81 protein-coding genes are annotated in these 85,422 nt (G+C 66.4%); 41 read left to right on the top strand and 40 right to left on the bottom strand.

The genetic code is table 11. The features are described from left to right. Positions 1 to 108: 108 nt before the first annotated feature. From V9L21_RS22165 to V9L21_RS22145, 5 genes are all read right to left on the bottom strand, one after another. Complete coding sequence (locus V9L21_RS22165) at positions 109 to 2,718, bottom strand: FtsX-like permease family protein (RefSeq protein ID WP_337315033.1); 2,610 nt, start codon at positions 2,716 to 2,718, stop codon at positions 109 to 111. Positions 2,719 to 2,747: 29 nt separating this feature from the next. Continuing rightward, complete coding sequence (locus tag V9L21_RS22160; protein ID WP_337315032.1) at positions 2,748 to 3,980, bottom strand: RNA polymerase sigma factor; 1,233 nt, start codon at positions 3,978 to 3,980, stop codon at positions 2,748 to 2,750. Positions 3,981 to 4,195: 215 nt separating this feature from the next. Next, complete coding sequence (locus V9L21_RS22155) at positions 4,196 to 5,557, bottom strand: NAD(P)H-dependent oxidoreductase (RefSeq protein WP_337315031.1); 1,362 nt, start codon at positions 5,555 to 5,557, stop codon at positions 4,196 to 4,198. Positions 5,558 to 5,561: 4 nt separating this feature from the next. After that, positions 5,562 to 6,437, bottom strand: a complete 876-nt coding sequence (locus tag V9L21_RS22150; protein ID WP_337315030.1) for a phytanoyl-CoA dioxygenase family protein — start codon at positions 6,435 to 6,437, stop codon at positions 5,562 to 5,564. Beyond that, positions 6,434 to 7,147, bottom strand: coding sequence for a GntR family transcriptional regulator (locus V9L21_RS22145; RefSeq protein WP_337315029.1), 714 nt, complete (start codon positions 7,145 to 7,147; stop codon positions 6,434 to 6,436). The genes V9L21_RS22150 and V9L21_RS22145 overlap by 4 nt, the downstream gene beginning before the upstream one ends. Positions 7,148 to 7,262: 115 nt before the next feature. Here V9L21_RS22145 and V9L21_RS22140 point away from each other — a divergent pair, with 115 nt between their 5' ends. Further along, a complete protein-coding gene (locus V9L21_RS22140) occupies positions 7,263 to 8,219 on the top strand; it encodes a threo-3-hydroxy-L-aspartate ammonia-lyase (RefSeq protein ID WP_337315028.1) in 957 nt (318 codons plus the stop codon). Positions 8,220 to 8,228: 9 nt separating this feature from the next. Here V9L21_RS22140 and V9L21_RS22135 read toward each other — a convergent pair whose 3' ends face one another. From V9L21_RS22135 to mutL, 4 genes are all read right to left on the bottom strand, one after another. Beyond that, entirely contained in the window at positions 8,229 to 8,879 is a 651-nt protein-coding gene (locus V9L21_RS22135; RefSeq protein WP_337315027.1) for an ABC transporter ATP-binding protein, read from the bottom strand. After that, on the bottom strand, positions 8,876 to 9,859 hold the full coding sequence (gene miaA / locus V9L21_RS22130) for a tRNA (adenosine(37)-N6)-dimethylallyltransferase MiaA (RefSeq protein WP_337315026.1): 984 nt from the start codon (positions 9,857 to 9,859) through the stop codon (positions 8,876 to 8,878). The genes V9L21_RS22135 and miaA overlap by 4 nt, the downstream gene beginning before the upstream one ends. Before the next feature lie 43 nt (positions 9,860 to 9,902). Beyond that, the gene (locus V9L21_RS22125) at positions 9,903 to 10,901 is read right to left on the bottom strand and encodes an alpha/beta hydrolase (RefSeq protein ID WP_337315025.1); all 999 of its coding nucleotides are present in this window, start codon (positions 10,899 to 10,901) and stop codon (positions 9,903 to 9,905) included. 186 nt (positions 10,902 to 11,087) lie between these two features. Beyond that, positions 11,088 to 12,983: a DNA mismatch repair endonuclease MutL gene (gene mutL / locus V9L21_RS22120; protein WP_337315024.1), complete on the bottom strand. Its 1,896-nt coding sequence runs from the start codon at positions 12,981 to 12,983 to the stop codon at positions 11,088 to 11,090. Positions 12,984 to 13,087: 104 nt separating this feature from the next. Here mutL and V9L21_RS22115 point away from each other — a divergent pair, with 104 nt between their 5' ends. Further along, on the top strand, positions 13,088 to 13,756 hold the full coding sequence (locus V9L21_RS22115; protein WP_337315023.1) for a DedA family protein: 669 nt from the start codon (positions 13,088 to 13,090) through the stop codon (positions 13,754 to 13,756). Between the two features lie 62 nt (positions 13,757 to 13,818). Here V9L21_RS22115 and V9L21_RS22110 read toward each other — a convergent pair whose 3' ends face one another. From V9L21_RS22110 to tsaE, 3 genes are all read right to left on the bottom strand, one after another. Next, entirely contained in the window at positions 13,819 to 14,115 is a 297-nt protein-coding gene (locus V9L21_RS22110; RefSeq protein WP_337315022.1) for a glycine zipper domain-containing protein, read from the bottom strand. A 133-nt stretch (positions 14,116 to 14,248) separates the two neighbouring features. After that, a complete protein-coding gene (locus V9L21_RS22105; protein WP_337315021.1) occupies positions 14,249 to 15,844 on the bottom strand; it encodes an N-acetylmuramoyl-L-alanine amidase in 1,596 nt (531 codons plus the stop codon). Next, positions 15,841 to 16,350: a tRNA (adenosine(37)-N6)-threonylcarbamoyltransferase complex ATPase subunit type 1 TsaE gene (gene tsaE, locus V9L21_RS22100; RefSeq protein ID WP_337315020.1), complete on the bottom strand. Its 510-nt coding sequence runs from the start codon at positions 16,348 to 16,350 to the stop codon at positions 15,841 to 15,843. Before tsaE ends, V9L21_RS22105 begins: the two co-directional genes overlap by 4 nt. Between tsaE and queG the strand changes: the two genes are divergently transcribed. Next, positions 16,336 to 17,421 carry a tRNA epoxyqueuosine(34) reductase QueG gene (gene queG, locus V9L21_RS22095; protein ID WP_337315019.1) on the top strand — a complete coding sequence of 362 codons (1,086 nt, stop codon included), beginning with the start codon at positions 16,336 to 16,338 and terminating at the stop codon, positions 17,419 to 17,421. The two genes, tsaE and queG, sit on opposite strands and share 15 nt — an antisense overlap. Here queG and V9L21_RS22090 read toward each other — a convergent pair. Further along, a complete protein-coding gene (locus V9L21_RS22090; RefSeq protein WP_337315018.1) occupies positions 17,418 to 18,335 on the bottom strand; it encodes an AEC family transporter in 918 nt (305 codons plus the stop codon). The two genes, queG and V9L21_RS22090, sit on opposite strands and share 4 nt — an antisense overlap. Positions 18,336 to 18,437: 102 nt before the next feature. Between V9L21_RS22090 and V9L21_RS22085 the strand changes: the two genes are divergently transcribed. The 7 genes from V9L21_RS22085 (at position 18,438) to V9L21_RS22055 (ending at position 24,547) form a co-directional block, all read left to right on the top strand. After that, a complete protein-coding gene (locus tag V9L21_RS22085; RefSeq protein WP_337315017.1) occupies positions 18,438 to 19,412 on the top strand; it encodes a tripartite tricarboxylate transporter substrate binding protein BugE in 975 nt (324 codons plus the stop codon). Positions 19,413 to 19,491: 79 nt separating this feature from the next. Then, complete coding sequence (gene xerD, locus V9L21_RS22080) at positions 19,492 to 20,403, top strand: site-specific tyrosine recombinase XerD (RefSeq protein WP_337315016.1); 912 nt, start codon at positions 19,492 to 19,494, stop codon at positions 20,401 to 20,403. 23 nt (positions 20,404 to 20,426) lie between these two features. Further along, a complete protein-coding gene (locus tag V9L21_RS22075; RefSeq protein ID WP_337315015.1) occupies positions 20,427 to 21,188 on the top strand; it encodes a DUF72 domain-containing protein in 762 nt (253 codons plus the stop codon). A 17-nt stretch (positions 21,189 to 21,205) separates the two neighbouring features. Then, positions 21,206 to 22,183 (top strand): Bug family tripartite tricarboxylate transporter substrate binding protein, encoded by a 978-nt coding sequence (locus V9L21_RS22070; protein ID WP_337315014.1) that lies wholly within the window; start codon positions 21,206 to 21,208, stop codon positions 22,181 to 22,183. Between the two features lie 45 nt (positions 22,184 to 22,228). Then, positions 22,229 to 22,807 (top strand): TetR/AcrR family transcriptional regulator, encoded by a 579-nt coding sequence (locus V9L21_RS22065; protein WP_337315013.1) that lies wholly within the window; start codon positions 22,229 to 22,231, stop codon positions 22,805 to 22,807. 91 nt (positions 22,808 to 22,898) lie between these two features. After that, complete coding sequence (locus V9L21_RS22060; protein ID WP_337315012.1) at positions 22,899 to 24,032, top strand: thiolase family protein; 1,134 nt, start codon at positions 22,899 to 22,901, stop codon at positions 24,030 to 24,032. 38 nt (positions 24,033 to 24,070) lie between these two features. Next, positions 24,071 to 24,547, top strand: coding sequence for a MaoC family dehydratase (locus V9L21_RS22055; RefSeq protein WP_337315011.1), 477 nt, complete (start codon positions 24,071 to 24,073; stop codon positions 24,545 to 24,547). Between the two features lie 14 nt (positions 24,548 to 24,561). Here V9L21_RS22055 and V9L21_RS22050 read toward each other — a convergent pair whose 3' ends face one another. Continuing rightward, positions 24,562 to 25,377: a ferritin-like domain-containing protein gene (locus V9L21_RS22050; protein ID WP_337315010.1), complete on the bottom strand. Its 816-nt coding sequence runs from the start codon at positions 25,375 to 25,377 to the stop codon at positions 24,562 to 24,564. 41 nt (positions 25,378 to 25,418) lie between these two features. Between V9L21_RS22050 and V9L21_RS22045 the strand changes: the two genes are divergently transcribed. Together V9L21_RS22045 and hslO are read left to right on the top strand one after the other, a co-directional pair. Further along, positions 25,419 to 25,943: a gamma carbonic anhydrase family protein gene (locus V9L21_RS22045; protein ID WP_157614698.1), complete on the top strand. Its 525-nt coding sequence runs from the start codon at positions 25,419 to 25,421 to the stop codon at positions 25,941 to 25,943. Between the two features lie 33 nt (positions 25,944 to 25,976). After that, entirely contained in the window at positions 25,977 to 26,993 is a 1,017-nt protein-coding gene (hslO, locus tag V9L21_RS22040; RefSeq protein WP_337315009.1) for an Hsp33 family molecular chaperone HslO, read from the top strand. Positions 26,994 to 27,015: 22 nt separating this feature from the next. Here hslO and V9L21_RS22035 read toward each other — a convergent pair whose 3' ends face one another. Both V9L21_RS22035 and V9L21_RS22030 read right to left on the bottom strand, forming a co-directional pair. Next, entirely contained in the window at positions 27,016 to 27,882 is an 867-nt protein-coding gene (locus V9L21_RS22035; protein ID WP_337315008.1) for an NAD(P)-dependent oxidoreductase, read from the bottom strand. Positions 27,883 to 27,911: 29 nt separating this feature from the next. Continuing rightward, positions 27,912 to 28,691: an SDR family oxidoreductase gene (locus V9L21_RS22030; protein WP_337315007.1), complete on the bottom strand. Its 780-nt coding sequence runs from the start codon at positions 28,689 to 28,691 to the stop codon at positions 27,912 to 27,914. A gap of 144 nt (positions 28,692 to 28,835) precedes the next feature. On the opposite strand from V9L21_RS22030, the gene V9L21_RS22025 reads away from it, so the two are divergent. Then, entirely contained in the window at positions 28,836 to 29,633 is a 798-nt protein-coding gene (locus tag V9L21_RS22025; RefSeq protein WP_337315006.1) for an AraC family transcriptional regulator, read from the top strand. A 38-nt stretch (positions 29,634 to 29,671) separates the two neighbouring features. On the opposite strand, the gene V9L21_RS22020 is transcribed toward V9L21_RS22025, so the two are convergent. The 8 genes from V9L21_RS22020 to V9L21_RS21985 form a co-directional block, all read right to left on the bottom strand. Then, the gene (locus V9L21_RS22020) at positions 29,672 to 30,649 is read right to left on the bottom strand and encodes a hypothetical protein (RefSeq protein WP_337315005.1); all 978 of its coding nucleotides are present in this window, start codon (positions 30,647 to 30,649) and stop codon (positions 29,672 to 29,674) included. After that, positions 30,649 to 31,347 (bottom strand): ATP-binding protein, encoded by a 699-nt coding sequence (locus V9L21_RS22015; protein ID WP_337315004.1) that lies wholly within the window; start codon positions 31,345 to 31,347, stop codon positions 30,649 to 30,651. Before V9L21_RS22015 ends, V9L21_RS22020 begins: the two co-directional genes overlap by 1 nt. Continuing rightward, positions 31,344 to 31,967, bottom strand: coding sequence for a nicotinamide riboside transporter PnuC (gene pnuC, locus V9L21_RS22010; RefSeq protein WP_337315003.1), 624 nt, complete (start codon positions 31,965 to 31,967; stop codon positions 31,344 to 31,346). Before pnuC ends, V9L21_RS22015 begins: the two co-directional genes overlap by 4 nt. Positions 31,968 to 32,067: 100 nt before the next feature. Then, positions 32,068 to 32,346, bottom strand: coding sequence for a cell division protein FtsB (gene ftsB, locus V9L21_RS22005; protein ID WP_126748976.1), 279 nt, complete (start codon positions 32,344 to 32,346; stop codon positions 32,068 to 32,070). A gap of 16 nt (positions 32,347 to 32,362) precedes the next feature. After that, a complete protein-coding gene (eno, locus tag V9L21_RS22000; RefSeq protein ID WP_012748543.1) occupies positions 32,363 to 33,646 on the bottom strand; it encodes a phosphopyruvate hydratase in 1,284 nt (427 codons plus the stop codon). A 27-nt stretch (positions 33,647 to 33,673) separates the two neighbouring features. Continuing rightward, the gene (locus V9L21_RS21995) at positions 33,674 to 33,979 is read right to left on the bottom strand and encodes a DUF1330 domain-containing protein (protein WP_157614689.1); all 306 of its coding nucleotides are present in this window, start codon (positions 33,977 to 33,979) and stop codon (positions 33,674 to 33,676) included. A gap of 29 nt (positions 33,980 to 34,008) precedes the next feature. Continuing rightward, positions 34,009 to 34,863 (bottom strand): 3-deoxy-8-phosphooctulonate synthase, encoded by an 855-nt coding sequence (kdsA, locus tag V9L21_RS21990; protein ID WP_337315002.1) that lies wholly within the window; start codon positions 34,861 to 34,863, stop codon positions 34,009 to 34,011. Next, complete coding sequence (locus V9L21_RS21985; RefSeq protein WP_157614687.1) at positions 34,860 to 36,539, bottom strand: CTP synthase; 1,680 nt, start codon at positions 36,537 to 36,539, stop codon at positions 34,860 to 34,862. The genes kdsA and V9L21_RS21985 overlap by 4 nt, the downstream gene beginning before the upstream one ends. A 123-nt stretch (positions 36,540 to 36,662) precedes the next feature. Here V9L21_RS21985 and coaBC point away from each other — a divergent pair, with 123 nt between their 5' ends. The 4 genes from coaBC (at position 36,663) to V9L21_RS21965 (ending at position 39,465) form a co-directional block, all read left to right on the top strand. Continuing rightward, the gene (coaBC, locus tag V9L21_RS21980) at positions 36,663 to 37,886 is read left to right on the top strand and encodes a bifunctional phosphopantothenoylcysteine decarboxylase/phosphopantothenate--cysteine ligase CoaBC (protein ID WP_337315001.1); all 1,224 of its coding nucleotides are present in this window, start codon (positions 36,663 to 36,665) and stop codon (positions 37,884 to 37,886) included. After that, positions 37,886 to 38,326, top strand: coding sequence for a hypothetical protein (locus V9L21_RS21975; RefSeq protein ID WP_337315000.1), 441 nt, complete (start codon positions 37,886 to 37,888; stop codon positions 38,324 to 38,326). The genes coaBC and V9L21_RS21975 overlap by 1 nt, the downstream gene beginning before the upstream one ends. 2 nt (positions 38,327 to 38,328) lie before the next feature. Beyond that, complete coding sequence (gene dut, locus V9L21_RS21970; RefSeq protein WP_021008098.1) at positions 38,329 to 38,775, top strand: dUTP diphosphatase; 447 nt, start codon at positions 38,329 to 38,331, stop codon at positions 38,773 to 38,775. A gap of 189 nt (positions 38,776 to 38,964) precedes the next feature. Beyond that, positions 38,965 to 39,465, top strand: a complete 501-nt coding sequence (locus tag V9L21_RS21965; RefSeq protein WP_126748983.1) for a glycine zipper 2TM domain-containing protein — start codon at positions 38,965 to 38,967, stop codon at positions 39,463 to 39,465. Between the two features lie 89 nt (positions 39,466 to 39,554). Here the strand turns inward: V9L21_RS21965 and V9L21_RS21960 are convergent, their stop codons facing one another. Beyond that, on the bottom strand, positions 39,555 to 40,079 hold the full coding sequence (locus V9L21_RS21960; RefSeq protein WP_258507792.1) for an FKBP-type peptidyl-prolyl cis-trans isomerase: 525 nt from the start codon (positions 40,077 to 40,079) through the stop codon (positions 39,555 to 39,557). Between the two features lie 14 nt (positions 40,080 to 40,093). On the opposite strand from V9L21_RS21960, the gene V9L21_RS21955 reads away from it, so the two are divergent. From V9L21_RS21955 to V9L21_RS21945, 3 genes are all read left to right on the top strand, one after another. Beyond that, positions 40,094 to 41,236: a JmjC domain-containing protein gene (locus tag V9L21_RS21955; protein ID WP_337314999.1), complete on the top strand. Its 1,143-nt coding sequence runs from the start codon at positions 40,094 to 40,096 to the stop codon at positions 41,234 to 41,236. After that, on the top strand, positions 41,226 to 41,738 hold the full coding sequence (locus V9L21_RS21950; protein ID WP_337314998.1) for a hypothetical protein: 513 nt from the start codon (positions 41,226 to 41,228) through the stop codon (positions 41,736 to 41,738). Before V9L21_RS21955 ends, V9L21_RS21950 begins: the two co-directional genes overlap by 11 nt. A 92-nt stretch (positions 41,739 to 41,830) precedes the next feature. Then, positions 41,831 to 42,106: a hypothetical protein gene (locus tag V9L21_RS21945; RefSeq protein WP_157614681.1), complete on the top strand. Its 276-nt coding sequence runs from the start codon at positions 41,831 to 41,833 to the stop codon at positions 42,104 to 42,106. Positions 42,107 to 42,202: 96 nt separating this feature from the next. Here V9L21_RS21945 and V9L21_RS21940 read toward each other — a convergent pair whose 3' ends face one another. The 6 genes from V9L21_RS21940 to V9L21_RS21915 all read right to left on the bottom strand — a co-directional run bounded on the left by V9L21_RS21940 (position 42,203) and on the right by V9L21_RS21915 (position 47,152). Beyond that, a complete protein-coding gene (locus V9L21_RS21940) occupies positions 42,203 to 42,979 on the bottom strand; it encodes an MBL fold metallo-hydrolase (protein WP_337314997.1) in 777 nt (258 codons plus the stop codon). A 5-nt stretch (positions 42,980 to 42,984) separates the two neighbouring features. Continuing rightward, a complete protein-coding gene (gene bamC, locus V9L21_RS21935; protein WP_337314996.1) occupies positions 42,985 to 44,076 on the bottom strand; it encodes an outer membrane protein assembly factor BamC in 1,092 nt (363 codons plus the stop codon). A 144-nt stretch (positions 44,077 to 44,220) separates the two neighbouring features. Beyond that, positions 44,221 to 45,147 carry a 4-hydroxy-tetrahydrodipicolinate synthase gene (dapA, locus tag V9L21_RS21930; protein ID WP_443098559.1) on the bottom strand — a complete coding sequence of 309 codons (927 nt, stop codon included), beginning with the start codon at positions 45,145 to 45,147 and terminating at the stop codon, positions 44,221 to 44,223. 43 nt (positions 45,148 to 45,190) lie between these two features. Next, positions 45,191 to 45,760: a class I SAM-dependent methyltransferase gene (locus tag V9L21_RS21925; RefSeq protein ID WP_337314995.1), complete on the bottom strand. Its 570-nt coding sequence runs from the start codon at positions 45,758 to 45,760 to the stop codon at positions 45,191 to 45,193. 5 nt (positions 45,761 to 45,765) lie between these two features. Beyond that, on the bottom strand, positions 45,766 to 45,906 hold the full coding sequence (locus tag V9L21_RS21920) for a hypothetical protein (RefSeq protein ID WP_165442097.1): 141 nt from the start codon (positions 45,904 to 45,906) through the stop codon (positions 45,766 to 45,768). 22 nt (positions 45,907 to 45,928) lie between these two features. Next, positions 45,929 to 47,152, bottom strand: coding sequence for an MFS transporter (locus tag V9L21_RS21915; RefSeq protein ID WP_337314994.1), 1,224 nt, complete (start codon positions 47,150 to 47,152; stop codon positions 45,929 to 45,931). Positions 47,153 to 47,335: 183 nt separating this feature from the next. Here V9L21_RS21915 and V9L21_RS21910 point away from each other — a divergent pair, with 183 nt between their 5' ends. The 6 genes from V9L21_RS21910 to V9L21_RS21885 all read left to right on the top strand — a co-directional run bounded on the left by V9L21_RS21910 (position 47,336) and on the right by V9L21_RS21885 (position 54,602). Further along, positions 47,336 to 47,797 (top strand): DUF2846 domain-containing protein, encoded by a 462-nt coding sequence (locus tag V9L21_RS21910; RefSeq protein WP_337314993.1) that lies wholly within the window; start codon positions 47,336 to 47,338, stop codon positions 47,795 to 47,797. A 90-nt stretch (positions 47,798 to 47,887) separates the two neighbouring features. Continuing rightward, positions 47,888 to 49,885 (top strand): DNA topoisomerase IV subunit B, encoded by a 1,998-nt coding sequence (locus V9L21_RS21905; protein ID WP_337314992.1) that lies wholly within the window; start codon positions 47,888 to 47,890, stop codon positions 49,883 to 49,885. A gap of 26 nt (positions 49,886 to 49,911) precedes the next feature. After that, complete coding sequence (locus V9L21_RS21900; RefSeq protein ID WP_258507783.1) at positions 49,912 to 50,808, top strand: lytic transglycosylase domain-containing protein; 897 nt, start codon at positions 49,912 to 49,914, stop codon at positions 50,806 to 50,808. A gap of 41 nt (positions 50,809 to 50,849) precedes the next feature. Then, on the top strand, positions 50,850 to 51,971 hold the full coding sequence (locus V9L21_RS21895) for a Kelch repeat-containing protein (protein ID WP_337314991.1): 1,122 nt from the start codon (positions 50,850 to 50,852) through the stop codon (positions 51,969 to 51,971). Positions 51,972 to 52,017: 46 nt separating this feature from the next. Continuing rightward, on the top strand, positions 52,018 to 54,414 hold the full coding sequence (gene parC / locus V9L21_RS21890) for a DNA topoisomerase IV subunit A (RefSeq protein WP_337314990.1): 2,397 nt from the start codon (positions 52,018 to 52,020) through the stop codon (positions 54,412 to 54,414). After that, positions 54,414 to 54,602, top strand: coding sequence for a hypothetical protein (locus V9L21_RS21885; protein WP_157614670.1), 189 nt, complete (start codon positions 54,414 to 54,416; stop codon positions 54,600 to 54,602). The genes parC and V9L21_RS21885 overlap by 1 nt, the downstream gene beginning before the upstream one ends. Before the next feature lie 15 nt (positions 54,603 to 54,617). On the opposite strand, the gene V9L21_RS21880 is transcribed toward V9L21_RS21885, so the two are convergent. Further along, the gene (locus V9L21_RS21880) at positions 54,618 to 55,748 is read right to left on the bottom strand and encodes an MBL fold metallo-hydrolase (protein WP_337314989.1); all 1,131 of its coding nucleotides are present in this window, start codon (positions 55,746 to 55,748) and stop codon (positions 54,618 to 54,620) included. 200 nt (positions 55,749 to 55,948) lie between these two features. Between V9L21_RS21880 and V9L21_RS21875 the strand changes: the two genes are divergently transcribed. Further along, on the top strand, positions 55,949 to 57,541 hold the full coding sequence (locus V9L21_RS21875) for a hypothetical protein (RefSeq protein ID WP_337314988.1): 1,593 nt from the start codon (positions 55,949 to 55,951) through the stop codon (positions 57,539 to 57,541). A 70-nt stretch (positions 57,542 to 57,611) separates the two neighbouring features. Then, entirely contained in the window at positions 57,612 to 58,148 is a 537-nt protein-coding gene (locus V9L21_RS21870) for a cysteine hydrolase family protein (RefSeq protein ID WP_337314987.1), read from the top strand. Between the two features lie 9 nt (positions 58,149 to 58,157). Here V9L21_RS21870 and V9L21_RS21865 read toward each other — a convergent pair whose 3' ends face one another. Then, the gene (locus tag V9L21_RS21865) at positions 58,158 to 58,895 is read right to left on the bottom strand and encodes a metallophosphoesterase family protein (protein ID WP_337314986.1); all 738 of its coding nucleotides are present in this window, start codon (positions 58,893 to 58,895) and stop codon (positions 58,158 to 58,160) included. 333 nt (positions 58,896 to 59,228) lie between these two features. Continuing rightward, complete coding sequence (locus V9L21_RS21860; protein ID WP_337314985.1) at positions 59,229 to 60,902, bottom strand: hypothetical protein; 1,674 nt, start codon at positions 60,900 to 60,902, stop codon at positions 59,229 to 59,231. Between the two features lie 123 nt (positions 60,903 to 61,025). Between V9L21_RS21860 and V9L21_RS21855 the strand changes: the two genes are divergently transcribed. From V9L21_RS21855 to V9L21_RS21820, 8 genes are all read left to right on the top strand, one after another. Then, the gene (locus tag V9L21_RS21855) at positions 61,026 to 61,697 is read left to right on the top strand and encodes an amino acid ABC transporter permease (RefSeq protein ID WP_126749056.1); all 672 of its coding nucleotides are present in this window, start codon (positions 61,026 to 61,028) and stop codon (positions 61,695 to 61,697) included. A gap of 27 nt (positions 61,698 to 61,724) precedes the next feature. Then, complete coding sequence (locus V9L21_RS21850) at positions 61,725 to 62,378, top strand: amino acid ABC transporter permease (protein WP_337314984.1); 654 nt, start codon at positions 61,725 to 61,727, stop codon at positions 62,376 to 62,378. 55 nt (positions 62,379 to 62,433) lie between these two features. Further along, complete coding sequence (locus V9L21_RS21845) at positions 62,434 to 63,231, top strand: transporter substrate-binding domain-containing protein (RefSeq protein WP_337314983.1); 798 nt, start codon at positions 62,434 to 62,436, stop codon at positions 63,229 to 63,231. A gap of 35 nt (positions 63,232 to 63,266) precedes the next feature. Continuing rightward, positions 63,267 to 64,022 (top strand): amino acid ABC transporter ATP-binding protein, encoded by a 756-nt coding sequence (locus V9L21_RS21840; RefSeq protein WP_281146582.1) that lies wholly within the window; start codon positions 63,267 to 63,269, stop codon positions 64,020 to 64,022. After that, on the top strand, positions 64,022 to 64,765 hold the full coding sequence (locus V9L21_RS21835) for a sugar phosphate isomerase/epimerase family protein (protein WP_337314982.1): 744 nt from the start codon (positions 64,022 to 64,024) through the stop codon (positions 64,763 to 64,765). Before V9L21_RS21840 ends, V9L21_RS21835 begins: the two co-directional genes overlap by 1 nt. Positions 64,766 to 64,771: 6 nt before the next feature. Next, on the top strand, positions 64,772 to 65,725 hold the full coding sequence (locus tag V9L21_RS21830; protein WP_337314981.1) for a sugar kinase: 954 nt from the start codon (positions 64,772 to 64,774) through the stop codon (positions 65,723 to 65,725). Positions 65,726 to 65,727: 2 nt separating this feature from the next. Beyond that, entirely contained in the window at positions 65,728 to 66,711 is a 984-nt protein-coding gene (locus V9L21_RS21825; protein WP_337314980.1) for a 2-hydroxyacid dehydrogenase, read from the top strand. 139 nt (positions 66,712 to 66,850) lie between these two features. Then, positions 66,851 to 67,876, top strand: a complete 1,026-nt coding sequence (locus V9L21_RS21820) for a LacI family DNA-binding transcriptional regulator (RefSeq protein ID WP_337314979.1) — start codon at positions 66,851 to 66,853, stop codon at positions 67,874 to 67,876. A 325-nt stretch (positions 67,877 to 68,201) separates the two neighbouring features. Here the strand turns inward: V9L21_RS21820 and V9L21_RS21815 are convergent, their stop codons facing one another. From V9L21_RS21815 to V9L21_RS21795, 5 genes are all read right to left on the bottom strand, one after another. Continuing rightward, entirely contained in the window at positions 68,202 to 68,660 is a 459-nt protein-coding gene (locus tag V9L21_RS21815) for a RidA family protein (protein ID WP_055805376.1), read from the bottom strand. Beyond that, positions 68,657 to 69,649 carry a transglutaminase family protein gene (locus V9L21_RS21810; protein WP_337314978.1) on the bottom strand — a complete coding sequence of 331 codons (993 nt, stop codon included), beginning with the start codon at positions 69,647 to 69,649 and terminating at the stop codon, positions 68,657 to 68,659. Before V9L21_RS21810 ends, V9L21_RS21815 begins: the two co-directional genes overlap by 4 nt. Positions 69,650 to 69,675: 26 nt before the next feature. Next, the gene (locus V9L21_RS21805) at positions 69,676 to 70,485 is read right to left on the bottom strand and encodes a basic amino acid ABC transporter substrate-binding protein (protein ID WP_337314977.1); all 810 of its coding nucleotides are present in this window, start codon (positions 70,483 to 70,485) and stop codon (positions 69,676 to 69,678) included. Positions 70,486 to 70,514: 29 nt separating this feature from the next. After that, positions 70,515 to 73,268 (bottom strand): circularly permuted type 2 ATP-grasp protein, encoded by a 2,754-nt coding sequence (locus tag V9L21_RS21800; protein ID WP_337314976.1) that lies wholly within the window; start codon positions 73,266 to 73,268, stop codon positions 70,515 to 70,517. An 83-nt stretch (positions 73,269 to 73,351) separates the two neighbouring features. Next, complete coding sequence (locus V9L21_RS21795; RefSeq protein WP_337314975.1) at positions 73,352 to 76,879, bottom strand: transglutaminase family protein; 3,528 nt, start codon at positions 76,877 to 76,879, stop codon at positions 73,352 to 73,354. Positions 76,880 to 77,019: 140 nt separating this feature from the next. Here V9L21_RS21795 and V9L21_RS21790 point away from each other — a divergent pair, with 140 nt between their 5' ends. The 5 genes from V9L21_RS21790 to V9L21_RS21770 all read left to right on the top strand — a co-directional run bounded on the left by V9L21_RS21790 (position 77,020) and on the right by V9L21_RS21770 (position 83,761). Beyond that, complete coding sequence (locus V9L21_RS21790) at positions 77,020 to 79,461, top strand: DNA internalization-related competence protein ComEC/Rec2 (RefSeq protein WP_337314974.1); 2,442 nt, start codon at positions 77,020 to 77,022, stop codon at positions 79,459 to 79,461. 91 nt (positions 79,462 to 79,552) lie between these two features. Next, on the top strand, positions 79,553 to 81,052 hold the full coding sequence (locus V9L21_RS21785; protein WP_157614653.1) for a circularly permuted type 2 ATP-grasp protein: 1,500 nt from the start codon (positions 79,553 to 79,555) through the stop codon (positions 81,050 to 81,052). A 44-nt stretch (positions 81,053 to 81,096) separates the two neighbouring features. Next, positions 81,097 to 82,053 carry an alpha-E domain-containing protein gene (locus V9L21_RS21780; protein ID WP_157614652.1) on the top strand — a complete coding sequence of 319 codons (957 nt, stop codon included), beginning with the start codon at positions 81,097 to 81,099 and terminating at the stop codon, positions 82,051 to 82,053. A gap of 143 nt (positions 82,054 to 82,196) precedes the next feature. Continuing rightward, on the top strand, positions 82,197 to 83,111 hold the full coding sequence (locus V9L21_RS21775) for a hypothetical protein (RefSeq protein WP_337314973.1): 915 nt from the start codon (positions 82,197 to 82,199) through the stop codon (positions 83,109 to 83,111). Between the two features lie 14 nt (positions 83,112 to 83,125). Beyond that, a complete protein-coding gene (locus V9L21_RS21770; protein ID WP_337314972.1) occupies positions 83,126 to 83,761 on the top strand; it encodes a hypothetical protein in 636 nt (211 codons plus the stop codon). A 21-nt stretch (positions 83,762 to 83,782) separates the two neighbouring features. On the opposite strand, the gene glpK is transcribed toward V9L21_RS21770, so the two are convergent. Further along, positions 83,783 to 85,276, bottom strand: a complete 1,494-nt coding sequence (glpK, locus tag V9L21_RS21765) for a glycerol kinase GlpK (protein WP_337314971.1) — start codon at positions 85,274 to 85,276, stop codon at positions 83,783 to 83,785. Between the last annotated feature and the right edge of the window lie 146 nt (positions 85,277 to 85,422).

Raw genomic sequence — 85,422 nt, 5'->3', positions numbered from 1 at the left:
ACGCAGACAGTAGGGGTCGCCTTTCTTTGCTTACTTTCTTTGGCGAAGCAAAGAAAGTGAGTCGCCCGCCGGGGCGAGACCCGGCCTCGGGAAACAAACCAACGCCCTTTACCAGTCCTCTTTCACCGCGAGCACCACGTCCTTGCCCGCCGCGGCCCGCCCCGCCAGCCAGGCGGTGACAGTGCCGGCGACCACCACCGCGCCGCACAGCACCACCAGCCTCCCCCAAGGCACCAGCAAATCCATGGTCCAGTGAAAGCTCTGCGGATTCACCACCTTCACCAGCACCACCGAAACCGCCAGCCCCAGCAAGAGCCCCGCCACGGCACCAATCGCCGTCCAGGCCGCGCCTTCACCCGCCACCACCGCCAGCACCTGCCGTCGCGTGAACCCCAGGTGCGCGAGCAGCCCGAACTCCTTGCGCCTTGCCAGCACCTGCGCGCTGAAGCTCGCCGCAATGCCGAAGAGCCCGATGGCAATGGCTACCGCCTGCAGCCAGTAGGTCACCGCAAAGCTGCGGTCGAAGATGCGCAGCGAAGTTGCGCGGATCTGCCCGACCGACGAAATCTCGATGCTCGAACCGGACCCGTCAATTCCACTCGGCTGGCGCGCCGCCAATTCGCGAACAGCGGCTTGAACCGCGCCCTCCGATGCGCCAGGCGCAAGCCACAGCGACACATCGCTCACCTCGCGCTCGCCCGTCAGGCGCTCGAAATCGCGCGCATCCATGGTGATGGCGCCGAACTGCCGCGCGTAGTCGCGCCACACGCCTGCCACGAAGAACGCAGCCGGCGCAGACCCGCTGGTGGTGCCCAGCGCATTCGAGAGCGGCGCAAACAGCGCGCCCGGCTTGGCGCCGTACAGCTCCACCATCGGCTCGCTCACGTAGATGCCGATCTGCCCGGCAGGTACCGGCAGCGAAGGGCCCACCAGCGGCAGTGTCTGTGCGGCACCGCCCTCCAGGCTTCGCGCGATCAGCGTGACGGCGGGTTGAGCGGGGTCGAGTTGCAACGAGCGGGTGCGCAGCGTGCCGGTGCGTTCCACGCCCGGCAGTTGTGCCAGTGCCTGCACGAAGGCCGGAGAAAAGGTGGCGGTGTCGCTGCTGCTCTGGGTGCCGGAATTAGCGGAGCGGCCGCTCGACGTGGCGCGAAGATAAAGATCGGCCGGCAGCACCACGTCGAGCCAGCGCGTCACCGAATCGCGAAAGCTTGCGACCATGACCGTGAGCGCAACCGCAAGGCTCAGGCTGGCGACCACGCCGCTGACCGCCACGGCTGCGGTGCCGCGCATGCGCCTTGCACGCTCGATGGCGAGCATCGGCAACACGCGCTGCGCAAACGCGGGTGCAATGCGGTCGTACAGCAGCGCAATCAGCCAGGGCAATGCGGTGATGCCGCCCACCAGCAGGCAACCCACCGAAAGGTATGCCGCCACCGGAATGCCACCGACAGCCGGCATGTTGGCCAAGGCTGCGCTTGCCGCAATGAGGCCGAGCGCCAGCCAATGGCTTTTGCCTTGGACCGGTGCGGCGCCCAGGCCCTTCAGCGTTTGGGCCTCGGGCAGCGCCTGCGCCGCGCGCGCGGGCCACCAGCCGCCCACCAGCGCCGCAAGCACGCCGAGCCCGCCGTACAGCAAGGCCGAGCCGCTGCTCCAGTGCAGCGTGGGCGCCACGCCCTGGAAATAGCCGCCGCCCAGGTCGCCGCCGAGCACGCGCAGTGCAAAGGCCGCGAGCGCTGTGCCCAGCCCCAGGCCGGCGGCGCTTCCTATCAGGCCGAGCACGAACGACTCCGCCAGCACCAGCCGCAGCCGCTCGCGCGGCGTCAGGCCCAGCACGCCGAGGAGGGCGAATTGCTGCGCACGCTTGGCCACACTGAGCGCCAGCACCGAGAACACCAGGAACGCACCGGTAAAAAGCGCCACCAGCGCCAGCACCGTCAGGTTGACGCGGTAGGCGCGCGAGAGATTGCTCACGCGTTCGGCCGCGTCGCCGGGCTCTGAAAACTGCAAGCCAGCGGGCCAGCCTGGAGCGCGCTGCAGCGATGCGATGAAGGCCGCCCGGTCCGTGCCAGGAGTAAGCCTCAAGTCGACGCGGCTGAGCTGGCCCGCTTTGTCGAAGAGGTCTTGCGCTGCCCCGATATCCATGACGGCTAACGCCGTGCCGGTGGCGGCCACATGGCCCGCCACCTCGAGCCGCTGCCAAGCGCCGCCGCTACGCAGTTCCACGGTCTCGGCACGGTCTTCGGCCGCCTTCGCGGGCAGGCCCAGCACATTGCGCGCCGCGGCGTTCAGAAACACATGGCCCGGCACCAGCATCGCGAAGCGGTCCGCATTCTTGCGGGGCTGCGGCATCAGCGCCGGTGCAATGGCCGGCAACGCCAGCGCGTCGACGCCGATCACGCGCATCGGCACCTGCCGCTCACCAGCCAGCGCGAAGCCCTGGAACTCGAGCACCGGGCTTGCCAATGCCACCTGCGGATGCCGGGCAAGCTGGGCGAACACCGCTTCGTCGAAGCTGCCTTGCACAGCGCGCACTTCGAGGTCCGGCTGCCCGTTGACGGACCTCACGGCGCTGGAGAACTCGTCGAGTGCCGAGGCGTTGATGAGCTGCACAGAGAACGCAAGCGCCACGCCCAGCATCACGGCCAATACCGCTGCGGCATTGCGCCAAGGGTGATGGCGCAGTTCCTGCCATGAGAAGGTGGTGAGCAATGCGCGCATGCCGCCATTGTGGCCGGCGCGCAGAAAGATCAGGGCCGCTCGGACATCCCGTTGAGATACGCGCGCACCGCCGCGCTCGCGCTCAGGCCTATCGCGCGATCGAAGGCCTGGCGCGCGGCGGCGCGGGCGCCGCCTGCCGCGAGCAGATGGCCGCGCGCCGCCCAGAAGGGCTGGTAGTTCGCCACCTCATCGGCCGCAATGGCATCGAGTGCCTGCAGGCCGACATCGTGGCCGCGCGCTTTGGCAAGAGCGCAGGCGCGGCTCACCTGGGCGCCTAGGCTGGGGCGCAGCGCCAGCAGGTTGTCGTACAGCGCAACCATTGCTTCGGGCGCCACCGGTGCGCCGACACGGCGCTCGCAATGGGCCGACTGGATGGCGGCCTCCAGCTGGCAGGCGCCGGGAGTATTCATGTCCGTTGCCTGCCGCAGGTACTGCTCGGCCTCTGCAAGCAGGTCCGGGTCCCAGCGCGCCGTGTCCTGCTGGTCGAGCGGCACATAGGCGCCGGCATCGTTGAGCCGCGCCGCCGCCCGGCTCTGGCAAAACAGCATCAGCGCGAGCAGGCCGAGCGGCTCGGGCTCGTTCGGCATCAGTGCGCACAGAATGCGGCCGAGCTCGATGGCTTCGGTGGCAAGGCCGCGGGGCAGGGTGTCCGCGCCATCCACATCGTCCCAGCCGTTGCCATAAGCGGCATGGATGCCTTGGAGCACGTCCTGCAAGCGCAGCGGCAGTTCGCGTGCTTCGGGATACTCGAAAGAAACGCCCGCGCTGCGGATGCGCGCCTTGGCCCGCACCAGCCGCTGGCCGAGCGTGGAAGGCGAAGTGAGGAACGCCCCCGCCATGCGGGCTGCATCGAGCCCGAGCACCGCCTGAAGCATGAGCGGCGCGCGGGCGGCCACGTCGATGGCCGGATGCGCGCACACGAAGAGCAGCCGCAAGCGCTCGTCCGGCACGGCGGCGCCGTCGACCGTGCCCACATCGACCTCGCCGGCCAGCAGCAGCAGCGCTTGGGTGGCGGCATCCTGGATGCGGCTGTGGCGCCAGGCGTCGAGCTTGCGATGCCGCGCCACGCTCAGCAGCCAGGCGTCCGGCTGCTCGGGAATGCCGTCGGCGGGCCAGCGTTCGAGAGCCCTTGCAAAGGCTTGCGCGAGCGCGTTTTCCGATGCGGCAATGTCGTGCGTGCGCGCTGCAAGAATCGCGAGCAGCCGCCCATACGATTCACGCGCCGCCCGCTCGGCGGCTCGGGGAGCCGCCAGTTCGTTCACGGTGCGCCCGGAGTTCCAGTTGCACAGGAGCTGAATTGCATGGTGTTCTCCATCGAGGACAAGCTTGCCGAGCAAGATTGCTCACCACAATGACGGCTCGCAGCCAGTCATTTCGACATGCGTATGGCATGCCGAACAATTAATTCTTTCCCTAAAAATGCGCCGGCGCAATGGCAAAAGCCAAGGGCCGCGCGCCGATGAAGCCCGGGGATCCGCTAGGCAGCCTTGGCCTGCGCGGCAGGTGCAAACATGGCCTCCAGTTCGGCGCGCAATTGGTAGGCGTGGGTCGAGGTGTCCATGGCCACGTCGGCCCAGCAAAGGCTCTGGCCTTTCTTCACCGCACGCACCAGCTTGACGTTGTGCGCGAGCCCGAGTGGCAGGCCGCCCAGCCGCATGGAGCGTTCGGCCGGCAGCAGCTTGCCCCAGACGGTGTAGCCGCCTTCGCCGTCGAGCATTTCGCCGGGCGCCAAGTCGCGCTTGGCGGTGGCGACCACGTCGGCGTTCCAGCAGGTGGCAACGCCGGTGGGCTCGCCGCGCAACGCCACGCTGGCCACCGACATGCCGACTTCCAGGCCGATGAGGTGCCACCGCTTGTAGAGCGTGAAGTAGCGGCCGCTCGGGTCGGTGTGGGCGTTGTATTCCTCGAAGCAGTTCTTGATGTAGTCGGTCTCGGCCTCGACCGTGACCCACACGCCCATGCGGATGTCGTAGGGAATCTTTCGCCCATTGGCTTCGAGCGATGAAATCACTTCGACCATGCCCTTGCGCTCCAGCACGCCGCCCTCGCTTTGCGGGCGTGTGACGAAGGGAATGTCTTCCACGCTCGCGGGCGGGTAGAGCAGGCCGTCCGAAGGCACGGTGAGGCCGGTGGCGTTGGCGACGACCGAGCTTTCTATCGAAGGCTTGGAGCCGTCGAGAAAGCTGTTGAACATTTTCGGGTTGAGCCCGCCGCGCAGCGCCTGTTCGGGCGTGAGGCCGTAGTTGCCCCACACGGTTTCCGGCGTCGATTCGGTGAAGTGCGGCAGCCACTTGTGGCCGCGTCCGGCGGCCACCACCGGAAAGCCGCAGGTGCGCGCCCAGTCGACCAGGTCGCAGATGAGCGCGGGCTGGTCGCCGAAGGCCAGCGAATAGATCACACCCGCCTGCTGCGCCTTGCGCGCGAGCAGCGGGCCGCAAAAGGCGTCGGCCTCCACGGTCACGTTCACCACGTGCTTGCCGTGTGCAAAGGCATCCAGGCAATGATCGACCGCCGCGACCGGATTGCCGGTGCACTCGACCACGATGTCGATGGAAGGCTCGCGCGTCACGGCCTGCCAGTCGTCTGTGATCCAGGTGCTTCCGGTCTTCAGCGCTTGCTGCACCGAGTCCGCGGCGGTGCGCTCGGCCTGCCAGCCGACGCGTTCGAGGTTGACGCGTGCGGCGGCGGGCGAGAGGTCGGCAATGGCCACCAGCTGCACGCCGGGCGTGCGCGGAATCTGCGCGAGATACATCGAGCCGAACTTGCCGGCGCCGATCAGGCCGATGCGGATGGGGTTGCCTTCGGCGGCACGCTGTTGCAGGCGGGTGTAGAGGCTCATGAGATCAGGCCTCCACGATGTCGAGAGTTGCGAGCGAGGTTTGCAGCGCGCTTTCGGGCAGGCCGTTCTTCCACGGCACCTCGACCGGATAGGGCTTCAGCAGGCAATCGTCGGGCAGCATCTCGATGGGCGTGAAGTCCCGGTGCGCGATGTACTCGGGCCGCTTGTGGCGCCGGATATGGTTGCTGACGGCGCACAGGCTCAGGTACACCGCCACGCGATTGAAGGGCGAAAGGTTGCTGCCCGATGCGTGCACGAGGCAGCTGTGGAACAGGATCATCGAACCGGCGGGGCCCTTGGGCGAGACGATCCCGCCATGCTTGCCGCCGGCGCGGTCTACCAGTTGGCGGATCAGGTCGTTGTCGACCGTCCAGAGCGGGTAGCTCGTGGTCGTGAGGTCATGCTTCGCATCGACCACGCCCTTGCGGTGGCTGCCCGGAATGAACATCAGCGGACCGTTGTGCTCGTTCACATCGTCCAGAAAAATGGCGACGTTCATCGCGCGCTCGGTGGGCATCAGGTCGTCGTTGAGCCATGTGCCGTAGTCCTGGTGCCATTGCCACACGTCGCCTTCGAACGCCATCTTGCCGTTGATCTTGAACTGGTGCATGTAGACCTGCTCTTCGAACAGATCCATCACCGGCTCCACCATGCGCGGATGGCGCGCCAGCCGCGCGAAGGGCTCGCTGATCAGGTGCGCGGCAAAGTTGGTGCGCACGGCATCCGAGCCTTTCTCGCGCACGTTGAAGGCTTCGCGCCGGCTGTAGAGCTCGGGCACCGCATCGGTCAACACCTTCGTCTCTTCGGGTGAAAAATGGCCGGGGAAGAACAGGTAGCCGTCGCGCTCGAATTGCGCGCGCTGGTCGGGGTTCAACTTCATGCCTTGTCTCCTTTGCGGTGGGTGGTGTGGTGGGTCGTCGATGCGGTGCGCGCCAGTTGCTGCGCGAGCCGCCGGCTCAACGCTTCGCTGGCTTGCGCAACGTGTTCTTCGCTCAGCTGGGCGGCACGTTGCGCGTTGCCAGCGGCAATGGCGTCGGCAATGGCCTGGTGCTCATCCCACAGCGATTCGCGTTGCGGTTCGGCCTGCAGCACCGCGCCCATGGCGCGGCGCAGGTGGCGCCAGTGCTGGCCGGCGCTCTGGCCGATGAGCGGATTGCCGGACGCCTCGTAGATGGCCTCATGAAAAGCCATGTCGGCATCGATCATGGCTTCGACATTGCGCCCGCGCGCCGCGCGCCGGCCGCGCTCCATCAGCTTGGGGTCGATGCGAAAGCGCTGCTGTGCGGCGAGCCGCGCGGCCAGCACGTCGAGCGCGCCGCGCACCTGGTAGATCTTGCGCATCCACTCGGCATCGAGCGGCGCCACCAGCACGCCGCGGCCAGGCGAATCGAGCACGAAGCCATCTTTCTTGAGCAGGCGCAGCGCCTGCAGCACCGGCTGGCGCGACACCGAGAGGCGCTGCGCAATGTCTTCCTGGGTGATGCGTTCGCCCGGCGCGAGCGAGCCGCTGCTGATGGCGCCGAGAAGGGCGCGGTAGACCTGGTCGACGAGGTCGGGCGAGGCTTCGATGCTGACGAGGTGGGCTGGCATGGACCGTCTTTCTCTGAACTCTGTATACAGAGTACAAAGATGCGGGCGCGGACGTATTCCGGGTTTTTACCCATTGGCCCTGCAAAAAAACGTAAGCCGCCGCTAAGCTCGGCGCATGCAACTACCCACCTACGACGACGTCATTGCCGCGGCCGCGCGGCTCCAAGGCCACGCCCATCGCACGCCCGTGCTGCGCTCGACCACTGCCGACGAGCGCTGGGGTGCCCGGTTCTTCTTCAAGTGCGAGAACTTCCAGCGCATGGGCGCATTCAAGTTTCGCGGCGCCTTCAATGCGCTCTCGAAATTCGACGCTACGCAGCGCGAGGGCGGCGTCATCGCGTTTTCTTCGGGCAACCACGCGCAGGCCATTGCGCTGTCGGCGCGGCTGCTGTCGATGCCCGCGGTCATCGTCATGCCCAAGGACGCGCCTGCCGCCAAGGTGGCGGCCACCAAGGGCTACGGCGCCGAAGTGGTGATGTACGACCGTTTCACCGAAGACCGCGAGGCGCTGACCAGGCGGCTCGCGCAGGAGCGCGGCATGACGATGATTCCGCCCTACGACCACCCCGATGTGCTCACGGGGCAGGGCACGGCGGTGAAGGAGTTGATCGAAGAAACCGGTCCGCTCGACCACCTGTTCGTGTGCCTGGGCGGCGGCGGGCTGCTGTCGGGCTCGGCGTTGTCGGCACGCGCGCTGGCGCCCGAATGCAAGGTCTACGGCGTGGAGCCCGAAGCGGGCAACGATGGCCAGCAGTCGTTCCGCGCGGGAAAAATCGTGCACATCGAAACGCCCAAGACCATTGCCGACGGCGCGCAGACACAGCACCTGGGCGAATACACCTTCGGCATCATCAAGCGCGACGTGAACGACATCTTCACCGTGACGGACGACCAGCTCGTCGAAGCGATGCGCTTCTTTGCGGAGCGCATGAAGATAGTGGTGGAGCCGACGGGCTGCCTTGCGTTTGCGGGCGCCATTGCGGCACGCGAGGCCATGGCGGGGCAGCGCGTCGGCATCGTGATCAGCGGCGGCAACGTCGACCTGTCGCGCTACGCGGCCTTGCTCGCCTAGCTCGCTCGCTCAGGCGCGGATTCCTTCGGCGGTCAGGTGCAGCAGCCGGTCTGCGCGGGCCGCGGCGCTTTCGGAGTGCGTGACCAGCACCAGCGAGGCGCCGTGTTCACGCGTCTGGCCGATGAGCAGCTCCATCACCTTGGCTGCGGTGGTCGGATCGAGGTTACCCGTGGGCTCGTCGGCCAGCAGCAGGGTGGGGCGGTGCACCAGTGCGCGCGCAATGGCCACGCGCTGCAGCTGCCCGCCTGAAAGCGTTTGCGGCAGCCGCGCGCCCATGCCGGGCAGGCCCACCGCATCGAGCATGTGCGCGACACGGCTTTCATCGCGTTGCTGGCCGAGCAGCATCAGCGGCAGCGACACGTTCTGCGCCACGTCCAGGTGCGGCAGCACGTGGAAGGCCTGGAACACGAAGCCGACATGGCGGCGGCGCCAGAGCGCGCACGCCTCGCCGTCGAGCGCGCCGATGTCGGTGCCGCCCTGCGTGACGGTGCCCGCGTCCCAGCTGTCAAGCCCGGCCATGCAGTTGAGCAGCGTCGACTTGCCCACGCCCGATTCGCCCACGATGGCGACGAACTCGCCGGGCTCGACAGTGAGCGTCACGTTCTCGAAGACGGGCACGTCGCCGTAGTGCTTGGCAAGGTTGGAAATGCGCAGTGTCATGCGGCGGTTGCAATGCGTTGAACGGCGGTGCGCACCGAGTCGGGTGCGTCGCAGGCAATGATGGCGCGCTCAGGCATGCTGCGCAGCCAGGTAATTTGTCGCTTGGCCAGCTGGCGCGTGGCCGCAACGCCGCGCTCGCGCAGCTCGGCGATGGCCTTGGCGCCCGGCCTCTCGTTGCCGCAGGCATCGAGCATTTCCCACGCTTGCCGATAGCCCACGCAGCGCATCGATGGAAGCTCCGTCGACAAATCGCCGCGCGCGCGCAGTGCCTTGACCTCGTCGAGAAAACCGGCGGTGAGCATGGCGTCGAAGCGATCGGCAATGCGCGCATGCAGCCAGGCGCGGTCGGCGGGTTCGAGTGAGAAGAGCGCGCCGCCGGCCAAGCCTTTTGCGGCCTTGTTTTCACCCGCATGAAAGCTGGACAACGGCTGCCCGCTGCTTTCCCACACTTCGAGTGCGCGCTGGATGCGCTGGCTGTCTTGCGGCGCAAGGCGGGCGGCCGTCGCGGGGTCGACCTGGGCCAGCCGCGCGTGCATGGCGGGCCAGCCGAGCGCCGCGGCTTCGGCGTCGATGCGTGAGCGCACTGCCGCGTCTGCGGCGGGCATGGCGTCGATGCCGTCGAACAGCGCCTTGAAGTACAGCATGGTGCCGCCCACCAGGAGCGGCAGGGCGCCGCGCGCACGGATCTCTTCGACGAGCCGCGTCGCGTCGGCCACGAAAGCCGCCGCGCTGTAGCTTTCAGCCGGGTCGCGAATATCGATGAGGTGGTGCGGCACGCTGGCCTGTTCGGCCTTGCTCGGCTTGGCCGTGCCAATGTCCATGCCGCGATAGATCAGCGCGGAATCGACGCTGACGATTTCGACAGGCCGCAGTTGCGCCACCGCGAGCGCCACGGCGGTCTTGCCGGAGGCCGTCGGCCCCGCGAGCGCGATGTATTTCAGTTTTTCAGGAAGGCCGGAAGCGGCAACGGAGGGCGGCATAAGCGCCCGAGGGTAACAACAAAACCGAAGCCGGGACTTTCGCTCAGATGGCCTGCGCGCTTGCCGTCGCCTTGCCGCGCGCCTCTTGCGGCAGCACGGCCGAATCGGGCCGAGGCGCCGCCGGCAGCACCGGCACCGGCTGCGCGCCGCGCACGAGCGGCGCGCCCTCCGGCTGCCGGGAGGCCAGCGTCGTCTCGGGCTTCATGCGGAACAGCTGCGAGAGCGCCGAACGGTACTGCGCTTCGCCGACCGAGTTGGTGTTGTGGTGCGAACCGCCTTCGACCAGCACGAAGAGCTTGGGCACCGTGGCCGCGTCGTAGAGCTTGCGGCCCAGCGTGGGGTTGATCAGGCTGTCGGCGGTGCCATGCACCACCAGGAGCGGCGCGCCGATGTCCTTGACCCGGTTGATGGCCTCGAAACGCTGCGTGATGAGCGGACCGAACGGCAGCCAGCCCCATTTGAAGCCGCTCACCACGTCGGCAATGGAGGTGAAGGTGCTTTCGACGATGGTGCCGCTCTCGTCCTTGACGTTGGCCGCCAGGTCGATGCCGATGGCGCCGCCGAGCGAGTGGCCGAAGATGTAGCGGTGCTGGCGGGGGTGGCGCGCAGCGAGCCACATCCAGGCGGCGCGGGCGTCTTCACGCGCGGATTCTTCCGAAGGCAGGCCCTTGGAGCTCTTGCCGAAACCCCGGTAGTCGATGGCCAAGACCGAAAAACCTAGTTCGTGCATGCGCTGGATGCGAGGGGCCGAACCGGCCACGTTGTAGCGGGCGCCGTGCAGGTACAGCATCACGGGCCGGTCGGTGGTCTCGGGTTCGCCGCCAAGCCAGAGGCCGTGCAGGCGCGCGGATTCGCCGGTAATGGACGACTGGAAGTCGATCCAGACGTCCTGCATGCCCTCGGTCATGGTGGCGGTGTTGCCCCAGCTGCGGTCGCTGGGCTGAAAAATCCATTCGCGCTGCTGTTCGTCGAATGTGGAGCAGCCGGCGGCCAGAAGGGCGCACAGCGAAATAACGGAGGCAAGCAGAGACCAGCGTTTCATGGACTAGAGGGACAGCAAAGCCGGCAGAAAGTTCATACGCTTTCGTCTGAAACGCGCCGACACTGCGCTTCAGAGCCTCCCCCGGAGTGCCTAAGGTGGCACTTTGTTTTACACATGCAACGCCCGTGCCCGCTTCACGGATGACTGCCAAAAACTCCGTAAAAACCCTCAAAACGCCCGGATTTGTTACCTGCCGCGCATAAAAAGCGCGTCCAGTTCGCGAATCGAGAGCTGCCGCCATGTCGGGCGGCCGTGGTTGCACTGGTCCGAACGCTCGGTTGCCTCCATCTGGCGTAATAAAGCGTTCATTTCGTCGATGGTGAGCTTGCGGTTCGCCCGCACTGCGCCGTGACAGGCCATCGTAGAGAGCAGTTCGTTCTGTGCCCGCTGCACCACAGTGCTGGCGTCGTGCTGGGCCAGTTCGGCCAGAACGCTGCGGGCGAGCTCCACCGGGTCGCCGTCGGCCAGCGTACCCGGCACTGCGCGCACCGCAAGGGTGCGCGGCGAAAACGGCGTGATTTCGAGGCCCAGCGTGGGCAGCACCGCAGCGCAGGCCTCGGCCGTGGCCACTTCTTGCGGCGTCGCTGCAAATGTCGCCGGAATCAGCAGCGGCTGACTCGTGATCGCCGCGCCGTCCAGCTGCGTCTTGAGGCGCTCGTAAACGATGCGCTCGTGCGCGGCGTGCATGTCGACCACGATCAGGCCCTGGCTGTTCTCCGCCAGGATGTAGATGCCATGCAACTGGGCCACCGCGCGGCCGAGCGGCCACGCCTGTTCGTTGGTGGCCAGCGACTCGGACGACGCAGCAGGTTCCGCCGGAAGCCCGACAGGCGCTCGGAACGACATGGGCGGCGTGCCGATCACGGGCCAGCGGGAGGTCTCGGCGCCGGAATACTCCATGGCCGATTCATCGGCCCGCCGCGGCCACATGGCGTCGAAATCGCCCACGCCGCGTTCTGCTGCCGTGAAATTGATGGCCGGCTGCGCCCAGTTGGCTCCCGAGGCCGGCACATTCGGCTTGAAGAAGGGCTGCTGCGCTGCGGCGGGCACCACCGCATCGCCTGCACGAGGCGCTGCAAGCGCGTTCTCGATGGCGTGGCGCACCGCCTGGTGCACCTCGCGGCCGTCGCGAAAACGCACTTCGATCTTGGTCGGGTGCACGTTCACATCGACCCGCGACGGATCGATTTCGAGGTAGAGCGCGTACACAGGCTGGCGCTGGCCGTGCAGCACGTCTTCGTAGGCGCTGCGCACCGCGTGCGAAAGCACCTTGTCGCGCACGAAGCGGCCGTTGACGTAGAAGAACTGCTGGTCGCCGCGCGACCGCGCCGCATCGGGAATGCCCGCGCGGCCGACCACGCGCACCGCGCCGCCGATGTGATCGACCGCCACGCTCTGTGCCACGAAGTCGTCGCTCAATGCATCGGCCAGCCGCTGCTCGCGCTTGTCGGCGGCGCGCCACTGCTCCATCAGCTTGCCGTCGTGCCACACCGAAAAACCGACCTCGGGCCGCGCCAGCGCATGCCGGCGCACCGCCTCGATGCAATGGGCCAGTTCGGTGGCGTCGGTCTTCAGGAACTTGCGGCGCGCGGGCGTGGCGAAGAACAGCTCTCGCACTTCGACCGTAGTGCCGACGGAGCGTGCCACCGGGCGCAGTTCGCCGGTGCGTCCGTCGAGCGCAAAGGCGCTGTCGGCGCCGGTAAAGCGCGAAAGAATGCTGAGCTCGGCAACCGCGTTGATTGCCGCGAGCGCCTCGCCGCGAAAGCCCATGGTGCCGACCGTTTCAAGGTCGTTGAGGCTCGCGATCTTGCTGGTGGCATGGCGGCGCAGGGCCACCGTGAGTTCTTCGCGCGGAATGCCCAGCCCGTCGTCTTCGACGGAGATCAACCGCACGCCGCCCGACGCCAGCCGCACTGTGACCTGGCTTGCGCCGGCATCGAGTGCGTTGTCGAGCAGTTCGCGCACCACCGAAGCCGGCCGCTCGACCACTTCGCCGGCGGCGATCTGGCTGATCAGCTCGTCAGGGAGCTCGCGGATCGGCCGGCGTTCGAGGGTGGGAATGGAGGAGGGGAGGGCGCTCACGCGAGCATTCTAGAAGCCCTGCCGGGTTGTATCGAGCTGTCATGGAGCGTGTCCGAATCCGTCACGGGACAACGGTTGGCGTGCAGCACGGATAATCCGCCACCATGGAAATCATCAGCTTTCTCGTCGACTTCATCCTCCACGTCGACAAACACCTCGAGGCCTTCGTCGTTGCCTATGGCCCCTGGGTCTATGCGCTGCTCTTCCTGATCGTGTTCGTGGAGACCGGCGCGGTGGTGATGCCGTTCTTGCCCGGCGACTCGCTGCTCTTCATTGTGGGGGCGCTGTGCGGCGTGGGGCTCATGAGCTATCCGATCGCATGCGCGGTGCTCATCGTGGCGGCCATTCTGGGCGACCAGTGCAACTACAGCATCGGCCGCTACTTCGGGCCCAAGGTGTTCAAGTGGGAGAATTCGCGCTTCTTCAACCGCAAGGCCTTCGACCAGGCGCATGCGTTCTACGAGCGCTACGGCGGCATCACGATCGTGCTTGCGCGCTTCATGCCGTTCATTCGCACCTTCGCGCCCTTCGTGGCCGGCGTGGCTGAAATGAACCGGGCCAAGTTCACCATGTTCAACGTGGGCGGCGCGCTGATTTGGGTGCTCGGCATCGCAACGGCGGGTTACTTCTTCGGCAACCTGCCTTTCGTTCGCGAGCATCTCGACAAGATCATCTGGGCGTTGATCATCGTGCCCGGGTTGCTTGCAATCTTCGGCGCATGGCGCGCGTCGCGCGCGGAAAAGGCGCGTGAGCAATTGCCTTCGAAGGCCTGAACACCGCGCCCCAAAAAAAGCGCGCCAGTGATGGCGCGCTTCAATATTGGGTTGGTAGAGGGTCAGTAGGTCGGGCCGTTGCGCGGGTAGTAGGTGCCCGGCGGATAGGCGCGCTGGCTCTCGTAGTAGTTGCGCTGGTTGCGTTCGTCGACACTGCGGCCCACTTGGTTGCCGATCACGCCACCCACGGCTGCACCGCCCAGGGTACTGGCCGTGTTGCCGCCGATGGCGTGGCCGACCGCTGCGCCGCCGAGTGCGCCAACGCCCGTGCCCAGGTTCTGGTTGGGACCGGAAGCGCAACCTGCCAGCGCCATGACCGAAGTCGCTGCTGCAGCGGGAATCCAGATGCGTGCTTTCATGATGTCCACCTTTCTAAAGTGATGGGTTCATGATGGGCAAAAGCGGCCCGGCCCCTGTGTAGGAGCCTGCCGCGCATGACTGTGCGGTGCCACGGGCCGGCCCGCGTGGGACAGCAGGGCGGCGCGCAGGGGTTTAAAGCTGACGGCTGCGCGCGAGCGGCGGGTTCTGCGCAAAGTAGCGCTGGATGCCGCGCATCAGCGCATCGGCCAGGCTTTCCTGGTAGCTCGCACTGCGCAGGTTCGATTCTTCTTCGGGGTTGCTGATGAACGCCGTCTCGACCAGCACGCTTGGAATATCGGGTGCCTTGAGCACGGCAAAACCTGCCTGCTCGACTTGCGGCTTGTGCAGCCGCGCGCCAATGCCGCGAATTTCGCCGAGCATGGCGCCGCCGAGCTTGAGGCTGTCGTTGATCTGCGCTGTGGTGCTCATGTCGAGCAGCGCACGCTGCACCTGTGCCTCGTGGTTGCCGACGTTCACGCCGCCCACCTTGTCGGCTTCGTTTTCCTTGTTGGCGAGCCAGCGCGCGGCGCTGCTCGAGGCACCGCTCTGGCTCAACGCAAAAACGCTCGCGCCGCGCGCGGCCGGTGTGGTGAACGCATCGGCGTGGATGCTCACGAAAAGATCGGCCTGCACGCGCCGCGCTTTTTGCACGCGCACGCCAAGCGGCACGAAGAAGTCGGCATCGCGCGTGAGAAATGCGCGCATCGGATTGCCGCCGACGCTGCTGGCGTTGATGCGGTCGCGCAGGCGATGCGCAATCTGCAGCACGATGTCTTTCTCGCGCGTGCCGTTAGGGCCGATGGCGCCGGGGTCTTCGCCGCCATGGCCGGGGTCGAGCGCCACGATGATGATGCGGTCGGTGCGGCTTGCGGTGGCGCCGCCGCGCGAGGCCGGGGCGGGCGCGGGAGGCGGCGCCACCGCCGCGGAAGGTGCCACGGGCGGTGCTGCGGGAGGTGCGACGGGCGCCGGCGGCGCGGCGGGGCCGGGCCGTGTGGCCTGTTGCGCCATCAGCTCGCCCAGCGGATCGGGTGCCGGCGCGGATGGAGGCATGGCCACGGCCGGCGGCCGGGCGGGCGTTGCGGGAGGTGCGATGCTGCCGGGCGCAGGGCGCGGCGCGGGCACGTTGGGCGAGGGCCGCACGAGGATCGGCGGGCCGCCATCGGGCGCCAGGCGCGAAGACGGCGCGGCGGGCGGCGGCACCGAAGGGGCGCTGGCCACTGCGGTGTCGTTGCTGTTGCTCCCGTTGCTGCGAGGTGCCTCGCGCAGCCGCTCGGTAATCAGCGCTTCCATCGGGTCGATGGCTTTTTCGGGGTAGAGGTCGAGCACCAGCCGGTGCTTGTACGCGGCAATGGGCGCAAGCGAAAAGACCTGCGGCACCACGGCCTGCTTCAGGTCGAACACGATGCGCACCACCTTCGGTGCGTTCTGGCCCACGCGCAGGCCGTTGATGTACGGATCGCCCGGCTTGATCTTGCCGACCAGTTCGCGCAACTCGGGGTTGAGGTCGATGCCTTCGATGTCCACCGCCAGCCGCGGCGGACTGCCGACCACCAGCTGCTGCGAATGCAGCCGTGCATCGGACTCGATGGTGACGCGCGTGTAGTCGGCCGCGGGCCAGACGCGCACGGCGAGGATGGTGGCGCCGCGCGCAATCTGGTGCACGCCGAGCATCAGCGCAATGCTGCCGCCCTGCAGGAGCACGCGCCGCTTGAGGCCGCCCGCCTTCATGCGGCGATGTGCGTCAGCAGGTCGCTGCCGCGAGGAGTATTCGCAAGAAGGGTCACGCTGCGTGTGTCGTCTGTCATTGCTTCTATTTTAATAGCGAGGTCCGCAACTGGTGTGCGGCCCGCAGCGTTTTCTGGCCATTCGGCAAGCTTGAGCCCCGGTCCGGCAAAAATGTCACGGAAGCCGGCGTCGTCCCACTCGCGTGGATCGTTGAAGCGATAGAAGTCGAAATGGAAGATGGCAAGGCCGTCGGGCGCCTCGTGCGGCTCGACCACGGCATAGGTCGGGCTCTTGATGCGGCCCTGGATGCCGAGCGCGCGCAGCAGGTGGCGCACGAAGGTGGTCTTGCCGGCGCCGAGATCGCCGTGCAGCGCAATGAAGGCATCGCGCAATTCGGGTGCGGCCGCAAGCGCGCGCGCAAAGGCGTCGGTGTCCTCCTCGCTGCGCCAGCGCAGTGTGCGGCCGGCGTTCTTCGGCGTTTCTACAATCGGCAAGTGATCGTCAGCCATCCACTCGTTGCTCGTATTCAGGCATTGGCCCGGGAACTCGGATTCTCCCAAATCGGAATCGCGGGCGTCGATTTATCGAGCGCCGAGGAAGGTCTGATGCAATGGCTGGCCCATGGGTTCCATGGCGAGATGAAATACATGGCAACGCACGGCGCGCGCCGCGCGCGGCCCGCCGAGCTGGTGCCGGGCACGGTCAGCGTGATCACGGCGCGCATGGACTACCTGCCGCGGGATACGCACCTGGACGATTGGCAGGCCGTGGAATTCGATCGCCTCGAGCGGCCCGGCGAGGCCATCGTCTCCGTCTATGCGCGTGGGCGCGACTATCACAAGGTGCTGCGCGCGCGGCTCGCCAAGCTGGCCGAACGCATTGCGGAAGAGGTGGGCCCTTTCGGGCATCGCGCCTTCACCGATTCGGCCCCCGTACTCGAAGCCGAGCTCGCATCGCGCAGCGGCCAGGGCTGGCGCGGCAAGCACACGCTGGTGCTGGACCGCAGCGCGGGCTCGATGTTCTTTCTCGGCGAGATCTATGTCGACATGGCGCTGCCCGAGAGCGAGCCGGTCACCGCGCATTGCGGCAGCTGCAGCGCCTGCATCGACGTGTGCCCGACCAAGGCCATCATCGCGCCGCACCGGCTCGATGCGCGGCGCTGCATTTCGTACCTCACCATCGAGCACGGCGGGCCGATTCCGCTGGAGCTTCGGCCGCTGATGGCCAACCGCATCTACGGCTGCGACGATTGCCAGCTGATCTGCCCCTGGAACAAGTTTGCGAAGAAGAGCGCGCTGCCCGATTTCGACGCACGCGAAGGGCTGACCGGGCAGGCGCTGGCTTCGCTTTTCGCGTGGAGCGAGGACGATTTCTTGCGCTTCACCGAAGGCAGTCCCATCCGGCGCATCGGGCACGAGCGCTGGCTGCGCAACATCGCCGTGGCGCTGGGCAATGCACTGCGCGCGGGCGAGAGCGGCGCCGCGGAAGCCCTGGCCACGCGGGCATCGGATGCGAGCGAACTGGTGCGGGAGCACGTGGCCTGGGCGCTGGCGCAGCGCCCGAACGCCGAGCAGCGCTAGCGCGGCAAGGCCAGCGCGAACGGCAGGCTCGCCACGCCGAGCAGCGTCGACAGGGTCACGAGTCCGGCCACATACGGGCCGTTGTAGCCCATGCGCGCCGCCAGAACATAGGCGCTCGAGGCCGTGGGCACCGCGGAAAACGCCATCAGCACGGAAGCCTGGGTTGCATCGAGCCGCAGCGCGCGAGACAGGCCCCAGGCGACCAGCGGCAGCAACAAATGCCGGATTGCCAGCACCGAAACCGCCAGCACCTTGCCGCGCCCCAGCGTGGCGAACTGCATGCCCGCGCCCGCGGCCAGCAGGCCCAGCGCGAGCGAGGCGGCGCCGATGCGCGTGAGCGTCGGCGTGGCCCAGTTCGGAACGGTGAAGCCCAGCAGGTTGCATAGCAGGCCGGTCAGCGTGGCGACGATCAGCGGGTTGCGCACCAGCTGCCGCGCAAAGCCGCTCTGCGCATGCCGCGCCATGGGCCACACGGCCGCAATGTTGAACATCGGCACGCACACGCCGATCAGCACCGCAATCAGCAACAGGCCCTGCGGGCCGGCCAGTCGTTCGGCGAGCGCAAGGCAGATGAAGGAGTTGAAGCGAAACCCGATCTGCGCGCTGGCCGCATGGTCGCGGCGGTCGATGTGCGAGCGCAGGCCCGGCACGTAGGGCAAGGCATAGGCCAGCGCGATGCCGCTGAGCCCGACGCCGACGCCTGCCGTAAGCAGGCTCGAGGTGGCGCCAAAATCGAGCGGGCTGCGCACGATCGAATGGAACAGCAGCACCGGGAAAAGAAAGTAGTACACAAGGCTCTCGACCTGGTCCCACACGCGGCGGTCGAGCGCGGTGTAGCGGCAGAGCAGCCAACCGATGGCAATGAGCGAAAAATCCGGAAAGAGCAGCTGGGCGAAGTTCACCGCTTCGAGCATAAACCGTCGGCGGCCATGGGTAATCCACAGCACCGGCCAGGCGCGAAGCGGCTAGCATCCGGGGCTTTGCTTTTTCGACATCAGTCAATCAAGGAGTTATAGATGCAACGTCGTCAATGGGGCGCCATGGTGGGTGCCGCCGCGCTGGTCGCGGTCGCGGGCCAGAGCTTCGCGCAGGGCTATCCGAACAAGCCGGTCGAACTGAGCGTGCCCTTTGCACCGGGCGGCACGACCGACATCGTGGCGCGCGTGATTTCCGACCCCCTGGGCAAGGTGCTGGGCCAGCCGGTGGTGGTGATCAACCGCGCCGGTGGCGGCGGCATTGTGGGCGCGGCCGAAACGGCACGCGCCACGCCAGACGGCTACAAGCTCGGTGTTGCCACGGTATCGAGCACGGCGGCCAACCCGGCCATCAACCCCAAGGTGCCGTACGACCCGATCAACGATTTCACGCCGATCATCAACATCGCGGCCACGCCGAACATCATTGCGGTGAACCCGAGCTTCCCGGCCAAGAACTACGCCGAGTTCGTGGCCGAGCTCAAGAAAAACCCCGGCAAGTATTCGTACGCCTCGTCGGGCACGGGCGGCATCGGCCACCTGCTGATGGAGCTCTACAAGAGCCTGACCAACACCTTCGTCACGCACATTCCCTACCGCGGCGCGGGCCCGGCGCTGAACGACGTGGTGGCCGGCCAGGTGCCGATCATGTTCGACAACATTCCCTCGGCCATGCCCTTCATCCAGAGCGGCCGCCTGATTCCCATCGTGGTGTCGGCGCCGCAGCGCCTGGCCGCGCTGCCCAACGTGCCGACCTTCAAGGAAGTGGGGCTCGAGCCGGTCAATCGCATGGCCTACTACGGCATCCTCGGGCCCAAGGGCCTGCCGAAGGAAGTGGTCGACAAGATCAACGCCGGCGTGAAGAAGTCGGTGGAAGACCCGGCCGTGAAGAAGCGCATCGAAGACACGGGTTCGCTGATCGTGGCCAACACGCCCGAGCAGTTTGCCGCGCAGATCAAGGCCGAATACGACGTCTACAAGCAGGTGGTTGCCAAGCAGAAGCTGAAGCTCGACTGATCCTGCTTCTTGCGAACAGGCCGCCCGCGCCACGGGCGGCCTTTTTCTTTGGTGATCTTCTTTTTGATATCTTGCGAGCATGACCGAGGCGGCCGCCGTACAAACCCCTGAGATCGACGACTTCATCGATGCCCTCTGGCTGGAGGACGGGCTGTCGAAGAACACGCTCGCCGCCTACCGCCGCGACTTGGCATTGTTTGCGCAGTGGCTTCGCAAGGAGCGCAGCGGCGCGGTGCTCGACACCGCGAAGGAAAACGACCTGCAGGCCTACATGGGCGTGCGCCTTTCCAGCGAGGGCAAGGCCACCTCGGCCAACCGGCGGCTCACCGTGTTCAAGCGCTACTACCGCTGGGCACTGCGCGAGCGGCGCATCGTGGCCGACCCCAGCCTGCGGCTCGCGCCGGCACGGCAGATGCCGCGCGCCATCAAGACCCTGTCGGAAAAGCAGGTGGACGACCTGCTGGCCGCGCCCGATGTGGAAACGCCGCTCGGGTTGCGCGACCGCGCCATGCTCGAGCTGATGTATGCGAGCGGGCTGCGCGTGAGCGAACTCGTCGCGCTAAAGGCCATCGACATGAGCCTGAACGACGGCGTGCTGCGCGTGCTGGGCAAGGGCAACAAGGAACGCCTGGTGCCGTTCGGCGGCGAGGCGCGGCGCTGGATAGAACGCTACCTGGAAGAGTCGCGGCCCGTCATCCTCGACGGGCAGCAGACGCCCGACCTGTTCGTGACCTCGCGCGGCGCGGGCATGACGCGCGTGATGTTCTGGGTCATCGTGAAGAAGCAGGCCGCCGCCGCCGGCATCCACGTGCCGCTGTCGCCGCACTCCCTGCGCCACGCGTTTGCCACCCACCTGCTGAACCATGGCGCCGACCTGCGTGCGGTGCAACTGCTGCTGGGCCATGCCGATATTTCGACGACCACCATCTACACCCATGTGGCGCGCGAGCGGCTCAAGCAGCTGCATTCGCAGCATCATCCGCGGGGCTGAGGGCTGGGCGAATGGACCGCGCAATGCCGCTGCCGCCACTGCACATTGGTTGCGCCGGCTGGAGCCTGCCGCGTGCGTTGTGGCCGGAGTTTCCAGCCGCCGGCTCGCACCTCGAGCGCTATGCGCAACGCTTCGACGCGGTGGAAATCGACACCTCGTTCTACCGGCCGCACCGGCGCGAAACCTACGAGCGCTGGGCCGCGAGCACGCCCGAGGGTTTTCGCTTTGCGGTCAAGCTGCCGCAATCCATCACGCACGAGAAACGGCTGCTCGATGCCATGCCGGAGTTCGATGCTTTTGTCGAACAGGCCGGCGGATTGGGCGCCAAGCTCGGCTGCCTCGTCGTGCAGCTTCCGCCGAGCCTGACTTTCGATGCCGGCACGGTGAAGCGTTTTCTTTCGGCGCTGCGGCGGCGGCACCAGGGCGCGGTTGCGCTCGAGCCGCGGCATCGCAGCTGGTTCACGCCGCAGGTGGACGCGTTGCTGTCGCAGCTCCAAGTGGGCCGCGTGCTGGCCGATCCTGTCCTGTTCGACGAGGCGGCGGCTCCGGGCGGGTGGCCCGCGCTGGCGTACCTGCGGCTGCACGGCTCGCCGCGGCGGTATTGGTCGGCTTACGACAACGCGCTCCTTGTGCGGCTTGCAAAGCGGCTGCGGCAGGCGCGCGAAGAGGGCGCAGCGTGCTGGTGCATCTTCGACAACACGGCCGGCGGCGAGGCCGTGGGCAACGCGCTCACGCTGCTGCGCATTGATTCAGAATCGGCGGTCTCTTCAGACCGTCAGCCATGATTTTTTCCGGATCCGATATGCATTTTTCGTTCAAGCCGTCGCGGCGCCTTGCCGCTCTGGCGCTTTGCTGCGCAGCCGCCGCGGGCGCGCAGGCCCAAACCGCTCCCAAGACTATCCGCCTCATCGTGGCGTACCCCGCGGGCGGCGTCAGCGACGTGGTGGCGCGCGCGCTCGGCGACAAGCTTGCCGCGCAGCTCGGCACCACGGTGGTGGTGGAAAACCGCGCCGGCGCGAGCGGCGCCATCGGCATGGACGCCGTGGCCAAGGCCGCGCCTGACGGCGCCACGCTCGGCTTCTCGGCCATCAGCCCGCTGGTGCTGAGCCCGCACCTGGGCAAGCTGCCCTTCGATCCACTGAAAGATATCGCGCCCGTTTCGAGCGTGATGTATTCGCCGGTGCTGCTGATTGCCACGCCGGCCAGCAAGTCGAAGGATTTCCGTGCGCTCATCGCCGATGCCAAGGCGCAGCCGGGCGCGGTGCGCTGGGCCACTTCGGGTCCGGCGTCGCTCGGCCACATCGTGCTGGAGCAGGTAAGGGCGGCCACGGGCGTGGACATCACGCACGTTCCCTACAAAGGCGGCGGCCAGCAGCTCAACGACGCGCTGGGTGGGCAGTTCGAAATTCTCTCGACCAACGCGAGTCCCACGCTTTCGTCGCACATCCAGTCGGGCAAGCTGCGTCCGCTGGCGGTGGGCGCACCCGCGCGGCTCGAGAGCCTGCCGCAGGTGCCCACGCTGGGCGAGCTTGGCTACAACGCCGCAAACATCAACTCGCTGTTCGGTGTGTTCGCGCCCGCGGCAACGCCGCCCGCGCTGATTGCGAAATACAACGCCGAGATCAACAAGGCACTGGCCAGCCCCGAGCTGCGCGCCAAGCTCACGGCCACCGACAACGTGCCCACCGGCGGCACGCCGGCCGCCTTTGCGAAGGAGATCGCTTCGGAGTTCGAGGCCAACGGGCGGATCATCAAGGCGGCGAACATCAAGGCCGATTGACCCTGTCGCTTGCAGGACCGTTGTTCCCTACCTTATAGTAGGTAGATGTCCAGCGCCACAGCCCTTGCCACCGGCAGCACCCGCGAGCAGATCCTCGCGGTGGCGCGCTCATTGATCGAAACGCGCTCTTACCTGGGCTTCAGCTTCCAGGATGTGGCCGATGCGGTCGGCATTCGCAAGGCGAGCCTGTATCACCACTTTCCCACCAAGGAGGCGCTGGGCATCGCGGTGATCCGCGAGGCCACGCAGCTTTTCAAGAACTGGGAGGCCGCAAAGGTGCGCACGCCGAAGGATGCCCTCGAATCCTATTTCCGCATGTACCGCAACACGCTCAAGGCGGGTTCGGGCATGTGCCCGGCAGGGGCGTTGACGCCCGGCTGGGATTGCATCAACGACGAACTGCGCCAGGCCGTGCAGGAGCTGCGCAACACGCAGGTGCTGTGGCTCACCGGCGTGCTCGGCGCGCTGGCTCCGGCCGGGCACAAGAAGGGCGCATCGGCGGCATCGCTGGCGGCCTATGTGTTCTCGGTGTGCCAGGGCGCGCTGCTCGCGTCGCGCATGACGGGTCGCGCCGAAGACTTCGACGAAGCCATCGCGCAGCTCAGGAGTTCATTGCCTGGTTGACGCCGGGCGGATCGCAGGCACGCATCGGCGTGCTTATTTTGGCCCTGTTGCCTACCGATTGGATGGTAGGTTTGTCATAAGGAGCATCTTCATGAAAGCAGTCATTTCCGCCTACGCCCGCTCGCCGTTCCACTTCGCGAAGAAGGGCGCACTTGCGGAGGTTCGCCCCGACACGCTGGCCGCCGGCGTGGTGAGCGGCCTGCTGCAGAGCACGGATCTGGACCCCGCGCTGCTCGAAGACATCGTCCTCGGCTGCGCCTACCCCGAAGCCTCGCAAGGCAACAACCTTGCACGCATCGTCGGGCTGCTCGCGGGGCTGCCGCATGAGGTGGGCGGCATGACGGTGAACCGCTTCTGCGGCTCGTCGATGCAGGCGGTGCATATTGCCGCGGCGCAGATCGAGGCAGGCATGGGCGAGGCCTTCCTGTGCGTGGGCGTGGAGTCGATGACGATGGTGCCGCAGGGCGGCTTCAATTTCTCGCCCAACCCGGAGCTGAAGGAAGGCACCGACGCCTACATCTCGATGGGCGAGACGGCCGAGAACGTTGCGCAGCGCTGGAACGTGAGCCGTGCCGACCAGGAGGCCTTTGCCGTCGAATCGCACCGCAAGGCCGCCGCCGCGCGCGCTGAAGGCCGCTTGGCAGGCGAAATCGTGCCGGTGCGGCTCGCATCTGGTGACATGGTCGATGCGGACGGCTGCATCCGCCCGAGCACCTCGGCCGAGGCGCTGGCGGGCCTGAAGCCGGCGTTCCGTCCCGATGGCGTGGTAACCGCCGGCACCTCGTCGCCGCTCACCGATGGCGCTGCGGTCGTTCTCGTCACCAGCGACGCCTTTGCAGCAAAGCACAACCTGCAGCCGCTGGCCCGCATCAGGTCCTTCGCAACCGTGGGCGTGGATCCGGCGATCATGGGCATCGGTCCGATCCCTGCGACGCGCAAGGCGTTGGCCCGTGCGGGCCTGACTGCCGCGGATCTCGACGTGATCGAACTCAACGAAGCGTTCTCGTCGCAGGCGCTGGCCTGCATTCGCGACCTGGGCCTCGATCTGGCCAAGGTCAATCTCGACGGCGGCGGCCTGGCCATCGGCCATCCGCTGGGCGCGACGGGTGCGCGCATCACCGGCAAGGCCGCGGCCCTGCTGACGCGCGAGAAAGGCCGCTACGCGCTGGCCACGCAATGCATCGGCGGCGGGCAGGGCATTGCCACCATCCTCGAACGGGTCTGAAGGCTGGAGAATGCGCGCAGGCACTACAAGGAACCCTCATGGCGGCACTCCCTGACGACACCGGCGCCAAGCGCGCGCTGTACCTCGAAGACCTGTCGGTCGGCGACCGTTTTCGCAGCGGCGAACACACGCTGGACGCGGCGCAGATCAAGGCCTTTGCGCTCCAGTTCGATCCGCAGCCTTTCCACACCGACGAAGAGGCCGCGAAGAACACCTTCTTCGGCGGGCTCGCGGCGAGCGGCTGGCACACGGCGGCACTCACGATGAAGCTGCTGGTCGAGAGCGGCATTCCGCTGGCCGACGGCATCATCGGTTCGGGCGGCGAACTGCAATGGCCCAAGCCCACGCGGCCGGGCGACGTGCTGCATGTGGAGGGCGAGGTGGTTGAAATCGTCCCGTCGCGTTCAAAGCCCGGCCGCGCGATGGTGACGATGCGCTGCCGCACGCTCAACCAGAACGGCGATGTGCTGCAGAACTTCGCGCCCAAGCTGGTGGTGCACGCCAAGCCTGCGTAGGCCGGTCTCTTCTTCTATTCAGTCTTGCCGCCGGCCGAAAGCGCGCGCATCTCTTCGGCGCTGAAGCCGGCGCGCTCGCGTGCCTCGAAGTTGAACGGCGGTTTCAGGCGCGGCGCTTCGTAATGCGCCACGAGTTCGGGGTAGGTCCGTTCCGGGTCGCGGCCGGCGCGCTCGCAAAGCCAGCGGTACCAGCGGTTGCCGATGGCCACGTGGCCCACTTCATCGCGCAGGATGACGTCGAGGATCTCGACCGCGCGCAGCGCATCGGGCGTGTTGACGCGTTTGAGCTTGGCCTGGATGAGCGGCGTGGCGTCGAGCCCGCGGGCCTCGAGCGTGCGCGGCACCAGCGCCATGCGCGCGAGCACGTCGTCCTTGGTCTTCTCGCACATGCTCCAGAGCCCGTCGTGGCCCGGGAAGTCGCCGTATCGGTATCCCATGCCCTGCAGGTGCGCATGCAGCAGCGTGAAGTGCTGGGCCTCCTCGTCGGCCACGCGCAGCCAGTCGCGGTAGTAGGCCTCGGGCATGCCGTCGTAGCGCCACACCGCATCGAGCGCAAGGTTGATGGCATTGAACTCGATGTGGCAGATCGAATGGATCAGCGCGGCGCGGCCCTCGGGCGTGAAGGGCGAGCGCTTTTGCACGGCGGTAGCAGCCACGCGCACCGGCTTTTCGGGGCGGCCCGGCACGCCAAGGTCGTCCCCTTCGGTGCGCAGGGGTTCAAGTGCTATGGATTCGGTAGCTGCCAGTGCAGCCGTGGCGCGCGTCGCAGCCACCTTGGCTTCAGGGTCGGTCAGTCGCAGCGCGGCCAACGCGCTCAATCGGGGGTGCATCCCTACAATTCTAGTTTTTGCCCCGCTCGGAGACCTTCACGATGGCCCTTTATGAACTCGATGGCGTTGCGCCGCAACTTGGCACCGGCGCATGGGTGGCCGACAGCGCGGAAGTGATCGGCAACGTGAAGTTGGGTGAAAACGCGAGCATCTGGTTTGGCGCGGTGCTGCGCGGAGACAACGAGACGATGACCATCGGCCGCAACAGCAACGTGCAGGACATGTCGATGCTGCACTCGGACCCCGGCAGCCCCCTGACCATCGGCGAGAACGTCACCATCGGCCACCAGGTCATGCTGCACGGCTGCACCATCGGCGACAACTCGCTGATCGGCATCCAGGCCGTGGTCTTGAATAACGCGAAGATCGGCCGCAACTCGATTGTCGGCGCCGGCAGCGTCGTGACCGAGGGCAAGGAGTTTCCAGACAACTCGCTGATCTTCGGTTCGCCCGCCAAGGTCATGCGCACGATCAGCGACGAAGACGCCGCCCGCTTGCGCCACGGCTCCGACCATTACGTACAGAACGCCGTTCGCTATGCGAAGGGCCTCAAGAAAATCGCCTGACCCGCGCAGGCCCAACAGAAAGAAGAATCCGTTTTGAGCGAGCTGCACAAATTCCTGTTCGATGGCCTGCCGGTGCGCGGCGTGATCGTGCGCCTGACAGATGCGTGGCAGGAAATCCTGGCGCGGCGCGCCTCCAACACCACCACCGGCGCCTATCCGCCGCCCGTGGCCGAGCTGCTCGGCGAAATGACGGCGGCGGCCACGCTGATGCAGGCCAACATCAAGTTCAACGGCTCGTTGATCCTGCAGATCTTCGGCGACGGTCCGGTCAAGGTGGCTGTGGCCGAGGCCAAGCCGGACCTGAGCCTGCGTGCCACTGCCAAGGTCATCGGCGAGCTGCCGGCCGACGCGCGCCTGCCCGACATGGTCAACGAGAACAACAAGGGCCGCTGCGCGATCACGCTCGACCCGAAGGACAAGCTGCCGGGCACAACGCCGTACCAGGGCGTGGTGCCGCTCTTCGACGACGAAGGCGAGAAGCTCGGCAAGCTCAGCGACGTGCTGCAGCACTACATGCTGCAGAGCGAACAGCTCGACACCACGCTGGTGCTCGCGGCCGACGACAAGGTGGCCGCGGGCCTCTTGATCCAGCGCCTGCCGGTGAAGGGCGAGGGCAACCTCGAAGGCGCGCCTGGTTCTTCCGGCACTTCCGGCAAAGACCACGACCAGGCCAACGAAGACCAGATCGGCCGCAACGAGGACTACAACCGCATCTCGATTCTTGCGTCGACACTGACGCGCGACGAGCTGCTCACGCTCGACGTCGAGACCATTCTTCGCCGCCTGTTCTGGGAAGAAAAATTGCTGCGCTTCGAGCCGCAGGCCGGCCTGCTGGGGCCGCATTTCGCATGCACCTGCGGCCGCGATCGCGTGGCGCAGATGATCCGCGGCCTCGGCGTGGAAGAGGCCGAGGAAATTCTTGCCGAGCGCGGCGACATCGAGGTGGGCTGCGACTTCTGCGGAAAGCAGTATCGCTTCGATGCCGTCGACACCGCCCAGATCTTCAGGCCGCCGGGCGACCAGGTTCCCGCAAGCCCCGTCGTGCAGTAAGCAGCTCGCGGGGCCTGCATCTTCATCGGGCGGGCTGCCGCAGCACCTTGACCATGGCGGCCAGCCGCTCGTTGGCCAAGCCTGCGTCCAGCGCGCGGTCGAACAAGCCCATCAGGAAATCGGGAAAGCTCGCATCGAGCTTCGCCTCGCGTGCCTGCTTCACGAAGAGCCGGCCGGAGCCCGCGCAGGTGGCCATCGAGCTTTCGGGTTCGCCGTAGCGGCCGGCGTGAATGGCTTGCCCCTCGGCATTGATCATTTCGCCGAGCACCGGAGAAATCGCGCCGATCATCTGCGAGAACTCGTTCACCTGCAGCCCTTCCGATTCGCAGATGCGCACGCCGTGGAAGAACCCGCTCATGGCGCCGAACATGCAGGAGAGCGTGGCCAGGTCCCACGCCGCTGCATTGCCGATGGGCTCGCCCATGTACAGGATGTTGCCGGCAATGGCTTCGAGCACCGGCCGGCAGGCAGTCAGCGCGCGCTCTTCGCCGGAAATGAAGAGCGGCGTGTCGGGCCGACCGATCTGGCCGGGCGTGGCGAGCAGGGCGCCGTCGAGGTAGGCCACGCCGCTCAAGGCGGCCCAGTCGTCGCGCGCATCCTGCGGCGTGCCGGTGCTCAGTTGCACCAGCACCTTGCCGCGCAGGGCATCGGCCACGCCGGGCATCGCGAGGATCGATCGGGACGCCGCGTAGTCGGCCACGCAGATCAGCACCACGGGGCTGGCTTGAACAGCGGCGAGGGCATTGGGCGCGAGCACGGTGCCTTGGTTCAGGATGGGTTCGGCGCGTTCGGCAGTGCGGTTCCAGACGGTCAGCGTGTGGCCGGGTTGAAGAGCCCGCGCGAGTGCGATGCCCATGGGGCCGAGGCCGATGAGAGAAACGTCGGTCATGTTCTTTCTTCCTTTTCTTGATTGCGAATTCAGGCAGCGGCCGGTGTGAGGTTCTGGCCCAGCCCGCCATCGACGGTGAGCCGCGCCCCGGTCGTGAAGGTCGCCTCGAAGGCGAAGAAGAGCACCGCGCGCGCCACCTCTTCGGCCGTGCCGTGACGCCGCATCGGCGTGATCTGGTCGCCCAGGCGGATGAATTCGGCGCGCTCTTCGGCCGTCGCATCGGCAATGCCGAGCGTGGGCGTGTCGATGAAGCCCGGGCTCACGACGTTCACCCGGATGCCGCGCCCCACCAGCTCCGCGGCAAAGCCCGAGGCGAAGGAACGCAGCGCCGCCTTGGTCGCGCTGTAGACGCTCAGCCCGTGCATGCCGCCTTTGTCTGCGATGGAGGAGGTGACGACGATCGCGCCCCCCGCACGCATCAGCGGCACCAGGCGCTGCACGGTGAAAAACGGGCCCTTGGTGTTGATCGCGAAGGCGCGGTCGTAGCCCGCTTCGGTCACCTGCTCGAAAGGCTCCAGCGTCGAAATGCCAGCGTTGATGTGCAGCAGGTCGATGTGGCCGAGCTTTTCCCGGGCGAGCGCCGCGAGTGCGTCGATGTCGGTTAGCGAGCCGGTGTCCGACGCGACGACATGGGCGCGAGGGCCCAGCGTGCGGCGCGCGGCCTCCAGGTTTTTCGGGTTCAGGCCGGTCACGAGCACTTCGGCGCCGCCTTCGAGCAGCGCCTGCGCGGTGGCCAAGCCCATGCCGAGGGTGCCGCCGGTGATGACGGCCTTCTTGCCGGCGTATCTGCTGTTCGCTGGGGTGTCCATGGATCGGGTGTCTTGAATGGTTGTGTTCATGACAGCGGATGATCCGGAAGGCGGCCGGCTCGGTCGCGCACATTCGGCCACGGTGCAGCACGAATGGCCGAAGACGCGCGAGCACGCCTTGCCCGAGCACCGGATAATTACCCGATGAGCCACGCTCCCTCCGACACCCATCTGAACGTGCACGTGCGCCACACGCCCGGCGGCGTGGTCGGCTTCGAAGCCGTGCCCGACCACCGCATCAAGGTGCATGCGGGTGCGCCCGTCAACGGCGCCTGCAAGCTGCACAAGTTCCGCTACACGCGCGGGGACATCGACATCCTGCCAGCCGGCACCTCCGACGTCTGGCACGAAGAAACCGCGAGCACGTCGCTGGTCGTGCGCATGCCGCCTTCGCTGCTGCGGCGCACCGCCGAAGAAATGGAACTGCCGGCCGACCGCGCGAGCCTGGTGGAGCGCCACCAACTGCGCGACGCGCACATCGAGCACATTCTCTGGGCGCTCGATGCCGAGAGGCGCGCCGGCTTTCCCAACGGCACCCTCTACACGGACAGCCTGGGCATTGCGCTGGCAGCGCACCTGCTCGGCGGGCAGCGGCAGCGTGAAGCCGCGCCGGTGCATGGGCTCACCCGGCCGCAGCTGCGCCGCGTGACGGACTACATCGAAACCCACCTCGAAGGCGATCTTTCGCTGGCCAGGCTGGCCGAGGTGGCGGGCCTGAGCGCCTCTCACCTGAAGACGCAATTCAAGCGCTCCACGGGCCTGCCGGTGCACGAGTACGTGGTTCACCGGCGTGTCGACCGCGCGCGCAGCCTGCTGGTGCGCAGCGGGATGGCCGCGAGCCAGGTGGCGCTGGAGAGCGGGTTTTCGCACCAGAGCCACATGGCGCGCTGCATGCGCCGTGTGCTCGGTGTCACGCCGAGCGACGTTCGGCGCGCCGGCTAGGCCGCGCTGTCAGTCAACGGCGCCCGCGGGCGCGCTGGTCAGCGCGGAACCGCGTCGTCGAAGTCGCTGAACGCGATGTCGGGTGCGCTCGTGTTGTGGCGCGAAGGCAGGCTGCGTCCGAAGCGCATCTGCGTGCCGCTCAGTGTCTTCACATCGGGCAGGGACAGCGCCTGCTCTGCCGTGTCGGGCGACTCCCGCCAGCGCACTTCGCTCACGTCCGCGTTGTCCGGTGCCACATACATCGAACGCAGCACCGCGAAGGGTCGCGCATCCGCGGTCGGCGAAGAAAGCCTGACGTCGAGCGCGGTGCGCGTACGGCTGATTTCGGACACCTTGGCTACGGCGCTGCCGCCCCTGGCAAAGCGCAGGTGAATGGCGAGGGGTTTGGGCACGATGCGAATCGAGGCGATGTCCACCACCGGCCGGCTGCCTTGCTCGACCGGGCCGAGCAGGAACGACGAGCCGTAGACGCCGTCGCCGAAGCGTTCTTCCGGCAGCGGCTTGATGCGCCAGTAGCCGTCGGCTGGGTAAAGCACCAGCGCCTCGAGCACCTTGCCTTCTTCCTTGCGGAAGACCTGCAGCAGGTGAAAGCCGCGGTCGGTACGCGCGCCCACGCGCACCGGCACCTGCTGCGGGCGCCAGAAGCTGGGCAGCGTCATGCCGACGATGCGCCACTGCGCGTCGTCGAGCAGCACCACGCGGCGCGGCTTGAACTTGTGCGCGGGATCGCTGGGGTGGGCACCGCCGTCGAAGTTGCAGCCCGAGAAGTCGGGCGCAGTGACGTCCTTGCTGATGCTGTCCAGGTACGCCGGCTGCAGCGCCTCGATGCGCATGCGCCGGATGCCTTCGCCGCGCAGCACCAGCGAGACGTTGTCTTCTTCGGCGCAGGCGGTGGTCGTGGTGGCGTTTTCCACCGTGGCTGCGACCGGCGCCGCCGTAGCGGTTCCGGCTGCCAGCAGGGCCGGGCCGACGAGACAAAGAAGACGGGCAAGACGAGAGATACCAAGCGGGAACATCAGATCTCCGAACTGGGGTTTGACGGGTTGTCGCGGCGGCCGAGCAGGTCGCTGAACAGACGATGTTCGCATTCCGGGTCGGAGCATTTCTCGCAAGGCCATGACCAGGAGGTGGGTTTCGCGTCGCCGCGGCCTCTCGCCCGTGCCTGGCCTTCGCTGCCTGCGATGGAAATGATGGCGTTCCAGGCATTGGAGAGCCTTTCACCGCCGCTGCCATGCACCACGGCGAATGAAAGCCCGGCGCCCGACAACGCCGCGCGCACCAGCGTGTCTGTCGGCTCGCGCGCGTGGTCGCCGTCGCGCATCGCATCGGCAACCCAGGGGATGTCGAGCGCAGTGAGCAGGGTGATGGCGTAGCGCCGCTGGGCGGAGAGCGCATCGGCGTAAAGCGAGGTGTCGCCGAACAGTTGCTCGCTGTACACCGCGGTCATGAGCGCCGTGGTGTCGGCCACCACCACGCCCGAGGCGGCCGCGGCATCGATGCGGCGCGTCTGCTCGTCGGCGATGGCGCGTTGTTCGTCGGGACGGGGCGTGCGGCCTTCGCGCTCGCACCACTCGCGCAGGTACTCGGTCACCAGCGTGGCCGCAATGCCGCGCTCCCGAAGGCGCTGCACGAGCGCGCGGGCGAGTTCGGTCTTGCCCGTGCTCTCGGCGCCGAGCAGCGCAATGACGCAGCCGGCGGGCAACGCGGGCGTCATGCGCGCGCGGCCTCGTCGTGCATGCGCGAGCGCCAGGCAAGAAAACCCGCCACGCTGAGCACCGCGAACACCGCATAGAGCCCGACCGTGAGCCACAGGCCCTTGTGGATGAACAGGCCCGCGCTCACGACGTTCACCGCCAGCCATACCAGCCAGTTCTCGATGAACTTGCGCCCGAGCAGGAACTGGCCGACCAGGCTGAGCCCCGTGGCAAAGCCGTCCCACCAGGGCACATCGCTGTCGGTGAAGCGGCGCAGGAAGAGGGCGACCGCGGGCCACGCCACCGCGCAGGCCACGAGCGCAAACGCTATGCCGCGCGGCGAAAGCCGGCTCACACGCAATACGCTGCCGTCGGCACGATGGCCCCGCAGCCACTGGAACCAGCCCCAGAACGCCACGACCGCGAAGAACACCTGGAGCGAGGCGTCGCCATAGATGCGCGCCTCTGCAAACACCGCCACGTAGAGCAGCGAGCTGACGATTGCGAGCGGCCAGCCCCAATGGATTTCGCGCATGTTGCAGCCGACCATGGCCAGCGCCAGCACGGCAGCGACGAGTTCGAGCCAGCTGACCGGTGAGCCCCAGAGCGCGAAGGCGGGGGCCGAGAAGAACTCGGGCATCAGCGGAGTCAGGCGTCGAGCGCCGCCGGGCCGCCCCAAGGCGCGAGCGGCCCCCTCGGGGGGCAGCGAGGACACGCAGTGCCGAGCGTGGGGGCCATATTCAGTGAGTCACTTGAACGAACACTTCGTTGGGCTTGACCATGCCCAATTCTTGCCGCGCACGCTCTTCGACCATTTCAAGGCCGACCTTGAGGTCGTTGACCTCCGAAGCCAGCCGCTCGTTGGTGACCGCGGCCTTGGCGTTGGCCTCTTTCTGCGCGGCCAGCTTGGTTTGCAGCTGCGACACATCGCGCACGCTGCCGCGCCCGTTCCACAGCTGCCACTGCAGGATGACCAGCAGCAGCAACAGCACGATGGGTGGAACGAGGCGCGAGCGCATGCCGCGGTGCCGAGCGCTACTTCAGGTTGTAGAACGCGCCGCGGCCAGGGTAGCTGGCGATGTCGCCGAGGTCTTCCTCGATGCGCAGCAGCTGGTTGTACTTGGCGATGCGGTCGGAGCGCGAGAGCGACCCGGTCTTGATCTGGCCGGCGTTGGTGCCCACCGCGATGTCGGCAATGGTGCTGTCTTCGGTTTCGCCCGAGCGGTGCGAAATGACGGCCGTGTAGCCCGCGCGCTTGGCCATTTCGATGGCGGCGAAGGTTTCGGTCAGCGTGCCGATCTGGTTGATCTTGATCAGGATCGAGTTGGCAATGCCCTTGTCGATGCCTTCCTGCAGGATCTTGGTGTTGGTGACGAACAGGTCGTCGCCCACCAGCTGCACGCGCTTGCCCAGGCGTTCGGTGAGCAGCTTCCAGCCGTCCCAGTCGCCTTCGTGCATGCCGTCTTCAATGCTGATGATCGGGTACTTGTCGACCCAGGTGGCCAGCATGTCGGCCCAGTTGCCGGCCGACAGCGTGAGGTTCTCGCCGGAGAGCACGTAGTTGCCGTCCTTGTAGAACTCGCTGGCGGCGCAGTCGAGGCCGAGCGCAATCTGCTCGCCCGCCACGAAGCCGGCCTTGTCGATGGCTTCGAGAATCAGCTGGATGGCCGCTTCATGGCTTTCGACGCTGGGCGCGAAACCGCCTTCGTCGCCCACCGCCGTGCTGATGCCGCGGTCGCCCAGAATTTTCTTGAGCGCGTGGAACACCTCGGCGCCGTAGCGCACGGCTTCGCGGAAGCTCGGTGCACCCACGGGGATGATCATGAACTCTTGCAGATCGAGGCTGTTGTTGGCGTGCGCGCCGCCGTTGATCACGTTCATCATCGGCACCGGCAGCTGCATGCCGCCCATGCCACCGAAGTAGCGGTACAGCGGCAGGCCCGACTCTTCGGCCGCGGCGCGTGCCACGGCCATCGAAACGGCGAGGGTCGCGTTGGCGCCCAGGCGGCCCTTGTTGTCGGTGCCGTCCAGGTCGATCATCGTGCGGTCGAGAAAGGCCTGCTCGCTGGCGTCGAGGCCAAGCACGGATTCCGAGATCTCGGTGTTGATGTTCTCCACCGCCTTGAGCACGCCCTTGCCGAGATAGCGCTTCTTGTCGCCGTCGCGCAGCTCGATGGCTTCGCGCGAACCGGTCGATGCGCCCGAAGGCACGGCTGCGCGGCCCATGGTGCCCGATTCGAGCAGCACGTCGCACTCGACTGTGGGGTTGCCTCGGCTGTCGAGGATTTCGCGGCCGACGATGTCTACGATTGCACTCACTTATTGCCTTTCGTTTTGAACTGAATCTCAGACCGGGGCGGAAACGCCCTCGACCAGAACCATATTGAAGAATTCGGTCGCGCCGGCACGCTTGGCGCGCGCAGCACGGTACAACTCGTCGTCGTAGAAAGCCTTGGCCTTCTCATAGCTGGGGAAACGCAACATGGCCACGCGCGCGGGCTGCCAGTTGCCTTCCATGGTCTCGAAGCGGCCGCCGCGCACCAGGTACTCGCCGCCCGCTGCCTTCACCGCGTCGGGGGCGGCGGCCATGTACTGCTTGTACTGCTCGGGGTCGGTGATCTTCATGTCGACGATGATGTAAGCAGGGGCCACGGTGTTCTCCAATAGTCTTGTTGCGGGGCTCAGTTGAAAGAGCTTTCGAGGAAGCCGTTCTTCTTGGTGATGCGGTCCAGCTCGAGCAGCGTTTCCAGCAGGGCCTTCATGTGCTTGAGCGGCACGGCGTTGGGGCCGTCGCTCAAGGCCTTGGCAGGGTCGGGGTGCGTTTCCATGAAAACGCCGGCCACGCCAACCGCGATGGCAGCCCGTGCCAGCACCGGCACCATTTCGCGCTGGCCGCCCGAGCTCGTGCCCTGGCCGCCCGGCAGCTGCACCGAGTGCGTGGCATCGAACACCACGGGTGCGCCAGTCTCGCGCATGATGGCGAGCGAACGCATGTCCGACACCAGGTTGTTGTAACCAAAGCTCGCGCCGCGCTCGCAGGCCATGAAGCTGTCTTCGGGCAGGCCCGCTTCCTTGGCGGCCGCGCGCGCCTTGTCGATCACGTTCTTCATGTCGTGCGGCGCAAGGAACTGGCCCTTCTTGATGTTCACCGGCTTGCCCGACTGCGCCACCGCGCGAATGAAATCGGTCTGGCGGCACAGGAAGGCGGGGGTCTGCAGCACGTCGACCACCTTGGCGGCCTCGGTGATGTCGTCTTCGGTGTGCACGTCCGTCAGCACGGGCAGGCCGAGTTCGCGTTTCACCTTGGCCAGGATTTCGAGGCCCTTCTCGCGGCCAGGACCGCGGAAGCTGGTGCCCGAAGAGCGATTGGCCTTGTCGAAGCTGCTCTTGAAGATGAACGGAATGCCGAGCGAGGAAGTGATTTCCTTCAGCGTGCCGGCCGTGTCCATCTGCAGTTGCTCGGATTCGACCACGCAAGGGCCGGCGATCAGGAAGAAGGGCTGGTCCAGCCCGATGTCGAATCCGCAGAGTTTCATGCGACTGCCTTCAGGTTTTTCGTGCCGCCCGCGCTGCGGGCCTTGTGGTCGAGCGCCGCCTTGATGAAGGCGTTGAAGAGCGGATGGCCGCTCCATGGGGTCGACTTGAATTCAGGGTGGAACTGCACGCCCATGTACCAGGGATGCACGTCCTGCGGCAGCTCGACGATTTCGGTGAGGTGCTCGCGCTGGGTGAGCGCGGAAATCACCAGGCCGGCGGCGCGCAGTTCGTCCAGGTAGTTGACGTTGGCTTCGTAGCGGTGGCGGTGGCGCTCGGTCACCACGTCGCCGTAGATGCTGTGGGCCAGCGTGCCGGCCGAAACGTCGGAGCTTTGCGCACCAAGGCGCATGGTGCCGCCGAGGTCGGACTTCTCGTTGCGCGTCTTCACGGTGCCGTCGGCGTCCTTCCACTCGGTGATCAGCGCGATCACGGGGCAGGGCGTCTCGGGGTCGAACTCGGTGCTGTTCGCGTTCTTCAGGCCCGCCACATGGCGCGCGTATTCGATGGTGGCCACCTGCATGCCCAGGCAGATGCCGAGGTAGGGCACCTTGCCTTCGCGCGCAAAGCGGGCGGCCGAGATCTTGCCCTCGACGCCGCGCTGGCCGAAACCGCCGGGCACCAGGATGGCGTCGTACTTGGCAAGGCGCGAAACGTCTTGCGGCGAAATGGTTTCGGAGTCGATGTAGTCGATCTTCACGCGCGCATGGTTCTTCATGCCGGCGTGGCGCAGTGCTTCGTTCAGCGACTTGTAGCTGTCCGACAGGTCGACGTACTTGCCGACCATGGCAATGCTCACTTCCTGCTGCGGATGCTCGACCTCGTAGACCAGTTCGTCCCAGCGGTTGAGCTTGGCCGGCGGCGTGTTGATGCGCAGCTTGTCGCAGATAAGGCCATCGAGGCCCTGCTCGTGCAGCATGCGCGGCACCTTGTAGATGGTGTCCACGTCCCACATCGAGATGACGCCCCATTCGGGCACGTTCGAGAACAGCGAGATCTTGGCGCGCTCGTCGTCGGGAATCGGGCGGTCGGCGCGGCACAGCAGCGCGTCGGCCTGGATGCCGATGGCGCGCAACTCCTTGGCGGTGTGCTGCGTGGGCTTGGTCTTGAGCTCGCCGGCGGCGGCAATCCAGGGCACGTAGCTCAGGTGCACGAAGGCCGAGTTGTTCGGGCCCATGCGCAGGCTCATCTGGCGCACGGCTTCCAGGAAGGGCAGCGACTCGATGTCGCCCACGGTGCCGCCGATTTCGACGATGGCCACGTCGACCTCATGCGGGGTGCCGAGGCCGGCGCCGCGCTTGATGTATTCCTGGATTTCGTTGGTGATGTGCGGGATCACCTGCACCGTCTTGCCGAGGTAGTCGCCGCGGCGCTCTTTCTCGAGCACGGTCTTGTAGATCTGGCCGGTCGTGAAGTTGTTGGCCTTGCGCATCCGCGTGGTGATGAAGCGCTCGTAGTGGCCGAGGTCGAGGTCGGTTTCGGCGCCGTCGTCGGTAACGAACACTTCGCCATGCTGGAACGGTGACATCGTGCCGGGGTCGACATTGATGTACGGATCGAGCTTGATGAGGGTGACCTTGAGGCCGCGCGATTCGAGGATCGCGGCGAGGGAGGCGGAGGCGATTCCCTTGCCAAGGGAAGATACGACACCACCGGTGACGAAGACAAATTTGGTCATGCCAGTTCCGGACCATAGATCCGGGCAGTGGGAAATTCCGATTATAGGTGTCCCCTTTGCGTCCCTTCAGAGCAGGGCCATCCCATTCCTGATCTTGTCGGTATGTGAGCAACAATATGACTCATGCAAGATCTCGCCGGCAAACACATCGTCCTGGGCCTTACCGGTGGTATCGCCTGCTACAAGTCGGCGGAGCTGTGCCGCCTGTTCGTGAAGGCGGGCGCCACCGTCCAGGTCGTGATGACCGAGGCGGCCGAGCAGTTCATCACGCCGGTCACGATGCAGGCGCTTTCGGGGCGTACGGTCTACACCTCGCAGTGGGACACGCGCGAGCCCAACAACATGCCGCACATCAACCTGAGCCGCGAGGCCGATGCCATCGTGCTCGCGCCCTGCAGCGCCGACTTCATTGCGCGGCTCGTGCAGGGCAGGGCCGACGACCTGCTGAGCCTGATGTGCCTGGCACGCCCGATGGAGCGCGTGCCGCTTCTGATCGCCCCGGCCATGAACCGCGAGATGTGGGCGCACCCCGCCACCCAGCGCAATCTCATGCAGGTGTCGGCCGACGGGGCCACGGTGCTCGGCGTGGGCAGCGGCTGGCAGGCCTGCGGCGAGACGGGTGACGGCCGCATGCTGGAGCCGGCGCAGCTGCTCGAAGACATCACCGCCTTCTTCGCGCCCAAGCTTCTTGCGGGCCACAAGCTGCTCGTCACCGCGGGGCCCACTTTCGAGCCGCTCGATCCGATACGCGGCATTACCAACCATTCGTCCGGCAAGATGGGCTTTGCCATTGCGCGCGCCGCGCATGAGGCCGGCGCCCAGGTCACGCTGGTGGCCGGACCGGTGCATTTGCCGACCCCGCGCGGGGTGAGCCGCATCGACGTGCTCTCGGCGCAGGACATGCTCGACGCGACGATGCGCGCGGCGCAGTCTGCTAGCATTTTTGTAGCGACGGCCGCGGTGGCGGACTGGCGCCCTGCCACGCACAGCGAACAAAAGATCAAGAAGGACGGGAGCGGCAAGACGCCCGTGCTGAATTTCGTCGAGAACCCCGACATCCTCCTTGCGGTGGCCAAGAGCGAGCGCGCGCAGTCGCGCAAGCTGTTCTGCGTGGGGTTCGCGGCCGAGAGCGAGAACCTGGCCGAGCACGCCAAGGCCAAGCGCCAGCGCAAGGGGATTCCGCTCCTGGTCGGAAACATCGGCCCGCTGACCTTCGGCCAGGACGACAATGCGCTGCTGCTGGTGGATGCCAACGGCACCCGCGAGTTGCCGCGCGCGCCCAAGCTCACCCTGGCGCGCGAGCTCATGACCGAGATTGCCGCACGCCTGCCCGACTGGAGAGTCTGATGAATCCCCAATGGAACACGCCGCCGAACGGCGATTTCGCCAGCTATGTGGAACGGCTGTCGGCCCAGGCCGCATTGCCCAAGCGGGCCGCGCACGACGGCGACCATGGGCTGGACGTCGGCATCACGCCCGCGCCGGGCGCGCAGGGCGGCGCTGCGGCGCAGCGGCGGTCGGCTTCGAACGAGGACACCGCCGCGCCGGCCGGGACGTTCACGCCCGGGGCGCTCAAGGTGATGGCCGCGGTAGGCGGGCTGGTGCTGCTGGTGCTGTGGTCGGCCGGCGTGCCGTTTTTCGCGCTGGTCTTGCTGGCAGGGGCTGCGTTCTGGCTCTTCAGCAAGTTCAAGGGCCTGAAGCTCACGCCCGGCGTCGCCAAGTGGCAGCAGGTGCTCGAGGAAGCCGCCCGCAAGCAAAGAGAACAGCAACAAAAGCAAGGCAAGTAGAAGTGAAAGTAGACGTCCGTATCCTCGATCCACGCATGGTGGATCAATTGCCCGCCTATGCCACGCCCGGCAGCGCAGGGCTCGATCTCAGGGCCTGCCTCGATGCGCCCATCACGCTGGAGCCCAATGCCTGGCAACTCGTTGGCACGGGCATCGCGATCCACCTGGCCGACCCGGCCTATGCGGCGCTGATTCTTCCGCGCTCGGGCCTTGGCCACAAGCACGGCATCGTGCTGGGCAATCTCGTGGGCCTGATCGACAGCGACTACCAGGGCGAGCTGAAGATCAGCGCCTGGAACCGCAGCGACACGCCTTTTGTACTCCAGCCGATGGAGCGGCTTGCGCAACTCGTGATCGTGCCGGTGGTGCAGGCGCAGTTTCGCGTGGTCACAGAATTTGCAGCCTCGCAACGCGGCGAAGGCGGCTACGGGTCGACCGGCAAGCACTGACAACGTCGCCGACCACTCCCTGGTGGCCGGAATCGTATCGGGCCAGTAAAGATCGGAACCCGTCAGCTCGCGGCGCGCTCCTACATGCCGGTGTGTGTCGGGCGTCATCCCGCTTGCGGGAACGGCGTTAAACACAAGCTTAGGCTTGGTGCATTCGGATGCACCGGCTATTTCCGAGGAGCCATCAACATGAAAATCTCAACGCGCTTCGTTTCCATTGGCGCTTCCGTGCTGGCACTTGCCACGCTCACGGCCTGCGTCGCTCCCGCGCCGGTCTATCACACGACGCGCTATCCCTACCAGGCACCGCCGCAGGCCGTTCCATACCAGGAAGCGGCGTACGTCGAATACGGCCATGTGGCCAACATCGAAGTGCTGCGCAGCGAAACCCGAGGCACCGGCACCACCGGCGGTGGCGCGGTGGCAGGCGGTGTCGTCGGCGGCGTGGTGGGCAACCAGTTTGGCCACGGCAGCGGCCGTGCCGCGGCAACTGCCCTGGGCATCGTGGGCGGCGCACTCCTGGGCAACACCATCGAAGCCCAGAACAACGGGCCGCGCGCCTACGAGAGCTATCGCATCTCGGTGCAAACCGATCGCGGCGGCTACCGTGCGTTCGACGTGCAGCATCCGGGCGACCTGCGCATCGGCGACCGCGTGCGCATCGACAACGGCCAGCTCTCGCGCATGTAGGTCGGTTTTCGGGGTGCTTTCGCGAGCAACAAAAAGCCGGGCAGTGCCCGGCTTTTTGTTGGCTGCAGCAGTTTTCCCGTTCGCCGGTTTCAGTGCAGCAGATCGTTGCCGGGGGCGGTCGGCGGCACCTTGAAAAAGGCCGTGCCTGCCGTTCCGCTGCCGACTTCTTCTTCGGTGGCTTCGCGCACCGAACGCACCGTGATGTCGAGCCGGATCGCAATGCCCGCGAGCGGATGGTTGCCGTCGAGCACCAGGTGGTCGGGGTAGATCTCGGCCACGGTGTAGATCACGTCCTTGGGCATGTCCTCGCTCACGCCCTTGGGCAGCGCGGCGCCGTCGAAGGTCATGCCTTCTTCCGTACCTTCAGGGAACAGCGAACGGGGCTCGAGAAAGAGCAGCTGATCGTTGAAGTCGCCAAAGCCTTGCTCAGGCTCCAGCTGCAGTTGCACCCGAGCGCCGGGTTCGTGGCCCTGCAGGGCGGCTTCGATCACGTCGAAGAGGTCGTCGCCCCCCACCATGAATTCCACGGGCTCGTCGAGCACGTCCAGCACTTCGCCCAAAGTGTCTTTCATCGTCCAGGTCAGGCCGACCACGCATTGTTCAGAGATTTCCATTGCAGAATTCTCCCATGGAGATTACACAACCGCTGCCGTTGCTCGGCGGCCTGAGCGCCGCGCAGTTCATGCGGCGGTATTGGCAGAAAAAGCCCTTGCTCGTGCGCCAGGCCATACCCGCCATGGTGCCACCGATCGAGCGCAGCGCGCTCTTTGCCCTGGCCGAGCGCGAGGACGTGGAATCGCGCCTCATCCGACACGGCAATAACGGTTGGACACTTAAGCACGGGCCGCTCGCGCGCCGCGCGCTGCCGCCGCTCAAGCAGCCCGAATGGACGCTGCTGGTGCAGGGCGTCGACCTGCATCACGACGGCGTGCATGCGCTTCTGCAGCAGTTTCGCTTTCTGCCCGACGCACGGCTGGACGACCTCATGATCAGCTACGCCAGCGACAAGGGCGGCGTGGGCGCGCATTTCGACAGCTACGACGTGTTTCTGCTTCAGGCGCAGGGCACGCGGCGCTGGTCGATCGGCAAGCAGAGCGACTTGCGCCTGCAGCAAGGCGTGCCGCTCAAGATCCTCGAGCAATTCGAGCCCGAGCAAAGCTTTGTGCTCGAGCCGGGCGACATGCTCTATCTGCCGCCGCGCTATGCGCATGACGGCGTGGCCGTCGGCGACGACTGCATGACCTGCTCCATCGGCCTGCGCTCGTCCGCCGCGGGCGAGCTCGGCGCCGACCTGCTGGCGCGCATGGCCCAGGCCTACTCCGAAGCCCTGGAAGATGCCGGCCCCGCGGAGCTGGCGCGCTACCGCGATCCTGCCCAACCCGCGGTCGAGGCGCCGGCCGCCATGCCCGCCGCGCTGCAGGCCTTTGCGCGCAAGGCGGTCGATGCCGCGCTGCGCGACCCCGACGCAATCGACCGTGCGCTGGGTGAATCGCTCACCGAGCCCAAGGCCAATGTCTGGTTCGACGAAGGCACCGAAGCGCCGGATGTGCCGCGCAGCGTGGCGCTCGACCGCCGCACGCGCATGCTTTACGACGCGAGGCATCTCTACATCAACGGCGAAAGCTTTCGCGCCGGCGGTGCCGATGCAACGCTGATGCGCAGGTTGGCCGACCAGCGCGCGCTCGGCCCGCGCGAACTGGCGCGCGCAAGCAGCGGCGCGCTCGCGCTGCTGGCCGAGTGGTGCGAGGCAGGGTGGCTGCATGCCGATTGAACCTACGGCGGCGGCAGAACCGCTCTTGCCCGAAGGCCGGTTCGATGGCCGCGAAGCCTTCGAAGGCCTTGTGCGGGCCGCGCTTTCCGCCGCGGCCCGGCAGGGCTGGAGGGAACTGGTCTTGAGCGACCCCGACTTTGCGGATTGGCCCCTGGGCGAGCGCGCGAGCATCGAGGCGCTTCAGGCCTGGTCGGCCTCCGGCCGCCGCTTCGTTCTGCTGGCACAGCGCTTCGATGTAGTCGAACGTATTCATGCACGCTTCGTTCCCTGGCGCCGCATGTGGGATCACATCATCGAGTGCCGCGTGGTGCGCGCGGAAGGCAGCAATGCGGTGCCCAGTGCCATATGGACGCCCGAGTGGTGCGCCCACCGCACCGACCCCGAGCGCAGCCGCGGCGTGAGCGGCTTCGACCCGCGTGCGCGGCGCGAGTTGCGGGAAGCCATCGATGAGTCATGGCGAGCGGGGCGGCCCGCGTTTCCGGCATCGACACTGGGCTTGTAAGCCAATGCCGCGAATGAGGGCGCGAGACACAAACGGGCAGTGATGCGGGTCTAGAATTTTTTCGTCCAGACATTCATTGCAAAGGAGTTTCCATGAAGAAGCCGTCATCCGTCCTGCTGGCCTCGTTGATCGCCGCCGCCGCACTCGTGGCTTGCGGAAAGAAAGAGGATGCTGCGCCGGCGGTTGTGACCCCGCCGCCCGCACCGGTGACCGAACCGGCTCCCGCACCGCCCGCGGCTGCTCCGGCGCCCTCGACGACCACCGATCCGTCCGCCGCAACAACGCCTTCGCCGGGCGCTTCCTCGGCCCTCGATGCGGCCAATGCCGCCACAGAGGCTGCCAAGAAGAACGAAGCGCCGAAGCAGTAACGACGAACGCCCCAGCGGGCTTTCATTCACCCAGCAAAAAAGCCGCCTCATGGCGGCTTTTTGCATGGTGCCCCGGAGCGGGCAAGAGGCGAACGATCAGACGTCCAGCCAGGGCGAGCCTTCCGATGCACTGGCCGTGAGCATCTCGGCCTCATGGCCCCCAAGGGCATCGGCCATGAGGCGCCGCACGATGTCGGGGCGGTTGTTCTGCTCGCTCAGATGCGCCGCAACCACGTGGCGCAGCCCCTCGTGCCGAACCGCGCGTGCAATGTCCGCGGCGGCTTCATTCGACAGGTGGCCGTGCTTGCCGCCGACACGCAGTTTCAGGAAAGCCGGATAGGCCGAATTGGCGAGCAGTTCGCTGTCGTGGTTGAACTCGAGCAGCAGCGCGTGCACGCCGCTGAGCCTTGAGAGCACATGGGCCGTGGCATGGCCCAGGTCGGTGAGCACGCCCAGCGTTCGCGCGCCGTCGGAGCAGCGCAGCTGCAGCGGCTCGCGTGCGTCGTGCGGCACGGTAAAGGGCTGCACCGCAATGTCGCCGACCGCAAACTCGGCGTCGTCGCGTGCCAGGTTGAGCCGCCCTTCGAAGTCGCGCCCGCCGGTGGCAAGCCAGGTGCCTTCGCTCATCCACACGGGAATGCGGTTGCGCCGCGACAGCGAGTGGGCGCAGCCGATGTGGTCGCCGTGCTCGTGCGTGACAAAGATCGCGTCGATATCGGTGGCTGCGAGGCCTGCCTTGGCAAGCCGCAGATCGAGTTGCCGCAGGCCGAAGCCGCAGTCGATCAGGAGCCGGGAGGTGCGGCCGCCGCTGGTCGCTTCGACCAGCGCGGCATTGCCCGTGCTGCCGCTGCCGAGGCTTCGGAAGCGGAGCATGCGGGTTACTTCAGGTCGTCTGCAATGACCTGGACGATGCGCTGCGCATTGGCCGAGGTTTCGGGTGCGCCGGATTCGTTCAGCACCGAGACCGTGGTCGATTCGCCCTGGCCCTTCACGAGGATGCGGAACTTGATCGGTGCTTCGTTCTTGCTGGAGCTGCTGCCGAACAGCTTGCCGAAGAAGCCGGGTTCCTTCTTGTCCGCGTTGGGGGTCACGTAGCGCACGTAGTAGATGCCGGCGCTGCGATCGCGGTCTTCCACGGTGAAGCCGGTGCGGTCGAGCGCCAGGCCCACGCGGCGCCATGCGCGGTCGAAGCCCTCGCTGATCTGCACCACCGGCTGGCCGCCGGCGTTCGAAACGGTGGCGGTCTTGGTCGGCGCGCTGGTAGCGGCAATGATCTTCGACTGTTCTTGCGAAACGCCGAGCTTGACCATCAGTCGGCGCAGGAACTCGGTTTCGAGTTCAGGGTCGCTCGGGCGGGGCTGCCACACGGTCTGGTCTTGGCGGCTGTTGTTGTAGACCTCTTGCATGCCGCGGTGGCTCACGAAGATCTCGGTGCCGTTCGGCGTGCGCTCCAGGCGGGTGCGGAAGCGGTCGAGCTCGCCGGTCGAGTAGACCGAATCGACCAGCTTGCCCAGCGTACCGCGGATGATGTCCTGCGGCAGCTTGGCGCGGTTTTCGGCCCAGTCGGTTTCCATGATGCCGAGGTTGCGCTGCTCGGTGGTCAGCAGGAAGCCGCTCTCTTGCCAGAAGTCCTTCACCGGATCCCAGAGCTGTTCGGGCGTACGGTTGATGACGATCCAGCGCTGCGTGCCCGAACGTTCCATGCGCACGTCGCCGATGTTGGCAACCGCGGTGGGAATCCCTGGTGCATTGGCTGCCCCGGCCTGGTAGGCGTTGGCGGTGACCGCGCCGCCCGGAACCGCATAGCGGTTCTCGCGCGAAAGCTGCGACAGGTCGGGCGGGACTTCGAGCGTGGGGGCCTTGCCGGCGCTCTTGTAGTCGATCTTGTCGCCCTCGAGAACGGAGCAGGCGGCGAGGCTGACAACGAGGGCCAGCAGTGCGAATCGCGAGATGTGCGAAAGGTTCTTCAACGTCGTCTTCCTTGTTGGAATGGGTTCGATCAATCTATGGGGCCGCATTGCCCGCACTCTCTGAGCACGGTTCAGGCAAAAGGTTGCGTAACCTCGATGCGGCAGGGAGAAAAGAGATGGGAGTATTGGGGAGATGAAGCGGGCTCAGCCCTTGAGCAGGCCGCAGGCGCGCAGGGCAGCCTCGACCACGGGTTGGTTCGTTTCAGCCAGTTCGGTGAGCGGCAGCCGCAGGGTGCCGCCGCAAAGGCCGAGCCTGGACATGGCCCACTTGAGAGGAATCGGGTTGGGTTCGACGAACAGGTTGCGGTGCAGCGGCATCAGCTCGAACTGGATCTGCATCGCCTTGCGCACGTCGCCCGCAATGGCCGCAACGCACAGCTCGTGCATCTTGCGCGGGGCAATGTTGGCCGTGACGCTGATGTTGCCTTGCCCGCCGCAGAGCATGAGCGCCACCGCCGTCGGGTCGTCGCCGGAATACACGGCAAAGTGCTTGGGCAGGTCGCGAATGAGCCACTGGGCACGCTCGATGTTGCCGGTGGCTTCCTTGATGCCGATGATGCCGGGCACCTGGGCCAGGCGCAGAACGGTGTCGTGCGCCATATCTGCCACGGTGCGGCCGGGCACGTTGTACAGCACGGTGGGCAGGTCGCCCACGGCTTCGGCAATGGCCTTGAAGTGCTGGTACTGGCCTTCTTGCGTCGGCTTGTTGTAGTAGGGCACCACCTGCAGCTGGCAATCGGCGCCCACGCCCTTGGCGAACTTGGCAAGCTCGATGGCTTCCTTGGTCGAATTGGCGCCGCAGCCGGCCATCACGGGCACGCGGCCCTTGGCCTGCTCGACCGACACGCGGATGATTTCGCAGTGCTCTTCCACGTCGACCGTGGGCGATTCGCCGGTGGTGCCGACCACGCCGAGGCAGTCGGTGCCTTCGTCGATGTGCCAGTCGATCAGCCGGCGCAGGGCGGGATAGTCGACACTGCCGTCGTCGTGCATCGGCGTGACGAGAGCGACGATGCTGCCTGTCAGTTGCTCCAAGGGGGAATCTCTCTGTCGGTGGACGAAAGCGCCGATTCTACTTACTCCGGCGCCCCCGGAAACAGCCGCGCCGGCGGGGTCAGTTTGCCCGCAGCAGGCGGCGTTCGGGCGCACCCGAGGCGGCGCTGCCGGCACGAACCGCGGCAATGCGCTGCACGAAGCGATCCGGCTCCGCAAGAAAACCGTCTTCGTAGGCCACCACGCGCAGCTCTTGGCAGGCGTCCAGCAGCTCGCCCGGCTGCAGCAGGAAGTCCGGGCGCGAGGGCTTGCCCACCGTTTCGTTGCCGGCGGCAAAGGTTTCGTAGAGCAGCACGCCACCCGGCGCGACCGCGGCCACGATGTCGGCCATGCGCGGCCGCCACAGGTAGTTGGTGACGACCACCGCGCCGAAAGACTGGCCCGCGAAAGGCCAGGGGCCCGTTTCGATGTCGGCGGTAAGGGTGCGGCAGAAGGCGCTTGCGGCTTCAGTCGCTTCGGTGGAGCGGTCGACGCCCATCACTGCATGCCCGCGCCTGGCAAACCACTGCATGTGGCGCCCCTGGCCGCAGGCCACGTCGAGCACGGTACTGCCGGGCACGAGCAGGTGCGACCACCGCACGATCCATTCCGACGGAGCAAGTCCGCCGTGCAAGGCTGCTATGTCTTTCATAGCAGTCAGAAGCACGACCAAACCTGGTCGACCAGCGTCACCAGGAAGTCCGGATGGACGTAAAGCGCGAAAACGCCGCCCAGCACCGCCACTGCGGCAGCGAGCCAGCCGGCGTGCGAAAGGTGATGGCGCATTTGCGGAGTCATGGCGCGATTGTCCGCCGTTGGATCAGCCCGGCACAACGGCCGGGCGCGCCGCCCGCGCAATGGCGCCTTCCTTGACCGGCAGGTTGATCAGCGCAGCAAACACGCCGAGGGCAATCGCGATGTACCAGACGATGTCGTAGCTGCCGGTGGTGTCGTACAGGTAGCCGCCAAGCCACACGCCGATGAACGAGCCGACCTGGTGGCTCAGGAACACGAAGCCGCTGAGCATCGAAAGGTGCGCCACGCCGAAGATGCCGGCAATGATCGCGTTGGTGGCGGGCACCGTCGAAAGCCACAGAAAGCCCATGGCCGCCGAAAAAACGTACACGCTGAGCGGCGAGATCGGCACCAGCAGAAACAGCACGATCGAGACCGCCCGCGCAAAGTAGATGGCCGCCAGGATCTTGCGCTTGGCCAGCTTCTGGCCCAGCAGTCCCACGGTATAGGTGCCGAACACATTGAAGAGCCCGATCAGCGCCAGTGCGTAGCCCGCCACCTCGACCGGCAGCTTCTGGTCGCGCAGGTAGGTCGGCATGTGGATGCCGATGAATGCCAGCTGGAAGCCGCATACGAAATAACCCGCCATCAGCAGGCCGAAGCTCGGGTAGCGGAACGCCTCGCCGACCGCCTGCAGCACCGATTGCTCGCGGTGCCCGGCCAAGGCCCCTTGCCGCGGCTCACGCAGGCCGAAGGCCAGCGGCACGATCACCAGCACCAGCACGGCCACCACCGCCAGCGCGGTTTGCCAGCCCAGGTGGCCGATCAAGCGGCCTTCGATCGGCGCCATCAGGAATTGCCCGAACGAGCCCGCCGCTGCGGCCACGCCCATGGCCCACGAACGCCGCTCGGCCGGAATCTGGCGCCCGATCACGCCGTACACGACGGCATAGGTCGTGCCAGCCTGCGCCGCGCCGATCAGCACGCCGGCGCTCAGGGTGAACAGCAGCGGCGTGGGCGAATACGCCATGCCCAGCAGGCCCAGTGCGTAGAACACCGCGCCGGCCAGCAAAACCCGGAAAGCCCCGAAGCGATCCGCCAGCATGCCCGCGAACACCCCGAAGATGCCCCACGAGAGGTTCTGCACCGCAAGCGCGAACGAGAAGGTCTGGCGGCTCCAGTCCTGCGCCTGAGTAATGGGCTGCAGCCAGAGCCCGAAGCCGTGGCGGATGCCCATCGAGAGCGTGACGATCATGGCGCCGCAGATCAGCACCTGCTTGACCGAGAGAGTGGGGGAAGAGGCTTGCATGCCTTTGAATGTACCGATTTGCTACTTGGGCAGGCGGCGAGGGGGTAAAGCCCATTGATGATTTGTTGAGGCCGGATCGATGCGCTATTCGCATCAAAGCGCCGACCCTGCTCTTGCTGCGCTTTGTTTGTAATTGGTTACATTTGCGTCTTCTCCACGCCGCTACCTCAAGGATCCCGACCCATGAGAAGAACCGTCCTGAAGTTCGCCGCCCTCGCGGTATTCGCGCTTGCAGTTGCCGGCTGCGCCAGCACCCCGACCGGCCCCAAGTTCCAGGAGATGGGCAACGTCATCCCCAAGCTCAAGCCGGGCAACGGCCGCATCTATTTCTTCCGTGCCGCGGGTCCTTTCGGCGCAGCGCTGCAGCCTGGCGTCCGCATCGACAAATTCGGCGTCGGCTCCTCGAAGCCCGGCAGCTTCTTCTTCGTGGACCGTCCCGCGGGCACCTACCAGGCCGCCACGACCAGCGACCTGCGCAAGACGCTCGAAGTGCCGCTGGCAGACGGAGAGACGAAGTACGTGCGCATGTCGCCCTCGTTCGGGCTGACGGTCGGGAGCATCGTTCTCAATCTCGAAGCGCCCGAGAAGGCCCGATCCGAAATGGGCTGGCTCGCCTACGCGGGTCAGGTGATCGTCGACAAGTAAGTCCGGGCGGGTGGGCCGCCGACCGGGCTGGGGCGGTGTTCCTGTATGGGTATCCAGTCATTTCGCATCGACTGACTACAATCCGCCCCCATGGCGACTCCCCCCAAGACTCCCCCCAGTTCATCGTCCGCGTCCTCCGGGTACTCGGAAGGTTCCATCCGCGTGCTCAAGGGCCTCGAGCCCGTGAAGCAGCGCCCGGGCATGTACACCCGGACCGACAACCCGCTGCACATCATCCAGGAGGTGCTGGACAACGCTGCCGACGAGGCGTTGGCCGGCCACGGCAAGAAGATCAAGGTCACCCTGCACGCCGACAACTCGGTCAGCGTCGAGGACGACGGCCGCGGCATTCCCTTTGGCTTGCACCCCGAAGAAAAGGCGCCCGTGATCGAGCTGGTCTACACCCGGCTGCATGCGGGCGGCAAGTTCGACAAAGGCTCCGGCGGCGCCTACAGCTTCTCGGGCGGCCTGCACGGCGTGGGCGTATCGGTCACCAATGCGCTATCGAAGCGGCTCGAAGTCACTTCGCACCGCGAAGGCTCTGTGGCCAGGCTGGCCTTCAGCGCCGGCGATGTGATCGAGGCGCTCGAAATCCGCAAGCTCGAAGCCGGCGAGCGCAAGCAGGGCACCACGGTGCGCGCCTGGCCCGATGCCAAGTACTTCGAGACTGCGGCGCTGCCGATGGCCGAGCTCACGCACCTGCTGCGCAGCAAGGCCGTGCTCATGCCCGGCGTGAGCGTCACGCTCACGATCGAGAAGACAAAGGAAACCCAGCAGTGGCTCTACAAGGGCGGCCTGAGCGACTACCTGATGCAGACGCTCAACGGCGACCCGGTGATTCCGCTGTTCGAAGGCAGCGGCCATGCCGACAAGAATGCCGACAACTTCGCCGAAGGCGAGGGCGCCGACTGGTGCGTGGCCTTCACCGAAGACGGGCAGCCGGTGCGCGAGAGCTACGTCAACCTCATTCCCACCAGCGCCGGCGGCACGCACGAAAGCGGCCTGCGCGACGGCCTGTTCACCGCGGTGAAGGGCTTCATCGAACTGCACTCGCTGCTGCCCAAGGGCGTGAAGCTCTTGCCCGAAGACGTGTTCGCGCGCGCTTCGTATGTGCTGAGCGCCAAGGTGCTCGATCCGCAGTTCCAGGGCCAGATCAAGGAACGCCTCAACTCGCGCGATGCGGTGCGGCTGGTGTCGAGCTTCGTGCGCCCCGCGCTCGAGCTGTGGCTCAACCAGCACGTCGACTACGGCAAGAAGCTCGCCGAGCTCGCCATCAAGGCCGCGCAAACGCGCCAGCGCGCCGGCCAGAAGGTCGAAAAGCGCAAGGGCTCCGGCGTGGCCGTGCTGCCCGGCAAGCTGACCGATTGCGAGAGCAAGGACATCAGCCACAACGAAGTCTTCCTGGTCGAGGGCGACTCCGCCGGCGGCAGTGCCAAGATGGGCCGCGACAAGGAAAGCCAGGCCATCCTGCCCTTGCGCGGCAAGGTACTCAACACCTGGGAGGTGGAGCGCGACCGGCTCTTCGCCAACACCGAAATCCACGACATCTCGGTGGCCGTGGGGGTCGATCCGCACGGCCCCAACGACACGCCCGACATGAGCGGCCTGCGCTACGGAAAGATCTGCATCCTTTCCGATGCCGACGTGGACGGCTCGCACATACAGGTGCTGCTGCTCACGCTGTTCTTCCGGCACTTTCCGAAACTCATCGAAGCCGGTCACGTGTATGTCGCAAAGCCGCCACTTTTCCGTGTCGATGCCCCGGCGCGCGGCAAGAAGCCGGCTTCCAAGGTCTATGCGCTTGACGAAGGCGAACTGACCGCCACACTCGACAAATTGCGCAAGGACGGCGTGCGCGAAGGCGCCTGGAGCATCAGCCGCTTCAAGGGCCTGGGCGAAATGAGCGCGGAACAATTGTGGGAAACCACGCTCAATCCGGATACCCGGCGCCTCATGAAGGTACAGCTGGGGCGCTTCGACTTCACGTCCACCCAAGGGGAGATCACCAAGCTCATGGGCAAGGGCGAGGCAGCCGCGCGGCGCGAACTCATGGAACTGCGCGCCGACGATGTCGATATCGATGTTTGACCATCCTCGTGAAAATTTCAGATTTCATGCGTCCGTTGCTCCTGGCCTTGCTGCTGTGCACGCAGCAGGGGCTTGCGCACGCCGCTGACATCTACGGCTACATCGACAGCAAGGGCGTTGCGCACTTCGCTTCCGAGAAGATCGACGAGCGCTACCAGCTCTTCTTTCGCGGCGGGCAGAGCTTCGACACGGCCAAGGGAATTTCGCCGCTCGGCCGCGGTGGGCGCAAGCTCGACGGCAAGGTGCCGCCGGCTTCGCAGACCTTGCTTGCGCTCTTCGAAGCCTCGCCGAGCTACAAGACCGCGAAGGCAGCGTTGCGCGATGCGTCGAACAAGCATTCGATCGACTACGAACTGCTGCAGGCGCTCATCGCCACCGAATCGGGCTTCGACGCGCAGGCCGTTTCGCCCAAGGGCGCGATGGGACTCATGCAGCTCATGCCGGCCACCGCGCAGCGCTACGGTGTTGCGGCGGACAAGCGCGGCACCATCGAGAAGAAGCTGTTCGATCCGCGCATCAACATTGCCGCCGGCTCCCGCTACCTGCGCGACCTGATCGCGATGTTCCCGGGCCAGATCGAGCTGGCGCTTGCCGCCTACAACGCCGGAGAGGGCGCCGTGCAGCGCGCGGGCAACAAGATCCCGAACTACAAGGAAACGCAGAACTACGTGCAGACGGTACTGCGGCTCTATGCGTACCTGAAGCCATCGGCAGCGTTGGCGGCGGATGGCGGCGGCAGCGCGAGCGGCGTGCGCGGCGGCAAGGCGCCGGGCCGCATCCGCATGGAACTGGTGGTTCCAAAGGGCGGGGCGATGGGCCGTGGCAACATGCCGTCCGACTCGCCAAGCAGCATGCCGGCCATGCCCGAGGCTTCCGAGCAGCCGGCGGTGCCGGACGGCGTCGCGGAAACGCCGGTGTCCTGATGCCGAGTCCCCGCTTTTATTCGTCGATGGAGGAGTCCTTCATGCAACGCCGACGCTTTGTTCTTGCGACCGCCGCTTGCGCGGTGGGCGGCGCTGCGCGCGCGCAGCATGCGGCCTCGCACGACACGCTGCCGGCGGTGCCTTCGTCGAAAGAGCCGTATGCGCGGCTGCAAGGCGGCGTGCCGCATCACATGACGCCCGAGCAGGAGGCGCAACGCGTGACGGACAGCCCCGCGCCGGCCGGACCTGCCGGCCGCTGGATGCCGCGCGCAGCCCTGCCGATTCCGCGCAGCGAGATGGCCTGGGCCACCGCGGCGCAGGGCCGCATGCACGTGGTCGGCGGCTATGGCGAAGGCGCCGTGAACCGCGACTACCACCACATCTACGACCCGAAGGCCGACCGCTGGCTCGATGGCGCGCCGCTGCCGCGCGGCGCCAATCATGTGGCGGTGGCGGCCGACGAGGGCCGCGTCTATGCACTCGGCGGCTTCGTCGAGCAGAACCGCCGCTCCGACACCAACGCCTACGTCTACGACATAGCGGCCAACCGCTGGACCGCCATCGCGCCGTTGCCGCGCCCGCGCGGGGCGGCCGCCGCCGTGATGCTGGACGGTCAACTGCACCTGATTGGCGGCGCCTCCGAGCCCGCGGCCGAGCGCGCGAGCGTCGGCTGGCACGAGGTGTACGACCCGAAAGCCGACCGCTGGAGCGCCCGCAAGCCGCTGCCCGGCGCACGCGACCATGTCGGCTGCGTGGCGCATGGCGGCCAGATCCACGTGATTGGCGGGCGCTTCAACACCTTCGAATACAACACCGACCTGCACCACGTCTACCTGCCCGCGCGCGACACGTGGGAGCCGCGCGCACCGCTGCCCACCGCGCGCTCTGGACACGGCCTCGTGGTCTACCGGGGCCGCCTTTTCGCCATGGGCGGAGAGGGCGGGTTCCTCGTGGGCGGGGTGCCGCGCCAAGCCAAGGTGTTCGGCCAGATGGAAAGCTACGACCCCGCGGCCGACACCTGGCAGCGCCATGCGCCGATGACCACCCCGCGCCACGCCGTCGGCGCCGCGGTGATTGGCGACTGGATCTACGTGGCCGGCGGCGGCGCGGTGCTCGGCGGCTCCGTGCAGTCCGCGGTGCACGAAGCCTTCACATTAGGCTGAGCGCGCAAGCGCACGGCCAGCAACTGTTTCTCTTTCTCTCTTCTCCATGGACGACTCCCAACCTCCGCTCGATCTCCAGGGTCCCACCGACGGCGACACCACTCTTACCCTTGCCGACTACGCGCAAACCGCGTACCTCGAATACGCGCTCAGCGTGGTCAAGGGCCGCGCGCTGCCCGATGTGTCCGACGGCCAGAAGCCAGTACAGCGGCGCATTCTCTATTCGATGTCGCGCATGGGTCTGGGCTTTGGCGGCACCAACGGCACCGTGGGTGCCAAGCCCGTCAAGAGTGCGCGCGTGGTTGGCGACGTGCTGGGCCGCTTCCACCCGCACAGCGACCAGGCGGCGTACGACGCGCTGGTGCGCATGGCGCAAGACTTTTCGCAGCGCTATCCGCTGGTTGACGGGCAGGGCAACTTCGGCAGCCGCGACGGCGACGGCGCCGCGGCCATGCGCTACACCGAAGCGCGCCTGGCCCGCATCACCAGCCTGCTGCTCGACGAGATCGACGAAGGCACGGTCGACTTCATTCCCAACTACGACGGCAGCACCGAAGAGCCGCGCCTGTTGCCCGCGCGCTTGCCCTTCACCTTGCTCAACGGCGCGAGCGGCATCGCGGTGGGACTGGCCACCGAAATCCCGAGCCACAACCTGCGCGAGATTGCAGACGCCTGCGTGGCGCTGATCAAGTCGAACGGCAAGCTCAGCGAAGAAGAGCTGCTGCAGATCGTGCCTGGCCCCGACTACCCGGGCGGCGCGCAGATCATCAGCGGCCCCGGCGACATTGCCGATGCCTACCGCACCGGCCGCGGCTCGCTGAAGGTGCGCGCGCGCTGGAAAATCGAAGACCTCGCACGCGGCCAATGGCAGTTGGTGGTCAACGAGCTGCCCCCGGGCGTCAGCACGCAGAAGGTGCTCGAGGAAATCGAGGAAATCACCAACCCGAAGGTGAAGGCCGGCAAGAAGGCTTTGAGTGCCGAGCAGACGCAGCTCAAGGCCGCGATGCTGTCGGTGCTCGACGTGGTGCGCGACGAGTCGAGCAAGGACGCCGCCGTGCGCCTGGTGTTCGAGCCCAAGACTTCGCGCATCAGCCAGGAAGAGTTCATTACCACGCTGCTCGCGCAAACCTCGCTCGAAACCTCGTCGCCGATCAATCTCACGATGGTGGGCATCGACGGCAAGCCGACGCAGAAGTCGCTGCGCCAGATGCTCAACGAGTGGATCGCGTTCCGCGAGATCACCGTCGAGAAGCGCTCGCGGCATCGGCTGAACAAGGTGCTCGAGCGCATTCACATCCTCGAAGGCCGGCAGCTGGTGCTGCTGAACATCGATGAGGTGATCGCCATCATCCGCGCGGCGGAAGATCCGAAGGCCGCACTCATTGCGCGCTTCAATCTCAGCGAGCGCCAGGCCGAAGACATTCTTGAAATTCGCCTGCGCCAACTCGCACGGCTCGAAGCCATCAAGATCGAGCAGGAGCTCAAGGGCCTGCGCGACGAGCAGAAAAAGCTCGAAGACATCCTGGGCAGCCCCGCGGCCCTGCGCCGCCTGCTGGTGAAGGAAATCGAAGCCGATGCCAAGACCTTCGAGGACCCGCGCCGTACGCTGATCCAGGCCGAGAAACGCGCCGTGGCCGAAGTCAAGGTGGTCGACGAACCCGTCACGGTCATCGTTTCGCAAAAGGGCTGGGTCCGCGCACAGAAGGGCTGGGCCAGCGAGAAGGCGGCGGGCAACGGTTCGGCCACGCCCGAATACAGCTTCAAGTCCGGCGACGCACTCTACGGCGCCTTCGAGTGCCGCAGTGTCGACACGCTGCTGGTGTTCGGCAGCGCCAAGGACAAGACCGTGCGCGTGTACACCGTGCCCGTGGCCTCGCTGCCCGGCGCTCGCGGCGACGGCCAGCCGGTGACCACGCTCATCGAGCTGGACGCCGGCACGCACGTCACGCACTTCTTTGCCGGCCCGGTGGGCGCGAGCGTGCTGCTGGCCAACACCGGCGGCTACGGCTTCATTGCCACGGTTGAAAACATGATGTCGCGCCAGCGCGGCGGCAAGGCCTTCATCGATGTGGGCGAGGGCGAGCAGCTCTGCCGTCCCTCGCTGGTGGGCGGTGCGAGCGGCGCCGAGCCGATGCCAGCCGCCACGCACGTGGCCTGCGCCTCCACCGGTGGCCGCATCCTGACCTTCGACATCGCCGAGCTGAAGAGCCTGCCGAAGGGCGGCCGCGGTTTGACGCTGATCGACCTCGACGCCAAGGACACGCTCGCGGGCGCCGCGGCCTACACGCGCAGCGTGAAGATCGAAGGCATTGGCCGCGGCGGCAAGGAGCGCGACGAAACCCTGGAGATCCGCACGCTCAACAACGCGCGCGGCAGCCGCGCGCGCAAGGGCAAGGCGGCCGACCTCGGCTTCAAGCCGACGAGCATCGTGCGGGTTCTGTGATGGGCGGCATCGACATCAGCACCATCGGCCTCGCGATCGCAGTGGTCACGGGGCTTGGCAGCTTCTGGTTCGGCCGCCACATGCGCCTGAAGCGCGGGGCCAAGAAGCGCGAGAAAGAGCGCATTGCGGCGCAGGCCAATGAAACCCGGCAGCAGCGCCGGGCGCGCGAACGCAAGGAACGCGGCTAGGCCTGCCGCAGCGCCTTACTTCAGACCTTCCCACCAACGCACGTTGGTGCGGGCTTTGCCCACCGTGAGCACTTCGCCGATCACTGGCGTCGCGAGTTCGATCTTCCTGGCCTGCGACAGGTTGGCGATGCGGTCCAGCGGGTCGTGCCAGGTGTGGAAGGCAAGGTCGAAGGTGGTGTTGTGCACCGAATAGAGCACCTTGCCGCGCAGGTCTTCGAAGGCTTGCACGCTCTGCTCGGGCGTCATGTGCACTGCGGGCCAGTAGGCGTCGTAGGCGCCGTTTTCCATCAGTGCCAGGTCGAAGCCGCCGAAGCGCTCGCCGATCTGCTTGAAGCCCGGAAAGTAGCCGGAGTCGCCGCTGTAGAAGATGCGCTGGTCGCCGCTTTGCACTACCCATGAGGCCCACAGCGTGCGGTCCCTGTCGGTCAGCGTGCGGCCCGAGAAGTGCTGCGCGGGCGTGGCGGTGAGCTTCACGCCGTTGTGTTCGCCGCCTTGCCACCAATCGAGCTCCGTCACACGGTCGGCCGGCACGCCCATGGCCAGCAGGCGCGCGCGCACGCCCAGCGGCACGAAGTAGCGCTGCACACGCTGCGCAAGATATTCAATGGTCGCCACGTCGAGATGGTCGTAGTGGTCGTGCGAAAGAATCAGCCCCTCGATGGGCGGCAACTGCTCGAGCGTGAGAGGCGGCTTGTGGAAGCGCTTGGGCCCGGCGAAGCTGAACGGCGATGCCCGTTCGCTGAACACGGGGTCGATCAACCAATATTTGCCCTGCAGCTTGAGCAGGTGCGACGAATGCCCGAGCCGCACCACGTGGTTGGCCTTGGGGTCGAGCGCATCCAGGTCGGCGGTGCTCAGCATGTGCACGGGAATGGGATCGACCGGCACGCTGTCGACCTTGCTGCCGACGATGAAGCGGGACCAGATTCGCCAGGCGCTGGCGGAAGGCAGGACTTCCGGGTTCGGCAGGTTCTGGAAGCCGCAGCCCTTGAACTGCGGCGATGCGTCGTACCGTGCCTCGCACCCGCTGCTGCTCACGCAGCCGGCGACCAATGCGCAGCTTGCGGCGAAGAGCGAGGTGCCGTAGCTGCGAAAGCGGCTCAAGAGGTGCTTCGGAGAGAACACGGGGCGGGCAGCGTCATTCATGGATGCGGATGTTCGAGGTGTTTGCGGCGCGAGCTTAGCCGCGGCTTCGTTGCCAATGGTTTCAACGGCAGAAACATTCGGCGCAAAGGGGCATTGCCGCGCCGGTTGTCGTATGCCGTGCGTTCTATGGCCGGCAGCGGCGGCGCGCGGCACACTGAAAAGCGCCGAACCTCGCGGCCGTTGAAAAGGCGACACACACCATGAGCAGCAACCGCTATCCCATCATCTATGTGCGCGGCTACGCCATGACGGAGGCCGAACGCGACGACACGGCGGCCGACCCGTTCTGCGGCTTCAATGTGGGCTCGACCGTGTACCGCGCCACCGTCAAGAAGGACGCACCGGCGCAGAAGTTCGTCTTCGAATCTCCGGTGGTGCGGCTCCTGGCGGACTTTCAATACCAGAGCGTCTACCAGAACGGCCTGGACATCCTGGACAACGACTGGAAGCCTTCGCCCGACGAAACCGGCAAGGACGTGGACGGCATTCCGGCCGCGTCCGTCGTGATCTATCGCTACTACGACAGCGGCTCCGAACTGCTCGGCGACGGCAAGTCGCGCGACGTGAAGATCTATGCGCAGGGCTTGAGCAAGCTGATCCTGCGCGTGCGCGACCTGGTCGCGCTGCGCGAGGGCGCCGCTTTCTCGCCGGCGGACTTTCGCTGCTACCTGGTGGCGCATTCGATGGGCGGGCTGGTCGTGCGGGCCTTTCTGCAGAACCCCACGCTCGGCGACGCGGCGGCGCGCGCCTGTGTCGACAAGGTGTTCACCTATGCCACGCCGCACAACGGTATCGACCTGGGCGGCGTCAACGTGCCGGGCTGGCTCACGGCAAACGAGATGAACACCTTCAACCGCGAGAAGATGTCGGAGTTTCTCGACACGGCGCCGGTCGACGGCCGCATGGACTTTCTGCCCGCCGCGGCCTTTCCGGCGGAGCGCTTCTTCTGCATGGTGGGCTCCAACCGCGGCGACTACGAAGCGGCCAAGGGCCTGTCGCGCATGTTCGCGGGCCACGGCAGCGATGGTCTGGTGCGCATCGAGAACGCCTCGCTCTGGTCTATCGACGAGGCAAAGCGCAGCAAGCCCGTGGCCACCGCCTACGCCTTTCGGTCGCACTCGGGGTACTTCGGCATCGTCAATTCCGAGGAGGCGTACCAGAACCTGGTGCGCTTTCTGTTCGGCGACGTGCGCGTCGATCTCTGGTTCGACGTCGATGGCGTGACGTTGCCGCCCGACCTGCCCAAGGACGCCGATGTCGATGCGCTCTACCAAATCGAGCTGCTCGCCGCCCCGCGCGGCAAGCGCTGGTACCTGAGCCGGCGCGTGGCCGAAGAAGATTCGCCCGCCTGCCGCACGCACAAGGAACTCACCGACCCGGGCAAGCCCGAGCGCCGGTCGATCTATCTGTCGACCGTGTTCCTGGCCAACAAGGCGCGCGTGAAGCAGGACCGGCCGACGCTGGCCTATGCCATGACGCTCGGCGTGCGCGTGCCAGACTACCAGGTCAACAAGAAGTTCTGGCTCGACGGCCACTACGAGGGCAGTTCGCTGTTCCGCGACACGCTGGTCATCGAGCTTTCCCCGCCCCAGGCGGACGATCCGGTGCAGAACTGGAACATCAAATACGGCTGGCAGACCGACACCGCGGGCAAGGCCTCGCTGCCGATGAGTTCGACGCAACTGGCCAATGGCAAGCAGCAGTGCATCGTGCCGCTTTCGAGCCTGGGCGCGGCAGCGGCGGCACCGGGCATCAGCGGCAAGGTGCGGCTCGAAGTCAGCGCCTGGAACTGAGGCGGCTGGGCGGGTGGCGGGGGCATACTCGGGGCGGCCCCGAGTCCTTGCCTGCTTGCTTTCCACTCCCATGAAAACTGCCGTTCTCGTCATCGACATGCAACGCGGCCTGTGCGACGACCCGCCGCGCCCCTACGAAGCCGAACAGGTGATCCAGCGCATCAATGCGCTGACCGAGCGCGCACGCGCGGCCGGCGTGCCGGTGGCCTTCATCCAGCACGAGAACGAGATCGACCTGGAGTTCGACTCCGAACGCTGGCAACTTGCCGATGCGCTGCACGTGGATGCAAGCGACACGAAGATCCGTAAGACCACGCCCGATTCTTTCTTGCGCACGCCGCTCGAGGCGTGGCTGACGGGGCATGCTGTGCAGCGCGTGGTGATCTGCGGCTATTCGTCGGAGTTCTGCGTGGACACCGCCGTGCGGCGCGCCGCCGCGCTGGGCTATGAGGTGATGCTTGCGGCCGACGCGCACACCTCGCACGACAAGCCGCATGCCACGGGCGCCTTCATTCGCGCACACCACAACGCCACGCTGTCGGACATCACCAGCTTCGGCGTGCGCATCAGCGCGGTGGACAGCGCGCTGATCGCGTTCGGCGATTGAACTGAAGGCCTAGGGCATTCGCCCGGTGGCGAGGGCGTGGGCCCAGTCGGGCCGCCCGTTCTTCAGCGCCAGCGCCGCCATGGCCGTGTGGTCGTAAGGCACCGCAATCAGCCGGGAGGCCCAGCCGCTTTCGTGCCGTTCCACGATGGCATAGCGCGCGTTCGGCGAGCCGGTTTCCACGGCGTGCGGATACGGATGAATGTCGTCGTAGGCCGGCAGGCCCACGCTTCCCGGATTGACGATCAGCTGCCCACCGGATGCATGCGCCACGCGCGGTACATGCGTATGACCGCATGCGATCAACTGCGCATCGACCTGGCCGAGGCGTGCATCGATTTCCGCCTGCGTTGCAGCGCGGAACACCGTGGGCTCCACGGTCTCCAGAAAGTATTCGAGGTCGCTGGAAGGCGTGCCGTGGCAGAGCAGGACTTCCGGACTGAGGCGCAGGCTGTGCCCGAGCGACGCGATCCACTCGAACTCCTTCGCGCCGAGCCGCGCATGCGCGAACGCATCGGACGGGCCGCGCTTGTCCGCGGGCGTCGTAAGCAGCTGGCGTTCATGGTTGCCCGCGAGTTGAACCCATTCTTGCGCCATCAGGAACTGCGCGGTCTCCAGCGGCATCAGCGGGCCGGAGAGGCTGTCGCCCAGGTTGACGATGATGTCTGCGCCGCGGCGGGCAATGTCTTCGACCACGGCTTCGAGTGCGGGGAGGTTTCCGTGGATGTCGGAGACTAGGGCTATGCGCATTTGATAGGGCTTTTTTCGGGGGCGGGGAGATCTTAGTTCTGAGGTGTGGTTTTGGGTTTTTCTGGGCGTGTGCAAAGGCCACCGGGTACTCCCCTCCGCGAATGTCCCCCGGCTTCGCCTCCTCCTTTATTTCGCTGCGTGGAGCACCCGATGCCCTGTGCACCGGGGCACGCTGCTGGTGTTCCGCCGATCAACGACTGCTCTGGATCACGCGCCCGCTGGCGGGGTGCCTTGCGCAGCGAAATAAAGGAGGAGGCCGCAGGCCGGGGGACATTCGCGGAGTAAGGTACCCCGTCGGCGGGTGCACCGCCCTGAACAACGCACACGCGAAGATCAATCAGCCCCCGACCGCCAAACCCGCGCCAGCGCACCGAGTTTCCCGCGAAACCCCAACCGATCATTCGACAGCGCATCGATGAAGTCCGACAGGCGCTGAGACTTCACCATCGTGTAGATCGTGAGCCAGGTCGTGAAGACGAACACCACGCCGAACCAGATCGCCTTGCGCCACAGCGGTGCGTCGGCCTCGGCCAGCAGGTTCATGCCCAAAAAGCCCGTTGTCACGGTGCCAATCAGGCCGAACAGCGTGACCACCGTGAGCCGCACCACCGTGCTCGCCTGCCGGCGCAGGCTGTCGGCATCGAGATACGTGTTCATGTCGGCGATGCGCGACTTGACCTCGTCGTAGAGCGGATCGAGCCCGAGGTGCGTGGTGCACATGTGAGAGAGCGCGCGTACCTGCGCCTGCTCCGAAATTTCGTGGAACCAGTAGCGATGCGTGAAGCGCAGAAAGCGCTCGAAGCTCGAACGGATGGCGCGCTTGAACTGCTTCACGCTCGGCGTGCTGCGAATGTCTAGCCGCTTGAGCGCCTCCACCAGCTGGTCCGAGAACATCAGGAGCGATGCCTTCTGGAAGTGCGCGATCAGAAACAGCAGGAAGTGCTGGTGCCTGAACTGCGCAAGCACGCCGCGGTCGCGGCAGCAGAAGAATTCGGAGCGTGCATCGCCGACCACGATCAGGGCATGGCCGTTGCAAAGGTAGCGCGTGTTCGGCGCCGCGCCGGCATCGACCCAGAAGCGGTCGTAGCAATACTTGTGTTCGAAGTCGGCAAGGTGCTGCTCCGCGTAGGGCAGGTGGGCATCGCGGGCCGCATCTGCTTCTGCAGCGCCTGTGACCAGGCCGAGCCGGATGAAGTCGTTGCGCGAAAGGCGCTTCGGGTCGTCGAGCGAAAGGTACGCCATCACCGGCATGCGGTAGTACTCGATCTGCCGGTAGCGCAGCACACCGGGGTCGTCGGAATGGTCGCTCACCAGCGGTTGCATCAGGTAGGCCCAGTGGGCCGAAATGCGCGGCGCGCGGTGCTGGGCCACGTGCGAAAGAAAAGCCTCGCGCTGCTGCGCATCCGAGCGCGCGAGCACGCTGCCGTCGGCGGCCAGCCACTCGACGCTGGCCATGCAATGCAGCGCGTTGCCGTCGGCACTCCAGCCGGCAGGGTAGGCGCGGCCGAAGCGGTAGAGCAGGTCTTGCGCCTGCGCAAGGCTCAGGTTGTCCGCGCCGACTTCCAGGTTGAGCAGCACCACGTCGATGTCGAAGAAAAAGTACAGGTCGCAATGCACCACGTCGAGCGTGATGGGCGCTTCGCCGGCCTGCGGCACCATCCGCACGGCCGCAACGTCGCGCCGCCTAAAGATGCGCATCGGCGAGTCGCCGTCGTTGCCGCCTTCTTCGCCGCTCTTGCCCTTGGAGCGGCCTTCGCCGTACAGGAAGCGCTGCACATACGGCAGGAAGCTCACGAACTCGTTGTAGTGCCGCTCGTGAAAGCGGCTGCTGTCGCCGGTGTATTCGTCGATCTCTTCGCGCCAGGGCGATGCATCGCCCATCTCGCGCAGCACGTGCCACGGACCGTGGTGCGCCGGCTTGGCATCGGGCGCCGGCATCAGCCGCAAGGGCCAGAGCAGGGCTTGCCTGAAATGCTGCACGGCGGGCGCTGTGGGTGTATTGGGCATCGCTCCAGTGTAGGCAGGAGGTGCCTACCTAGGGGAATCCCTAAGCCGTTCTGAAACCGGTTTCATATAAGCTGCAAGCATTGCTTTCGAGGCATGCGCACGGCAACGCCCGTGCTCGCAACCATGAACTACCAGTTTCAATTCGACGCCGTCTTCGCTGCCTGGCCGCTGCTGCTCAAGGGCACCTGGATCACGATTCAGCTTTCGCTTTCCGCCACGCTGATCGGCCTGGTGGTCGCCATCTTCTGCGCCTGGGGCAAGACCTCGGGACCGGGCTGGCTGCGCTTTGTCATCAACGCGTACATCGAGGTCATCCGCAACACGCCTTTCCTGGTGCAGCTCTTCTTTTTCTTCTTCGCGCTGCCGGCCATCGGCCTGCGCTGGTCGCCGCAAACGGCCGCGCTGGTGGCCATGGTGGTGAACCTCGGCGCATATGCGACCGAAATCATCCGCGCGGGAATCGAGTCGATTCCCAAGGGGCAGATCGAGGCGGGCAGGGCGCTCAACCTCAAGCCCTGGGAGATCTTCCGCTTCGTGATCATCAAGCCCGCGCTCAAGGCCATCTACCCGGCGCTCACGAGCCAGTTCATCCTGCTGATGCTGAGCTCGGCCGTGGTGTCGGTCATTTCGGCCGACGACCTGACCTCGGTGGCCGCCAACCTGCAGTCGCAAACCTTCCGCAGCTTCGAGATCTACATCGTGGTGGCCGCCATCTACCTCGCGCTGGCACTGGCTTTCTCGGCCATGTTCAAGCTGATCTACAAGCGCACGCTCAACTATCCGGACCGCCGGTAATTCGCTGCGGACGGAGCCAGACTCATCATGCGTACCTTCGGTTTTCCCGAATTCCTGTTCATCCTCGAAGCGGCCAAGTGGACGCTCGCGCTCTCGGCCATTGCATTCTTCGGCGGAGCGTTCCTCGGCTTGATCATTGCGCTCATGCGCACGTCCGAATCGGCGTGGGCACGCGGCGTGTCGACCACATTCATCCAGATCTTCCAGGGCACGCCGCTGCTGCTGCAGCTGTTCCTGGTGTTCTTCGGCGCACCGGTGCTGGGGCTGGACATCAACCCCTGGGTTGCCGCGGGCGTGGCGCTCATCCTCAACAGCGCGGCCTTCCTGGGCGAGATCTGGCGCGGCTGCATCGAGGCGGTTCCGCGCGGCCAATGGGAAGCCGCGGAGGCGCTGAGCCTCAAGTACAGCGCGCGCATGCGCGACGTGGTGTTGCCGCAGGCTTTCAAGATTGCGCTCGCGCCCACCGTGGGCTACCTGGTGCAGATCATCAAGGGCACTTCGCTCGCGGCCATCATCGGCTTCGTGGAGGTGACGCGCGCCGGGCAAATCGTCAACAACGCCACCTTCCAGCCGCTCATCGTGTTCTCGGTGGTGGCCGCCATCTACTTCGCGATCTGCTGGCCGCTTTCATTGCTGGCCGGGCGCATGGAACGCAAGCGCGCACGGGCGCTCGCACGCTGATCCTTCGTTTTCTCTCTTCTCGTCGCTTCCTTTTCATTTTCAGGAGACACATCCAATGACCCGTACCACCACCCGCCGCGTTGCGCTGGCAGCCCTTGGCTTTGGCGCCGCGCTCACCGTGTTCGCACCCTTCGCATCGGCCCAATCCGTGGCCGACATCAAGAAGAAGGGCGAGATCACCATCGGCATGCTGGTCGACTTTCCGCCCTATGGCACCACCAATGCACAGAACCAGCCCGACGGCTACGACGCCGACGTGGCCAAGCTGCTCGCGAAGGACTGGGGCGTCAAGGCCAACATCGTGCCGGTGACGGGCCCGAACCGCATTCCGTTCCTGCTGACCAACAAGGTCGACGTGCTGGTCGCTTCGCTGGCCATCACACCCGAGCGCGCAAAGCAAGTGCAGTTCTCGCAGCCCTATGCCGCCGCCACCATCGTGCTGTACGGCGCCACCAAGACGCCCATCAAGGCGGCAGGCGACCTGAAGGGCCTGCGAGTGGGCGTGGCCCGCGCTTCGACGCAAGACGTGGCCGTGACCAAGGCCGCGCCCGAAGGCACGGAAATCCGCCGCTTCGACGACGACGCATCGGCCATGCAGGCGCTGATCTCGGGCCAGGTCGATGCCATCGGCTGCTCGGTGACCGTGGCGGCGCAAATCGCCAAGCGCGTGCCCGCCGGCAGCTACGAAAACAAGTTCACGCTGGTGCAGCAATCGATGGGCATCGCGATGCGTCCGGGCCAGGAAGAGCTGCACAAGGCCGTCAACGATTTCGTTGCCAAGAACACCGCCAATGGCGAGCTCAACAAGCTCTACCAGAAGTGGCTGCAGGCCGACCTGCCGAAGATGCAGTGAACCGCAAGGGCTGAAAAAGAAAAGGGAATCCTGGCATGACGACGGAATCGATCATCCGCATGGAAGCGGTCAACAAGTGGTACGGTGAATTCCAGGTGTTGACCGGCATCGACCTGTCGGTGCGCCAGGGTGAACGCATCGTGATCTGCGGGCCTTCGGGCTCGGGCAAGTCCACGCTCATCCGCTGCATCAACCGGCTCGAAACCGTGCAGAAGGGCCGCATCGTGGTCGACGGCATCGACCTGACGGCCGGCGGCAAGAACGTGGATGCGGTGCGTGCCGAAGTGGGCATGGTGTTTCAGCAGTTCAACCTGTTTCCGCACCTCACCATCCTGGAAAACTGCACGCTCGCGCCGATGCGATCGCGCGGCATGAGCAAGGCGCAGGCGGAAGAGGTGGCCATGAAGTACCTCACGCGCGTGCGCATTCCGGAGCAGGCCAACAAGTATCCGAGCCAGCTCTCCGGCGGGCAGCAGCAGCGCGTGGCCATTGCGCGCGCGCTGTGCATGACGCCCAAGATCATGCTGTTCGACGAGCCCACCTCCGCGCTCGACCCCGAGATGGTCAAGGAAGTGCTCGACACCATGATCGGCCTGGCCGAAGACGGCATGACCATGCTGTGCGTCACGCACGAAATGGGCTTTGCGCGCAGCGTGGCCGACCGGGTGATCTTCATGGCCGAAGGCAAGATCGTCGAACAGGCGCCGCCGCAAGAATTCTTCAGCAATCCGCAGAACGAGAAAACGCGCCAGTTCCTCGGCCAGATCCTGAGTTCGCACCAGGCCCACTGATGTCTTTTCAGGTACTCATTTCTCTGTCGTCCTTCGGTGCGGCCGAGGTGGGCCGGCATGGCCAGCTCTGGTGCTCGCAACTGGCGCTCGAGGCGGGGGCCGATTCGGTCGAGGTGCGCGGCGAGATGCTGCGCAACCCCGATGCGGAACTGCCTTCACTGGCAGGGCTTGCTTCGGTGTATTCCAGCCCCGAAGGGCTCTGGGCCGAGGGCGGCTGGCTCGACAGCGCCGCACTGGCGCGCGGCATCGCTGCCGCAACAAGGCTGGGCGCCAAACGGCTCAAGATGTCGATCGGCGACTTTCGTGCCTCGTCGCACGGGTCGCTCTGGGGCCTGAAGGTGCAGCTTGCCGAAACGCGTGTCGAACTGCTGATCGAAAACGACCAGACGGTACGCGCCGGCACGCTGCCCGCGCTGCAGACCTTCTTCGACGTGGCCGACAAGGCCGGCGTCGAACTTGGCATGACCTTCGACATGGGCAACTGGCACTGGCTGGGCGAATGCCCGCTGCAGGCGGCGCAGGCGCTTGCGCATCGCGTGCGCTACGTGCATTGCAAGGGCGCGCAGCGCCTGGCGCACAAGTGGGTGGCGGTGCCGCTCGGCGACTCGGCCGCGCCATGGCGCGCCGTGCTGCGCGCGCTGCCGGCCGATGTGCCGCATGCCATCGAATACCCTCTGATGGGCGACGACCTGCTGGCCGTCGCACGCACGCAAATCGATTTCATCCGCTCCGCGCGAGCCTAGAAATACATGACTGAACCGACCGCTTTCGACGTTGCCCTGTTCGGCGAGGCCATGCTGCTGCTCGTGGCCGACCGGCCCGGCCCGCTGGAAAACGCAGAGGCGTTCTACAAGCGCACCGCCGGTGCCGAGACCAACGTGGCCATCGGCCTGTCGCGCCTCGGCCTCAAGGTGGGCTGGGCCAGCCGGCTGGGCACCGACTCGATGGGGCGCTATCTGATTGCAACGATGAAGGCCGAGGGCATCGACTGCTCGCACGTGATCTGCGACCCTGCGCAGCGCACCGGCTTCCAGTTCAAGGGCCGGGTCACCGACGGCAGCGATCCGCCGGTCGAATACCACCGCAAGGGCTCGGCCGCGAGCCACATGGGCCCTGCCGATGTCGATGAAGCCTGGCTGCGTTCGGCGCGCCACCTGCATGCCACGGGCGTGTTTCCGGCCATTTCCGACACCAGCCTGCAGGCCGCGCTGAAGACGATGGACGTGATGCGTGCGGCCGGTCGCACCATCTCTTTCGACACCAACCTGCGGCCGACGCTGTGGCCGTCGACCGACACCATGCGCCACTCGATCAACGAGCTGGCATCGCGTGCCGACTGGGTGCTGCCCGGTATCGAAGAGGGTCTGCTGCTCACCGGCCATACCCAGCCCGAAGACGTGGCGCGTTTCTATCGCGAGCGCGGTGCGAAGCTGGTGGTCGTCAAGCTCGGTTCCGAAGGCGCGTACTACGACAGCGACGTGGCGGGCACCGGACGCATCGAAGGCTTTCCGGTGAAGGAAGTGATCGACACCGTGGGCGCGGGCGACGGCTTTGCGGCCGGCGTAGTGAGCGCATTGCTCGAAGGCAAGAGCGTGCCCGAGGCCGTGCGCCGCGGTGCCTGGATTGGCGCACGCGCGGTGCAGGTGCTGGGCGATACCGAAGGCTTGCCGACGCGCGCCGAACTCGAAGAAGCAGGACTCTGACAATGACCGACAAGAAGAACGTGCTTGTCTTCAGGGCGCTGCCCGAAGACCAGCTCGCGCGCCTGCAGGCCGCGCACCATGTGACCGTTGCCGATCCGCGCAAGGAGCCCGAGGCCTTTGGCGCCGCGCTCGGCACCGCGAACGGGCTGATCGGTTCGAGCTACAACATCGACGCCGCGCTGCTCGATGCGGCGCCCCAGCTCAAGGTGATCTCGAGCGTATCGGTCGGCGTCGACAACTATCCGCTGGCGGAGCTGCACAAGCGCGGCATCGTGCTGTGCCACACGCCTGACGTGCTGACCGAGACCGTGGCCGACACGGTGTTCGCAATTTTGATGGCCACGCAGCGCCGCGTGGTCGAGCTCTCGAACCTCGTGCGCGAAGGGCGCTGGACGAAAAACATCGGCGAAGAGTTTTTCGGCACCGATGTGCACGGCAAGACGCTCGGCATTCTGGGCTTCGGCCGCATCGGCCAAGCCGTGGCACGGCGCGCGGCGCTGGGTTTCGGCATGTCGGTGCTCTATTACTCGCGTCGCCCGGTCGACCTGGCCGCGCAGGCGCCGGAGTTGCAAGGCCGGGCCATACACACGCCGCTTGACGACCTGCTCGCGCGTTCGGACATCGTTCTGGCGATGCTGCCGCTGACGGATGCGACGCGCGGAATGATCGATGACGACTTCTTCGCGCGCATGAAGCCCGGGGCGTCTTTCATCAACGGCGGCCGGGGCGCCACGGTGGACGAAGCTGCCTTGCTCCACGCGCTTGACCATGGCACGCTGCGCGCCGCCGGTCTCGACGTGTTCGCGAAAGAGCCGCTGCCGGCCGATTCGCCGCTGCGCACGCATCCGCGCGTGACGCCGCTGCCGCACATTGGTTCGGCGACGCATGAGACGCGGCATGCGATGGCGGAACTGGCAACCACGAACCTGCTGCAGGTGCTGGCCGGCGAGCAGCCGACCGCGCCGTACGACACGGCGGCCGCATGAACACGGTGTCTTGCTCCCTCTCCCCTTGGGGAGAGGGCTGGGGTGAGGGTGTCGGCCATCATGCAACCGCTACCCTCGCCATCGCCGCCGGCCCTCACCCCAACCCTCTCCCCAGGGGGAGAGGGAGTAAGAGGCGCGCATGAATCCGAGCGGGCGCGCCACCATCGCCGATGTCGCCGAGGCAGCGGGCGTCTCCAAAGCCACCGTCTCGCGTTTTCTCAACCACCGCGAACGCCTCCTGAGCCGCGACATCGCAGCGCGGGTCGAGGCAGCCATCGCCAAGCTGGCCTACACGCCCAGCCCCATGGCGCAGGCACTGAGCCATGGTCGCTCGCGCCTCATCGGCCTGATCGTGGCCGACATCACCAATCCGTATTCAGTCGCGGTGCTGCGCGGGGCCGAGAAGGCCTGCCAGGACGCGGGCTACCTGGTGATGCTGTTCAACCTTGGCAACGAGAGCGAACGTGAGCGCGAGGCCATCGATGCGCTTGCGGGCTACCAGGTCGACGGCTTCATTCTCAACACGCTGGGGCGCGGCAGCAACGTGGTCGATGCGGTCACGCTGCACGGCAAGCCCGCGGTGCTGGTCGACCGACGGCATGCCGGCATGCACACCGATTTCGTCTCGCTCGACAACCATTCGGCCATGCGGGACACCTGCGGCCATCTGGTCGAGGGCGGCTACCGCGAACTGCTCTACGTGACCGAACCGCAAAAGGGCGTGAGTTCGCGGCGCGAACGCACTGCCGCTTTCGGTGCCTGCGTGGCCGCGCACGAACCGCGCGTGGCGGGCGAAGTGTTCGAAAGCGTCGAGGGAGAGAGCGATGCGCTGGACGAAGCCTTGCGCGCCTTGCATCGGCGCGCAAGGCGCGGGCGCCGTGCGGCGGTGGTCGCGGGCAATGCGGTGGTCACGCTGCGTGTCGCACAGGCCATGGCGCGCCTGGGATGGCAGTTCGGGCAGGAGCTGGGCTTCGTCGGCTTCGACGACCCGGAGTGGGCTTCGCTCATCGGCCCCGGCCTGAGCACCGTGGCACAGCCCACGGACGCCATCGGTCGCTGCGCCGCTACGTGCCTGATCGAACGGCTGCAGGGGCTGGACGTGGCAGCACGCCAGTTGCTGCTGCCGGGGCAGCTGGTGGTGCGGGGCTCATCTCAGCCGGCATAGCAACCGGCTCAGCAGCGGCCAGGTCCGCGACGCGAACGAGGCGGCTGAGTTCGACCCGCTCGGCAATCCAGCGCTGAAAATTTCGTTCGGCCTGCAGCTTGAACTCGTTGCGCGTGTGATTGCAGATGGCGTGGGCAAGGCGCCGGTGCTTCTGCTTGCGAACGCCGCCCAGCGTCGAATCGTTCAGATGCTCGATAGTGGCCGAATCAGGGGCGCTGCGAGGCTCCGCAAAATCCATCGGCAAGCCGCACCAGTGGCAGTTGTTGCCGAAGGAAGAGCGCAGGGCCTGCACGCTCATGGCTGAGGCTGCCCGCGCTGGAGCCGGTCAGCCGACTTCGGCGACCAGGTCGATCTCGACGCAGGCGCCCAGCGGCACCTGTGCCACGCCGAACGCGCTGCGTGCATGCGAGCCCTTCTCGGCGCCGAACACTTCGGCAAACAGCTCGCTGGCGCCGTTGGTCACCAGGTGCTGCTCCGTGAAGGTGCCGACGGAGTTGACCAGGCTCATGACCTTGACGATGCGCGTGATCTTGTTCAGGTCGCCCACGGCCGCGTGCAGCGTGCCCAGCAGATCGATGGCAATGGCGCGCGCGGCCTGTTTGCCTTCTTCTGTGCTGATGTTGGCGCCGAGCTGGCCGGTCCAGACCTTGCCGTCCTTCTTGGCGATATGGCCCGAAAGAAAAACCAGGTTGCCGGTGCGCACGAAGGGCACATAGGCCGCAGCGGGGGCGGCGACCGGGGGCAGGGTGATACCGAGGCTGGAAAGCTTGTCGTAAACGCTCATTGGAGATCCTTGTCCGGGGGGTGCGATTGGATTTGCGATTGTGTCTGTGATTGTGACTGCGCCGCTTGCGCCGCCTGCGTGCGCAGCTCTTCGATGGGTTGCACCGTCACGCCCACCTTGAGCGTGTGGCGCGCGCCGCCGTGCAGCACGCCGCGCATGGGCGACACGTCGGAATAGTCGCGGCCGATGGCGAGCGCGACGTAGTCTTCGCCCGGCTGGCGGCCGTTGGTGGGATCGAACTCGGTCCAGCCACCGGCGCTCTCGGGGCCGTCGCCTTCGCCGGGCAGGTACACGGATACCCACGCGTGCGAGGCGTCGGCGCCCACCAGCCGCGGCTGGCCGGGTGGCGGTTGCGTGAGCAGGTAGCCGCTCACGTAGCGCGCGGGTAGGCCCATCATGCGAAAGCAGGCAATCATGATGTGGGCGAAGTCCTGGCACACGCCCTTGCGCTGCGCGAGCGCTTCGACCGCAGGGGTGCTGATCTCGGTGCTGTCGGCCTCGTAGGCAAAGTCGCGGTACATGCGCTCGGTGAGGTCCATCGCCACGTCGAAGGTCGGCCGTTCAGGCGCGAAGCTTGCGCGCGCATAGGCCGCAAAGTCGTCGTGGCGGGGCACGTAGGGCGACGGAAAAACGAACTCCGAGGCCGGATCGAAGGTGGCGTCCTTGCGGTAGCGGAAGCGCTCTCGAACGGCCTCCCATGGCAGGTCGCGCGCCACGGCCGGCGAAAGCACAGGCTCGGAGGTTTCGACCACGCTTTCGGCGGTGACCACGAGGCTGTCGTGCGTGGCCTCGAGTGCAAAGAAGGCGCGGGTGTTGCCGTACACGTCGGGTAGTTCGTTGCGCTGCGCGGGTTGGGGTTCTATGGCGAGCTTGTGGCTCACCAGCCGCTGCGACGCGGTGGCCAGCGGCTTCAGGTGGGCCAGGTGCTGAGCCGTTTCGACCGGGGGCGAATACTCGTAGCGGGTTTCGTGCGTGACATGAAGAAGCATGGGGTTCCTGCTGGGGCTAGCTGGGGCTACTTCGGCGCGCCGCCGAAATGCGCCGCGTAGATCTTGTCGTAGCTGCCGTCGGCCTTGATGTCGTCGAGGCCCTTGTTGATCCGGGCCAGGAGTTCCGCATTGCCTTTCTTGACCGCAATGCCGTATTGCTCGACCGGAAAGGCCGCATCGCTCACTGTCTTGAAGCCGCCCCCGGGGTTGTTGGCAAGGTAGTGCTCCACCACGCCGTTGTCGGCCATCACGGCTTGTACGCCGCCGGCTTCTAGTTCCTTGAGCGCGAGCGGCGTGGACTCGAAGCGCTTGATGTTGCCGCTCGACTTGCCCTGGAGCTTGCCCACCACCTCGTCGCCCGTGGTGCCGTTCTGCACGCCGACCTTCATGGCCTTGATGTCGTCGAACGTGGCCACCTGTGCATCGCGCCTGACCGCGATGAGCTGCCTGGCTTCGAAGTAGGGCTTCGAGAAATCCATGGTCTGGCGGCGCTCGCCGGTGATGGTGATGGCCGACACCAGCAGGTCGCGGTCGCCCTGGTCGAGCGCGTTGAAAATGCCTTCCCAAGGTGTGTTGACGAACTTCACTTCGAAGCCGGCCTTGCCCGCGATCGCCTTGACCACGTCGATGTCGAAACCGACGATTTCGCCCTTTTCGTTCTGCGACTCGAAGGGGGTGTAGGCGGCATCGGTGCCGACCACCAGCACCCGGGCTGCCGCCGGCGGAGGTGGCGCCGTAGTGGCGGTCACAGGCTCTTGCTTGCCGCAACCGGCCAGTGCAAGTGCCGCAATAGCGGCAAAGGCGGCAGTGAACGTGATGCGGCGGTTGGCAAGCATGTTGCGGCCTCCTTCAAAAAAGGGCGTGTTCAGGCGCCGACCGAACGCAGCGATTCCGACGTGAGCGTGAAATAGCGCGTGCCGATGGCGTCGGACACATGGTAGGCCGCTGTCTCGCAGCTGGCGAGAAGCTGGACCAGTGCGGGGTAGTCGGCATCCGCGCCTGCCGCGCAAAGATGCTCGAGCGTCCAGCTTGCGGGATCGGGCAGTTCGTAAGACAGTGCAGTGAGCTTGCCGGGCGCGCTGCCCGCAAGGCGCGCAATGCGCCCGCGCAGCGTTTGCGTGACCCACGCCAGCGAGCGCGGGTTCTCGGCGTCGAGCACCAGCAGGTCGACCAGCGTGGCCACGTCGCGCCTCTGCTGGTAGCGGGCGTGAAAGGTGATGGTGCTGTCGAACAGCGCCACCATGGCTTCGAAGCCGCTGACCTCGTGCACCGCGCCGTTCTCGAAGCCGGCTTCCATCGCGTTCGAAAGAAAGCCCAGCCGCTCGATGTGGCGGCCGATCGACAGCAGGCGCCATGCGTCGTCGCGCGTCATGCGGTCGGTCTGTGCCCCGGTCATGGCGGCCAATGCGGTGCTTGCGGATTCAAGCGCGCGCAATGCGGCGCCGGTGGCAAAGCTGCCTTCGCCGGCCTGCTCGGCCGCGCGCCGCAGAAATTCGGCTTCGGCGCGAACGATCTGGTTCCAGTTGTCTTGCGAGAGCCGCTCGCGCACGGCGGCGGCGGCCTGCCGGATGCAGCGCAAACTGAAGCCCACGCTGCCGCCGCGCTCCACATCGCCGAGTTCGGCAATCAGCGCGCGTTCGAACACCCGGCGCGATTGCGGCGCACTGGGCACCCCCGCCGGCACCAGCGCATTGCGCAAGGCCATGCGATGCAGCCAGTCGAGCAGCGGGCGCGAAGACTGGTCTTCGCTGCCCAGCAGGTTGAGCGTGAGGCGCGCGAGGCGCACCGCGTTTTCCGCCCGCTCGGTATAGCGGCCGAGCCAGAACATGTTCTCGGCCGCACGGCTGGTGACTGGCGCGCGGTGCCGCGCGAGCGAAGCCGGCGTGGCATGCGGCTGCAGCAGCGTGGTGCGGTCGACTTCGCCGTGCGTTTGCACCCATACGTCGGCACTGCTGCCGCCGCGCTGCATGGAGGCGATCTGCGCATCGCGGCCTGCAAGCCGTGCCAGCCCGCCGGGCAGCACGCGCCACGACTGCGCGCCGTCGCTCACCGCGAACACGCGCAGCAGCACCGCGCGCGGCGCAATGTGGCCCGGCCCCAGGTCATTGGCCCAGGTGGGCATCTGCGACAGCGGCAAGTAGCTCTGGATGGTGTGGGCTTCGCCGTCGCGCACGATGCGGCCGGCCCATTCGTCGAGCTGGCGGCGGCTCAGTTCGCTGCCGAGCACCGCGTCGAAGCTGGTCTGCCCGTCGAACCCGGGGTAAGTCGGCTTGATGGCGCATTCGCCCAGTTGCGGCAGCACGGCCTCGAGCGCGGCACGCTCGCCGCACCACCAGGTCGGCAGCGCCGGCAGCTTGAGCTTTTCGCCGATGAGGCGACGCGCGAGGCCTGGCAAGAAGCCCAGGAGCGCGGGGGATTCGAGAAACGCCGAACCCGGCATGTTGGCCACCAGCACGTTGCCGGCCCGAATGGCCTGCAGCAGGCCCGGCACGCCCAGCGTGGAATCCGGCCGCAGTTCGAGCGGATCGAGGAACTGGTCGTCCAGCCGCTTGATGAGCCCGTGCACCGGGCGCAGGCCCTGCAATGTCTTGAGGTACAGCCGCTGGTCGCGCACCGTGAGGTCGCTGCCCTCGACCAGCGTCACGCCGAGATAGCGCGCCAGGTACGCGTGCTCGAAGTAGGTTTCGTTGTAGGGGCCGGGGGTGAGCAGCGCGATGTGCGGCGGCACGCCGGCCGGGCACATGCGCTGCAGGCCGTCCATCATGGCGCTGTAGGTGGCGGCAAGGCGCTGCACGTGCAGCGCCTCGAAGGCTTGGGGAAACTGGCGCGTGATGGCAAGCCGGTTTTCGAGCAGATAGCCCAGGCCCGAAGGCGCCTGCGTGCGCTGCGACACGACCCACCAGTTGCCGTCGGGCCCGCGCGCGAGGTCGAAGGCCGCAATGTGCAGCCAGGTGTCGCCCGGCGGCTTCACGCCGTGCAGCGCGCGCAGGTAGCCGGGGTGCCCGCGCACCAGTGCCGGCGGCAGGAGGCCTTCGCTCAGCAGTTGCTGCGGGCCATAGACGTCGGCCATGACGCGGTCGAGCACGCGCACGCGCTGCAGCACGCCGGTTTCGATCTGGTTCCAGCTTTCGGGCGAGACGATCAGCGGAAACAGGTCGAGCGACCACGGGCGCTGCGGACCGTTGGCGTCGGCGTAGACGTTGTAGGTAACGCCGTTGTCGCGGATCTGCCGCTCCAGGTTGACCGCCCGCCGGGGCAGGTCGCCGAACCCGCCCGGGCCGAGCTGTTCGAAGAAGGCGTTCCAGGCGGGGGTGAGGGGCGGCTTCTCGTTGGAGGGCTGCGGCTGCTGAAGAACCTGGGTCTGTGTCTGCGTCTGGGATTGAGCCTGCGACGGATTCGGCGCAAGCGCGGGCCGCTCGGCCGCCGCATCGTAGAGCGCGGGCGGCGTGGCCACCGCCGGGGCTACGCCGGCGACCTGGCGCGGCGGCACTGCGGGCGTGGCTTCTCCGCGCAGTTCGTCGAAGTGGCCGGGCAGGGCGGCCGGGGCGAGCGCCGATGCCAGGGCGGCTGGAAATTCCAGCGCCTGGGCGTCGAACAGGGATTCGTTCAAAGGTTCCACAGGGGATGGATTGTCACATTGCCGTCACCGGGTGAGGTGGCGGGCGATGTGCTAAATGTCCCCTGGTGTCCCTTTAAGGCCTTTCACCGCCGCAAATCGAGGGTGAACGGGAATTCGCGGCTGCCCGCGAGCTCGATGGTGGCCGGCGGCGTGCGCATCAGGCCGGGCGTATGGCCCATGCGCGCAAAACGCGACATGCGGCGGCTTTCCGCCTCATAGGCGTTCACAGGCAGGGTGTCGTAGTTGCGTCCGCCCGGGTGGGCCACGTAGTACTGGCAGCCGCCCAGCGAGCGCTTCATCCAGGTGTCGACGATGTCGAAGGTGAGCGGCGCGTGGGCGCCGATGCTCGGATGCAGCGCCGAAGGCGGGTTCCACGCCTTGTAGCGCACACCCGCGACGAATTCGCCCACGGTGCCGGTCGGCTGCAGCGGCAGCACCTTGCCATTGACGGTGATCACGTGGCGGCTTTCGTTCAGCCCGGTCACGCGCACCTCGATGCGCTCGAGCGACGAATCGACATAGCGCACGGTGCCACCCGCCGAGCCTTCTTCGCCCATCACATGCCAAGGCTCCAGCGCGTTGCGCAGCGAAAGCTCCACGCCCATGGCCTGCACCTGGCCCACCAGCGGAAAGCGGAACTCGAAGTGCGGCGCAAACCAGTCGACATCGAACGCAAACCCGGCCTGTCGCATCTCGCTGATCACGTCGTCGAAGTCCATCTTGACGAAGGTCGGCAGCAGGAAGCGGTCGTGCAGCTCGGTGCCCCAGCGCGTGACGGGCGCCTTGTACGGGTCGTCCCAGAAGCGCGCGACCAGGGCGCGGATCAGCAGCTGCTGCGCAATGCTCATGCGCGCATGCGGCGGCATTTCGAAGGCGCGCAGTTCGAGCAGGCCGAGTCGGCCGGTGCTCGAATCGGGCGAGTAGAGCTTGTCGATGCAGAACTCGCTCCGGTGCGTGTTGCCCGACACGTCGATCAGGATGTTGCGCAGCGTGCGGTCGACCAGCCAGGCCGGCATGTTCTGGCCGTGGATTTCGCGGTTTCGCGCGATTTCCTTCAGGGCGATTTCAAGCTCGTAGACCTGGTCGTTGCGCGCTTCGTCCACGCGGGGCGCCTGGCTGGTCGGGCCGATGAACATGCCCGAGAACAGGTAGCTCAGCGAGGGATGGTTGTGCCAGTAGAGCAGCAGGCTGGCCAGCAGCTCGGGTCGGCGCAGGAAGGGGCTATCGGCCGGCGTGGCGCCGCCCATCACAAAGTGGTTGCCGCCGCCGGTGCCGGTGTGGCGGCCGTCGGTCATGAACTTCTCGGCCGACAGGCGGGTTTCGAAGGCGGCGTTGTAGAGAAACTCGGTGTGGTCGACCAGTTCCTTCCAGTTGTGGGCCGGGTGGATGTTGACCTCGATCACGCCCGGGTCCGGGGTGACGGCCAGCATTTTCAGGCGCGGGTCGCGCGGCGGCGGATAGCCTTCCATCACGATGCGCATGCCGAGCTGCTCGGCCGTGGCTTCGACGGCCGCGACCAGGTCGAGATAGTCTTCCAGCCGCGCGAGCGGCGGCATGAAGACGTACAGCACGCCCGAGGCGCTGCCCTTTTTCTCGGCCGCGGGGCCGTTGGCGCGGCGCGGGTCGCGCACTTCGACGCACAGCGCGGTGCGCGTGACCCAATGGGCTGACTCGCCGCGCAGGGGCTGGCGGGTGGCCGGGTTTGCAGAGCGGTCTGCGGCTTCGGCTGCATCGCCGCTTGCCGCATCGCCGCTCGTGGCTGCGCTGGCGCCGGGCGACTGCATGCGCAAGGCCGCGGGCACCACGGGCGGGGCACCAAAGTCGTAGGGCACGGCGCCAAGGTCGGCGCCCGTTGCACCACCGGCAGGCACGGCGTAGCGCGCGCGGTAGTCGGCCGAAGTGGGCAGCGCGGCGCGCGGCGCGGTCGGGTCGCGCTCGACGAGGTAGGGATAGTCGCCCTTGCTGGCCCAGGGCTGCGAATCGAGCGGCAGCCGGTAGCCCATGGGCGAATCGCCCGGAATCAGATAGAGCCGGTCGTCGCGCAGGAACCAGGGGCCGGTTTTCCAGCCCGGGCCTGCGAGTGCGGGCGCATCGGCATCGGCGTTGCCGGGCTCGAGCGGCAGCATGTAGCCGATGACTGCGTCGAGCTTTTGCGTGAACACGCGGCGCAGGCGAACGCGCTCGAGTTCGTCGTCGAGCTTCGATTCGAAGGGATCGACATTCACCGGCAGGCGGCGTTCGCGCCACAGGTAGTAGTAGACGTCTTCGTAGCCAGGCTGGACGTAGCGCTCGGTAATGCCGAGCTTGTGCGCCAGCACGGTGGTGAAGCGGCGCGCGTCTTCGCTCGTGTAGTGCGTGGGCACGCGCTCGTCGGCAAAGAGCTCGGGGTTGTGCCAGAGCGTCTGGCCGTCGGCACGCCAGAAGATCGACAGCGCCCAGCGCGGCAACTGCTCGCCCGGGTACCACTTGCCTTGGCCGAAATGGAGAAAGCCGCCCTCGCCGTATTCGGCGCGCAGCCGGTGGACGAGCTCGGTGGCATAGCCGCGCTTGGTGGGGCCGAGCGCATCGGTGTTCCACTCGGGCGCGTCGCGGTCGCTGGTGGCCACGTAGGTCGGCTCGCCGCCCATGGTGAGCCGCACGTCGCCGGCTTTCAGGCGCGCATCGACCGCGTCGCCGAGCGCGAGCACTTCGGCCCATTGCTCTTCGGTGTAGGGCTTGGTGACGCGCGGCGATTCGTAGATGCGCGTGACCTTCATTTCATGGCCGAACTCGACCTCCGATTCGTCGACGCCGCCTTCGATGGGCGCCGCGCTCGAAGGCGTGGGCGTGCAGGCGAGCGGAATGTGGCCTTCGCCGGCCATGAGGCCCGAGGTGGCGTCCAGGCCGACCCAGCCCGCGCCCGGCAGGAACACTTCGCACCAGGCGTGCAGGTCGGTGAAGTCGACCGTGGTGCCGCTCGGGCCGTCGAGCGCCTTCACGTCGGGGGTCAGCTGGATCAGGTAGCCCGAAACGAAACGCGCCGCCAGTCCGCAATGGCGCAGCAGCTGCACCAGCAGCCAGCCCGAGTCACGGCACGAGCCGCTGCCGTTGGTGAGCGTTTCTTCCGGCGTCTGCACGCCGGGCTCCATGCGGATCAGGTAGTTGACGTCTTTCTGGACCTGCTGGTTGAGGCCGACCAGGAAGTCGATGGTGCGCTGCTCCTTGCGGTCGATCTTGTCGAGGTAGGCCGAAACGAGAGGCGTGGCTTCTTCAGTGACCAGGTAAGGCGCGAGTTCTTCGGCCTGCGAGGCGGTGTACTTGAACGGAAAGTTCTCGGCCTGGGGCTCGAGGAAGAAGTCGAACGGGTTGTAGACCGCCATTTCGACCACCAGGTCGACCGTGACCTTGAACTCGCGCGTCTTCTCGGGAAACACGAGCCGCGCCTGGTAGTTGGCGAACGGGTCCTGCATCCAGTTGACGAAGTGCTCGGCCGGCTCGACCATGAGCGAATACGAGATGACGTTGCTGCGGCAATGCGGCGCGGGACGCAAGCGCACGACCTGCGGGCCCAACTGCACCAGGCGGTCGTATTTGTAGTGGGTGACGTGGTGGAGTGCGGCGTGAATGGACATGCGTTTTGTGTGCAGTACTGCGAGATTGCATCGAAAAGATGTCTCTTGTGAGACGCATACTAGCCCAGATACCAAGCAATTAACGCGCCATTGAGCGTGGGTCCGGGGAGGGCTTGCATCGTGTGTTCTGGAGTTTGCCGTTGACGCGCGCAAGGGCGTCGGGCGGCGCCGCGGCCGGATCGTGGGCCTTTGCTGCGCTGGGTGGAACCTTGTTCGGCGCGGCGTTGCAGCTGCATCAGGCGCGGCTTTGGAACGCGGCGTTCTATGCGGCCTTGCTCTTCGCGGGGCTTGCGGGATTGGTTGTGCTCTTCAGGCGGCGAACGTCTTGTTTGCCGATGCTCGTTGCCCTGGCCTGCGGCGCATTCGCCGGGGGCGGCCTTGCCGGATGGCGGGCGGTGGCCTACGCGAATGGCGCATTGGACCCGGCCCTCGAAGGGCGCGATCTCCAGGTGACCGGCGTGGTGGCGCAAATGCCCCAGCACAACGAAGGCGGCACGCGTTTCCGGCTCGATGTCGAATCAGCACGCTGGGCCGACGGGCGCATTGAAACCTCGGTTCGTGTGCCGGCGCGCATTGCGCTCGGCTGGTATCGCGACGACACCAGCCTATGGGGGCGCGCGCCGGAAGGGCGTGCCGGCGCAACGGCTGACGCCGCCCCGCTGCATGCGGGTGAACGCTGGCGCCTGACGGTGCGGCTGAAGGCGCCGCACGGCAACCTCAATCCGCATGGTTTCGACAATGAGCTGTGGATGTGGGAGCAGGGCGTGCGCGCCAGCGGCTATGTGCGAACCGGCGCCCGCGATGCCGCGCCGGTACTTCTTCAATCCACATGGCTGCACCCGCTCGAACGTGCGCGCGAAGCTGTGCGTGACGCCGTGTTCGAACGCGTGGCGGATGCGCGGCAGGCAGGCGTGATTGCCGCGCTCGTCACCGGTGACCAGGGCGCCATCGACCGCAGCGACTGGGACGTTTTTCGCGCGACCGGGGTTGCGCACCTGATGTCGATCTCGGGCCTGCACATCACCATGTTCGCCTGGCTTGCCGCGCATGCGGTAGGGGCGGCGTGGCGGCGCAGCGTGCGGCTCATGCTGCGCTTTCCCGCGCCGCAGGCTGCACTCGTCGGCGGCGTGCTGCTCGCGGGGCTCTATGCGCTCTTCAGCGGCTGGGGCGTGCCTTCCCAGCGCACGGTCTGGATGCTGGCCACGGCGGCGCTGCTGCGGCTCAGCGGGCGGCGCTGGCCGTGGCCGCACGTGTGGCTGTTGATTGCGGCGGTGGTGGTGGCTGTCGACCCCTGGGCGCTGATGCAGGCGGGCTTCTGGCTCAGCTTCGTCGCGGTCGGCGTGCTGTTCACGACCGGCTTCATGAGGCCCGCCGGCGAGACGACCGGGCCATCGCTCCGGCTGCTGGCGTTTTTTCGCGAGCAATGGGTGATCACGCTGGCCCTTACCCCGCTGAGCCTGCTGCTCTTCCAGCAGGTGTCGGTGGTGGGCTTGCTGGCCAACGCCGTCGCTATTCCGTGGGTAACGCTCGTGATCACGCCGTTGGCCATGCTGGGCGCCCTCGTGGCGCCTCTTTGGGACCTTGCCGCGTGGGCCGTGCAGGCGCTGGCTGTGCTGCTGAAGTGGCTTGCCGCCTTGCCCTATGCCACGCTGTCGATGGCTGCTCCCCCAACGTGGATGGCCGGCTTCGGTGTGGCGGGCGGCGTGCTGCTGGCCATGCGCCTGCCGTGGTCGCTGCGTTTGCTCGGCGTGCCGCTTCTGTTGCCTGTGCTGTTGTGGCAGACGCCCCGGCCGGCCGCCGGGCAGTTCGAACTGCTTGCGGCCGACATCGGCCAGGGAAACGCGGTTCTCGTGCGCACCGCAACGCACAGCCTGCTGTACGACGCTGGCCCGCGCTACAGCCTGGAGAGCGACGCCGGCCATCGCGTGCTGGTGCCATTGCTGCGGGCCTTGGGCGAGCGGCTGGACATGCTTGTGCTGAGCCACCGCGACAGCGACCACACCGGCGGCGCGGCCGCGGTGCTCGCGATGCAGCCTCAGGCCGAAGTCTTGAGTTCGATCGAAGCCACCCATCCGCTGCAGGCAGTTCGCCCGAACAGGCGCTGCGAAGCGGGCCAGCGCTGGACCTGGGATGGGGTGGATTTCGAAATTCTCCATCCCGCGCCGACCGACTATCTTTTTTTCACCAAGCCCAACGCCATTTCGTGCGTGCTGCGCATCGCGAACGGCCGCGCCACGGTGCTGCTGGCCGGCGACATCGAACGCCTGCAAGAGGCTGCCTTGGTCGCGCGAACCCCGGAGCTTCGCGCCGACGTGCTGCTCGCACCGCATCACGGCAGCAAAACTTCGTCGAGCGCGGCGCTGCTCGAGGCGGTGCGCCCGCGCATTGCGCTGGTCCAGGCGGGCTACCGCAACCGCTTCGGCCATCCGGCCCGCGAGGTGGTCGAGCGCTATGCGGCACACGGCGTGCGGCTCGTCGAAAACGTGCCCTGCGGCGCCGCGCTATGGCGCAGCCAGGCACCTGAAGAGGTTGGCTGCGAAAGGGAGCGCAACGCCCGTTATTGGCATCACCGCCTGCCCTGAAAAGCGGCCCACGGGGCGGAATCCGCGCCAACATAGGGCTTTCACTGGCCTCGAACTTGCTAAGCTATGGCTCAAGGAGATTGGTCGTTCCATGCACAAATTCGATGAGATGTATGAGCAGTTGCCCTATGCGGGGTCTGCAATCAGGCAGCACTACAAGCGCTACGACCAATGGCTTGCAAAGCAGCCCGGCGAGGTCATGCGGGCGCGGCGCGAAGAGGCGGAAATGATCTTTCGCCGGGTCGGTATCACCTTTGCGGTGTACGGCGCCAAGGACGAAGACGGTTCGGGTACCGAGCGCCTCATTCCGTTCGACCTGCTGCCGCGCATCATTCCCGCCCACGAGTGGGAGAGCATGGAAAAAGGGCTGGTGCAGCGCGTGACGGCGCTCAACCGCTTCTTGCATGACGTCTACCACGACCAGGAAATCATCAAGGCCGGCATCATTCCGGCTGAGCAGATCCTGAACAACGCGCAGTTCCGCCCCGAGATGATGGGTGTGAACGTGCCGCACAACGTCTACTCCAACATTTCGGGCATCGACATCGTCCGCGCGCCCGACGCGCAGGGCAACGGCGAGTACTACGTGCTCGAAGACAACCTGCGCGTGCCCAGCGGCGTGAGCTACATGCTCGAAAACCGCAAGATGATGATGCGGCTCTTTCCCGAGCTGTTCAACCAGAACCGCATTGCGCCCGTCGCGCACTACCCCGACCTGCTGCTCGAAACGCTGCGCGCCAGCGCGCCGCCTGCGACGGCCGAGCCCACCGTGGTCGTGCTGACGCCGGGCATGTACAACAGCGCCTACTTCGAGCACGCCTTTCTCGCGCAGCAAATGGGCGTTGAACTGGTCGAGGGGCAAGACCTCTTCGTGCGGGACGACTTCGTCTACATGCGCACCACGCGCGGGCCGAAGCGCGTGGACGTGATCTATCGCCGCGTCGACGACGATTTTCTGGACCCCGAGGTGTTCCGCCCCACGTCCACGCTCGGTTGCGCGGGCCTGATGCGCGCTTATCGCGAAGGCAACGTCGTCATCTGCAATGCGGTGGGTACAGGCGTGGCCGACGACAAGTCGATCTACCCCTACGTGCCCAAGATGGTCGAGTTCTATCTCGGCGAGCAGCCGATTCTGAAGAACGTGCCCACCTACATGTGCCGCAACAAGGACGAGCTTCAATACACGCTCGACAACATGAAGGACCTGGTCGTAAAGGAGGTGCACGGCGCCGGCGGCTACGGCATGCTGATCGGCCCGGCTGCCACGGTGGCCGAAATCGAAGAGTTCAAGAAGGCCGTGATCGCAAAGCCCGACGGCTACATCGCGCAGCCGACGCTGAGCCTTTCCACGTCGCCCACCTTCGTGGACGCTGGCATTGCGCCGCGCCACATCGACCTGCGGCCCTTCGTGCTCTCCGGCAAGGAAGTGCAGATGGTGCCTGGCGGCCTCACACGCGTGGCGCTCAAGGAGGGCTCGCTGGTGGTCAACTCGTCGCAGGGCGGCGGCACCAAGGACACCTGGATCCTCGAGGCGGACCGCGGCGCCAAGCCCAAGGCCGCGCAATCGCAAAGTCAATCGCAGTCGGCCTGAGCGCAGCAGGCAAGCAAGCAAAGCAAGGAATCAGGAGAACAAGAATGCTGTCACGCACTGCCGATCACCTCTACTGGATGTCGCGCTACACCGAGCGCGCGGAAAACACCGCGCGCATGCTCGACGTCAACTACCAGACCTCGCTCTTACCCCAGTCGGCCGAAGTGGCCAAGTACGGCTGGCAGGGCGTGCTGTCCATCAGCGAGCTGCTGCCTTCGTACAACAAGAAATACGAGCAGATCACGCCCAACGAGGTGATGGAGTTCATGGTCAAGGACGAGAGCAATCCGTCTTCGATCGTCTCCTGCCTGAAGGCGGCACGCGAAAACGCACGCGCGGTTCGCGGCGCGCTCACCACCGAGGCGTGGGAAACGCAAAACACCACCTGGCTCGAAGTGAACCGCATGCTGCGCGCCGGAGATTTCGAGCGCGACCCGGCCCAGTTCTTCGAATGGGTCAAGTTCCGCTCGCACTTGTCGCGCGGCGTCACGCTCGGCACCATGCTTCAGGACGAAGCCTTTTACTTCTCGCGCCTGGGCACCTTTCTGGAGCGCGCCGACAACACCGCGCGGCTGGTGGACGTGAAGTTTCACGCCCTCAACAGCGAATTCTTCGGCACCGCCACAGAGGAAGACCAGGAGTACGACTTCTATCACTGGAGCGCCATTTTGCGCAGCGTCTCGGCCTTCGAGGTGTACCGCAAGGTGTACCGCGACGTGATCAAGCCCGAGCGCGTGGCCGAGCTGCTCATTCTTCGCGCCGACATGCCGCGTTCGCTGCACGCGAGCTTGGTCGAGGTGGTGAACAACCTTGCCAAGGTGCAGAACGAGCAGAGCGCCGAAACCCAGCGCCGCGCCGGCAAGCTGCTGGCCGATCTGCAATACGCGCGGGTCGACGAAATCCTGGCGACCGGGCTGCATGCCTATCTCACGCAGTTCCTCGACCGGGTGAACGAGTTGGGCGGTCGCATCAGCCAGGACTTCCTGGTGCCGGCGCACTGAGCCAAGGCTGAGCCGGCGCCATAGTTCCTCGGCCGCTTTGGCAGCGGTGCGGGGTACAGTTGGTTGCGAGAGTGTTGGAGATTTGAAGTACTCCCGTATCATCCTTATTACATTTGGATGGATACAGGGAGGAACCAATGCGAATGCTTTCGACGCGCGTGCTGCGCGTTTCCATATCGTTTTCCATGGCGCTGCTGCTGGGCGCTTGCGCAATGCCCATGCGAATTGGGCTGAAGCCGGAAGAGCGAAGCAAGATCACTGCACTTGCAGCCCACGTGGTGGTGGTGCAGGACGAGGTGATCGCTGCTGTTCAGGCTCCCACGGCCGGAGCAGCTTCGGGCGGTGGGCTGATCGGCGCGATGATCGATGCGTCGATTGCCAATAGCCGTGTCAAGGAATCGCAACAAGCGCTGGGCTCGTTCTACACGGTGATCGAGGATGTGGATTACCGAAAGGAGTTCAACGAAGCGATCCGCAGCGAGTTGGCCAACTATCAGATCAAGGTAGCTACGGTCACCACCACGCCGCGCGCCTTGAACATGGACATTCTTGCCAAACTGCGCAGCCAGCTTCCGTCCGGGCAAGCTTTGCTCCTGATCTATCCGCGATATTCATTGACAGCCGATTTCCGGAATCTTGATGCCGAGTCGCAAGTGTCCATGTGGACCCGATCGGACAGCCCGAGCTCTTCCGGCGGAATGAACATGCCGATCCAGCGCAGCGTGCTCTACTTTCAATCGCAATCCGTAGGCACGGGAGGCAGAAAATCGCTGGACATATGGGGAGCGGACAACGCGGCCCTGTTTCGCAGCACCATGCGCGAGTCGATCACCGAGACTCTTCGCATGGCGATGATCGACCTCGACGTGGCGGCGGAGCCAGCGGCCAAAGCAGAAGGCATTCAAGAGTTTTCCTTCAACAACGGTGTAATCACCACAAAGCTGAAGGGCCAGGTCGTCAAGAACGGCGAGGCCCGTGCGATTCTGCTTGCCAGCGATCAGAAGCTTTACTCGCTGCCCAGGACAAGTGCTTCTGGCAGCACGACCGCGGCCAAGTGATCGCAGAGGCAAACATGAACAAGTACATCTTCACGGCCTTTGGGGCGCTGCTGTTCGGCATTGCGTCCGCTGTGTCTGCAACCACCACCGACTATGGCTCGAAAGTCGACATGAAATACGACCGGAGCGCACGCGAGAACTACGCGCTTCAGCCGTACCAAAGCACTTGCCCAGTACACATCGTGCTCACGGAAGATGCTCGTCAGAACAAGGAAACCATCGGACAGTCAGGCAGCGGGGCGCTCCTTGCCGGTGACATCAGCCGTTGGGTGGCGGACGGCCTGCTGGCTCTCAAGGATTACGGCTATGTGGTCGACGAAACCAGAAGTCTGGAGCCGCCGGCATCGGGCATTACGGTCAAGACCAGCGTGACCCGTGCCTATACCTGGCACCTCAGTGTCAAGATTTTCAGCATGGTGGCGCTCAAGGCGCAGTTCATCGACCGCAACGGGATGCTGCAAGAGAAGTACTACCGGGCCCATGGCGACAAGTCCAACATGTGGGGCGCGGATTCGGAGTACGTGACGACGCTGAACTACGGCTTGAATAATCTTCTGCCAGCAGTCGCGCGCGACTTGCAATCACTGTGCAAAGGTCAAAAAGTGGAGTCGTACACCTACTCCGGGCCCGAGGAAGTCACCAAGAAATAGAAGGTGCCGAAGCGGCGGCGCTCAGTTCGCCGTCGCCTGCCGCACCGCGCGCTCCCAGCGCGCCATCGATTCCTCGGCCTGCGCGCGGCCCATGGTCGGCATGAAGCGCCGCTCCACCTTCCAAAGCTTCGACAACTGGCGTGCGTCGCTGTAGACGCCCGTCGACAAGCCTGCGAGATAAGCGGCGCCCAGCGCCGTGGTCTCGATCACTTCAGGCCGCACCACGGGAATGCCGAGCAGGTCGGCCTGGAACTGCATCAGCAGGTCGTTCACGCTGGCGCCGCCGTCCACCCGCAGCTCGGCCACGGGCGTGCCGCCGGCGGCGACCGCATCGCGGCTCATGGCCTGCAGCAGTGCTGCGCTCTGGTAGGCGATGCTTTCGAGCGCGGCGCGGGCAATGTGCGCCACGGTGGTTCCGCGCGTCAGGCCGGTGATGGTGCCGCGGGCGTCGGCGTTCCAGTAGGGCGCGCCAAGGCCGGTGAAGGCCGGCACCATCATCACGCCGCCGGCGTCGGGCACGCTTTCGGCGAGCGACTGCACTTCGGCGCTGCCCTTGATGGCCTTGAGCCCGTCGCGCAGCCACTGCACCACGGCGCCGCCGACGAAGACGCTGCCTTCCATGGCGTACTGCGGCGTAGCGTCGGTTTGTGCGGCGCTGGTGACGAGCAGGCCGTTGTGCGAGGGCTGGAACGCCGCGCCTGTGTGCATGAGCAGGAAGCAGCCGGTGCCGTAGGTGTTCTTGGCCATGCCGGCTGCGAAGCACGCTTGGCCGAAGAGGGCGCTTTGCTGGTCGCCGGCCACACCGCCGATGGGCAGGGCGCGGCCGAGCAGTGCCTCGTCGGTGTCTGCAAAGTGAGAGCTCGATGGTTGCACCTTGGGCATGAGCGCGGCGGGAATGTAGAGCGCCTTGAGGAGGTCGGCATCCCACTCATTGCTGTGCACGTTGAAGAGCATGGTGCGCGAGGCGTTGCTCACGTCGGTCACGTGCACCTTGCCGCCGGTAAGCTGCCACATGAGCCAGCTGTCGACGGTGCCGAAGGCGAGTTCGCCACGCTCGGCCTGCGCGCGTGCGCCGGGCACGTTGTCCAGCAGCCAGCGCAACTTGGTGCCCGAAAAATACGCATCGATGACCAGCCCGGTCTTCTCCTGGATGGTGCCGGTCATGCCTTCGTCGCGCAGCTTTGCGCACAGCGGCTCGGCGCGCCGGTCTTGCCACACGATGGCGTGGTGCACGGGCTGGCCGGTCTTGCGGTTCCACAGCACGGTGGTTTCGCGCTGGTTGGTAATGCCAATGGCATGAATGTCCGCTGGCTGGAGCTTGGCCTTGACGAGCACTTCGCGCGCGGTGGCCAGTTGGCTGTGCCAGATTTCCATTGGGTCGTGTTCTACCCAGCCGGGCTGCGGATAGATCTGCGTGAGCTCCTTCTGCGCGATGGCAACGATGTGGCCTTCGCGGTCGAACACGATGCTGCGGGAGCTCGAAGTGCCCTGGTCTAGTGCTAACAGGTAGGTCATGGCTTGGGTGTTCCTTGGAGTCTGGTCAATGCGACTTGTGTTCTTGAGGCTGTCGTTTTCGCGCCGCTGTTTCGGGGCGTGTGCAAAGGCCACCGGGTACTCCCCTCCGCGAATGTCCCCCGGGGCTGCGCCCCTCCTCCTTTATT

The sequence above is a fragment of the Variovorax sp. CCNWLW235 genome, from assembly GCF_037204085.1.
Lineage (GTDB): Bacteria > Pseudomonadota > Gammaproteobacteria > Burkholderiales > Burkholderiaceae_C > Variovorax.
This window is presented reverse-complemented; position numbering and strand designations above follow the sequence as displayed.

What these genes read in the sequence shown, in the direction of transcription:
- V9L21_RS21825 (WP_337314980.1), top strand. Translation starts at nt 65,728, where the DNA reads ATGACCGACAAGAAGAACGTGCTTGTCTTCAGGGCGCTGCCCGAAGAC.
- V9L21_RS21830 (WP_337314981.1), top strand. Translation starts at nt 64,772, where the DNA reads ATGACTGAACCGACCGCTTTCGACGTTGCCCTGTTCGGCGAGGCCATG.
- V9L21_RS22020 (WP_337315005.1), bottom strand. Translation starts at nt 30,649, where the DNA reads ATGTTCCCGCTTGGTATCTCTCGTCTTGCCCGTCTTCTTTGTCTCGTC.
- tsaE (WP_337315020.1), bottom strand. Translation starts at nt 16,350, where the DNA reads ATGGCTGACGATCACTTGCCGATTGTAGAAACGCCGAAGAACGCCGGC.
- V9L21_RS21835 (WP_337314982.1), top strand. Translation starts at nt 64,022, where the DNA reads ATGTCTTTTCAGGTACTCATTTCTCTGTCGTCCTTCGGTGCGGCCGAG.
- V9L21_RS21885 (WP_157614670.1), top strand. Translation starts at nt 54,414, where the DNA reads ATGGGCGGCATCGACATCAGCACCATCGGCCTCGCGATCGCAGTGGTC.
- V9L21_RS22070 (WP_337315014.1), top strand. Translation starts at nt 21,206, where the DNA reads ATGCATTTTTCGTTCAAGCCGTCGCGGCGCCTTGCCGCTCTGGCGCTT.
- parC (WP_337314990.1), top strand. Translation starts at nt 52,018, where the DNA reads ATGGACGACTCCCAACCTCCGCTCGATCTCCAGGGTCCCACCGACGGC.
- V9L21_RS21875 (WP_337314988.1), top strand. Translation starts at nt 55,949, where the DNA reads ATGAGCAGCAACCGCTATCCCATCATCTATGTGCGCGGCTACGCCATG.
- V9L21_RS22110 (WP_337315022.1), bottom strand. Translation starts at nt 14,115, where the DNA reads ATGAAAGCACGCATCTGGATTCCCGCTGCAGCAGCGACTTCGGTCATG.
- V9L21_RS21940 (WP_337314997.1), bottom strand. Translation starts at nt 42,979, where the DNA reads ATGCTCCGCTTCCGAAGCCTCGGCAGCGGCAGCACGGGCAATGCCGCG.
- V9L21_RS22105 (WP_337315021.1), bottom strand. Translation starts at nt 15,844, where the DNA reads ATGAAGGCGGGCGGCCTCAAGCGGCGCGTGCTCCTGCAGGGCGGCAGC.
- V9L21_RS22150 (WP_337315030.1), bottom strand. Translation starts at nt 6,437, where the DNA reads ATGAAGTTGAACCCCGACCAGCGCGCGCAATTCGAGCGCGACGGCTAC.
- V9L21_RS22060 (WP_337315012.1), top strand. Translation starts at nt 22,899, where the DNA reads ATGAAAGCAGTCATTTCCGCCTACGCCCGCTCGCCGTTCCACTTCGCG.
- xerD (WP_337315016.1), top strand. Translation starts at nt 19,492, where the DNA reads ATGACCGAGGCGGCCGCCGTACAAACCCCTGAGATCGACGACTTCATC.
- V9L21_RS21795 (WP_337314975.1), bottom strand. Translation starts at nt 76,879, where the DNA reads ATGTCCATTCACGCCGCACTCCACCACGTCACCCACTACAAATACGAC.
- V9L21_RS21880 (WP_337314989.1), bottom strand. Translation starts at nt 55,748, where the DNA reads ATGAATGACGCTGCCCGCCCCGTGTTCTCTCCGAAGCACCTCTTGAGC.
- V9L21_RS21925 (WP_337314995.1), bottom strand. Translation starts at nt 45,760, where the DNA reads ATGAAAGACATAGCAGCCTTGCACGGCGGACTTGCTCCGTCGGAATGG.
- V9L21_RS21965 (WP_126748983.1), top strand. Translation starts at nt 38,965, where the DNA reads ATGAAAATCTCAACGCGCTTCGTTTCCATTGGCGCTTCCGTGCTGGCA.
- V9L21_RS21810 (WP_337314978.1), bottom strand. Translation starts at nt 69,649, where the DNA reads ATGCTTCTTCATGTCACGCACGAAACCCGCTACGAGTATTCGCCCCCG.
- V9L21_RS21775 (WP_337314973.1), top strand. Translation starts at nt 82,197, where the DNA reads ATGCTTTCGACGCGCGTGCTGCGCGTTTCCATATCGTTTTCCATGGCG.
- miaA (WP_337315026.1), bottom strand. Translation starts at nt 9,859, where the DNA reads ATGCCGCCCTCCGTTGCCGCTTCCGGCCTTCCTGAAAAACTGAAATAC.
- V9L21_RS21860 (WP_337314985.1), bottom strand. Translation starts at nt 60,902, where the DNA reads ATGCCCAATACACCCACAGCGCCCGCCGTGCAGCATTTCAGGCAAGCC.
- kdsA (WP_337315002.1), bottom strand. Translation starts at nt 34,863, where the DNA reads ATGAAACTCTGCGGATTCGACATCGGGCTGGACCAGCCCTTCTTCCTG.
- glpK (WP_337314971.1), bottom strand. Translation starts at nt 85,276, where the DNA reads ATGACCTACCTGTTAGCACTAGACCAGGGCACTTCGAGCTCCCGCAGC.
- V9L21_RS22115 (WP_337315023.1), top strand. Translation starts at nt 13,088, where the DNA reads ATGGAAATCATCAGCTTTCTCGTCGACTTCATCCTCCACGTCGACAAA.
- V9L21_RS21845 (WP_337314983.1), top strand. Translation starts at nt 62,434, where the DNA reads ATGACCCGTACCACCACCCGCCGCGTTGCGCTGGCAGCCCTTGGCTTT.
- V9L21_RS21900 (WP_258507783.1), top strand. Translation starts at nt 49,912, where the DNA reads ATGCGTCCGTTGCTCCTGGCCTTGCTGCTGTGCACGCAGCAGGGGCTT.
- V9L21_RS22025 (WP_337315006.1), top strand. Translation starts at nt 28,836, where the DNA reads ATGAGCCACGCTCCCTCCGACACCCATCTGAACGTGCACGTGCGCCAC.
- V9L21_RS21920 (WP_165442097.1), bottom strand. Translation starts at nt 45,906, where the DNA reads ATGACTCCGCAAATGCGCCATCACCTTTCGCACGCCGGCTGGCTCGCT.
- V9L21_RS22065 (WP_337315013.1), top strand. Translation starts at nt 22,229, where the DNA reads ATGTCCAGCGCCACAGCCCTTGCCACCGGCAGCACCCGCGAGCAGATC.
- V9L21_RS21895 (WP_337314991.1), top strand. Translation starts at nt 50,850, where the DNA reads ATGCAACGCCGACGCTTTGTTCTTGCGACCGCCGCTTGCGCGGTGGGC.
- V9L21_RS21820 (WP_337314979.1), top strand. Translation starts at nt 66,851, where the DNA reads ATGAATCCGAGCGGGCGCGCCACCATCGCCGATGTCGCCGAGGCAGCG.
- V9L21_RS22045 (WP_157614698.1), top strand. Translation starts at nt 25,419, where the DNA reads ATGGCCCTTTATGAACTCGATGGCGTTGCGCCGCAACTTGGCACCGGC.
- ftsB (WP_126748976.1), bottom strand. Translation starts at nt 32,346, where the DNA reads ATGCGCTCGCGCCTCGTTCCACCCATCGTGCTGTTGCTGCTGCTGGTC.
- V9L21_RS22035 (WP_337315008.1), bottom strand. Translation starts at nt 27,882, where the DNA reads ATGACCGACGTTTCTCTCATCGGCCTCGGCCCCATGGGCATCGCACTC.
- V9L21_RS21950 (WP_337314998.1), top strand. Translation starts at nt 41,226, where the DNA reads ATGCCGATTGAACCTACGGCGGCGGCAGAACCGCTCTTGCCCGAAGGC.
- V9L21_RS22075 (WP_337315015.1), top strand. Translation starts at nt 20,427, where the DNA reads ATGCCGCTGCCGCCACTGCACATTGGTTGCGCCGGCTGGAGCCTGCCG.
- V9L21_RS21785 (WP_157614653.1), top strand. Translation starts at nt 79,553, where the DNA reads ATGCACAAATTCGATGAGATGTATGAGCAGTTGCCCTATGCGGGGTCT.
- coaBC (WP_337315001.1), top strand. Translation starts at nt 36,663, where the DNA reads ATGCAAGATCTCGCCGGCAAACACATCGTCCTGGGCCTTACCGGTGGT.
- V9L21_RS22125 (WP_337315025.1), bottom strand. Translation starts at nt 10,901, where the DNA reads ATGAAACGCTGGTCTCTGCTTGCCTCCGTTATTTCGCTGTGCGCCCTT.
- V9L21_RS21960 (WP_258507792.1), bottom strand. Translation starts at nt 40,079, where the DNA reads ATGGAAATCTCTGAACAATGCGTGGTCGGCCTGACCTGGACGATGAAA.
- V9L21_RS21850 (WP_337314984.1), top strand. Translation starts at nt 61,725, where the DNA reads ATGCGTACCTTCGGTTTTCCCGAATTCCTGTTCATCCTCGAAGCGGCC.
- V9L21_RS22055 (WP_337315011.1), top strand. Translation starts at nt 24,071, where the DNA reads ATGGCGGCACTCCCTGACGACACCGGCGCCAAGCGCGCGCTGTACCTC.
- V9L21_RS21955 (WP_337314999.1), top strand. Translation starts at nt 40,094, where the DNA reads ATGGAGATTACACAACCGCTGCCGTTGCTCGGCGGCCTGAGCGCCGCG.
- V9L21_RS21985 (WP_157614687.1), bottom strand. Translation starts at nt 36,539, where the DNA reads ATGACCAAATTTGTCTTCGTCACCGGTGGTGTCGTATCTTCCCTTGGC.
- V9L21_RS21805 (WP_337314977.1), bottom strand. Translation starts at nt 70,485, where the DNA reads ATGCTTGCCAACCGCCGCATCACGTTCACTGCCGCCTTTGCCGCTATT.
- V9L21_RS21910 (WP_337314993.1), top strand. Translation starts at nt 47,336, where the DNA reads ATGAGAAGAACCGTCCTGAAGTTCGCCGCCCTCGCGGTATTCGCGCTT.
- V9L21_RS21870 (WP_337314987.1), top strand. Translation starts at nt 57,612, where the DNA reads ATGAAAACTGCCGTTCTCGTCATCGACATGCAACGCGGCCTGTGCGAC.
- V9L21_RS21865 (WP_337314986.1), bottom strand. Translation starts at nt 58,895, where the DNA reads ATGCGCATAGCCCTAGTCTCCGACATCCACGGAAACCTCCCCGCACTC.
- V9L21_RS22050 (WP_337315010.1), bottom strand. Translation starts at nt 25,377, where the DNA reads ATGCACCCCCGATTGAGCGCGTTGGCCGCGCTGCGACTGACCGACCCT.
- V9L21_RS22140 (WP_337315028.1), top strand. Translation starts at nt 7,263, where the DNA reads ATGCAACTACCCACCTACGACGACGTCATTGCCGCGGCCGCGCGGCTC.
- V9L21_RS22090 (WP_337315018.1), bottom strand. Translation starts at nt 18,335, where the DNA reads ATGCTCGAAGCGGTGAACTTCGCCCAGCTGCTCTTTCCGGATTTTTCG.
- V9L21_RS21780 (WP_157614652.1), top strand. Translation starts at nt 81,097, where the DNA reads ATGCTGTCACGCACTGCCGATCACCTCTACTGGATGTCGCGCTACACC.
- V9L21_RS22135 (WP_337315027.1), bottom strand. Translation starts at nt 8,879, where the DNA reads ATGACACTGCGCATTTCCAACCTTGCCAAGCACTACGGCGACGTGCCC.
- V9L21_RS21915 (WP_337314994.1), bottom strand. Translation starts at nt 47,152, where the DNA reads ATGCAAGCCTCTTCCCCCACTCTCTCGGTCAAGCAGGTGCTGATCTGC.
- V9L21_RS22165 (WP_337315033.1), bottom strand. Translation starts at nt 2,718, where the DNA reads ATGCGCGCATTGCTCACCACCTTCTCATGGCAGGAACTGCGCCATCAC.
- V9L21_RS22145 (WP_337315029.1), bottom strand. Translation starts at nt 7,147, where the DNA reads ATGCCAGCCCACCTCGTCAGCATCGAAGCCTCGCCCGACCTCGTCGAC.
- V9L21_RS21945 (WP_157614681.1), top strand. Translation starts at nt 41,831, where the DNA reads ATGAAGAAGCCGTCATCCGTCCTGCTGGCCTCGTTGATCGCCGCCGCC.
- V9L21_RS22015 (WP_337315004.1), bottom strand. Translation starts at nt 31,347, where the DNA reads ATGACGCCCGCGTTGCCCGCCGGCTGCGTCATTGCGCTGCTCGGCGCC.
- V9L21_RS22085 (WP_337315017.1), top strand. Translation starts at nt 18,438, where the DNA reads ATGCAACGTCGTCAATGGGGCGCCATGGTGGGTGCCGCCGCGCTGGTC.
- V9L21_RS21840 (WP_281146582.1), top strand. Translation starts at nt 63,267, where the DNA reads ATGACGACGGAATCGATCATCCGCATGGAAGCGGTCAACAAGTGGTAC.
- V9L21_RS21855 (WP_126749056.1), top strand. Translation starts at nt 61,026, where the DNA reads ATGAACTACCAGTTTCAATTCGACGCCGTCTTCGCTGCCTGGCCGCTG.
- pnuC (WP_337315003.1), bottom strand. Translation starts at nt 31,967, where the DNA reads ATGCCCGAGTTCTTCTCGGCCCCCGCCTTCGCGCTCTGGGGCTCACCG.
- V9L21_RS22030 (WP_337315007.1), bottom strand. Translation starts at nt 28,691, where the DNA reads ATGGACACCCCAGCGAACAGCAGATACGCCGGCAAGAAGGCCGTCATC.
- V9L21_RS21770 (WP_337314972.1), top strand. Translation starts at nt 83,126, where the DNA reads ATGAACAAGTACATCTTCACGGCCTTTGGGGCGCTGCTGTTCGGCATT.
- V9L21_RS21975 (WP_337315000.1), top strand. Translation starts at nt 37,886, where the DNA reads ATGAATCCCCAATGGAACACGCCGCCGAACGGCGATTTCGCCAGCTAT.
- V9L21_RS21815 (WP_055805376.1), bottom strand. Translation starts at nt 68,660, where the DNA reads ATGAGCGTTTACGACAAGCTTTCCAGCCTCGGTATCACCCTGCCCCCG.
- V9L21_RS21905 (WP_337314992.1), top strand. Translation starts at nt 47,888, where the DNA reads ATGGCGACTCCCCCCAAGACTCCCCCCAGTTCATCGTCCGCGTCCTCC.
- V9L21_RS22155 (WP_337315031.1), bottom strand. Translation starts at nt 5,557, where the DNA reads ATGAGCCTCTACACCCGCCTGCAACAGCGTGCCGCCGAAGGCAACCCC.